110 protein-coding genes and 3 pseudogenes (2 of these 113 only partly in view) are annotated in these 113,002 nt (G+C 62.4%); 52 read left to right on the top strand and 61 right to left on the bottom strand.

The window, feature by feature from the left end; all coding sequences use genetic code 11:
* Positions 1–726: the 3' portion of a hypothetical protein gene (locus P0204_RS16865; RefSeq protein WP_276223866.1), read on the top strand. Its footprint begins 411 nt before the window's first position; the window shows 726 of its 1,137 coding nt (coding positions 412–1,137); its start codon lies off the left edge, out of view; its stop codon occupies positions 724–726.
* A 90-nt stretch (positions 727–816) separates the two neighbouring features.
* On the opposite strand, the gene P0204_RS16860 is transcribed toward P0204_RS16865, so the two are convergent.
* The 3 genes from P0204_RS16860 to P0204_RS16850 form a co-directional block, all read right to left on the bottom strand.
* Positions 817–2,994, bottom strand: a complete 2,178-nt coding sequence (locus P0204_RS16860) for a CDC48 family AAA ATPase (protein ID WP_276223864.1) — start codon at positions 2,992–2,994, stop codon at positions 817–819.
* A gap of 319 nt (positions 2,995–3,313) precedes the next feature.
* Entirely contained in the window at positions 3,314–4,399 is a 1,086-nt protein-coding gene (gfo6, locus tag P0204_RS16855; RefSeq protein ID WP_276223863.1) for a D-xylose 1-dehydrogenase Gfo6, read from the bottom strand.
* Positions 4,400–4,647: 248 nt separating this feature from the next.
* The gene (locus tag P0204_RS16850) at positions 4,648–5,133 is read right to left on the bottom strand and encodes a hypothetical protein (RefSeq protein WP_276223862.1); all 486 of its coding nucleotides are present in this window, start codon (positions 5,131–5,133) and stop codon (positions 4,648–4,650) included.
* A gap of 92 nt (positions 5,134–5,225) precedes the next feature.
* Between P0204_RS16850 and P0204_RS16845 the strand changes: the two genes are divergently transcribed.
* Positions 5,226–6,209, top strand: a complete 984-nt coding sequence (locus tag P0204_RS16845) for a VOC family protein (protein WP_276223860.1) — start codon at positions 5,226–5,228, stop codon at positions 6,207–6,209.
* Positions 6,210–6,456: 247 nt separating this feature from the next.
* Here the strand turns inward: P0204_RS16845 and P0204_RS16840 are convergent, their stop codons facing one another.
* The gene (locus P0204_RS16840) at positions 6,457–6,606 is read right to left on the bottom strand and encodes a DUF7557 family protein (RefSeq protein WP_276223858.1); all 150 of its coding nucleotides are present in this window, start codon (positions 6,604–6,606) and stop codon (positions 6,457–6,459) included.
* A gap of 110 nt (positions 6,607–6,716) precedes the next feature.
* Between P0204_RS16840 and P0204_RS16835 the strand changes: the two genes are divergently transcribed.
* Positions 6,717–7,238, top strand: coding sequence for a phosphopantetheine adenylyltransferase (locus P0204_RS16835; RefSeq protein ID WP_276223856.1), 522 nt, complete (start codon positions 6,717–6,719; stop codon positions 7,236–7,238).
* A 248-nt stretch (positions 7,239–7,486) separates the two neighbouring features.
* Complete coding sequence (locus tag P0204_RS16830; protein WP_276223855.1) at positions 7,487–8,254, top strand: DUF7260 family protein; 768 nt, start codon at positions 7,487–7,489, stop codon at positions 8,252–8,254.
* A 17-nt stretch (positions 8,255–8,271) separates the two neighbouring features.
* Here the strand turns inward: P0204_RS16830 and P0204_RS16825 are convergent, their stop codons facing one another.
* Genes P0204_RS16825 through P0204_RS16810 form a run of 4 tightly spaced genes read right to left on the bottom strand, consistent with a single transcriptional unit; the run spans position 8,272 to position 12,268 of the window.
* The gene (locus P0204_RS16825; protein ID WP_276223854.1) at positions 8,272–8,823 is read right to left on the bottom strand and encodes a hypothetical protein; all 552 of its coding nucleotides are present in this window, start codon (positions 8,821–8,823) and stop codon (positions 8,272–8,274) included.
* Positions 8,824–8,845: 22 nt separating this feature from the next.
* A complete protein-coding gene (locus P0204_RS16820; protein ID WP_276223853.1) occupies positions 8,846–10,534 on the bottom strand; it encodes a b(o/a)3-type cytochrome-c oxidase subunit 1 in 1,689 nt (562 codons plus the stop codon).
* Positions 10,534–11,070 (bottom strand): cytochrome c oxidase subunit II, encoded by a 537-nt coding sequence (locus P0204_RS16815; RefSeq protein WP_276223852.1) that lies wholly within the window; start codon positions 11,068–11,070, stop codon positions 10,534–10,536. Before P0204_RS16815 ends, P0204_RS16820 begins: the two co-directional genes overlap by 1 nt.
* 4 nt (positions 11,071–11,074) lie before the next feature.
* A complete protein-coding gene (locus P0204_RS16810; protein ID WP_276223851.1) occupies positions 11,075–12,268 on the bottom strand; it encodes a halocyanin domain-containing protein in 1,194 nt (397 codons plus the stop codon).
* A gap of 157 nt (positions 12,269–12,425) precedes the next feature.
* Between P0204_RS16810 and P0204_RS16805 the strand changes: the two genes are divergently transcribed.
* From P0204_RS16805 to P0204_RS16795, 3 genes are read left to right on the top strand one after another with little or no spacing between them, the layout of a single operon-like run.
* Positions 12,426–12,602, top strand: coding sequence for a DUF8131 family protein (locus P0204_RS16805; RefSeq protein WP_276223850.1), 177 nt, complete (start codon positions 12,426–12,428; stop codon positions 12,600–12,602).
* Position 12,603: 1 nt separating this feature from the next.
* On the top strand, positions 12,604–13,377 hold the full coding sequence (locus P0204_RS16800) for a sulfite exporter TauE/SafE family protein (protein WP_276223849.1): 774 nt from the start codon (positions 12,604–12,606) through the stop codon (positions 13,375–13,377).
* A gap of 4 nt (positions 13,378–13,381) precedes the next feature.
* On the top strand, positions 13,382–15,766 hold the full coding sequence (locus P0204_RS16795) for a heavy metal translocating P-type ATPase (protein WP_276223848.1): 2,385 nt from the start codon (positions 13,382–13,384) through the stop codon (positions 15,764–15,766).
* Positions 15,767–15,775: 9 nt separating this feature from the next.
* Here P0204_RS16795 and P0204_RS16790 read toward each other — a convergent pair whose 3' ends face one another.
* The gene (locus tag P0204_RS16790) at positions 15,776–16,081 is read right to left on the bottom strand and encodes a DUF7521 family protein (RefSeq protein WP_276223847.1); all 306 of its coding nucleotides are present in this window, start codon (positions 16,079–16,081) and stop codon (positions 15,776–15,778) included.
* Positions 16,082–16,350: 269 nt separating this feature from the next.
* Here P0204_RS16790 and P0204_RS16785 point away from each other — a divergent pair, with 269 nt between their 5' ends.
* Positions 16,351–16,923, top strand: coding sequence for a TQO small subunit DoxD (locus P0204_RS16785; RefSeq protein WP_276223846.1), 573 nt, complete (start codon positions 16,351–16,353; stop codon positions 16,921–16,923).
* Between the two features lie 82 nt (positions 16,924–17,005).
* Here P0204_RS16785 and P0204_RS16780 read toward each other — a convergent pair whose 3' ends face one another.
* The 6 genes from P0204_RS16780 to P0204_RS16755 all read right to left on the bottom strand — a co-directional run bounded on the left by P0204_RS16780 (position 17,006) and on the right by P0204_RS16755 (position 20,586).
* On the bottom strand, positions 17,006–17,482 hold the full coding sequence (locus P0204_RS16780) for a hypothetical protein (protein ID WP_276223845.1): 477 nt from the start codon (positions 17,480–17,482) through the stop codon (positions 17,006–17,008).
* 10 nt (positions 17,483–17,492) lie between these two features.
* Complete coding sequence (locus P0204_RS16775) at positions 17,493–18,146, bottom strand: twin-arginine translocation signal domain-containing protein (RefSeq protein ID WP_276223844.1); 654 nt, start codon at positions 18,144–18,146, stop codon at positions 17,493–17,495.
* On the bottom strand, positions 18,143–18,382 hold the full coding sequence (locus tag P0204_RS16770; RefSeq protein WP_276223843.1) for a hypothetical protein: 240 nt from the start codon (positions 18,380–18,382) through the stop codon (positions 18,143–18,145). The genes P0204_RS16775 and P0204_RS16770 overlap by 4 nt, the downstream gene beginning before the upstream one ends.
* 87 nt (positions 18,383–18,469) lie before the next feature.
* Positions 18,470–19,222, bottom strand: coding sequence for a YIP1 family protein (locus P0204_RS16765; protein WP_276223842.1), 753 nt, complete (start codon positions 19,220–19,222; stop codon positions 18,470–18,472).
* A gap of 183 nt (positions 19,223–19,405) precedes the next feature.
* The gene (locus tag P0204_RS16760) at positions 19,406–19,714 is read right to left on the bottom strand and encodes a DUF7562 family protein (protein WP_276223841.1); all 309 of its coding nucleotides are present in this window, start codon (positions 19,712–19,714) and stop codon (positions 19,406–19,408) included.
* 179 nt (positions 19,715–19,893) lie between these two features.
* Entirely contained in the window at positions 19,894–20,586 is a 693-nt protein-coding gene (locus tag P0204_RS16755) for a TOBE domain-containing protein (RefSeq protein WP_276223840.1), read from the bottom strand.
* Between the two features lie 64 nt (positions 20,587–20,650).
* On the opposite strand from P0204_RS16755, the gene P0204_RS16750 reads away from it, so the two are divergent.
* Genes P0204_RS16750 through P0204_RS16740 form a run of 3 tightly spaced genes read left to right on the top strand, consistent with a single transcriptional unit; the run spans position 20,651 to position 23,436 of the window.
* Positions 20,651–21,589 carry an extracellular solute-binding protein gene (locus P0204_RS16750; protein ID WP_276223839.1) on the top strand — a complete coding sequence of 313 codons (939 nt, stop codon included), beginning with the start codon at positions 20,651–20,653 and terminating at the stop codon, positions 21,587–21,589.
* A 3-nt stretch (positions 21,590–21,592) separates the two neighbouring features.
* Positions 21,593–22,393, top strand: coding sequence for an ABC transporter permease subunit (locus P0204_RS16745; protein WP_276223838.1), 801 nt, complete (start codon positions 21,593–21,595; stop codon positions 22,391–22,393).
* Complete coding sequence (locus P0204_RS16740; protein ID WP_276223837.1) at positions 22,390–23,436, top strand: ABC transporter ATP-binding protein; 1,047 nt, start codon at positions 22,390–22,392, stop codon at positions 23,434–23,436. The genes P0204_RS16745 and P0204_RS16740 overlap by 4 nt, the downstream gene beginning before the upstream one ends.
* A gap of 53 nt (positions 23,437–23,489) precedes the next feature.
* Here P0204_RS16740 and P0204_RS16735 read toward each other — a convergent pair whose 3' ends face one another.
* Together P0204_RS16735 and P0204_RS16730 are read right to left on the bottom strand one after the other, a co-directional pair.
* Complete coding sequence (locus P0204_RS16735; RefSeq protein ID WP_276223836.1) at positions 23,490–24,437, bottom strand: nucleoside hydrolase; 948 nt, start codon at positions 24,435–24,437, stop codon at positions 23,490–23,492.
* An 85-nt stretch (positions 24,438–24,522) separates the two neighbouring features.
* Positions 24,523–24,825 carry an amphi-Trp domain-containing protein gene (locus P0204_RS16730; protein ID WP_276223835.1) on the bottom strand — a complete coding sequence of 101 codons (303 nt, stop codon included), beginning with the start codon at positions 24,823–24,825 and terminating at the stop codon, positions 24,523–24,525.
* Between the two features lie 126 nt (positions 24,826–24,951).
* Between P0204_RS16730 and P0204_RS16725 the strand changes: the two genes are divergently transcribed.
* Positions 24,952–25,221 carry a hypothetical protein gene (locus tag P0204_RS16725; protein WP_276223834.1) on the top strand — a complete coding sequence of 90 codons (270 nt, stop codon included), beginning with the start codon at positions 24,952–24,954 and terminating at the stop codon, positions 25,219–25,221.
* A gap of 201 nt (positions 25,222–25,422) precedes the next feature.
* Here the strand turns inward: P0204_RS16725 and P0204_RS16720 are convergent, their stop codons facing one another.
* Positions 25,423–25,848: a TRAM domain-containing protein gene (locus P0204_RS16720; protein WP_276223833.1), complete on the bottom strand. Its 426-nt coding sequence runs from the start codon at positions 25,846–25,848 to the stop codon at positions 25,423–25,425.
* Between the two features lie 420 nt (positions 25,849–26,268).
* Between P0204_RS16720 and P0204_RS16715 the strand changes: the two genes are divergently transcribed.
* On the top strand, positions 26,269–27,954 hold the full coding sequence (locus tag P0204_RS16715; protein ID WP_276223832.1) for a sensor histidine kinase: 1,686 nt from the start codon (positions 26,269–26,271) through the stop codon (positions 27,952–27,954).
* Positions 27,955–27,960: 6 nt separating this feature from the next.
* Here the strand turns inward: P0204_RS16715 and P0204_RS16710 are convergent, their stop codons facing one another.
* Positions 27,961–28,752 (bottom strand): DUF7537 family lipoprotein, encoded by a 792-nt coding sequence (locus tag P0204_RS16710; protein ID WP_276223831.1) that lies wholly within the window; start codon positions 28,750–28,752, stop codon positions 27,961–27,963.
* A 51-nt stretch (positions 28,753–28,803) separates the two neighbouring features.
* Positions 28,804–29,616 (bottom strand): glycerophosphodiester phosphodiesterase, encoded by an 813-nt coding sequence (locus P0204_RS16705; RefSeq protein WP_276223830.1) that lies wholly within the window; start codon positions 29,614–29,616, stop codon positions 28,804–28,806.
* Between the two features lie 218 nt (positions 29,617–29,834).
* Here P0204_RS16705 and P0204_RS16700 point away from each other — a divergent pair, with 218 nt between their 5' ends.
* The 3 genes from P0204_RS16700 to trxA all read left to right on the top strand — a co-directional run bounded on the left by P0204_RS16700 (position 29,835) and on the right by trxA (position 31,527).
* Positions 29,835–30,389, top strand: a complete 555-nt coding sequence (locus P0204_RS16700) for a class I SAM-dependent methyltransferase (protein ID WP_276223829.1) — start codon at positions 29,835–29,837, stop codon at positions 30,387–30,389.
* 152 nt (positions 30,390–30,541) lie between these two features.
* A complete protein-coding gene (locus tag P0204_RS16695; protein ID WP_276223828.1) occupies positions 30,542–30,937 on the top strand; it encodes a helix-turn-helix domain-containing protein in 396 nt (131 codons plus the stop codon).
* A gap of 185 nt (positions 30,938–31,122) precedes the next feature.
* The gene (trxA, locus tag P0204_RS16690) at positions 31,123–31,527 is read left to right on the top strand and encodes a thioredoxin (RefSeq protein WP_276223827.1); all 405 of its coding nucleotides are present in this window, start codon (positions 31,123–31,125) and stop codon (positions 31,525–31,527) included.
* Between the two features lies 1 nt (position 31,528).
* Here the strand turns inward: trxA and P0204_RS16685 are convergent, their stop codons facing one another.
* From P0204_RS16685 to P0204_RS16675, 3 genes are read right to left on the bottom strand one after another with little or no spacing between them, the layout of a single operon-like run.
* On the bottom strand, positions 31,529–31,966 hold the full coding sequence (locus P0204_RS16685; RefSeq protein WP_276223826.1) for a DUF302 domain-containing protein: 438 nt from the start codon (positions 31,964–31,966) through the stop codon (positions 31,529–31,531).
* Positions 31,967–32,018: 52 nt separating this feature from the next.
* On the bottom strand, positions 32,019–32,183 hold the full coding sequence (locus P0204_RS16680; protein ID WP_276223825.1) for a hypothetical protein: 165 nt from the start codon (positions 32,181–32,183) through the stop codon (positions 32,019–32,021).
* An 11-nt stretch (positions 32,184–32,194) separates the two neighbouring features.
* Positions 32,195–32,326 (bottom strand): hypothetical protein, encoded by a 132-nt coding sequence (locus tag P0204_RS16675; RefSeq protein WP_276223823.1) that lies wholly within the window; start codon positions 32,324–32,326, stop codon positions 32,195–32,197.
* A 191-nt stretch (positions 32,327–32,517) separates the two neighbouring features.
* Between P0204_RS16675 and P0204_RS16670 the strand changes: the two genes are divergently transcribed.
* On the top strand, positions 32,518–33,846 hold the full coding sequence (locus P0204_RS16670) for a M28 family metallopeptidase (RefSeq protein ID WP_276223821.1): 1,329 nt from the start codon (positions 32,518–32,520) through the stop codon (positions 33,844–33,846).
* Here P0204_RS16670 and P0204_RS16665 read toward each other — a convergent pair whose 3' ends face one another.
* Positions 33,847–35,199, bottom strand: a complete 1,353-nt coding sequence (locus tag P0204_RS16665; RefSeq protein ID WP_276223819.1) for a PQQ-dependent sugar dehydrogenase — start codon at positions 35,197–35,199, stop codon at positions 33,847–33,849.
* A gap of 177 nt (positions 35,200–35,376) precedes the next feature.
* Between P0204_RS16665 and P0204_RS16660 the strand changes: the two genes are divergently transcribed.
* Positions 35,377–36,114 carry a DUF7260 family protein gene (locus P0204_RS16660; RefSeq protein ID WP_276223818.1) on the top strand — a complete coding sequence of 246 codons (738 nt, stop codon included), beginning with the start codon at positions 35,377–35,379 and terminating at the stop codon, positions 36,112–36,114.
* Between the two features lie 26 nt (positions 36,115–36,140).
* On the opposite strand, the gene P0204_RS16655 is transcribed toward P0204_RS16660, so the two are convergent.
* The 6 genes from P0204_RS16655 to P0204_RS16630 form a co-directional block, all read right to left on the bottom strand.
* On the bottom strand, positions 36,141–36,863 hold the full coding sequence (locus tag P0204_RS16655; RefSeq protein ID WP_276223817.1) for a class I SAM-dependent methyltransferase: 723 nt from the start codon (positions 36,861–36,863) through the stop codon (positions 36,141–36,143).
* Positions 36,864–36,866: 3 nt separating this feature from the next.
* Complete coding sequence (locus P0204_RS16650) at positions 36,867–37,751, bottom strand: aldo/keto reductase (protein WP_276223816.1); 885 nt, start codon at positions 37,749–37,751, stop codon at positions 36,867–36,869.
* 190 nt (positions 37,752–37,941) lie between these two features.
* The gene (locus tag P0204_RS16645) at positions 37,942–39,096 is read right to left on the bottom strand and encodes an ABC transporter ATP-binding protein (RefSeq protein ID WP_276223814.1); all 1,155 of its coding nucleotides are present in this window, start codon (positions 39,094–39,096) and stop codon (positions 37,942–37,944) included.
* A 5-nt stretch (positions 39,097–39,101) separates the two neighbouring features.
* A complete protein-coding gene (locus tag P0204_RS16640) occupies positions 39,102–39,965 on the bottom strand; it encodes a carbohydrate ABC transporter permease (protein WP_276223812.1) in 864 nt (287 codons plus the stop codon).
* A 2-nt stretch (positions 39,966–39,967) separates the two neighbouring features.
* Entirely contained in the window at positions 39,968–40,861 is an 894-nt protein-coding gene (locus P0204_RS16635) for a carbohydrate ABC transporter permease (RefSeq protein WP_276223811.1), read from the bottom strand.
* A gap of 10 nt (positions 40,862–40,871) precedes the next feature.
* The gene (locus P0204_RS16630) at positions 40,872–42,323 is read right to left on the bottom strand and encodes an ABC transporter substrate-binding protein (RefSeq protein ID WP_276223809.1); all 1,452 of its coding nucleotides are present in this window, start codon (positions 42,321–42,323) and stop codon (positions 40,872–40,874) included.
* Positions 42,324–42,650: 327 nt separating this feature from the next.
* Here P0204_RS16630 and P0204_RS16625 point away from each other — a divergent pair, with 327 nt between their 5' ends.
* From P0204_RS16625 to P0204_RS16615, 3 genes are all read left to right on the top strand, one after another.
* On the top strand, positions 42,651–43,544 hold the full coding sequence (locus tag P0204_RS16625; protein ID WP_276223807.1) for a universal stress protein: 894 nt from the start codon (positions 42,651–42,653) through the stop codon (positions 43,542–43,544).
* A gap of 177 nt (positions 43,545–43,721) precedes the next feature.
* A complete protein-coding gene (locus tag P0204_RS16620) occupies positions 43,722–44,630 on the top strand; it encodes an NAD(P)H-binding protein (protein WP_276223806.1) in 909 nt (302 codons plus the stop codon).
* Positions 44,631–45,985: 1,355 nt separating this feature from the next.
* On the top strand, positions 45,986–47,260 hold the full coding sequence (locus tag P0204_RS16615; RefSeq protein WP_276223994.1) for an orc1/cdc6 family replication initiation protein: 1,275 nt from the start codon (positions 45,986–45,988) through the stop codon (positions 47,258–47,260).
* Positions 47,261–47,550: 290 nt separating this feature from the next.
* Here P0204_RS16615 and P0204_RS16610 read toward each other — a convergent pair whose 3' ends face one another.
* From P0204_RS16610 to P0204_RS16600, 3 genes are all read right to left on the bottom strand, one after another.
* Complete coding sequence (locus tag P0204_RS16610; protein WP_276223805.1) at positions 47,551–48,024, bottom strand: DUF7992 family protein; 474 nt, start codon at positions 48,022–48,024, stop codon at positions 47,551–47,553.
* 72 nt (positions 48,025–48,096) lie between these two features.
* Positions 48,097–48,696 carry a DUF5789 family protein gene (locus P0204_RS16605; RefSeq protein ID WP_276223803.1) on the bottom strand — a complete coding sequence of 200 codons (600 nt, stop codon included), beginning with the start codon at positions 48,694–48,696 and terminating at the stop codon, positions 48,097–48,099.
* 126 nt (positions 48,697–48,822) lie between these two features.
* Positions 48,823–49,440: a hypothetical protein gene (locus P0204_RS16600; protein WP_276223801.1), complete on the bottom strand. Its 618-nt coding sequence runs from the start codon at positions 49,438–49,440 to the stop codon at positions 48,823–48,825.
* A gap of 167 nt (positions 49,441–49,607) precedes the next feature.
* Here P0204_RS16600 and P0204_RS16595 point away from each other — a divergent pair, with 167 nt between their 5' ends.
* Together P0204_RS16595 and P0204_RS16590 are read left to right on the top strand one after the other, a co-directional pair.
* Complete coding sequence (locus P0204_RS16595) at positions 49,608–50,456, top strand: DUF6517 family protein (protein WP_276223800.1); 849 nt, start codon at positions 49,608–49,610, stop codon at positions 50,454–50,456.
* A 418-nt stretch (positions 50,457–50,874) separates the two neighbouring features.
* Entirely contained in the window at positions 50,875–51,285 is a 411-nt protein-coding gene (locus P0204_RS16590; RefSeq protein WP_276223799.1) for a universal stress protein, read from the top strand.
* A 12-nt stretch (positions 51,286–51,297) separates the two neighbouring features.
* Here the strand turns inward: P0204_RS16590 and P0204_RS16585 are convergent, their stop codons facing one another.
* Genes P0204_RS16585 through P0204_RS16575 form a run of 3 tightly spaced genes read right to left on the bottom strand, consistent with a single transcriptional unit; the run spans position 51,298 to position 54,293 of the window.
* Positions 51,298–51,810 carry a hypothetical protein gene (locus P0204_RS16585; protein ID WP_276223798.1) on the bottom strand — a complete coding sequence of 171 codons (513 nt, stop codon included), beginning with the start codon at positions 51,808–51,810 and terminating at the stop codon, positions 51,298–51,300.
* A complete protein-coding gene (locus P0204_RS16580; RefSeq protein WP_276223797.1) occupies positions 51,807–53,537 on the bottom strand; it encodes a spermidine synthase in 1,731 nt (576 codons plus the stop codon). Before P0204_RS16580 ends, P0204_RS16585 begins: the two co-directional genes overlap by 4 nt.
* A gap of 45 nt (positions 53,538–53,582) precedes the next feature.
* The gene (locus P0204_RS16575) at positions 53,583–54,293 is read right to left on the bottom strand and encodes a twin-arginine translocation signal domain-containing protein (protein ID WP_276223796.1); all 711 of its coding nucleotides are present in this window, start codon (positions 54,291–54,293) and stop codon (positions 53,583–53,585) included.
* Positions 54,294–54,395: 102 nt separating this feature from the next.
* Here P0204_RS16575 and P0204_RS16570 point away from each other — a divergent pair, with 102 nt between their 5' ends.
* A complete protein-coding gene (locus P0204_RS16570; protein ID WP_276223795.1) occupies positions 54,396–55,361 on the top strand; it encodes a DUF8108 domain-containing protein in 966 nt (321 codons plus the stop codon).
* A gap of 97 nt (positions 55,362–55,458) precedes the next feature.
* Positions 55,459–57,576, top strand: a complete 2,118-nt coding sequence (locus P0204_RS16565; RefSeq protein WP_276223794.1) for a pentapeptide repeat-containing protein — start codon at positions 55,459–55,461, stop codon at positions 57,574–57,576.
* A gap of 398 nt (positions 57,577–57,974) precedes the next feature.
* Here P0204_RS16565 and P0204_RS16560 read toward each other — a convergent pair whose 3' ends face one another.
* Positions 57,975–59,321, bottom strand: a complete 1,347-nt coding sequence (locus P0204_RS16560) for an RNase J family beta-CASP ribonuclease (protein WP_276223793.1) — start codon at positions 59,319–59,321, stop codon at positions 57,975–57,977.
* A gap of 271 nt (positions 59,322–59,592) precedes the next feature.
* Entirely contained in the window at positions 59,593–60,234 is a 642-nt protein-coding gene (locus P0204_RS16555; RefSeq protein ID WP_276223792.1) for a cyclase family protein, read from the bottom strand.
* Between the two features lie 659 nt (positions 60,235–60,893).
* Between P0204_RS16555 and P0204_RS16550 the strand changes: the two genes are divergently transcribed.
* Positions 60,894–61,436 carry a type IV pilin domain-containing protein gene (locus P0204_RS16550; protein ID WP_276223791.1) on the top strand — a complete coding sequence of 181 codons (543 nt, stop codon included), beginning with the start codon at positions 60,894–60,896 and terminating at the stop codon, positions 61,434–61,436.
* A 480-nt stretch (positions 61,437–61,916) separates the two neighbouring features.
* Here the strand turns inward: P0204_RS16550 and P0204_RS16545 are convergent, their stop codons facing one another.
* From P0204_RS16545 to P0204_RS16530, 4 genes and pseudogenes are all read right to left on the bottom strand, one after another.
* Positions 61,917–62,819 (bottom strand): ABC transporter permease, encoded by a 903-nt coding sequence (locus P0204_RS16545; RefSeq protein WP_276223790.1) that lies wholly within the window; start codon positions 62,817–62,819, stop codon positions 61,917–61,919.
* Positions 62,816–63,568, bottom strand: a pseudogene (locus P0204_RS16540) (ATP-binding cassette domain-containing protein); the annotation flags it as partial. The gene P0204_RS16545 and the pseudogene P0204_RS16540, both read right to left, overlap by 4 nt.
* Positions 63,569–63,704: 136 nt before the next feature.
* On the bottom strand, positions 63,705–64,409 hold the full coding sequence (locus P0204_RS16535) for a helix-turn-helix domain-containing protein (protein ID WP_276223789.1): 705 nt from the start codon (positions 64,407–64,409) through the stop codon (positions 63,705–63,707).
* A gap of 258 nt (positions 64,410–64,667) precedes the next feature.
* Positions 64,668–65,684: a phosphate uptake regulator PhoU gene (locus P0204_RS16530; protein WP_276223787.1), complete on the bottom strand. Its 1,017-nt coding sequence runs from the start codon at positions 65,682–65,684 to the stop codon at positions 64,668–64,670.
* A 190-nt stretch (positions 65,685–65,874) separates the two neighbouring features.
* Between P0204_RS16530 and P0204_RS16525 the strand changes: the two genes are divergently transcribed.
* The gene (locus P0204_RS16525; protein ID WP_276223785.1) at positions 65,875–66,747 is read left to right on the top strand and encodes a helix-turn-helix domain-containing protein; all 873 of its coding nucleotides are present in this window, start codon (positions 65,875–65,877) and stop codon (positions 66,745–66,747) included.
* A gap of 70 nt (positions 66,748–66,817) precedes the next feature.
* Here the strand turns inward: P0204_RS16525 and P0204_RS16520 are convergent, their stop codons facing one another.
* The 4 genes from P0204_RS16520 to P0204_RS16505 are packed head-to-tail and all read right to left on the bottom strand — an operon-like array spanning position 66,818 to position 70,398.
* Positions 66,818–67,489, bottom strand: a complete 672-nt coding sequence (locus P0204_RS16520; RefSeq protein WP_276223783.1) for a DapH/DapD/GlmU-related protein — start codon at positions 67,487–67,489, stop codon at positions 66,818–66,820.
* The gene (gene phnE / locus P0204_RS16515; protein WP_276223781.1) at positions 67,486–68,526 is read right to left on the bottom strand and encodes a phosphonate ABC transporter, permease protein PhnE; all 1,041 of its coding nucleotides are present in this window, start codon (positions 68,524–68,526) and stop codon (positions 67,486–67,488) included. Before phnE ends, P0204_RS16520 begins: the two co-directional genes overlap by 4 nt.
* Positions 68,523–69,347 (bottom strand): phosphonate ABC transporter ATP-binding protein, encoded by an 825-nt coding sequence (locus P0204_RS16510; RefSeq protein ID WP_276223779.1) that lies wholly within the window; start codon positions 69,345–69,347, stop codon positions 68,523–68,525. The genes phnE and P0204_RS16510 overlap by 4 nt, the downstream gene beginning before the upstream one ends.
* A gap of 28 nt (positions 69,348–69,375) precedes the next feature.
* A complete protein-coding gene (locus P0204_RS16505) occupies positions 69,376–70,398 on the bottom strand; it encodes a substrate-binding domain-containing protein (protein WP_276223778.1) in 1,023 nt (340 codons plus the stop codon).
* Between the two features lie 226 nt (positions 70,399–70,624).
* Here P0204_RS16505 and phnG point away from each other — a divergent pair, with 226 nt between their 5' ends.
* From phnG to P0204_RS16455, 10 genes are read left to right on the top strand one after another with little or no spacing between them, the layout of a single operon-like run.
* Positions 70,625–71,068 (top strand): phosphonate C-P lyase system protein PhnG, encoded by a 444-nt coding sequence (gene phnG, locus P0204_RS16500; RefSeq protein ID WP_276223776.1) that lies wholly within the window; start codon positions 70,625–70,627, stop codon positions 71,066–71,068.
* Entirely contained in the window at positions 71,065–71,607 is a 543-nt protein-coding gene (gene phnH / locus P0204_RS16495) for a phosphonate C-P lyase system protein PhnH (protein WP_276223775.1), read from the top strand. Before phnG ends, phnH begins: the two co-directional genes overlap by 4 nt.
* A complete protein-coding gene (locus P0204_RS16490) occupies positions 71,608–72,747 on the top strand; it encodes a carbon-phosphorus lyase complex subunit PhnI (RefSeq protein WP_276223774.1) in 1,140 nt (379 codons plus the stop codon).
* On the top strand, positions 72,740–73,810 hold the full coding sequence (locus tag P0204_RS16485) for an alpha-D-ribose 1-methylphosphonate 5-phosphate C-P-lyase PhnJ (protein WP_276223772.1): 1,071 nt from the start codon (positions 72,740–72,742) through the stop codon (positions 73,808–73,810). Before P0204_RS16490 ends, P0204_RS16485 begins: the two co-directional genes overlap by 8 nt.
* Positions 73,807–74,637 (top strand): ATP-binding cassette domain-containing protein, encoded by an 831-nt coding sequence (locus P0204_RS16480; protein ID WP_276223770.1) that lies wholly within the window; start codon positions 73,807–73,809, stop codon positions 74,635–74,637. The genes P0204_RS16485 and P0204_RS16480 overlap by 4 nt, the downstream gene beginning before the upstream one ends.
* Positions 74,634–75,365 (top strand): phosphonate C-P lyase system protein PhnL, encoded by a 732-nt coding sequence (locus tag P0204_RS16475; protein ID WP_276223768.1) that lies wholly within the window; start codon positions 74,634–74,636, stop codon positions 75,363–75,365. The genes P0204_RS16480 and P0204_RS16475 overlap by 4 nt, the downstream gene beginning before the upstream one ends.
* Positions 75,362–76,534: an alpha-D-ribose 1-methylphosphonate 5-triphosphate diphosphatase gene (locus P0204_RS16470; RefSeq protein ID WP_276223766.1), complete on the top strand. Its 1,173-nt coding sequence runs from the start codon at positions 75,362–75,364 to the stop codon at positions 76,532–76,534. Before P0204_RS16475 ends, P0204_RS16470 begins: the two co-directional genes overlap by 4 nt.
* Positions 76,531–77,340, top strand: coding sequence for a sugar phosphate isomerase/epimerase family protein (locus P0204_RS16465; protein ID WP_276223764.1), 810 nt, complete (start codon positions 76,531–76,533; stop codon positions 77,338–77,340). The genes P0204_RS16470 and P0204_RS16465 overlap by 4 nt, the downstream gene beginning before the upstream one ends.
* A complete protein-coding gene (locus tag P0204_RS16460) occupies positions 77,333–78,001 on the top strand; it encodes an HAD family hydrolase (protein ID WP_276223762.1) in 669 nt (222 codons plus the stop codon). Before P0204_RS16465 ends, P0204_RS16460 begins: the two co-directional genes overlap by 8 nt.
* 59 nt (positions 78,002–78,060) lie before the next feature.
* Positions 78,061–78,456 carry a hypothetical protein gene (locus P0204_RS16455; RefSeq protein WP_276223759.1) on the top strand — a complete coding sequence of 132 codons (396 nt, stop codon included), beginning with the start codon at positions 78,061–78,063 and terminating at the stop codon, positions 78,454–78,456.
* Between the two features lie 377 nt (positions 78,457–78,833).
* Here P0204_RS16455 and P0204_RS16450 read toward each other — a convergent pair whose 3' ends face one another.
* A complete protein-coding gene (locus P0204_RS16450; RefSeq protein ID WP_276223758.1) occupies positions 78,834–80,510 on the bottom strand; it encodes a transposase in 1,677 nt (558 codons plus the stop codon).
* A 335-nt stretch (positions 80,511–80,845) separates the two neighbouring features.
* Here P0204_RS16450 and P0204_RS16445 point away from each other — a divergent pair, with 335 nt between their 5' ends.
* Both P0204_RS16445 and P0204_RS16440 read left to right on the top strand, forming a co-directional pair.
* Complete coding sequence (locus P0204_RS16445; RefSeq protein WP_276223756.1) at positions 80,846–81,208, top strand: HesB/IscA family protein; 363 nt, start codon at positions 80,846–80,848, stop codon at positions 81,206–81,208.
* Positions 81,209–81,256: 48 nt separating this feature from the next.
* The gene (locus P0204_RS16440; RefSeq protein WP_276223754.1) at positions 81,257–81,685 is read left to right on the top strand and encodes an Lrp/AsnC family transcriptional regulator; all 429 of its coding nucleotides are present in this window, start codon (positions 81,257–81,259) and stop codon (positions 81,683–81,685) included.
* Positions 81,686–82,048: 363 nt separating this feature from the next.
* On the opposite strand, the gene P0204_RS16435 is transcribed toward P0204_RS16440, so the two are convergent.
* Both P0204_RS16435 and P0204_RS16430 read right to left on the bottom strand, forming a co-directional pair.
* Positions 82,049–82,261: a hypothetical protein gene (locus P0204_RS16435; RefSeq protein WP_276223752.1), complete on the bottom strand. Its 213-nt coding sequence runs from the start codon at positions 82,259–82,261 to the stop codon at positions 82,049–82,051.
* Positions 82,262–82,511: 250 nt separating this feature from the next.
* Complete coding sequence (locus P0204_RS16430) at positions 82,512–84,206, bottom strand: histidine kinase N-terminal 7TM domain-containing protein (RefSeq protein WP_276223750.1); 1,695 nt, start codon at positions 84,204–84,206, stop codon at positions 82,512–82,514.
* 559 nt (positions 84,207–84,765) lie between these two features.
* On the opposite strand from P0204_RS16430, the gene P0204_RS16425 reads away from it, so the two are divergent.
* Complete coding sequence (locus tag P0204_RS16425; protein WP_276223749.1) at positions 84,766–85,119, top strand: 4a-hydroxytetrahydrobiopterin dehydratase; 354 nt, start codon at positions 84,766–84,768, stop codon at positions 85,117–85,119.
* Positions 85,120–85,250: 131 nt separating this feature from the next.
* On the opposite strand, the gene P0204_RS16420 is transcribed toward P0204_RS16425, so the two are convergent.
* The 3 genes from P0204_RS16420 to P0204_RS16415 all read right to left on the bottom strand — a co-directional run bounded on the left by P0204_RS16420 (position 85,251) and on the right by P0204_RS16415 (position 86,840).
* A complete protein-coding gene (locus P0204_RS16420; protein WP_276223748.1) occupies positions 85,251–85,640 on the bottom strand; it encodes a DUF2237 family protein in 390 nt (129 codons plus the stop codon).
* Positions 85,641–85,701: 61 nt separating this feature from the next.
* A complete protein-coding gene (locus P0204_RS21265) occupies positions 85,702–85,851 on the bottom strand; it encodes a DUF8106 domain-containing protein (RefSeq protein ID WP_465260854.1) in 150 nt (49 codons plus the stop codon).
* Positions 85,848–86,840: a transcription initiation factor IIB gene (locus P0204_RS16415; protein ID WP_379802039.1), complete on the bottom strand. Its 993-nt coding sequence runs from the start codon at positions 86,838–86,840 to the stop codon at positions 85,848–85,850. Before P0204_RS16415 ends, P0204_RS21265 begins: the two co-directional genes overlap by 4 nt.
* 329 nt (positions 86,841–87,169) lie before the next feature.
* Here P0204_RS16415 and sufB point away from each other — a divergent pair, with 329 nt between their 5' ends.
* From sufB to P0204_RS16400, 3 genes are all read left to right on the top strand, one after another.
* Complete coding sequence (gene sufB / locus P0204_RS16410) at positions 87,170–88,600, top strand: Fe-S cluster assembly protein SufB (RefSeq protein ID WP_276223746.1); 1,431 nt, start codon at positions 87,170–87,172, stop codon at positions 88,598–88,600.
* Between the two features lie 46 nt (positions 88,601–88,646).
* Positions 88,647–88,985, top strand: coding sequence for a 4Fe-4S dicluster domain-containing protein (locus P0204_RS16405; RefSeq protein ID WP_276223989.1), 339 nt, complete (start codon positions 88,647–88,649; stop codon positions 88,983–88,985).
* Positions 88,986–89,492: 507 nt separating this feature from the next.
* Positions 89,493–90,356: a 2-oxoacid:ferredoxin oxidoreductase subunit beta gene (locus tag P0204_RS16400; RefSeq protein ID WP_276223745.1), complete on the top strand. Its 864-nt coding sequence runs from the start codon at positions 89,493–89,495 to the stop codon at positions 90,354–90,356.
* Positions 90,357–90,779: 423 nt separating this feature from the next.
* Here P0204_RS16400 and P0204_RS16395 read toward each other — a convergent pair whose 3' ends face one another.
* Positions 90,780–91,100 (bottom strand): DUF5783 family protein, encoded by a 321-nt coding sequence (locus P0204_RS16395; RefSeq protein ID WP_276223744.1) that lies wholly within the window; start codon positions 91,098–91,100, stop codon positions 90,780–90,782.
* A gap of 180 nt (positions 91,101–91,280) precedes the next feature.
* On the opposite strand from P0204_RS16395, the gene P0204_RS16390 reads away from it, so the two are divergent.
* Positions 91,281–91,646: a NifU family protein gene (locus P0204_RS16390; RefSeq protein WP_276223742.1), complete on the top strand. Its 366-nt coding sequence runs from the start codon at positions 91,281–91,283 to the stop codon at positions 91,644–91,646.
* A 70-nt stretch (positions 91,647–91,716) separates the two neighbouring features.
* Here P0204_RS16390 and P0204_RS16385 read toward each other — a convergent pair whose 3' ends face one another.
* The 3 genes from P0204_RS16385 to P0204_RS16375 form a co-directional block, all read right to left on the bottom strand.
* Entirely contained in the window at positions 91,717–94,170 is a 2,454-nt protein-coding gene (locus P0204_RS16385) for a PAS domain-containing protein (protein WP_276223740.1), read from the bottom strand.
* Between the two features lie 146 nt (positions 94,171–94,316).
* A complete protein-coding gene (locus P0204_RS16380; RefSeq protein ID WP_276223739.1) occupies positions 94,317–95,069 on the bottom strand; it encodes a DICT sensory domain-containing protein in 753 nt (250 codons plus the stop codon).
* Between the two features lie 113 nt (positions 95,070–95,182).
* On the bottom strand, positions 95,183–96,940 hold the full coding sequence (locus P0204_RS16375; RefSeq protein WP_276223738.1) for a globin-coupled sensor protein: 1,758 nt from the start codon (positions 96,938–96,940) through the stop codon (positions 95,183–95,185).
* Positions 96,941–97,151: 211 nt separating this feature from the next.
* Between P0204_RS16375 and P0204_RS16370 the strand changes: the two genes are divergently transcribed.
* The 6 genes from P0204_RS16370 (at position 97,152) to P0204_RS16345 (ending at position 106,867) form a co-directional block, all read left to right on the top strand.
* Positions 97,152–99,380: a HAMP domain-containing methyl-accepting chemotaxis protein gene (locus tag P0204_RS16370; protein WP_276223737.1), complete on the top strand. Its 2,229-nt coding sequence runs from the start codon at positions 97,152–97,154 to the stop codon at positions 99,378–99,380.
* 2 nt (positions 99,381–99,382) lie between these two features.
* The gene (locus P0204_RS16365; RefSeq protein ID WP_276223736.1) at positions 99,383–99,808 is read left to right on the top strand and encodes a chemotaxis protein CheW; all 426 of its coding nucleotides are present in this window, start codon (positions 99,383–99,385) and stop codon (positions 99,806–99,808) included.
* Entirely contained in the window at positions 99,805–101,610 is a 1,806-nt protein-coding gene (locus P0204_RS16360; RefSeq protein WP_276223734.1) for a hybrid sensor histidine kinase/response regulator, read from the top strand. Before P0204_RS16365 ends, P0204_RS16360 begins: the two co-directional genes overlap by 4 nt.
* A 95-nt stretch (positions 101,611–101,705) precedes the next feature.
* Positions 101,706–103,223: an ATPase domain-containing protein gene (locus P0204_RS16355; RefSeq protein WP_276223732.1), complete on the top strand. Its 1,518-nt coding sequence runs from the start codon at positions 101,706–101,708 to the stop codon at positions 103,221–103,223.
* A gap of 161 nt (positions 103,224–103,384) precedes the next feature.
* The gene (locus tag P0204_RS16350) at positions 103,385–105,442 is read left to right on the top strand and encodes a PAS domain S-box protein (RefSeq protein ID WP_276223730.1); all 2,058 of its coding nucleotides are present in this window, start codon (positions 103,385–103,387) and stop codon (positions 105,440–105,442) included.
* Positions 105,443–105,445: 3 nt separating this feature from the next.
* Positions 105,446–106,867: a PAS domain S-box protein gene (locus P0204_RS16345; RefSeq protein ID WP_276223729.1), complete on the top strand. Its 1,422-nt coding sequence runs from the start codon at positions 105,446–105,448 to the stop codon at positions 106,865–106,867.
* A gap of 80 nt (positions 106,868–106,947) precedes the next feature.
* On the opposite strand, the pseudogene P0204_RS16340 reads toward P0204_RS16345, so the two are convergent.
* The 4 genes and pseudogenes from P0204_RS16340 to P0204_RS16325 form a co-directional block, all read right to left on the bottom strand.
* Positions 106,948–107,453, bottom strand: a pseudogene (locus tag P0204_RS16340) (PIN domain-containing protein).
* Positions 107,443–107,817, bottom strand: coding sequence for a UPF0175 family protein (locus P0204_RS16335; RefSeq protein WP_276223727.1), 375 nt, complete (start codon positions 107,815–107,817; stop codon positions 107,443–107,445). Before P0204_RS16335 ends, P0204_RS16340 begins: the two are co-directional and overlap by 11 nt.
* An 83-nt stretch (positions 107,818–107,900) precedes the next feature.
* Positions 107,901–108,182: pseudogene (locus P0204_RS16330) on the bottom strand (transposase); the annotation flags it as partial.
* A gap of 228 nt (positions 108,183–108,410) precedes the next feature.
* Positions 108,411–109,241, bottom strand: a complete 831-nt coding sequence (locus P0204_RS16325; protein ID WP_276223725.1) for a TrmB family transcriptional regulator — start codon at positions 109,239–109,241, stop codon at positions 108,411–108,413.
* 292 nt (positions 109,242–109,533) lie between these two features.
* Between P0204_RS16325 and P0204_RS16320 the strand changes: the two genes are divergently transcribed.
* Both P0204_RS16320 and P0204_RS16315 read left to right on the top strand, forming a co-directional pair.
* Positions 109,534–110,343, top strand: a complete 810-nt coding sequence (locus P0204_RS16320) for a TrmB family transcriptional regulator (RefSeq protein ID WP_276223724.1) — start codon at positions 109,534–109,536, stop codon at positions 110,341–110,343.
* A 292-nt stretch (positions 110,344–110,635) separates the two neighbouring features.
* The gene (locus P0204_RS16315; RefSeq protein WP_276223723.1) at positions 110,636–112,117 is read left to right on the top strand and encodes a PAS domain S-box protein; all 1,482 of its coding nucleotides are present in this window, start codon (positions 110,636–110,638) and stop codon (positions 112,115–112,117) included.
* A gap of 357 nt (positions 112,118–112,474) precedes the next feature.
* Here P0204_RS16315 and P0204_RS16305 read toward each other — a convergent pair whose 3' ends face one another.
* On the bottom strand, positions 112,475–113,002 hold the 3' portion of the coding sequence (locus tag P0204_RS16305) for an ABC transporter ATP-binding protein (protein WP_276223722.1). 261 nt of this gene lie beyond the right edge of the window; 528 of the gene's 789 nt are visible here — the last part of the coding sequence; its start codon lies beyond the right edge, outside the window — the gene reads right to left on this strand; its stop codon occupies positions 112,475–112,477.

Below are 113,002 nucleotides of genomic sequence, written 5' to 3'. Positions count from 1 at the left end.
CTCCCATCCGATCAAACGGTCAGTGACCTGCAAGCTGTGTACAACAACAATTTCAATCCTCCCTCGAAGCCGTTCAAACCGGCGTTGGATGACTGGCGGGAACTGGTTCCCGGAGAGGAAACGTCTGCGGGACTCGAGTTCACCCTTCCCGTCTCGAGCGAGATCCGAGAAGTAAACATCACGAAGAACCAGTTGATCAGCTCGAACTCGGCAGTGAGTATCCAGGATAATACGATCGTACTTCCGTATGAGGAACTCTCTCCGGCCTATCTCCGGTACCCGGTCACGAAAGCTCGGGTCACGATGACAACAGAGCAGGAAACATATTATCTCCACCTACCGTATCCCGATATCTCGATCGAATCGTTTGATTTCACAGCCCGATCGAGCGACGAAGGTGTTCAGCTCGAACAGCTCTCCGCCGAAGTATCGATCGAATCCGAGAAGCCAACCCAGTACGTGAACCTCCACACTGATTTCGGGGGGAGTTTGACTCGCGACTACTTGTACGAAATCGATGCCGATGATTTTGAGGCCATCGACGGTTCGGGTACGACCGAAATAACCCGAGATCTCTCTTCGCTCCCTCATTCGGAACGCTCGACAGTAGGCCCCGATAACTTCCAGGAATCGTTCCCCATACGGCAAAACGAGTTCTCTATCGTCGTCGGACAGATCGCACCACTCGCTCGGGACGGTATCTTACGACGTGATATTGTAGAGTGATTTAGCGTTCGATAGCTCGGTAGGTGGATTGGCACTCCTGGAACGCCGGAAACGCGGAGGAAACGGAACGAGAACGGACCGACGCCTTGTTCACTCGCCGTCGGCGGTGATCTCTTCGAGTGCCGACTCGAAGTGCGCCTGTGTCAGGACGATGTCCTCGACGGCTGTCGGTTCGTCGCTGGACTGTGATCGGACGTGCTCACGGACGGCAGCGGTCGCCGCGCCGCGACACATGGCTGCCACGTCGGCCCCCACGAGTCCGTCCATCTCGGCGGCGAGCGCATCGAGATCGACGTCGTCGGCCAGCGGCCGTTTTCGCGTGTGGATCGTCAGAATCTCGCGTCGGGTCTCCTCGTCGGGCACACCGACCTCGATCTTCCGTTCGATCCGGCCGGCACGGGTCAACGCGTCGTCGATGAGGTCCGGCCGGTTCGTGGCCGCGATCACGACGACGTCCTCCAGTTCTTCGAGCCCGTCGAGTTCGGTCAACAACTGCGAGACGACGCGTTCACCGACCTGATTGTCCCCGCCACCGCTACCCCGCTTGCTCGCGATGGCGTCGATCTCGTCGAAGAAGATGACGGTGGGGGCATTCGAGCGCGCTTTCTCGAAGATCTCCCGGACGCCTTTCTCGCTCTCGCCGACGTACTTGTCGAACAGTTCCGGCCCCTTCACCGAGATGAAGTTCGACTGTGCCTCGTTCGCGACGGCCTTCGCCAGGAGCGTCTTCCCGGTCCCGGGCGGTCCGTGGAGGAGAATGCCTTTCGTCGACTGTAGATCGACTTGCTTGTACGCGTCGGGATAGGCGAGGGGCCACTCGATGGCCTCCTGCAGCCGCTCTTTCGTCTCCGCGAGGCCGCCCACGTCGTCCCACGTCACGTCGGGTTTCTCGACGAAGACCTCCCGGAGCGCGCTGGGATCGATCTCCCGGAGCGCCGACCGGAGGTCGCTCTCGGTGACTTCGAGCGTTTCGAGGGTCTCGGCGCTGATCTCGTCGCCTTCGAGGTCGAGATCGGGCCGAACTCGGCGGAGCGCGTTCATCGCCGCCTCACGGACGAGGCTTTCGAGGTCCGCCCCGACGAAGCCGTGCGTGTTGTCGGCGTACTGCTGGAGGTCGACGTCCTCGGCGATGGGCATCTCCCGGGTGTGGATCTGGAGGACCTCGTGACGGCCCTCGGTGTCGGGAGCACCGATCTCGATCTCGCGGTCGAACCGGCCGCCTCGCCTGAGTGCGTTGTCGATCGAGTCGACGCGGTTGGTCGTCCCGATGACGGTCACCTGGCCGCGGTCTTCGAGTCCGTCCATCAGGGAGAGCAACTGCGCGACGACCCGGCGCTCGACCTCGCCCTGGGTGTCGTCCCGCTTCGGGGCGATGGAGTCGATCTCGTCGATGAAGATGATCGACGGCTCGTTCTCGCCGGCCTCCTCGAAGACCTCACGGAGGCGTTCCTCGCTTTCGCCGTGGTATTTCGACATGATCTCCGGGCCGGAGATCGTCGAGAAGTTGGCGTCGATCTCGTTGGCCACCGCCTTCGCGATCAGCGTCTTGCCGGTCCCCGGCGGCCCGTGGAGCAAGACGCCCTGTGGCGGCTCGATACCGAGTGCCTGGAACAGCTCGGGATGGGTCATCGGGAGTTCGATCATCTCCCGGACCTGGTCGAGTTCGTCGTTGAGACCACCGACATCCTCGTAGGTGACACTCGGCGGTTCCGAGCCGTCGGCCGTCTCGGCATCGCGGTCGGCATCGACGGCTTCGGCCGACTGCTCGACGACCTCGACGTCGGTCGACTGCGTGACGATCACGGTCCCCTCGGGGTCGGTGCCGACGATGCGGATCGGAATCCGGCGGTTCGCACGCCCCATCACCGAGCCGAGTCCGAGTGCCAGCGGGACGGTCTGTCCCGCCTGGACCGCCCGGTTGACGAGTTTCTTACGGAGATACGGAGCGAGGTCGCCACGGATCTGGAGTCCGTCGGGGAGTGCGATCGACAGCGTGTGTGCTGGCTCCACGTCGGCTTCCGCGACCGAAACGAGTTGATCGAGCCGTGCCCCGATCGTCTTGCGTGTCTGTCCGTCGATACCGACGATCCCGCGCTGTCGCTCGCCGGCCTGTCCGGGCCGGGCACGGGCGACTGCGGTTCCGTCTTCGCCTTCGATGGTGACGAAGTCCCCGGGTTCGATCCCGAGTTCCGACATCGCCTCCTGATCGATCGCTGCGATACCCTTCCCCGCACTCTGCCTATCGAGCGGTTTGACAAGTAATCTCATACTGAGTGGCCATCCAGTCTGCGCTCGAAGGGAACGGATCCGGGTCGTCGAGACGAATACGAGACTGGGGCTCCAAACGCCTACTCGGAGGCAACTGGAATAAGTTTGTGCCGGCCCCCGCGCGGGGAGCCAAGACGGGACCGATCGGCCAGCGTCGGCGCTGGGCAACCGGACCCGCCCGGAGCGGCTCAGTCTCGTAGTTCCGTAGTGATATAGAGTGGCTATACCGTATAGCTATACTACTATGAGCAGGGGGTCGGTCAGGGGCAACCTCCCCTAAACGGCGGTGAGACGGTGGCAGTATTGTGCCGACGGAGCGTCACTCGCCGACTGCGACCCGACGGCCGGTCTCGGCGGCCTCGTAGACGGCTTTCAGCGTCTTTATGTCGACAAGCCCGTGCTCGCCGTCGGCGAACGGATCGGTCTCGGTCAGCACACAGTGTGCGAAGTACTCGAACTCCGTTTCCATCTGATCGACCTGCTCGAAGTCGACGGTGATCTCGCCGTCGCCGTGAGAGAGGTGGAGCTGTCGGTCGTCCCAGGGGTAAAAGGCCGGTTCGACGCGGACCTCGCCGGCGGTACCGGTCACCCGGATATGACTCGACATGTGGGCGTTCTGGCTGGCCGTACAGCAGGCGGTGGTGTGTCCGGGGAACTCGACTTGGAAGGTGGCGTGTTCGTCGGGTACGTCCGCGAAGGCCTCCTCGACCGACGCGACGGTTCCCGAGACCGCGACGGGATCGGCCTCCAACAGGAACCGGGCGGTGTTGAGCGGGTAGATCCCGAGATCCATGGCCGCACAGCCACCGGAGAGATCGCCGTCGAGACGCCACTGATCGGGATCGGGAACGAGGTCGAGGATCGGTTCGGTCATACTGCCGTGGACGACCACCGGCTCGCCGACGTACCCCTCGCGGAGGAGCTCCCTGGCCCGGCGAACCGCCGGTTCGGTGTGCATCCGGTAGGCGATCATCAGCGGGACATCGTGCGTCTCGCAGGTGGCGACCATCTGTCTCGCACGCTCGACGGTCGTTTCCATCGGTTTCTCGCAGAGAATCGCCTTCCCCAGTTCCGCAGCCGTCTCGACGAACGGGAGGTGGCGCGCGTTCGGTGTGGCAACGTAGACGGCGTCGAAGGCGTCGCTTGCCTCGCCGTCGTGAAACTGGTCGTACGTCAGCGTCTGCTCGACAGTCGGCGTATCGGCCGCGACCGACTGGGCTTTCGTGGTGTCACCACTGACGAGTACCGTCGTCTCACAGAGCTCGCCGGCAGCCACTGCTGGCATCGCCTGCTCCCGCGTCCACCACCCGAGGCCGATCATGGCGAAGCGGACCGGATCGTCGGTTTCGGTGACAGTCTGCCAGTCCCGTCGGGTGAACCCCTCGGTCAACGCGTCCAGTTCCATGGAACACGGTTACATCCCACAGTATTAAACTGGGGGCAGTGTCGGATCGGCCCGTCCACTCCGGTATGTTCGGTCGTGCCCGTCCCGGAGGACCCGACCGGTGTTGCAGAAGTGTAACACAGCCAATCTGTTTTTCCCTGTCGACCCTGTAGGTCCTATTGGGTACAGTAACCGGACCGGACCTGCTGTATCCACGAACCTGTCAGAGGCACGCGGGGACCTCCCCCGAAGTTTTTGCCGCCTTCTCACTACTCGCCACCTCCGTCACCCCCGCCGCCGTCGCCGCCGAACCCGCCGACACCACCGCCATCGTCGTCGTATCCCCCATCGGCGTGGCGACTCCCCCCGGAATCGCTCGTCAGGACAAAACCGACGGAGACGACGGCCAGGACCGCCGCGACCAGGATTCGATCGGGGCTGGCGAGGACGAACGCGGCGACCTCCGGGGGCGTGACACCGTCGGCCGTCAGCGCCCGGAGTGCCGCCTCGTCGCGCCACTGGAGGTACAGGATCATGCCGAAAAACTCCAGCATCCCCCCGACGAATACGAGCGAGACCAGGAACCCGACGAACCGGAACGGGAGTTTCAACAGCCTGAGAATCACTGTCGACGCCTCCGTCGTGGTGGTTTCGTCGTGAACTGTACTCTCCGGGGCCGGGCGAACGCCGGCCTCGGCGTCCTTCCACCCCGTTGCTCGGATGCCACCATGGCACACTGTATTTTTCACTGACATGAAAAGGCATCGCTCATCGGAGGACACGGACCCACCCTGGTAACACTCGTGCCAGCACGGACTCAAGTACCTCCATCCCGTATCGGTGGGTAATGACAGAGCCGACACCTGGAATCCACCACGTGACCTGTATCGCATCCGACCCGCAGGAGAACATCGACTTCTGGGTCGAGACACTCGGGCTGCGCCTGGTCAAGAGATCGATAAACCAGGACGACGACGGGACCTACCACTTCTTCTTCGCCGACGCGGAGGGGACACCCGGGACGAGCATGACGTTTTTCCCCTGGGAAGACATCTCACAGGGGAAGGTCGGCTCGGGACAGGTCTCACGGACCGCGTTCCGCGTTCCCGAAGGGAGCCTGGACTACTGGGAGGATCGGTTCGACGACTACGGTGTCGAGTACGACGACAGGATCGAGCGGTTCGGCGAGACGGTCCTCCCGTTCCGGGACCCGGACGGACTGCCCATCGAACTCGTCGCGGTAGAGCTCCCCGACGACGATCCGACAGTTCCCTGGACCGAGTTCGTCCCCGAATCGGCCGCTATCCGCGGGTTCCACTCGGTGACGCTGTGGCTCGCCGATCCCGAGCAGACAGAGGACCTGCTCGAGACGATGGGGTTCGAGCGGGTCGGGACCGAATCGTCGCCGGGTGATACCCCTGGCGACGAGCGGACACGCTTTGCCGCCGAGGGACCAGTCGGCAAGTACGTCGACGTGTTGCCGACCATCGAAGGCGGTCGGCAGGGTCACGGAACGGTCCATCACGTCGCGTTCCAGACGCCCACCGACGACCACCAGATGGAGATGCGAGACGCCGTCAGGTCGCTCGGACTCCGCCCGACACAGCAGATCGACCGTCACTGGTTCCGGTCCGTCTACTTCCGTGAGTTCGGCGGCGTCCTCTTCGAACTCGCGACGAGCGGACCCGGATACACGAGCGACGAACCGCTGTCGGAGCTGGGTGAACGGCTCGTTCTTCCGGGATCGTTCGGGGACCGGCGCGACGAGATCGAATCACAGCTCACGTCCGTCACGGTTCCGCGGGCCGAACAGGCGGACGCGGACGACTGACACCGAACCAGACTACACCCACTGGGAAGCCACCGCGGACTCCCCGCTGCACCGTCCACGGACCGTTCGTACCCGGGGACGGGAACGGCGAATACACTTCGATAGAGGTGTGTCTCTGGACGCACGATCCGTTCGTCGGGCTGTCGCCCCGGACACCCCCACACAGGCGGAACGGGTAGTCGCATCTACGGAGACGCTCTCGACCGCTCGACCCACATCGAGGGCAGTGTGGTCGCTGCTTGCGAGGCTACTCTGAGTACCCTTCTTGGAGGAACGTTCCCTCCGTCTCGTACATCGAAACCAGTTCCGCGATGAGTTCCTCGTAGGTCTCGTCCTCGTCGAGGTGTCGCTCTAGCCGCTCGCTGAGTTCGTCACTGATCTCTATCGTGTGAGTCATGCTCTCCCACCAGGGACTGATGGGACGCGAATATATATATCGGTCGGGGACCAGGGTCGGAGGGCCGAGATCGCCGATACACATACGTCGATCGCCGTCAAGCAGCGAACATGGGCGCATCCGAGCGGACTGCGATCCTGGGTGGAACCTTCACTCCGATCCACAACGGGCATCGAGCCTTGCTCCACAAGGCGTTTCAGACCGCGAGCCACGACGGGCCGGGAGCGGGCCACGTCGTCGTCGGCCTCACCGGGACCGAACTCGCCCGACAGACGCGAAGCGATCCGGACCACGCCGACACGCTCGGTTCGTTCGCCGACCGTTACGATGCGCTGGAAGCGGAACTGGATCGGATCGGCGCCGCCTACACGAGTTCTTTCGAGATCGTCGAACTCTCGTCGCCGCTGGGTCCGGCCGCAACGCGATCGGACCTCGATGCGTTGATCGTCTCCCCGGAGGCGAAGGCCCAGCGGCGGGCGTACGAACTCAACGAGCGCCGCGTCGAGAGCGATCTCGACCCCCTGGAGATCCACACGCCACCCTTTATCGTCGCCGAAGACGGCACGCGGATCAGTAGCACGCGGGTTCGGAACGGCGAGATCGACGTGCACGGACGACTGCGGTCGGAGTGACGACACCAGTTCCACGAAACGGTACCGTATTCGATCCAGACCCGCTCACACCGAGTGATTCCGCCTGTCGGACCCAGGTTAAGCGTCCCCTGTCGTCCGAACGGTCGGCATCGTCCTGACTACGTATCTCCATGGGGAGGTATATAGCTCACATAGCAACGAACAACGATGTCCCCGCAGTTGTCGTTCGTAACGCCCTTCGGGGTGCCCCGGAGCTTCGGAAACTGCGCTCCGATCGGACAATGCCCATGCCACGAACGACCCACAACCGGATCGAAACTGCGATCGAGACAGTCGACCGTGAGATCACGTACGTGGCCGACGAACGGCAGGCGTTCAGTCGGTTCACGACACGGACGCGGGAGCTGAGCCCTGAACAGACAGCCCACGGGACGGCAGTCGGCGGTGACACGATGGCCGTCTCGACCGGTGGACAACAGCTCCAGTCGAACGGGCTGCGGTCGGTCCGCGACGCGTACGAGGAGACGGTTATGGCGGTTCCACACTACGAAACCGTCTACGGGGAGTCACTGGCCGAGAGCCTGGCCGCGGAGTTCGGCACGGCGGTCGCGACACAGCTCCTCGACGGCCAGCAGTTGACGCCCGTTCTTCGAGAGACGATTATCGCCGCCGGGGAACGAGCGATGACCGAACGCGAGGAGTTCGGGGAGAGGCTCGAAACCGAACGTGCCGCTCTCGAAGAGATACGGGAGACACTCTCCGAGATCGAATCCCGGGCTGCAGTCATCGGCGAATCGATCGGTGACGCGACCGAAAGTGCCCAGCTCGGGCAGTACGACGCGGAACTGGAACGCCTCGAAGCGGACTGTGAACAGTTGGCGACACAGCGTCAACGGCTCCTCCACCGGCGTTCGTCAGGCCGCCTCTCCGGCGTCGACGCCGACAGTCTGGTCGGGTTCCTCTACGACGATCGTGCGGAGACCTGTCCCGCGTTGGCCGAGATCACGGACTGCATCGGAACGATCCGGCGACAGCGCGAGCGATGTCTCCGGTGAAAACCGGGTGAGTGGAGTCAGCCGTTCGAGACCTGGATCGATCCCAGATCGACGGTGTCGTTCGTTGTCCGGGTCCCGGTGTCGTTCCGTGTGACCGCCGTCGCCCTCACGGCGTCTGGCTGGTGGCCTTTCGGAAGTACCCACGCCCCGGTGACGGTTCCGTTGCCACCGGCCGGGACCGTCCCAGTCGTCGCGCTACCGGGAACCGTCGCGCCGTCCCTGGTCTGAACCGCGCGCAGTCGGAGTTCGTAGGGCTGGTCGGTCGGGTTCGAGACCGAGACTGTCAGGAGGAACCGCCAGCCGTCCTCGCCGGTGACGACGGCAGCGCGGTCGATCCGCTCGACCGCTGGCGTCCCGGTGAGGATATCGTCGCCGACACCGGCACCCTCCATCTCTACGGTCGGCGTGGTCGCCGTGGCGGTCGCCCCGTCACCCCCGGAACCCAGCAGCGAGTGGCTGACCAGACTGCCGAAGGTCACCACCTCGATGAGGACGGGGATCGCGATCGCCAGGACGATCAGTGTCCGGACCAGTGTCGTCTGTTCGGGACCGTCGATATCGTCGAGCATGGATACTGAAACTGTGCGGTTCTCAGACCGGGATCGGCGGGCTACCGGGTGCAGTGATGCCGTCGGCGATCATACTCGCCAGCGGCGGCCCGTAGGCGATGACGATGAGCACCAGCGCGATCGCCGTCCAGAGCTTGTAGTTGTCGAGGATGCGCGGACTGTGTTCGGCTCCGGACAGCGGGTCCGGGAGCGTCCCGTTGACCGAGAGGGTTCCGCCCCGCCGGGCCAGGAACGTCTCGGCCATCACGATCAGGAACAGCGCGGCACCGACGAACAGCAGGAACCCGCCGATCGCGATCTGTATCCGCATCTCGCCGACCGTGCCGGCGACGCCCTCGAAGGCGAACTCGTCGTAGGTCGGTTCGGCGGTCCGGCGCGGGATGCCCGCGAGGCCGGCCCGGTGCATCGCGTTGGACATCAGCGTCATGCCGATGAACCAGACGTACGGCTGTGCGACCGCGAGCGAGCGCCGCTGGAGCTTCTTGCCGGTGATCTGGGGGACCAGCCAGTAACTGATCGCCATCGCCGTCAGCGCGAAGGCGGTGCCGACGGTCAGGTGGAAGTGGCCGGGCACCCACAGCGTGTTGTGGATGAGGTAGTTGATGTTCATCCCGGCGTTGATCATCCCGGAGAACCCGCCGGCGGCGAACATCAGGCCCGCGAGCGCACAGCCGGCGAAGGCGGGATTACCCCACGGCAGGTTGCGGAGCCAGGAGAGGTACCCCGTCGCGCCGCGCTGTCGCGCCCCGTGTTCCATCGAGGCGACCACCGTAAAGGCGGTCAGCAGCGACGGCAACAGCAGGAACATCGTGTTCGTCATCGCGATGAACTTGAACCCTTCCGGGATGCCGGGGTCGACGTACTGGTGGTGGAAGCCCACCGGCGTCGACAGCAACAGGAACAGGACGAACACCACGCGTGCGAGCGGGTCACTGAACAGTCGCCCACCGGCCAGTTTCGGCAGAACGGTGTACCAGACGAGGTACGCCGGCATGAGCCAGAAGTAGACGACCGGGTGGCCGAAGTACCAGAACAGCGTCCGGGTCAGGAGTGGGTCGACGTTCTGGATGAGCCCCAGCGACCACGGGATGAGGAAGACGACCACCTCGACGGCGACGCCGATGGTGGAGATGTACCACATCAGCATCGTCGTCACGACCATGAACGTCCGCAGGGGGATGCGCTCGTCCGGGTTCTCGGAGCGCCACTCCCACAGCGACTTGAAGTAGGCCCCGCCGGCGACCCAGGAACCGACGATGATCAGTGCCGCCCCCAGGTAGAACGCCGGGTGTGCCTTCATCGGCGCGTAGAACGTGAACAGCACGTCGGCTTGCAGCGAATGCCCGAGGATACTGGGCGCGCCGACGAGCCCGCCGATGATGGCGACAGCCGCCATGACTGTCCCGACGAGCATCACCCAGAAGGCGGCCCAGGCGATGCGGTGTGGGAGTTCCCGTTCGAGGCTGTTCGAGACCGCCCAGCTGAACAGCCCGGCGATGAAGAACGTCGTGAACACGAGCGCCAGCAGGACGCCGTGGGCCGTCAGGAGCGTGTAGTAGTCCGCCGAGCTGACGAACCCGCGGAAGACGCCGGTCCGGTGGAGCGCCTGGATCACGCCGAAGATCGCGCCGATCGCGAGCGCACCGAACGCGACGATGAACTCGCTCCGGACGAGCTTCGACGTTTTCGGGTACTCGTCGACGTAAACCATCAGGCGCTCACCTCCTGGGACTGCTGTGCAGTGTAGTTAGACGGGGCGACCACCTCGACGGATCCACCCATCGTGTGGTGGGCGGCCCCACAGTACTCGTGACAGACGAGCCCGTACGTGCCCGTCTCGTCGAACCGTGCCGATACCTCCGCGACCTGTCCTGGGATGACCATGGTGTTGATGTTCGTCTCTGTGATCGAGAACCCGTGCGTGACGTCCGCGCTGGTCACCTTGAAGGTGATCCGGGCGTCCGCCGGGACCCGAATGGGGTTGTCACCGCTGCCGGGGCTAAACTGGAACTGGCGGGCGACGACGTAGACGACGTAGTGGTCGTCGCTCTGTTTGACGACGCCGGGATCGTCGAAGCCGGTGCCAGTCTCGCCGCTCTGGACTGCCTGTGCGCTGATCGTTCCGCCGCTGTCGTCGACCATCGAGATGCCAGCGCCGACCGAACCGTAGGCGATGGTGGCGATGAAGCCGACGATCAACAGGAGCGCGACACCGAGCCAGACCTTCTCGAAGTTGTGGACCTGCATGGTATCACCCGATCACCGAGACGCGGCCGAGGAACTCGACGAAGTACATGAACACCCACAGGACGGCGATGAGGACGAAGTAAAACGCCACCAGGGCGGCCGTCCCCCAGGGGTCGTACTCGTCGTGTCCGATCTCCGTCGTCGGAGCTGTCTCTGTAGCCTCTTCGACGACTGCCCGCCCGTCCTCGTCGGTGACCGAGGGCGGTCCCTGTCGTTTCCGGCGGCGTGATACAGTGGCGTACAGCAACGGTACGAAAAACGCCGCCATGATCGACCCGGTAAAGAGCCACCGCGGCCCCGACACTTCGACGCTCGGGCCGCCGCCACCGCCGCCTCCGCCGCTGTCCGGAGGCGCGCCGACGACGACGGCACCTTTCATCCCCAGGGCCTCGTGGGGCGTACAGACGTACTTGTAGATCCCCGTCTCCTCGAAGGTGTGGCTGTAGGTCGTCCCGGCCTCCGAGACCGGGTCACCCGAGTCCAGCGGCCCGTCCCCGTCGGAGACGACGTTGTGGCCGCCGCCCTCACCGGTCCAGCTCCAGACCACCTCCGTCCCGGGCGAGACCCGGACTGCGGGTGGGTCGAAGGCGTACGCGCCGTTGTTGCCCTCCGCGCCGACCGTGATCTCGACCGAGTCCTGGCCGGTTCGGTCGGTAGTTTCGCCGTCGAAGTTCGAGACCCCCTCGAAGAAGCCGCCGTAGTCGGGGTCGGCCGGCGGGCCGGTCGGTTGATCGCCGCCACCGGAGCCGCCGGACCCACCGGGCCGAACTACGACGGCACCTTTCATCCCCAGGGCCTCGTGGGGCGTACAGACGTACTTGTAGATGCCCTCGCTCTCGAAGGTGTGACTGTAGGTCGTCCCGGCCTCCGAGACCGGATCGCCCGAGTCTAGCGGCCCGTCCCCGTCGGAGACGACGTTGTGGCCGCCACCTTCGCCGTTCCAAGACCAGACGACCTCGGTGCCTGGACTGACCATCACCGCGGGCGGGTCGAAGGCGTACGCGCCGTTGTTGCCCTCCGCGCCGACCGTGATCTCGACGGTGTCCTGCCCGCGGCTGTCGACGGTCCCCTCAAAGTTCGAGACGTCGTCGAACCAGCCGCCGTAGTCGGGTTCTTCCTGTGCTGTCGCCGTCCCGGCTCCCGCCAGCGCCCCAGCAGCGGCCGCGGTCTGAACGAACTGGCGCCGGTTCAGCGCCATCGCGACCCCTCCTGTTGTCGCGATCCGTGTGAATCTCCAGCAGTTCCTCTGCCCATAGTCGACGCCATCAGGACCAGTACAAAAAACCACCTCCCGCCTTTTCAGCCGGCAGGAACGGGCCTATCGTTTTTATGTTCCCTCCATCTTAGGGGCGAGTATGTCCGGATCTAGTCCGCGTCTCGTGACTGTCCTGGCCCTGGTCGGGCTGGCACCCGTCGCGTACTATCTCCAAGGAACCGGTCGGACGATCGTCGCGCTGTCGCTCGTGAGCGTCGTCATCATCGCCGCGAGCCTCTTCCTGATGACCGCACCCCACGAGGGCCAGCCCGCCTGAGATGGGGCCACTGACCGCCGGCTTGACCGCGGGCGAGACAGTCGGGATCGCGGCCTTCGCCGGTCTCGGACTGGTCGGGAGCGTCCACTGTCTGGGGATGTGTGGCCCGCTCGTAACCACCTACGCCGAGCGACTGGACGACGGTGGCCCGGTCTCGACGCACGAACTCCGGCAACAGGCCCTCTTCAACGTCGGGCGGGCAGGCAGCTACACGGCTGTCGGTGTGGTCCTGGGTGCCGCGGGCGGCGTCCTCTTCGACGTGGCCGGACTCGCCCGACTCGGGACGGCGGTTCGCGGCGTCGTCGGTGTCGCGGTCGGACTCTGTATCCTCGCCGTCGGGCTGGGCTATCTCACGCGCGGGAGCGCGGTGGATCTCGCGGCGTCGATCCCCGTCGTCGGTGGCCTCTTCCGTCGGGTCTCGACGGTACTTGTGGCGCGTGTCGACGCCTGGGTCGACGGCCCCGGGATCGTCGCGCTCGGTGCGATGCACGGGTTGCTCCCGTGTCCGTTGCTCTACCCGGCGTTTCTCTACGCCTTCGCCACCGGTTCGGCGGTGACCGGCGGGCTCTCGCTTGCGGCGCTTGGACTGGGAACGATCCCGCTGGTGTTCGCCTACGGGACGGCCTTCGGGTCGCTATCCCCCTCACGCAGAGCCACACTCCACCGCGTCCTCGGGGCCGTCTTCCTGGTGCTGGCGCTGGTGCCCCTCTCGAACGGCCTCGGCGTCTTCGGCGTCTCGATCCCGAACCCAGCCCTGCCGATGCCATGGACCTGAGACAATGACGACCTGTCCGCTCTGTGGATTGCCCGCCGATCCGCCCGTCACCGACAGCGGCGTCGACGGCGAGTTCTGCTGTCGGGGCTGTCTGGAAGTGGCGAGAACGCTCGACGAACCGGCCGACCGGAGCGTCGCCGACGTCGAAACGGGGGCTGATCCCGACGACGCCGAGGGCGAGACGGCGTATCTCTCCGTCGACGGGATGCACTGTGGGACCTGCGAGACGTTCCTGGAGGCCCGTGCCACCGATCACGAGGGGGTCGCCGGTGCCGCCGCGAGCTACTCGACCGGGACGATGAAACTCACCTACGATCCCGACCGAGTCGCGGCCGAGGAACTGCCCGCGGTCGTCGAAGGCACTGGGTACGAAGCCACTGCTGCCGAGGCGGGCACCGACGACGAACACGAACTCGAAGGCCGGTTGCTGGTCGGCGGGTTCTTCGGGATGATGACGATGCTGTGGTACGTCCTCTTTCTCTACCCGGCGTATCTGGGTCTCGGCTCCGATCTCCTGTTCGTCGATCTGACCGGTCCCGCCGGATCGTATCTGCTGTGGAACACCGCCGTCATGACCGCCGTCGTCGTCGGCTACACCGGCTTCCCGATCCTCCGGGGCGCGTACGTCAGCCTCCGGGCCGGCCACCCCAACATGGATCTACTGGTGGCGATGGCCGCGGCGACGGCCTTCGGCTACAGCGTCCTCGCGCTGTTGCTGGGCCACACGGAGGTGTACTTCGACGTGGCGACGGTCATCGTCGTGGCCGTCTCGGTCGGCGACTACTACCAGGACCGGGTCCGGGAGGCCGCTGCCGGGCGGTTGACCGAACTCACGGAACAACGGACAGACACCGCTCGCCGACGCACCGCCGATGGGACCGAGACGGTCGGTGTCGGCGACCTCGCGGCCGGTGACGAGGTGGTCGTCGGAGACGGCGAGCGGCTACCGGTCGACGGAACCGTCCTGGAGGGGACCGCGGCCGTCGACGAGTCGTTGGTCACCGGCGAGTCGCTACCGGTCCGGAAAACGCCGGGCGACGAAGTAATCGGCGGCGGGATGGTCACCGACGGCGGCCTCGTCGTGACGGTCGGCCCCGACGCACGGAGTACCGTCGACCGGCTCACCGACTTCCTCTGGGAGGTCCAGAGCGACCGGAGCGACGTGCAACGGCTCGTCGACCGGATCGCCGCGGTGTTCGTCCCGCTCGTGGTGGTCCTGGCGGTCGTCGCGACCGGCGCACACCTCCTTGCGGGGACGACAGCCACCGACGCCCTGTTGACCGGGCTGGCGATACTGGTCGTCTCCTGTCCCTGTGCGCTCGGGCTAGCGACGCCGCTGGCGACGGCCGCCGGCGTGAGACAGGCCCTCGACGACGGCGTCGTCATCACCGACGGGTCGGTGTTCGAGACGGCGACGGAAGCCGACGTGGTCGCCTTCGACAAGACCGGCACGCTGACGACGGGCGACGTGTCACTCGTCGAGCGAGCCGACGAGCGCGTCATGCGTAGAGCCGCTGCCGTCGAGCAGTTCGCCGACCACCCGCTCGCGACTGCTATCACGGACGCGGCATCGGCCCCCGACGCGACGGTCGAGCGGTTCGAGACCCACCCGGGACGGGGCGTCAGTGCGACCGTCGACGGCGAGCGCGTCGTCGTCGGCACCCCCTCGCTGCTCACGGACGAGGGGCTGACCGTCCCCGCGGAACTCCGCGATCGATGTGACCGCGCGCGTTCGAACGGATACGTCCCCGCGCTCGTGGGCTGGAACGGACGCGCTCGGGACGTCGTCGTCGGTGGCGACCGGCCACGCGAGGCCTGGGAGTCGGTCGTACGCGCGCTCTCCGTCGACCACGAGGTCGTCGTCATCACCGGCGACAGCCCGGAGGCGGCCCAAGGGTTCCGCGAACACGAGGCTGTCGACGAGGTGTTCGCCGGCGTCCCGCCGGAAGCGAAAGCCGAGGTGATCCAGCGCCTCCAGTCCCGCGGGACCGTCGCGATGGTCGGGGACGGGACGAACGACGCGCCAGCACTGGGAACCGCGGATCTGGGTATCGCACTGGAGTCGGGGACCCGACTCGCCGCGGAGGCCGCCGACGCAGTGGTGACGACCGACAGCCTCAGGCAGGTCCCGTCGGTGTTCGATCTCACCGCCGCGACGCGGTCGCGGATCCGCCAGAACCTCGCGTGGGCGTTCTGTTACAACGCCGTCGCACTTCCGCTTGCGCTCGCCGGCGTCCTCAACCCGCTGTTTGCCGCGCTCGCCATGACCGCGAGCAGCCTGTTGGTCGTCGGAAACTCCGCGAGACGCCTGACGACTGGGTCCGACAGCACCGCCGCCGACGCTGCGGGCACCGATCCGACGGGAGCCGTCGCCGCCGAGGCCGACTGAGCGGGTCGTTCACGTGCTCGTCGGGTTCTGTCCCCCGACGTACAGCGAGCGCACCAGGAAAGCGAGTCCGATCAGCACGAAGACTCCCTGGACGATGAGGACCTCGCCAGTCGACCAGGTCGTCACGAGCGAGACGAAACCGCTCGCCGCCAGCCCGACGGCGATGCTACCGAACCCGTAGCTGAACAGCCTGAGCGGCTCCGAATCGGTCCGACGCGCCGCGCGATACGCCAGACGTGCGATGCTGCCGCCGACGACCAGCGTCACGGCGGTCACGACGACGAGCAACACCGTCGAGGTAGTCGTAGGGATCATTGCTCTGGATGCGGGTGTGGATTCCTCGGCTGTCGGCCAGGCCCGTACACTGGGCGAGCGGCGGGTTGAGGGCGACGGTCTAGTAGGAACTTTCGTGAGTGATGTCTTCAATCGAGCCCGAGGTTCCCAGCGGCTGGGAACCACACTGACCCGCCCACAGACGCGTCGCGGCAGAGGACAGACCGTCACGAGAATCAGTTCCGGGCTCGAATTCTCGGAAATGAATAATACCCCAAACGGATATATATTCATTTGATCAATATTTGTGTATGAGCACCAAACGGACGCTCCAGTCGGAGATGCTCGGACGCAACGTCAGGTTCGATTACTCGGAGACCTGGATCGGCTACTCCCTGTTTTTCATGCGGATCGTGATGGGCTGGACGCTGTTCCAGGGCGGGATCACGAAACTCGTCACGTATCTCGACGCGGACCCGTCGAACAACTGGACAGCAGCAGGCTTCCTGCAGAACGCAGTGCCGGCGGGGAACCCGTTGACCGGCGTTTTCGCCTCGATGGCGGGGTTGCCGGTCATCGACTGGCTGAACATGCTCGGGCTGACCCTGACCGGACTCGCACTCTTAGTGGGCGCGTTCGTCCGGTTCAGCGCGTTCTGGGGCGCGGTAATGATGCTGTTCTACTGGCTCGCGGCACTACAGGGCGGACTGTTGGCCGGGCTCCCGGTCGCACACGGCTGGGTCGTCGACGATCACATCGTCTACGCGGTGTTACTGTTCGGGCTCGGCGCGTTCGGCGCTGGACGCATCCTCGGATTGGACAGCTACATCGAAGAGCTGTCGGTGGTACGAGACAACGAGTGGCTCAAACTCCTGCTGGGCTGAGCCGGTAGGTACCGCCCGGCGAAGGAGTGTCAGAGGGCGTGTGTTTTCGCCATCCAGTCATTCGAGGGGAATATCCGCTCTTTCAGGCGTACACCCCCAGGACGACCAACACCCCGAGACCGAGCACGTAGGCGGCCTGCAGGATGGGAAGCACCGCCAGGAGGGCTACTGCACGGTCGGGCCGCTGGCCTGCGGCGTGAGCGTAGCCGGCTGCCAAGACCCCCACGAACCAGCAGAACATCCCCACGTCGAACAGCACCATCTCGGTCCCCGAGAGCGGGCGTGGTAGTTCCATGGAGACCGCCTGAACGTACACCAGGAGGACGGCGATGCCCGAGCCGGCAGCGCCCCAGAGCAAGAGCCCGACCGTCTGGAGCGGCGGCGTCCGAGGTCGGACGCGGGCGAACAGGAGTGTGGCGACGACGGGGCCGGCGACGAGTATCGGGATCGGTCCAGCACGGAGAAACAGTAGCTGGTCGACAGCGTGGGCAACCAGTCCGAGCAGGAACGCGACGGCGACGGGGACGTTCGATCGACGGAGGTCGGCACCGACCGTCATGGGTCCCGGCTCACCGTGGTGTGAGGTCGACGGTGAGGTCGTCGAGGTAGTGGGTCGCGTCGGCCTCCCAGACGACGCTCGTCCCAGCCGCGACGTACAGCGTGTCCGTCGACAGCGGCGGTGTTGTCCACTCGAAGCGGTACTCGCGCCACCCTTCGGCGAGGTGCAGCGGTTCGCGGAGCCCGCCGTACGGTACCTCACCCAGCGTCGTCGTGTTCACGCCGGGGTCCGGGAAGTCGGATTCGTCTTCGGGGCGATCGGTCCCCAGGCACATCACGGCGTTTCGGAGCGTGTTGAACGACTCCGACTCGCTCCAGAACGAGGCCGTAACGGTTGCCCGGTACCGACCCGACGACGGCACCGAAACCGGATGGACGACCCAGGCGGTCCCGTCGTCGTAATCGCCTTCCGTGAACAGTTCCAGACTCTGTTGGCCGCTCGCGGCCCGCTCGTCGGTCACCGCCACCGACCACTCGAACTCGTCGATGGCCACTTCCGGACCGATGGCGGCCGCCGAGTCCCACTGACCGACTCCGTCCTCGAACCCCTCCTCGAAGGCGGAACCACCCGACCGAGCCCCACAGCCGGCGAGTCCGAGGACCGCGGCTGCCACGCCGGATCGAAGGAAGGTACGTCGGTCCATCCGAGAGGTCGATGGATTCATACTCCGCCCTCCGCGTTGTCGCCCGAGGTGCGGACCGATGGTCCCGGAGACGAGGCGGTTCGGGCGAGGTTCTCGGTCACGACCCCCGGAAAATACCGGTCGACGCCCCTGTCTCCCGGGACGGCAGCCGGTGCGTTGGCAGCCGCCCGATAGCAGTCGACCAGCGGCCCCGCGTGACTGCCCGCTTGCCGGGCACCGAGGCCGTCGTCCGTGGGAACCACGATGGTCTGGAACATCTGCGTGCCCGACGTTGACATCCACTATGTATAAACGTCGGGCGGGACCGACCGGCCGCTCCCACGGCGTCGCTCCTGACCCGACGCTCACAGGAGCCCGAGGACGACGAGTAGCAGGGTCACGAAGCCAGCGACCGCGGCCGCCTGGCCGCGCGTGACCGAACGGGCGCGTTCGAGCCCGAAGGTCCAGACGACTGCACCCCACAGCGACCCCACGAGGTTGAGCGCCAGCGCGACCGGGACCCACGGCTGGAGGCTATCGAGGAGGGACTGTTGCAGCGCCTGCGGGGCGACCCCCGGTGAGACGGTGACTGGGTCCATCAGCAGCCACAGCGCCCCCAACGCGACCGGCGTGGTGACGATAAACGGCGTCATCCCCCAGAGAGTCACGGTCAGCGTTCGGGCGAACCCGCCGCTTGCGTCACAGATCGCCGTTCCGGCGTGGAGCAGGCCAGCCGTGACGAAGATGACGATGGGGAAGCCGATCACCATCGCGGGGTATATCTGGCCGATCGCCTGCCGGAGGATCGTGTCGACGTTTCGCTCGATCCGGGCGGGTTGGCTACAGTCGAATCCGGTCCCGTTCGTCCCGGTCAGGTTGTCGTTCATGTCGTCGAACGTCTCGTTCATCCCGGACTCGCAGAACCCTTCCGGCGGTCTGTCGGGGTTGTCGACCGTGACGGTGCCGTCGACTTTCTCGGTGAACACCATCCCCAGCCCGGCGACGAACGCGACCGCGGCACCGGTCAACAGGACGCCGAGGACGGCCGCCCGAGCGATCGATAGCTCACGGTTCGCGAAGTAGCTGTCGGGGCGGAGGAGGGGCGTACGCGGGGCCATGTCCCAACCAGCGACTGGGCGTCGCATATGTCTTTTGTCGCCGGTAGCGGGGACGGGAGGCGACGGCGAGACGCGAACCTGTCGTCGTGTCCCGGGCGTGTGACCGACTCGCGCGATCGGCCCCGAGGCGAACGCGTGACCGGGTCCTACTCGCTGGCTACCAGGTTGGAGAGGGCCGTCCCGTCACGACTCCTCACCCGGCTCCGCGTCCGCAGACGCTAGCTCGCAGTACCGCCTGAGAAACGTCCGGCGGTCGCTTCGGCCGGCCCCGGCGGCCACGAGCGTCCGTTCGAGCCCGTCGCGCGGCTGGTGGCAGCACGCACGGTCGCAGGGTTTACAGAGGTACTCGAACGCCTTGTCCTCGCGGTCCCAGCGCTCGCCGTGTTTGTCGTACTCCCGGGCGTCTCCGCGGTCGACCGTCTCCCCACAGGCGATACACGTGACCCGACGGGTGTGATCGTCGTCCCACAGCGCCGAGGGAGAGATCGTCATCGATCGCTCCCTCCTTCGGTGACTGCCACAGCTCCGGGCCAGTCGTCGGTCGAGGGTCGTTGTTGTCGCATCGTCTCGCGTGCGGTACTTGCCGCTGGGAGCCGGTGTGTGCGCTGCCTCACCAGTGACGGGGTATAAATACCCGGAGAGTCCTGTCCGTCGGGTCGGACCGGAGCGACTCAGCGAGGGTCGTCCGGGTACGCTCTCGTCGCGGTCGCTTTGAACGACGCCGCGATCGGCTCACCCGGCGCCAGAGCCAGCGTCTCGGCGCTCGTCTCTGTCACCAGCGCTTCGAGGGGGGTGTCGCCGCCGATATCGACGGTCACCCGCACGACGGCGTCGCCGGGCACGACCTCCCGGACCTCGCCGTGGAAGCGGTTCCGGGCGCTGGTCTCCGTCTCCGGGACGCTCTCGGGGGGATGGAGCGTGACGGCGTCGTCACGGATCGCCAGCCGAACCCGGCGCGTCCCCGGCGGGACCATCGCCTGGACGGGTCCCGGATCGGTGTCGACCGTCCCGAGTTCACCCTCGCGCTCGACGACCGTCCCCCGGAACACCGTCTCTTCGGCCTCCGCCACGCCCATGAACTCGGCCTCGACGCGGTCGAACTCCGCGAGGAGGTCGCTCGCGGTCGCCGTCAGCGAACTCCCGCCCCCGCCAGATCCCCCGCGCTGTCGCTCGACTAGCTGGCCGAACCCGTCTTCGAGTTCGACGACGCGCTGTTGTGAACGGGAGTACGACCGCCCGAGTTCGGCCGCCGCCGCGTTGAGCGATCCCTGTTCCCGAACCGCTCTGAGCAACTGCACGTCCCGTCGGGTGACCCGGACACCCCCCTTGTCCAGATGGGCATCGAAGTCCGCGTCGAGTTCCATGTTCCCCCATTACCGTCCGCGAGCAAAACGATTATGCTGGAACCGACACAACGGGGATATGTCTATGGGGAAACAACGGGGGCGAGTTCGGACACACTCACGGCGACAGCTCCTCCGGACGGCCGGAATCGGGCTCACCGGCGTGCTCGGTGGCTGTCTCTCCAGTGCGCAGTCTCCGACCCCGGTTTCGATTCTCTCCGCCGGGAGCCTCCAGCACGCGCTGGAGAACGGACTGAAGCCCACGGTCGACGTGCCGCTCCGGGTCGAATCCCACGGCTCGGCGACCGTCGCCCGACTGATCGACGAGGGCCAGCGCGACCCCGACATCGTCGCCGTCGCCGATACCGCACTGTTCGACGCGCCGATTTCCCCGCCGTGGTACTCGGCCTTCGCGAGCAACGCCGTGGTCCTCGCGTACAACCCCGACACCAGTGGCGGCCAGCGGATGGAGGAAGCGGGGACAGAGCGGTGGTACGTTCCCCTGGTCGAGGATACCGTCAGCCTCGGCCGGACCGACCCGGACCAGGACCCGCTCGGCTATCGCACGCTGTTCGTGCTGGAACTGGCTAGCCGCTACTACGACGACGCGCCGGACCTCCGGGCGGTGGTTCCGACGCGCGAACAGCGGTACCCGGAGACGGGGCTGCTCAGCCAGTTCGAGACCGGGAGCATCGACGCGGCGTTCGCCTACCGGAACATGGCCGTCGAACGCGGCTACGACTACGTGTCCCTCCCGAACCGGATCGACCTCAGCGACCGCAGGTACGCCGACGAGTGGTACTCGACGACCGCCTACGAACTACCGAGCGGCCAGCGCGTCGAGGGCGGACCGATCGAATACGGGGCGGCGATCCGGACCGACACCGAGTCGGTTCGGTCGGTGTTCGAGCAGTTGACGACCGGGGCGTACCTGGACGAGACGGGGTTCGTCCTCGGCGACCGGTTCCCCCGCTTCGAGGGTGACGTTCCAGGGACCGTCCCGACAGCAACACAGGAGGAGTGAGCGATGTCGACACAGGTGTACAACGCCGTTCGCTCGCGTGACTGGCTGTCGGTCGCCCTCGTCCTGGGCGGGCTGTTGGTCCTGTACTACCTCGTCCCGCTCGCGTCGCTGTTCCTCTCGGCGTCACCGGGCGCGGTTGCCGGGCGACTGGCCGACCCCGCCGTCCAGCACGCGGCGGCCACGTCGCTGCTGTCGGCGTCGATCACGACCGTGCTCGCGACTGCCTGTGGCCTGCCGCTGGCGTACTGGTTGGCCCGGGCGTCGACGCCGTTGAAACCACTCGTACTCGCGGTCGTCGTCCTCCCGCTCGTGGTGCCGCCGACGGTCGGCGGGGTCGTGTTGCTCACCGTCGTCGGGCCGGAGACCTTCGTCGGCCGGACGGCCGCGGCGGCCGGGGTCCCGCTCACGCGCTCGCTGGCCGGGGTCGTCCTCGCCCAGACGTTCGTGGCCTCCCCGTTCGTCGTGGTGACCGCAAAGGCGGCCTTCGAGAGCGTCGACCGGACGCTGGAACACGCCTCGCGTTCGCTGGGCAAGAGCCGGTGGACCACCGCTCGGAACGTCACGCTGCCGCTTGCCGGTCCCGGGATCGCCGCCGGGGTGACACTCGCGTTCGCACGGTCGATCGGCGAGTTCGGGGCGACGATGATGGTCGCGTACTACCCGCGGACGCTGCCGGTCGAGATCTGGGTCTCGTTCGTCTCGACCGGGCTCGACGCGGCGTATCCGGTCGCGATCCTCCTGGTCGTCGTCGCGGTCGCCGCCCTCGTCGTCCTCAATACTGTCGCGGCCAACCCCTGGCGATGACACTGGAACTCACCGGCCTCTCGAAGGCCTACGGCGGGTTCGAGTTCGGCCCGGTCGATCTCACCGTCGGCCGGGAGGTCCTCGCGCTGCTTGGCCCCTCCGGGAGCGGGAAGACGACACTGCTCTCGCTGATCACCGGGATCACCGACCCTGACGAAGGCTCGATCACGCTCGACGGGCGGGTGCTGGACGGGGTCCCGCTGGAGGGACGGCAGGTCGGGATAGTGTTCCAGGACGGGGCGTTGTTCCCGCACATGACCGCCCGCGAGAACATCGCGTACGCGGGTGCCGGGGCCGACCGACTCGACGAACTGGCGGCGCTACTCGAACTGCAGGGCGTACTCGACCGGACGCCTGACGCCATGTCAGGCGGTGAACGCCAGCGTGTCGCGCTCGCGCGGACGCTGGCGGCCGACCCCGACGCGTTGTTGCTCGACGAACCGCTGTCGAGCCTCGACGCCCCGATCCGGCGACGCCTCCGGGATCATCTCCACCGGCTGTTCGAGGGGCTGGATATCCCCGTCGTCTACGTCACCCACGACCAGCGGACGGCAACCGCTCTGGGGGACCGACTCGCCGTCCTCCGGGACGGCGGCCTCGAACAGGTCGGCGCACCGACGGAACTGTTGGACCAGCCGGCGAACCGGTTCGTCGCCCGTTTTACCGGCAACGAGAACGTCTTCGAAGGGCGTGTGACCGACGTATCCGGGGACGACGTCACCGTCCGGATCGGCGACCACACACTCCGGACAGCCACGGGGGACCTCTCCGAGGGAGCAGTGACGGTCTGTCTCCACCCCTCGCGAGTCGTCCTCGACGGGCCAGCGGGCAACGGCGGGTCCGGCGAGGAGAACGTGCTCACCGGGACCGTCAGCCGCTGGCTGAACGAAGGGACCGCCTATCGGATCGACGTCGAGAGCGGGGCGCTCACACTCACTGTGACCGTCCGCCCGCCCGTCTTCGATCGGTTGGCCATCGACACCGGCACCGAAGTCGACGTCTCGCTGCCACCCGAGGCCATCCACGTCCTCGACGACCGTTGACACCGATACCGGCCCCTCGACAGGATGCCGAGACAGCACCCCGACGGCTCCGGTCAGGACGGCGCTCGGTCCAGAAACTCCGACAACGTGCCGGTGAGACGGTCCCGGAACCTGTCGGTGTCGGCGTCGAGCGCCACGCGCCCGTTTGCCGCCTCCTCGGAGATGCCGTGGAGATCACACGCCAGCGCACCGTGTTCGATCGACGAGTTGGTCCCTACGGCCATGTGACAGTCCTTGATCGTCAGCAACTGGTCGTCGAGGAGATGAGCGACGACCGCGGCGTCGTGGATCGGCGCCGATTCGAGGTCGTAGCGGGCGAGCGCCTCCTCGTCGTAGTAGGTCAGCCACTCGGCGAGCAGTCGCCCGCGGCGCGTCTCGCGGTCGATCGCCTCGATCCACGCTGGCGAGAGTGTGGCCTGGAGGGTCGCGTCCAGTCCGACCACGGTCGGCGCACACTCCTCGATCACCTTCCGAGCGGCGTGTGGGTCCGAGTGGAAGTTCGCCTCCGCGAGCGGCGTCACGTTCCCGTGGGCCGCGACCGTCCCGCCCATGACGACGAGTTCGTCGAGCAACTCCGGGAGCGCAGGTTCGATAGCTACTGCGAGCGCGATATTCGTCAGCGGACCGACCGCGACGATCGAGAGGTCGCCCTCGTGTGCCCGGGCCTGCTCGACGATGAACTGTGCGGCGTGTGTCTCGACTGTGGCAGGTGATCCGGACACCGCCGGGAGGTCCCCGCGGATGCCACCGGACCCGTGGATATGCTCAGCAGTCGATCGGGCGACGAGCAGCGGGTGCGCCGCGCCCGCGACGACTGGCACGTCTCCCGAGTCGAACAGTTCCACGATCGCACGGGCGTTCCGCGTGGTGTTTTCCACCGTGCTGTTCCCGTGGGTCGTCGTAACCGCTCGGAGTTCGATCGCCGGATCGGCCGCCGCCAAACAGAGCGCGACGGCGTCGTCACACCCCGGATCGGCGTCGATGAGGAGTGGAGATGACATGTGCGGTATCTCGCCGCCACGGACTAAACTGCGGCGGCGTCCGGGCTACGTGGACGACGAATCCCGGATCGCCCTCGTGGCTGTCTCACTCGACGGACGGCGCCGTCTCGTCGGATCGACCCGGGAGCTCCAGTTCGATCTCCAGTTCCGGCTCGCCGACACCGTCGAAGTCGACCTCCAGTTCGACGGGTTCGCCGAACGCGAAGGGGAGTTCCCACTCCTCGTCCGTGATGAGGACCTCGTCGCCGTCCCGGAGTTGTTCGCCGAGTTCGATCAGGAACCGGCCGGCCTCGTCGGCGTCCAGTCGGTACTCCTGTTCGAACTCGCGGCCCGTTCTGATCACCGTTCGGTCCGGCTCGTCGTCGGAGTCGGTCTCTGTGTCTGACATAGTGGTCTCACCGTGGTTGCTGCGGATCGGTGTCGATCTGTGCTGCGTAGCGTGGGACATTAAACGAACCGGGTCCCGGGGTGGGCACCCAGAACCTACAGGGATCCGTGGTCAACTGGCTACCGTATGGCAAAGACAGTCGACGAACTGCGAAACGAGATCAGGGAGGCGACGGGCCGGTTCGAGCGAGAGATCTCGGCGTCGTTCACCAAGGAGGATCTCGCGGCCCTCTGTGACGCAGTCGGGTACGAGATCGACACCGAGTCGCTACCACCGAAGCCGGAGATGCGGGCCGGAATCCTCTCGGCGATCGGTGCCACTGAGGGCGGCGACGGAACCGACCGGCCGTTCCGGAAAGGCGAACTCGAAGCGATCGCCGAGTCGCTCGACGCGTAGGCCGTCGCCGCGCTCCAGAAAACTTATTTTGGACCTGGCCACACCTCCGGATGGGTCCCGGTTCCCGCTACGGACTCCCCCATCCCTCCCTCAGCATCCCGCCGGGGCCCTGACTCCGACCACCATCTGTTCGGTCGCTGGACGTGTTCGAGACCACGTCCCGACCGGTCCTCTTTGGGTGGACTGACTCGCTCCAGACGTTCACTCAGCCCCGACGACAGCAGCGAACGCGACGTTCTGTGTCACCCGTTCGATCTCGACGGTCGGTTCCTCACCGGGTTCTGTCTCGGGGACGATGACGACGTACCCCCGCTCGACCTTAGCGATGCCGTCACCCTGGTCACCGATCGACTCGATGGTGACCGTTCGGACTTCACCTTCGTCGACCGGCGGCGACGGCGGACCCGGTTCACGGTCGATCGCGGCCAGTTCGGTCGTCTCGGGACTGGATTCGTTGTCCGACGAGCCCTCACCGTGGTGTGGAAGGACGCCGATACGATAGGTCTGACCGGCTTCGACCGCGTCGAACTCGATCTCGTCTTTCGGAACTTCGATGACGAACCGATCGTTCTCCGCTTCGACGGTCCCACTGAACAACGACGTGAGTCGTTCGGGAATCTCGACCATACCACACACTGTGGCTCCTGGTAAATAATCGCTAGTAGTCTGGACCGCCCGTCGACTGGGTGATCCTCCCCCCACCACGCAATACGGTAGTGGGTCGGAGAGCGTCCGTCGCGACCGGAGCGACGACAGCCCACTTCGGGTACTCTGTTCGGTCAGAACGGCCCTGGTGAGAGCCGATCAACACACCGGGTTCGGAACTGAGACAGCCGTGCCGTGGATCGGGGGAACAAAATAAAGAGGCTCGAAACGCTCCTCGAAAGATATGCGAGGCGGGAGTGGGCTGCTGTCGGCTGCAGGGACTCAGTTCGGGCCACAGTATAACGGGACCCGAATGCGAGCGGCGTCGGCGGAAGAGCGGTGCGTCAATTGGTCAGCTCTCGTCAGTATGCCACCGTATCTGGGACAGGTGTTCTCCCGGTAATGAGCGTCGGACCGATCGGAGTCGGAGTGATTACCGCCTCAGTCACAGCCGGCTTCGGCGCGGCGTACCTGCTCCAGTATCTCTATCACAAGCGGGGGAGCCCGGGTGCGTCGTGGTTCATGGGTAATATCGCGGCAGTGACCGTATTCTGTATCACCTACGGAGTCTCACTCCTCGTGTTCGACCCGCAGCTTCGGGGTGCAGCCGAGGCGGTTTCGTTCGTCAGCGTCTGTTTCATGGGGCCGTTCTTCCTCGCCTTCGGCTTGGATTACACCGGCCGAACTGACCTCATCCGGAGTCCGCTTTTCGGGGTGGTCGCTGCCGTGCCGATCTCGACGATACTGTTGGCAGCGACCAACACAGCCCACGGGTTGGTGTGGACCGACTTCCGCCTGACACCGGTCTTCGGGTTGGCAACCGCTCGGTACACCATCGAAACATGGGGCGTGTTCGCGCTCCTGTTCAGTGTCGGGACCGCGGCCGTCGGTTCGTTGCTGCTCATCGGAGCGATCCTCAGCTACGGGCCGTTGTACCGACGTGAGGCGACGGCAGTCACCCTGAGTACACTCCCACCGAGCGTCGGTGTGTTGGTGTGGCTCTTCGGTCTCGGACCGGTGCCGGAACTCCACCTCACCGGACCGCTGATGCTCGTTCACGTCGCCCTCGACGGGTATGCCTTCGTGGGTACCCACATGTTCGAGACGAACCCGGCGACACAGCGCGTGGCCGAACAGACGGGGCTCGACAAACTCACGGAGCCCGTGATGGTCCTCGATACGGGCGAGAACGTCGTGAAATTCAACGAACGTGCTCAGCAGCTGTTCGAACGAGCGCAGACGGCGGACGGGCTGGTACCGCTGTCGTCCCTCGTCGGCAACGGGCTGTCGACACTCCGGGAGACGGGCGAGGTGGAGATCGGCGGCCCCGATGGGGGGATATTCGCTGTCTCCTACACGCCGTTGACGGACCCGAGCGGGGACCCCGTCGGGGGGATGATCGTCCTCTACGACGTCCGTGAGGAACGCCAGCGCAAGCAACAACTGTCGGTGCTCAACCGTGTCCTCAGACACAACCTCCGCAACGAGATGACCGTCATACAGGGGTTCGCGGAGTCGTTGGAGCGGTCCCTCACCGACTCGGAGTTACAGGAGCAAGCCGCAACGATCTCCCGCGCCGGCGATCGCCTGTTGGCTATCGGCGAGAAGGTGCGCGAAATCGACCGGATGCAAGACGAGGTCGTCCACGTGGAACAGGTCGATGTCGAATCGATGTTTGCACGGTTACGAGAGGACCTTCTGGAACAGTTTCCCGACGCGACGATCGAGACTGATATTTCGGTTTCTGATCCGACACTGTGTACGCGACCGTCCATCCTCGAACTCGCACTCGCGAACCTGACCGAGAACGCACTAAAGCATGCGTCCCCGGCCGATCCTACTGTCCAGTTACGGATGGAGACCGTCGATCGAGCGGACAGACCGATAGCCATCGAAGTTCGCGACACCAATCGACGGATTTCGGAGAGCGAAACCGCCGTCCTCCGGACGGGGACCGAGAGCCCGTTGAAACACGGGCAAGGGATCGGGTTGTGGATCGTTAACTGGTGTGTCACGACCCTGAACGGTGGCATCGAGTATCGCTACGACGAGGGGAACAGGTTCATCATAACGCTTCCGCCCGAATGAGGCCGGTCACTGGGCGAGTGCAGTAGCGACCCACTCGGGCCGTTCGAGATCGCGGTCGCCGAGGCTGACGACCTCGTAGGTGATATCGACGACACCCGGTTCGCTGGCCGATCCCGACCTGACAGTGTAGTTTCCGGAGGCTTCGAAGACCAGGATTCGACCGCTGGCGTCGACGACCATCCGGGCCTCGTAGTTCCGGAGGTCGGTACCGTTGGCCGGGAGAACGGCGGAAGCGTTCGTCGAGGTCGCTTCCAGCGTTACCAGATATCGACCGTCACTGGACCGGCTATCGACGACCTCGAAAGACGACGCGGTGAGATACGGACCCAGTGCGCCGGTTCCAGTGAGATCGGCGGCGGTCGCCGGTGCGCCGGTGGAGTACCGGACGGTATCGCCCACCTGTCCGCGCAGGACTTGCATGCTCTGGTTCCCCCAGGTGTCGAACTGAGAGGTCGGCGTCCCGGCTCCGGACGTCACCCGATACCGGTATTCGGTCTTGTTGGCCTCGACGAGGGTCCGCTGTCGGCCGACGATCGTGACGACCTGTCCGTTCCGGACGGCCGACCGGTTCGCCCGGTAATCGTTCTCGAACCCGGTGGCGAGCATCGACTGGGCGTGTGCATCGAGCAGCGCCTGCGAGTCGGTGAGCTGTCCGTCGGTGACGCCGGGAACGGCGTTCGGTCCCGAGACCGTCGTGTTCGCGTCCGTGGGAGTCTCTCCCCCTGGCCCACCGAGGGCGTTACAGCCAGCCAGGACGACCAAGAGCAGCAGACAGATGCCGAGTCGCGAACGTCCCATACTCACCGGTCGTCGGTCGACGGTGAAAAAGGGAACAGTTCCGTCCCGGAGCTACCGACTGTCGACCGAGCCTGCTGTCCCGCTGCCCCAGGCAGTCAGGCCCGGATAGTCGGCGATCAGCCCGTCCACGCCGGCGTCGGCGAGGGTCGCGCCACGGTGCCAGGTGTCGACGGTCCAGACGTTGACTGCCATATCACGGTCGTGGGCTTCGGTGACGACATCGGTCTCGGTGACGAGTTGCCAGGGTGGGTGGATCGCCGTCGCGTCGTAGCGAGCCGCCGTCGTCAGCCCGTCAGCGAAGGATTCGGCGGTGATGACGGCGAGGGGGTGTCCGCTCCCGGCAGCGTCGGCCGCCGCGAGCGCGCCCTCGTAGAACGAGGAGAGCAGCACCCGGCCGTCGAAGCCGTCCAGCACGGTCAGCACGTCGTCGACGAACGGCTGCCACCGCCCGCGTGCGCGCCGTGGCTGGGCCAGCGCGAGCGCGTCGGTGATCGGGGCGACCGGGCCGGCGGGGTGTTTCAGTTCGACGTTGATACCGACGCCGTCGGGGAGCACGTCGAGGACGGCATCGAGGGTCGGAACTGTCGCGTGTGTGCCGAGGACGCGTGCGTCCAGCACCGTCTCGGTGGCCGTCTCCCAGACCGTCCCCTCGGCGTCGGTGATCCCTCGGCTCTCGTCGGTCTCGTGGAGATGGGAGTCGTGAAAGCAGACGACCGTCCCGTCGGCCGTGGGGACCACGTCGACCTCGACCATGTCGGTCTCGTCGTGCCGGCAAGCGTACTCGACGGCCGGGACGGTGTTTTCGGGGGCAGCGCCGGCGAAGCCACGGTGAGCGATCATGCGGGGGGCGGAATCGGCGTCCATCTGTCTGTACCCCAGCCAACGCGGTCGGGATACGAATGGGTACCGACTGCCGGGGCGGAAGCGGGCCGGTCCCCCGTCGACTCTCGACCAACCGCTACCTGAATCTTCTTGGCCCTCTGGCACCGCTAGGGACGTACGATGACAGCACTCGCAGGCGTCGCTAACGCCGACGGCCGGACGGACCAAAACGCCGTCGCAACCGCGGGAGCGTCCGACTGATGGGGTTTCACACGTTCGACGCGGAGCGGGCCGCCGACCTCGAAGACCTCTCGCGGTTCCGGTACTGTTCACGGGACGAACTGCTCGGTCACATGGCAGTCGACCGGGAGGCAGTCGTCGCGGACCTGGGGAGCGGAACCGGGTTCTACACGGACGAGGTCGCGCCGTTCGTCGGGAGCGTCTACGCGGTCGACGTCCAGGCGGAGATGCACGACTACTACCGGTCGAAGGGGATGCCGGAGAACGTCGACCCGGTGACCAGCGACATCGCCTCGCTCCCGTTCGCCGACGGGGAACTCGACGCCGCGTTCTCGACGATGACCTTCCACGAGTTCGCGACCCCGGAGAGTCTGCGGGAACTCGACCGTGTGACGGCCGACGGCGGCCGTGTCGTCACGGTCGACTGGACGGCGGAAGGGACCGGTGAGCCGGGACCGCCCCTGGACGAGCGCTACGACGCCGCGGCGGCAGTCGAGAAATTCCAGGCGGCGGGCTTTACCGTCGACCACAGCGTGGAACGGCCCGACACCTTCGTCGTCGTCGCGACCAGTTGAGCCGGCCCGCTCTGTCGCTGTTAGCCACGCGGGACTCGGTTACGGACCACACACCGTCAGAGACGGGCCGAACGGCCCCGTCAGCGGCGATAGGGTAGTAATGCAGAAGATCCACACACTTATACTCGCCAGAGAAGTACGATCAGTTACACATGCCAGATTCGATGAGTGAGTACCTCCAGCAGGATATGGACTGTGAAGGGTTGTTGGAGTGTTTCCACGGACTAAAGCAGTTAGACCGGGAGGTCTTCGGGCACATCACGGCTGCGGGTGGTTCGATGACTGTCGAGGAGATCGCGGAAGCAGTCGACCGGGACCACTCGACCGCCTATCGGTCCGTCCAACGACTGCTCGACGCGGGGTTTATCCAGAAAGAGCAGGTCAACTACGACCACGGCGGCTACTACCACGTCTACCATCCGACCGACCCCGACGAGATGGCCGAGGACATGCAGCGGATGCTCAACGACTGGTACGCGAAGATGGGGCAACTGATCCGGGAGTTCCGCGAGAAATACGACCAGCCACAGTCTGTCCCCACAGAATAGTACCCACCCCAACGAGCGCCAGACCCGTAGACAGGTCACCTTTCTTCGAACGTCGGCGCGTCGCGTGAGGGCGTCCCCGACAGTCCAGTGAGGCCGGTACACAACGCTGTCCGGACGCGTTCTAGTAGTGTGTATTGTACAAATATCGCAAAACAGTTAAGCGTGTGTATCACCTAGTTCCGACGATGAGCGACAACGACACCATCGAAGAACTCAGGGAACAGAAGATCGAGAACCTGCAGTCCAACGGTGATACCGGAACGCACAGCCCTGCCGATCCGATCCGGATCGGTTCGAGCGCGGATCTCTCCGAGGCCGTCGAGCGTTACGACGTCGTGGTAGCTGATTTCTACGCCGACTGGTGTGGCCCGTGTCAGATGATCGCGCCGGTCGTCGAGGAGATCGCAGCGGAGACTCCGGCGGCGGTCGCGAAGATCGACGTCGACGCGAACCAGCAACTCGCCGGCGAGTACGGCGTCCGGGGGGTCCCGACACTGGTCCTGTTCGCCGACGGCGAGTCGGTCGAGCAGCTTGTCGGGGTCCAGCAGAAGGACGAACTCGTCGCCAAGATCGAGCAGTACAGCTCCTGATCTAGAGGTTCTCGTACGCTTCCTCGACGAGTTCGCCGGTCTGGTCGATGATGTCGGCCATCTCGTCGTCGTCCGGAGCCATCCCGGTCAACCGGGCGAGGCGCATGATGCTGACGTGATAGACCGTCTGGAGACCGGGTTCCTCCTGCCAGACGACGACGTTACAGGGGAAGAGCCCGCCGAGCCGGTTGTCGGAAGCGTCCAGGGCCCGGTCGGCGACCGCCGGGTTACACGCGCCCAGGACGTAGTAGGGGGCACGGTCGGCGTCGACTTTCTCGTTGAGTAGCTCCGACGGGGAGAACTCGGCCGGGAACCCGAATCCGGCGTCCGCGAACGTCTCGCGGACGTGTTCGACGGCTTCCTCGTGGTCCATCTCCAGTGTCGTCCGCTTCTCGCCGATATCTGCCGGGTCGATAGTCGTCGGATCGATTGGGAGCATCGCTGGTACCAGGTTTGGGCGTATGTCACAAAGCTGCTTCGGTCGGGAACGCTCAGTCCGGGACTGGCGTAACGGTCAGCTCGTCGCCCTCCCTGGTCCGGACGTGCCACGTCTCGCCGTCCCGGTCGCGGACGGTCCAGGTGCCCAACAACAGATGCAGGTCCAGTTCGAGCCCGTTGAGGCGCGTTCCGGTCTCGACGATGCGATAGGTGGTCATCCGTCGACCAGTTACAGGGCGCTCGCGAACGTCAGGAGGTCGATCACGAGGACGAACAGGATGACGAGGGCCGCGACGGCGATGATGACCTTCAGGTAGCGTGGGAGTCCATCGGATTCCTCGGGGTCGGACGCGTCGGTCATACCTCATCTGTGGTGGCTTGCCCCCTGTAACCTGTGGTCGGGACCGTCCGATCGGACTCCCCGATGTGGTGGTCGATCCAGTTCGGAGACGACTCCCTGGAGGCGTCGTCGAGCGGTCCGCGATATGCGCCGCCGAGCAACGGATTGTCCCGTCCAGTGGTTTCAAACCGACCGGGGACGCACGTGGGTCCATGACGGACACCGCCTGGATCGGCGAGACGATCACGAGCGACGTGGGTTGGTCGCACTTAGAGCGCCTCGTCGACATCGGGAACCGGATGGCCGGTAGCGACGGCGAACGGGCCGCCGCCGAGGCGACCCGGGACGCACTGGCCGAATACGCAGAGACCGTCCGGTTGGAACCGTTCGACATACAGGGCTGGGAGCGGGGCGACAGCGGGGTCTCGGCCGACGGCGAGCCAGTCGCGACGGCCGACCACGAGGTCATCGCGTTACCCCGATCGCCGGCCGGCGACGCCAGCGGGGAACTGATCGACCTGGGCTACGGGCTGCCGGAGGAGTTCGAACAGACGGACTGTGCGGGCAAGATCGTCATGGTCCGCTCGGACGTGCCCGACTGGTACGACCGGTTCATCCACCGTCGGGAGAAGTACTACCGCGCCGTCGACGCCGGCGCGGCCGGGTTCGTCTACCGCAACCACGTCGAGGGGATGGTTCCGCCGACGGGGAGCGTCGGGACCCAGACCGATCCGCTCGGTGCGATCCCGGCGGTCGGCGTCGCCCGCGAGACCGGCGCTCGCCTCTCCCGTCGGTACGACGGCGAGCCGGTCGCCGTCAGCGTCGACTGTGAGACGCCGGCGGCCACGAGCCGGAACGTCCACGCCGAACTCGGCCCGGAGACCGAGGGGACGGTACTGGTGACGAGCCACGTCGATGCACACGACATCGCCGAGGGCGCGCTGGACAACGGCGCCGGGACGGCGATGCTTGTCGAGGTCGCCCGCGCGCTGGCCGCCCGCGAGGGGGAACTAGACCGACGCGTCGAGTTCGTCGCCTTCGGGGCCGAAGAGGTCGGACTGGTCGGCTCCGAGCGGCTGGCAGCGAAGCGGGACCTGGATACAGTCGACGCCGTCCTCAACTTCGACGGCGTCGTTCGCGAGCGCACCCTGGAGTTTCACACCCACGACTTCGCGGCGATCAAGGAAGCCGTCGACGAGGTGTCCGATCGCCTCGATCACGCCACCGCGACGACGCCCCGACAGGGGCCACACAGCGATCACTGGCCGTTCGTCCAGTGGGGAGTGCCCGGCTGTCACGTCATGAGCGAGACCGCCGACGCTGGGCGGGGCTGGGCACACACCCACGCCGACACCCTGGAGAAACTGGACGTGCGAACGCTGCGCGAACAGGCAGTCGTTCTGACGGAACTGGCCGTCGCCTTCGCCAGTGAGGGGTTCGAGCCGAGCCATCGAGACCCCAAGGAAGTCGCCCGACGCCTGGAGGCCGAGGGGAAGGCCACGGGGATGCGACTGACCGGTGACTGGCCGTACGACGACTGATCAGGCCGGGACGATCCGGTGGAGTCCGGCGTCGGACTCCCCGTTTGTCACCACGTAGAGTTCGCCGTCCGCGTCACGCCCGAACGATCGAACCTGGGCGAGTTTTCCGGTATCTTCCTCCCTCACCGGGAGGGTCGTCGTCGGCCACTGCCGTCCCGCAGCGGGTCGGCTCGCCACGAACAGTCGCCCCTGCGCGACGTAGTCGCCGAAGACGTACCGCCCGTCGAGGCTCGGGAGCGCGTCACCCCGATAGACGTAGCCGCCGATGACGGAGAGACCGCTGACGGGCGCGCCCTCGTGTGGGTACTCGACGATCGGGTCCCGGAGAGGTTCGCCGCCACGGACCGAATCTGGCGTCCGATCGGGACACTCCGAGGCCTGGTAACAGTGGGTCCCCTCGCGGACGTTCCAGCCGTAGTTGCCGCCCCGCTCGACGAGGTCGACCTCCTCGAAGCGACCCTGCCCGACGTCACCGACGAAGAACTCCGAGCCGTCGAAGGAGAACCGCCACGGATTGCGGAGTCCCCAGGCGTACTGTTCGTCGAGTCCCGTCCGGCCGACAAGCGGGTTCTCTTTGGGGATCGCATACGCCCGCCCATCGTCGTGGTTGTCCACGTCGATCCTGAGGATGCTTCCCAGCAGGTTCTCCGTGACGTCCTGGCCGTTGCCGCCGCCGACGCCGTCGTACCAGTCCTCGACGTGACCGCGTCCCTGGTCCCCGCCGGCTCCGCCGTCGCCGACGCCGACGTAGAGGTACCCATCGGGGCCGAACGCGATCGAGCCGGCGTTGTGGTTACTCTGTGGCTGGTGGATCTCCAAAAGAGTGCGTTCGGAGTCGCGTCTGGCCCGCGTCCCGTCGTCAGTCGCCCGGAATTCGCTGAGGACGAACGTGTGGCTGTATCCCGAGGGGAGCCCCGGTCGGCCTGGGGCGCTGTAGCGGACGTAGAACCGACGGTTCTGTTCGAATTCGGGATGGAGCGCCAGTCCGAGCACCCCCTTCTCCCCGCCGGTGGTTACGGCGTCCCGGAGGTCCAGGAACGGCGTCGACGCGAGGCCGTCGGGACCGTGTCTGGCGACGATACCCTCCTGTTGGGCGATATACCGAGCGTCGATGTCCGACGGGAAGACGACATCCAGCGGTGCCGAGAGCGCTGTCGTCAGCGGGTCGAGCCCCACGGCGTCGGGTAGCTCTGTCGACGCCGTCGTCGCCGTCTGTCCCGTCCCGGTATCGGGATCGGTCTGTGTCCCCGTCGGTGTCTCGCCGCCAGAGTCGGTCGTACACCCCGCCATACCGACCGTCGCCACACCAGCCAACGTGGCCAGGTATCGGCGTCGGGTACGGTCGTCGGTCATAGAGAGTCTTGGATTCGCACGTTGAAATACCATGAGGACGACGGCCGCGGATCGACACCGTATCAAATTTTTTCAGTTGTTTTTACCATACATTATTTCGTATGTTCCCGATATATTCCGAGATCGGGAGATATGTAAAACAAACATTTTAGTTACATGGTAATCCATAACATAGACATGGCCGAAACCACCCTCCCTGACGGCCCACGACAGTATCTCAGGGTCTTCAGACACCACGTTAGAGAGCCCATATCCGACGCACAAGGCAGAGTCGCCCGGGAACGCGAGGAGATCGCGGCCGAGCGGTCGGCCTTCGAAGCGTTCAGGACGGCGGTGGCCGACCTCCGTCCCGTCACAGTGTCGCCGTCGAAGCGTCAGCGGTCCGTCGTCGGTCTCGACAGTCAGCCCGACCAAGTCGAGCGACTGTGTGAGACCTTCGAATCGACTGTGATGAGCGTTCCACACTACGAGGCGGTCTACGACGAGTCGCTGTCGCAACACATGCTCGCCGAACTCGGAGATCCCGCCGCAGCAGTCGTCGACTCGCCCACGAACACGATCACTCCCCAGCAACGGTCTGCGCTTCTGACCGCAATCGATCGGACGATCGACGACCGGACTGCCTACGCGGACGTACTCGCCGAGGAAGCCACCGCGCTCGCGACAGCCGACAGTGCGATCAAAGAGATCGTCGAGGGACTCGACGACGTGCTCATCCAGGACTGGTACAAGGCGGAGTTCGAAACTCGACTCGACGAGATTATCCGGGACCGGCAGTCCGTCGTCCACGGGCGGATCTCCCCGTCGCCGATCGACGGCCGCTCGCTCTGTGTCCACCTCTACGCCGACCAACCCTGGACGTTCCCGGTCCTGACTGCTGTCGCACGGTTGCAGGACGCCGTCGTTGTCGAGTGAGACGGTAGCTGGTGGTAGTGCCCAACTCAGTCGGCGTCCGGAAAGGTAAACGCGAGGCTGTACATCCGACCGACCGATTCCTGTTCGATCCCCTCGACGAGGGATCTCGCCCTGTCGCGGAGCGATCGGAGGTGCGCCGACCCGTCTTCGGCAGCCAACTCCTCGATCACCGCCGTGTGTGCCGACAGATGTGAGCGTGTCCACGGCACCGGATCGAGCAGCGTCCGCTCGCGCTGGAACTCCCAGCCGGCACCTTCGAACCAGCGTCGGAGCGCCCCGGACGGGTAAAACGAGAGTGCCGGCGTCCCGGTAGTAGCGTTCGCAGCTGCGTTCTCCAGCCCGAACAGCGTGCTGACGCCCGAGTCCGCCGGCGGCGGGTCGTAGTCGTCGACCACGAGCCGACAGCCCGGGGTAGCGACGCGGGACAGCTCCGTGACGACAGCGTCGAGGGCGGCCGGTGGGAGGACGTTACAGAGTCCGTGGGCCGTGATCACGTCGACCGTCTCGGCATCGACGGGGAGGGATCTGAGGTCGGCCTGAAGGACGTGGAGTCTGCCGTCGGCGTGGCCGACCCGCTCACGGACCGTCCGGGCGTGGTCCCGATCTTTGGTCACCGCGTACACCCGCCGTGCACCGGCCCCGAGCAGCCCGGCCGTCGTGTTTCCGACGCCGGCGCCGGCTTCCAGACACGTCGTGCCCTCGACGGAGACATCCGCCAGCGCCGCCCGGACCGTCTCGGGAACGTCCATCCCTCAGTGGTGGAGTTGTTCCGGCACCGGGCTCTCGTCGTGGCGGAGCCGTTCGACGAGCGAGCGCTGGGCCGCCTCGTCCATGCCGTCGTACTGACTGGCGGCCTGGAGGACCATCGCGACCAGTTTCGGGTCGCCGGGGCTGACGACGCTTGTCAGGCCACGCGAGGCGGCGAAGTCGAACCGTTCGGCGATCTCCTCGGGGGAGTCGACCGGTTCGTACCAGTTCGCGTACGGCCGGTCGGTCTCGGGGAGGTCGTCGGTCGAGGGCCACCGACCCTTCGCGAACGCTTTGATCCCGAGCGTCCCGATCCCGGCTTCCTCGGCGGCCTGTAACACTCCGGCGTAGTCGTGTTCGGCGTCGTCTTTTCCGACGACCACCGGGTTCAGCGGGAACATCAGCGTCTCCAGGTCGTCGATGCGATCGATCGCATCGCGAATCAGCCCGGGGTTGCCGTGGCTCGTGAGTCCGATATGGCCGATCTTTCCGGTCTCCTTGGCCTCCCGGAACGCCCGCAACGCCCCGTCCTCGCCCGTGATCTCGTCGAGTTCCGAGTCGTACTCCAGGCCGTGGACCTGATAGAGGTCGATGTGATCGACGCCGAGCCGGTCCAGCGAACGGTCTAGTTTCCGTTTCGCGCCCTCGTACCCTCGCTCCTGTGTCTTACAGCCCAGGAAGATATCCTCGCGGTGCTGGCGGAGTTTCGGTCCGAGTTTCAGCTCCGCGTCGCCGTAGGCCGGTGCCACGTCGAAGTGGTTGACGCCGTGGTCCAACACCAGTTCGACCATCTGGTTGGCACCCTCCTGTTCTAGCAAGCTGAGCGCGATCGCACCGAAGGTCATGACGCTGCTGTCGTGTCCGGTGTCGCCGAGTGGTCTCGTCTCCATACCGGATCATACAGGTCCGGAGGCATAACAGTTGGTCGTGTCCGCTGTGGGTCCGTCCCCGGTCGGTTTCTCACCGGCGACGGCGAACGGGCGTACCAAAATAGTGATACGGTATAGCTATACTGTGTAGGCAGAGAGAAAGGGAATGACACGGACAAGTTTCGCTGGAAAACGGTCGATCCCCGGAACCTTACCGGGACTGCGTCGGCACGGCGTCGCTGGGTTCCACGCTGGTTCCCGCCGGTTGTGGTGCCGAGTGATACAGCGCTTCCCCCGACTCGATGTCGAACAGGTGGAGCCGGTCGTCGTCGAACCCGAGTTCGACGGTGTCGCCGGGGTAGATCTCGCTCCGGGGTTCGACCTTGGTCCGGAGTTCGCCACCACCGACGTCACAGTGTAGCAACAACAACTCGCCGAGTGGTTCCCGGACGGTGACGGTCGCCGTGAACGTCTCCGAACCGGACGGACAGTTCGCTGCCAGAGAGATGTCTTCGGGACGGACGCCGAAGGCGACTTCGTCGTCGGTCGCCGGGATGCGGTCCGCCGCGGGAAGCGTGACCGTGAACCCGTCGTGGTCGACGACCACTCGTTCGTCGTGGTGTCGAAGGCCGGTCGTGAACACGTTCATCGCCGGTTCGCCGACGAACTCCGCGACGAACCGGTTGGCCGGGTAGTCGTAGAGTTCCTGTGGGGCTGCGACCTGCTGTAACCGACCCTCGTTCAACACCGCGACGCGGTCACCGAGTGTCATCGCCTCGGTTTGATCGTGGGTGACGTACACTGTCGTGGCGTCCAGATCGCGGTGGAGTTTCAGGAGTTCGGCCCGCATCTGGACCCGGAGCTTCGCGTCGAGGTTCGAGAGGGGTTCGTCCAGCAGGAACACGTCGGGTTCACGGACGAGCGCGCGGCCGATCGCCACGCGCTGGCGCTCGCCGCCGGACAGCGCCTCGGGTTTCCGGTCCAGTAGGTCCTCGATGTCGAGCGTCTCGGCGGCGTCATCGACCCGACGCTCGATCTCCTCGGTCGAGTAGTCGCCGACGGATTTCATCCCGAAACGCATGTTCTGGGCCGCGGACATGTGCGGGTACAGCGCGTAGTTCTGGAACACCATCGCGACGCTCCGCTCCTTGGGTGGTCGGTCGGTGACCACCTCGCCGCCGAGCAGTATCTCCCCGTCGGTCGCCGATTCGAGGCCGGCGATCGTCCGCAGCGTGGTCGACTTCCCACAGCCGGAGGGGCCGACGACGACGAGAAACTCGCCGTCACGGACCGTCAGATCGATGCCTTTCACCGCGCGAACGTCGTCGTATCGCTTCTGTAGGTTCTGTAGTTCGATCGTGCTCATGACTCTCACTTCTGCTGGATAGCGAACGTTTCGAGGAGCGGCCGATGGAGTGCGATCAGGACGAGCAGCGGTGGCAGGAGTGCCAACACCGCGCCGGCCATGATCAGGCCCCACCGCGTGAGTCCGGCCTGAGCCGATCCCTGGATGTAGCGAATCCCGACCTGGACGACCTGGCTACTCTTGTCCGTGACCGCGACCAGCGGCCAGAGGAACTGGTTCCAAGCGTAGATGAACGTGATGACGGCGACGCCGGCGATCATTCCCCGGGACATCGGGATCAACACCTTGACCAAGAACGTCAGCGGCCCGACCCCGTCGAGGCGTGCCGCCTCGACCAGCGACGAGGGGATCGACATGAAATGCTGTCGGAACAGGAAGACGGCGGTCGCACTGGCGATGTAGGGGCCGGTCAGCGCCAGCAGGGTGTTCGTCCACCCCAGGTCCGCCATCAGCTGGAACAGCGGAACGATCCGGACCGGGACGGGAAGCAACAGCGTCAGCAGGACGAACATGAACACCCCTCGCTGGAAGGGGAAGTCGTAGTAGACGAGCGCCAGGGCGGCAAGCAGTGACAGGGTGACCTTGCCGACCACGATGACGACGCTCATCACGAGCGAGTTGAGCATGTAGTTCGCGAACCCGTACTCCGTGAGCGCCGTCTGGTAGTTGCTGAGTCCCTGACTGCCGATGCCGAGGTTCGTCACCTGGTACACCTCGGTGGTGGTCTGGGTGCTCATCACGAGCGCGAGCACGAGGGGGGCCGACATCAGAGCGATAGCCCCGACGAGTCCGGCGTGCATCGTGAGGTTCCCCGGGAGCCGTGTCTCGACCGCGTCGGCAACTGTCGTCTGTTGTGTTTTCGTTCCCATTGTCACACCCCGTACTGTGCGTACTCGTCCGAGAGTCTGATCTGCCCGTACATCAGGATCGCCACGAGGACGAACAGCACGACTGATTCGGCCGACGCCAGGCCCAGACTGCTGAACTCGAAGGCGTCACGGTAGAGCTTGAAGATGAGGAAGTTCGTCGCGTCGCTCGGTCCGCCGCTGGTCATCAGGTCCACGAGCGGGAACGTCGAGAAGAAGGAGTAGATCGTGTTCATCACGGCGAGGAAGACGAGCGTCGGGGAGACGAGCGGGATATACACCTTGTACAGCAGTCGGAGGTGCCCGACGCCGTCGATCCGTGCCGTCTCCCGGAGGCTCTCGGGGACGTTGTTCAGTGCCGCCACGAGGAAGATGATGTTGTAGCCCAACTGCTTCCAGATGGCGACGACCGCGACGACCCCGAACGCCTGGGGGCCGCTGTTGAACCAATCGAGCGTGAACGGCGTCAGCAGTTCCAGATAGTGGGTGAAGATACCGAGGTTCGGATGGAGGAGGAAGTTCAGCAGGATAGCCGCTACAGCCGGTGGGAGCGCGTACGGCCAGATGGCCGCGACGAGATACGTCGAGGAACCGACCTCGACGTGAAAGAGCATGTAGCTGATCACGAGCGACAGCGAGAGGGTCCCGACGACGACGATCGCCGCGAACAGGACCGTGATCAGGAAACTGTTGTGGTAGGCCGACGAGGTCGCTAGCTCGGCGAAGTTCCCGAGGCCGACCCAGTTGGTCTGTTGGCCCAGAAACAGCGTCTCGTACAGGCTCAGCCGGAACGTCTCCAGACCCGGATAGTAGAGGAACGCGACCAGCACCACCGCTGTCGGGAGGAGGAGAACGGCAGCCTGCGGGATGGAATCGTACGGTTTCGTTTGGGTCGACATGCTCCCGTGGTTATTCGCTACCGTCGTAGTTCCCGCTGTAGCCGCTGAGCGCCTCTTCGACCTGCGTGTCCATCTCCGAGAGTCCTTCCTGGACCCCGACCTCGCCGTTGATGATGCTGACGGAGAGCTCCTCGTTGATCGTTCGCGCTTCGGGGAACACGCCCATCACGGCACCCCGCGTCGCGGGAGTGTCCTGTGTGTCCTGGAGTTGGTCGAAGGCGGTCCGGAAGTTGGGGTTCTCCTCGAACCAGCCGTCGTCGGTCAGTTGGTCGATCGCGCTCTGTCGGACGGGGAAGTAGCCGCTGTTGCGGTGCCAGCGAGCCTGTTGCTCGGTCCCAGTCAGGTGAGCGACGAACTCTCCAGCGGCTTCCTTCTTCTCGTCTGAGAGCGCGTCGGGGACCCACAGCGATCCCCCGCCGATGACGACGCCGGTGTTGTCGCCGTCGGGGGTCGGGAGATACGCCGACCCGAGTTCGAAGCCGTTCTCCTGTGCGCCGGATTTCATCGAGACCATGTTCGAGGTCGAGTCCCACAACATCGGGACTTTCCCGGTCAGGAACGCCTGACGCGCTTCGCCCCAGGCCTCGATGCCCGGGTTCAGATACAGCCCTGCGTCGGCCATCTCCTTCCACCAGTTGTAGACGTTCCGGCCCGCTTCGCTGTCGAAGTTCGTCTGGGTGGGACGTCCCGAGCGGCCGTTCTGGTTGTTGACGAGGGTCTGGTCCTGTTTGGCGAACTGCTGTTCGACCTGCATCCACGTGTGGTTGGGCCAGGTGATCCCCTGCTCCATCTCCGTCTGATCGACGATGGTCTCGGCCGCGCTGCGGACCTCCGCCAGCGATCGTGGCGGGGACTCGGGATCGAGACCGGCCTCCTCGAAGGCGGTTTTGTTGTACAGCATGATCGTGTTCGAGGAGTTGAACGGCATCGAGTTGAGGGTCCCGTCGATCCGGTAGTAGTTCAGGACCGAGGGGAGGAAGTCGTCGAGGTTCATCTGGTCCTGGGGCAGGATCTCGCCGATGGGCGTGAACGCACCGCTGTCCAGCGCCAGCCGTGTCCCGATCTCGAAGATCTGGATGATTCCGGGCGGGTCACCTGCTCGCGAGGCCTGGAGCGCCTGATTGAGGTTCTGCCGGTACCCGCCGTTGTTGACCGCCTCGATGGTCACCCCGTCGGTTTGCTGGGAGAACTCACCGGCCATATCTTCCAGCGTCGATCCGAGTTCGTCACCGAAGATGTGCCAGAACTCGATCGTGTTCGACGAACCACCGCCGCTCCCGCCGGTGCTCCCGCCGTCGTTCGAACCGCCGCTCCCACCGTCACTCGAACCGCCGCTTCCACCGTCACTCGATTCGCCGCTCCCGCCGGTACAGCCGGCGAGTGCGGCGACGCCGACCGCGCCCGCGCCGGTAACGAACTGTCGTCTCGATACGCCATCTCCGGACTTCGTACTGCGTGCCATCACCTACATGCGGCAACCATGGACCCATTAACTGTGCTATGAGCTACATATATCAGTATTGAGTGGTATGTCGGGTTTTTTCGCTATTGTTCCCGAAAAACTACTATTGAGAGTATATATCCGTCTCTGGAGTGTCACCGTCGAGAGGGAGGGTGAACAGAGTCGGTCGTGTGGCCCGTCTAACGCACGTCCACGTCGGTGCTCTCCCGGTATGGGGCAGTCGTCCGTCGGATCAGTTTCCGACCACGAACGCTTAACACAGGTCCCGTCGAACCGTCGATTACAGCCATAGAGGGGGTTCGAGGCCGCCCTTCAGTGATTCCAGCCATGTACGATACCATCCTCGTTCCGACAGACGGCAGCGATCACGCGCTCCGCGCGGCAGCACACGCGCTCGCACTCGCAGACGCTTTCGACGCGACTGTTCACGTTCTCACCGTTGTCGACGTGGACGCCGCGGCCGGGCCGATCAACGCCGGGGGTGTCACTGACGACTACGTCGAGCGACTGCGTGAGAGAGGACGGGAATCGATCGACGCGATCGAGGCACTCACAGCGGCCGAGTCGGTGGAGGGACACGTCGTGGAGGGGTCGCCCTCGGATGCCATCCTCGACTTCGTCGAGAGTCGCGATATCGACCTCGTGAGTATGGGGACCCACGGCCGGACGGGTGTCCGCCGCTTCGTCGCGGGGAGTGTCACAGAAGACGTGGTCCGGCAGTCGCCAGTCCCCGTCCTTACTGTTCGGGCACAGGACGACGACGCCCCGGTCTCCGGCTACGACGACATTCTCTTTCCCACCGACGGGAGCGAACGGGCCACAGCCACCGTCGATCACTGTCTCGCCCTGGCGAGTGCTTTCGACGCCACCGTCCACGTGATCAACGTCGTCAACCTCGGTGCAGTATCGAGCGGCCCTGACCAGCCACTCCCTGTTGGATTGTTGCAGACGTTACGCGAGAACGGCCAGTCGGCAGTCGACTCCGCGGCCGACCGAATCCGAGAGGCAGGCTGTACTGTCGAGACCGAGGTCCTGGAGGGGTATCCCGCACGCGATATCCTCGACTACGCCGAGGAGCACGGGATCGATCTACTGACCATGGGGACGGCCGGCCAGACCGGTCTCAGCAGGTTTCTCCTCGGGAGTACGACCGAACGAGTCATCAGACACGCATCGGTCCCGGTGGTCGCGGTCAACGCTCGGGACACCACAGCAGAATAACGGTGCTTGTTCGTCCGAATAGGTCTCGACCACGTGTAGTACGGATCTCAGCCGTGTTCCGAGGAATTCTCAGACAGGGAAAAGGGGTTCAGACGCCACGGTGACTATGTCGCCCTCGCGAATCCGTGCTTCCGTTCCGGGGGCGGAATTAACTATCGCCAGTAACAACCAAGGGATATGCGCGTCCTCGTGACGGGAGCGACCGGGTTCGTCGGTGGCCATCTCGTCCCTGCGTTATTGGAAGCCGGTCACAAGGTGGTCGCGATGGTTCGGGATCCCAGCGAGTACGACCCGCCATCCGGGGTCGAAGTACGTGAGGGGGACGTACTCGATTCGAATCTCAAACTGCCACCCGCCGATGCGGCGTACTATCTGATCCACTCGATGGGCGCCGACGGGGACTTCTCCGAACTCGACCGCCGGGCAGCCCGGAACTTCGTCGAGGCCGTCGACGCGGCAGGGATCGGTCGGATCATCTATCTCGGTGGCCTGGGTGACGACGACGCGGATCTCTCGGAACACCTGCGCTCTAGGCGGGAGGTCGAACAGCTACTCGGTGAGGGGGAGGCCGCACTGACGGCGCTCAGGGCCGCCATCGTCATCGGCGACGGGTCGGCCAGCTTCACCGTGATCCGGCAACTCACCGAGCGATTGCCCGTGATGGTGACGCCGAGTTGGGTCCGGACGGACTGTCAGCCGATCTACATCGACGACGTGATCGCCTATCTCGTCGGAGTATTAGAAGCGCCGGCCACAGCCGGCCGGACCTTCGAAATCGGTGGTCCGGAAGTGTTGACTTACCAGGACATCCTCGTCCGGACCGCGAAGCTCCACGTCGGCCGGCGACCGCTCATCCTCCCGGTCCCAGTGCTGACGCCAGGTCTGTCGGCACGGTGGCTGGGGCTCGTCACCGACGTACCCGTCGGTGTGGCCAAACCCCTCGTCAACGGGCTAAAGAACAGGGTCGTGGTCACCGACGATAGCATCACCGACTACGTCGACGTCGAATTGACTGCATTCGAGGAGGCTGTGCGGCGGTCGCTCGAAGACGGTACCGCTCGGCGGCGGGAACGTTCCCCAGCCTGATCAGTGGCAGCTCGGCAGACCTGAGTGCGTCGCGATCGGGTTGTAAGACGCTATCGGGAGGTGGTAGATCGGGAGTGAAGTGTTAACCAACAATCTCCGGGACAATCCGGGCTTGTTGGTTAAGCTATCCGCCAACGGCGACCGCCACACACCTCTATCGATGTGTTCGGATACGAGTGGGTCCGTCCAGACCCACCAGACACACCTCTATCGAAGTGTTCCAACGGGTATTTTCCCGGGATAGAGGGAGGGCCACACACCTCTATCGATCTGTCGCCGTATCGAATCAGACAGAGACTCACGAGCGATCCGAAGCAGTTGGAGAGTCAGAGAACGTCTTCTCGACAAAGAGGCCAGAGGTGAAAACCACTGGTTCAAACGGCAAAACTGGTGAGTACGGTGTCTGGTCGAGGGATTGCCCGTCCACCGATGGAGAGACGGCCGGCACAGACACACCCCTCTATCGATGTGTTCAGGACGATCGTGTGGGTCGGACGATGGCACCGGTCCGGGCCGACTAGTCAGATGGAAGGGACGGGCAGAACCGGGAAGGATAAACAGAGTGTATATAATAGGCAGTAGCAGACCTAGCAAAGCAACTTTGGAGTGTTGAGAATGATGGAGTGAGAGATGGATGAGTCCAGTGGTCTGTCCATGGAGATACACGAAGGGAGGTACAGATTGAACACTTCGATAGAGGTGTGTGTGGGTCCACTACTAGAACTAGCTAGCTAGAACCGACTAGAAGAAGAACGAACGAGATAAGACCGGAGAGAGAGCGCTTCACTGGCTGATTTAGAAGTATAGGTTCACTCCGGAGAACACCCGAAACATCCCTTTCAGGCCTGGTATCCCTCGCGTATCGTAGATCTAGTTGGAACGTTCCCTCCGTTTGGACGGACGTTTTGACCCCTCCCCCCCATTACTCCCGAACACATCGATAGAGGGGTGTGTCTGTTCCCACCCATCAGGAGGACACACATCGTCGGACCACCCCTCGTATCTACCGCCCCTCTCGCTCACACTCGTCTGAAATGACTGTGAACCTCCTGAGAAGCGGTATTTCATATCGATAGGGGTGGGGAAGTTATTTAAGCCCAGCGTCGTTGGGAACTGACATGGACACGGACGACGCCCAGGACAACACCGAGGGCCGTGCGGCGTCGAACGGGGGGGACGGGGAACAGACGAGTCTCTCGGAGCGGATCGGTAGTTCGGAGGAACAGTCCGATCCGCCACCTACGGAGCAACAGGATGCTGTCGACTCGTCGGAAGCGACCGTCGACTCGTCGCCCGACGAGCTATCGGCCGAATCGGAGTCACAGTCGGACACTGGATCTCAGTCGATCGAGGAGATGCTTCTGGAGTTCGACGAACAGGAAGGACTGATCCGGGATCGATCGCTCATCGACCCGAACCACGTCGTTGCGGAAGACCGGATCGTCGGCCGGGACAGGCAACTGCAGGAAGTCACCAAGATGCTCAGGGTCGCGCTCGGGGACAACCGGCCGCCGAACCTCTTTCTATACGGTCCCTCGGGGACCGGCAAATCGCTGATAACCAAGGCAGTCTGTAAAAACATCAGTCGGATCTGTGAGTCCCGGGATATCCGGTTCGGAACCGTCGAAGTGAACTGCCAGGACATCGACACGCTGGGCGTCGGTGTCTACGAACTCGCCTGCCGTGCAGCAGACGAAGCGGGCGTCGAGGTAGAGGTCCCGAAACACGGTGTCGCGACCAAAGAGAAGTGGGACGAACTGTTCCGGATCGTCAACGAGAACTTCGACTCGGTCGTCTTCGTCCTCGACGAGTTAGATATGCTCGTCGGTCGTCGCGACAAACAGGAACCGGCGTTTTCCCGCCTTCTCTATCAACTCTCGCGGGCGGGTGCCAACGACGAACTGACGGCGTATCTTTCCGTCGTCGCGATCTCGAACGACACGAAGATGATGGAGTCCGTCGGGAGCCGCGCACTGAGCTCGTTCACGCCGGAGGACGTCCACTTCGACGACTACGACGCCAATCAACTCCAGGCGATCCTCCGTCGGCGGCGTGATGCCTTCCACGAAGACGTCCTGGACGACGACGTCATTCCGCTCGCGGCGGCGTTCGCCGCACAGACTCACGGCGACGCGCGTAAGGCGATCGACCTCATGCGGGTCGCCGGCGAACTCGCAGAGCGCCAAGGTGACGAGCGGGTCCGTGAACGACACGTCAGGGCTGCCCAGGACAAGGTCGAGAAAAACCGCGTTCTGGAGGTCGTTCGAGGGATCAGCCAGCAAAAGAAACTCTGTCTCTACGCTACAGCGGCCGTCGCAGAACAGACGGAAGACGGTACGGCCCGTAGCACGACTGGTTACAAGGTGTACCAATTCCTTACTGAGTCGATCGACGCCGACCAGTATCATCAGGAGACCTACGTCAACAAGATGAAAGAGATGACGACCTACTCGCTGGTCGACTTCGAGCGCCGAAGCCACGGTCCGAGCTCCGGGATGTTTCTGGAATTCCAGTTCGGTGAGCGACCGGCAACGATCCTAGAGACGCTCCGGGAGGATTCCCGGATCGAAGTCGCCGCCTCCGACGAAGTACAGAGTGTCGTCACCGCGCAACTCCGCAACGAAACGTGAGTCGTTGCTGTGGGTGTATGCTCTTGACGCCGATTTGTGTCTGACACACACCGTTATCGAAGTGTTCCGTTTCACCGGGTCGTTTCCCATCAGTGAACGACTCCGGGTTCGGGAGACCCCTCTATCGATGTGTTCGGCCGGCTCCCGAGCACGCTGTGTGGGAGCGCCTATCGACCCTCCGAGCAGACCCCGTCAACTCGGAGCCCATCCGGGATTCGGGAGGTTCGGATTCGATGACGGTGCTGTCGTCGCTTCGATGGCGGCCGCCGAAACCGCTATGACGACTGGACTCACTCCTCGCGGTTGCCGGCTGTGTCTTCACCCCACCCGTAGTCGGACTCCTCGTCGTTCCGTTCGAGGTAGTCTTCCAGCATCTCCTGTACCGCTCGGCCGAGATCGTCCAACTCACCGTCGATCATCGAAACTGTGCTCGAATCGAGCGACTCGGTCGCCTCCTGCTCCCGCCAGTCGTCCGAGATCGTGGGGGCGTCGAAGCGAAGGCGATCCTCGCTCGGGTCCCAATAGAAGTCGAACGATTGGAACAGGCCGAGATCGTCGACAGTTCGCCCGTGCGTTTCATCGAGACTCGTGTACTCGGCCCATTCGCTGAACCCCTCCTTCCACGCTCCTTCCTGAAGCAGATCCTCGATGTCCTCGCGGTAGAAGTCCTCCGAGCCGAGTGTCTCCTCTTCCCACTCAAACCCGCGTGGGGTTCCTCGGTTCGAGAGATCCGGTGGTTCCGGGACAGCTATATCGAGTGTCATACAACTGATTTCGCCGGTAACACAATAAAGCCCACAGACGATTCCAACCGAGTAACGACGGACATCGTCGGGTTATACCCCGAGCCACTCGTCGTCTCGTACCTGATAGCCGTTCGTCCGACAGAATTTCGCCGCTTCTCGGCGTACCGCCCGGGAAGACGGGAGTCGTTCTTTGTCACGAACTCGCTCGGTGATCCAATCGCTGATGACCTGGATTCCCTCGTCGTCGTCATCGGCGTCGATCGATTCGAGTTCCTCGAAGGTCTTCTCGTAGGCCTTGCGCTGTGACCAACTGAACTCCGCATTCCGAACCGTCTCGCTGGCTTCTACGACCTGTTTCATCGCTGCGGCGACTGTCGGCCGCTGTACCTGTACCCGGATGGCATCCGGGGAGTCAAACGTCTCCACGTCCGTCTCGGGGAGTAGCTCTGCGATACTGTAGCGTCCCCCGGTGGATTCGATCTCGTGATCGCCGATCGCGGCCACAACCGCTACCCCCGTCGTTGGGAACGTCAGCGCTTCGAGTTCCGCCTCGAACCCGGTGAGTTCCGCCGGGTCCACCGGTGGTTCTACTTCGTCGCCACGCTCCAGTTCCGTAGCGAGTTCACGTTCCCGCTGGCGTTCCTCGGCGTCTCGTGCTTGCTTGTCTCGGCCGCTCTTATCGTCTGCCATCCTGATTGATACGTTCCCAAGACTGATAGGTCTGTGGTCGGGACACGGTCCAGAATCTCTCCGGAGGGCACACCCCTCTATCGAAGTGTAAATCATCACTCTCAGCGTCGTAACGGGACACAGGAGTCAGTTCTGTCGATTGAGACGTGACAGAGCGATCTCGACAGCCAGGAACCGACCGGCGTAGAAGACGACGACACTAGAGACGAACGCCAGGAGCGAAACGGTACTGACCGAGATCCCTAGTCCGGACGCCGCGAACGGGTTCCGTCCCATCACTGCGACGTAGGACTCGATCGCACTGGCTCCGCCGAGGCCGATCGCAAAGAGCAGCGTGGCTACGAGGATCGCCACTCCACCCGTACCCAACGCCACGTACCGGGCGAAGTCCTCCACGTTGAGGACGCTGTGGGCCTGCTCCTCTGTCAACGGTGCCTTCGAGACCCGATAGAATACCGATCCGACGAGCAGTACAGCACCGATAAGCTGAAAGAGACCGCCGAACACGCCCATCAACAGGACCTTCGGTGAGGCGACTACTGGGTCGATCGCCGGGAGGAACTGTGTCGCGCTGGTCGGATAGAGTCCGTACATCGGGAGGACAAGCGCTAGCATCCCGAGCGACGCACTCTGCAGCGCGAGTGTCCGCGGGACTGTCTGCCGGAAGTACGAGTGTCGCTCGTAGCGGACGCGCTCATACGCTGAGTCGGAGAGCAATGCAGTGGTGATCCTGTCTTCGTTCATCTCTGGTGCCATAATCGGGCCGGTACTTACTGAGCATGGTACGCCGGACCTTCTATATACGTCTTTCCTGTCTAGACGACCTTTGCTCCCGCTTATCGCGGTGATACCGTGTGGTTTGGGTATTGTCACAGATAAACGTCATACCCTTGGGGAGTGATACCATGGGTATGAACTGGAAACTCCTCTTCCTCGGGATCGCCGTCGGGTTTCTGGTAGTGATCGCGACCGTGTTCGTCGGCGGCTGGCTGGTCGTCACCGACGACAGCCCGCTGCTCTTCTACGATTCGCGACCGGCGACAGTGGAAGAACCGGCAGTTTCCGAGGCGGGGTACACGTCGTTGAACACCACGTCGTTCAACGCCAGCTACAGCCCGGTCCCGGGGGTCGGCCGAAACGTGAGTCTCAGAGTCTGGGTGAGTACGTACGTAACTGGACTCTCGACGGAGAACCAGACGGCAGGTCCCCCCTCGGAGACACCGACCAGTGGGAACGCGACGGTCGACGTGGCAAACACCTCTGTGGTGACGGTCGTCTCGATGTCCTCGCTCGAACTCGGGCCGGTCGCGTTCAACCCACTGGTCTATGGGTCGGACCCTCGTGTCTTGAACCAGTCCGGATTCTTCATCGACCAGGGAGAGGCCTACTTGCCGTCGAACGTGACCAACGTCACGGACCTGACTGTCCGTAGCGACAGCCCCGTCCGGATGGTCGGACAGGACACTCAGATGTCTCGGCTCGGTGGCTCTGTCGTCGCCTCACCCGAGGCTGATCCGGTCAACGTTACCGTCTACGTCGCCAGGGTGATCCACGAGGGTGATCTGGTGATGCTCGTCGGTGTCACACCGGCGTCCGGGGACGCGAGCGAGGAGTTCGGGGGACTCGCCGAGCACGTCCGTCACTGGGAGCCAGACGCCGGGACACCACCGACTCCAAGTGGGGTCGGACAACAGAGCGAGCGGACGACTTCCGATACAAATACGACGGAAAGAGCGTACCATCGTGGCGTCTCCCGGTAATGTAGCCACTCACCGAGCGACGACGCTGTCTCAAAAACCGCGTGTCTGTGAGGCCGTCACGCGATGGCGGTCGCCGCTGCGATGAACGACCACTTCGTCCCGCTGCGGGTTTCTGTCTGCTTCTGTGCTGCCGTGGTCTCGTTGCGGCGGTGTTTCCAGTTCATTGTAACAGAGAAAACGGGCCCCACTCGTAAGTACCTTTTCTATCTTTGATATGTTGTGACCGAACGACGATGACAGTTCAGACTCCCGGATTATAGGTATATACGCAATATCGGGAACGTGCCCGAACGTCTATTATATTATTTCGTATATTAAACCCAGTGGTACCAAGACACAGCACCGGACGGGATACAGCGACGCCCGTCCCTGCTTGGACGACAGCAGAGATATGCGCCTCCGGGACAAACACCCGTACATGACCATCCTCGTAGCAATCGCTGACGACGCTGCGCGTGATCGGGTCCTCGAAGTGGCGACGGAGTTGGGAGCCGGGCTGAACCGGGAGCTCTACATCGTCCATCTCGTCGAGCAGACGGACGCGAACCCGGACGCCCGTCGGGTCCGTGAGGAGACCCGGGACCGCATCGGCGACGAGACAGTCGTTTCGACCATCTCCGTCGAGTACATCACCCACCAGGGGAACCGCAACGCCACCCGGACTGCGAAGGAACTGCTCGATATCGCGGCCGATGTCGACATCTCCCACATCGTCATGGGCCACCTCCCGAAAGGTGTCGTCGAGAACATCACCCAGGGCAACACTGCCTTCGCCGTCGTGGACGAGGCGACCGTTCCCGTGACGATCGTCCCAGTCGGGGCCGAGTGAACCGCCAGGCGCTCACTCCGGCCGATTGGCGAGTTCGGTTCGCTCGCTCTCATTGACCAGTTCCTCCCCCCGCTCGGGAAGTCGAACGAACCTGGTTTGGCTGTACAGCGTCAGATCGTACTCCGGATACGTGTGGTAGGTCTCGTAACCGTTCTCACCGAGATCGATCGCCGTGACCGCGTCCTCTCCGAACCAGTACGCCAGGTCGAAGGACGCTTCGGACGGGAACGCTGCCAGTGGTTCGTGTTCGATCACCGTCTGGCATTTGACCCGGTCAGTCTCGTGGCTGAGTCGGCGGCGCTCCCCACCCGTATCAAGGGGGATCACCGCACCACTGCTGTCGACGGGATCACACGACGAGAGTTCGTAGAAGTCGTACTCCGACGCGCTCACGTAGTGTGAGCTTCCGATCACCCGGAAGCGGAACTGGGTACCGACGAAAGACCGGGTCAGTTCGTCGTAGACGGTAACCTCGTCGGTGGGTGGGGTCGAACTGTGGACGAACGTGAGCGTTTCTCGTGTCATGTGTAGCCGACGATGATGTCGTAGTTGGGATCGAAGACGCTGTTTGGCTTGATACCACGATACGTCGCGAGGCGCTGCCACTCGAAGGGACCCAACCGATCCGCGTTGTTCCTGACGTACGCTCCGCGGGCGTGTTCCAGATCCGGCCGTGGCGTGGGACCGTCCGAGAGGACGTAGAACTGCTCCCCGCGTTCGTACTCCCCGTCACCGTCGAGGTCCTCGACCACGGAGTACGGCAGGTGTCGGTCGAATCCTGCGGCGGCGACGGTGTTGTGATACGCCTTGTTGTGCTGTGGGTAGGTGTACTCTGAGTACACCCAAGAGACGACGACGCCACGATCGGTCAGATGCTGATCCAAGAGCGTGTAGAACTCCTGGGAGTACAACGGGAGCGCGTCGTCGCTACGCGCGCCGGGAACGTCAAGCAGTATCAGATCGTACTCCTTGTCGGTTCCACGGAGGTAGGTGTAGGCGTCACCGACGGTGGTGTTCAGTCGATCGTACTCGTAGGCGTCGTCGTGGAACTGTTCGAAGTAGCTCCGGTTCTTGGTGTATTCGAGGAACTCCCCGTCGATGTCGACTTGATCGACCGAGACGTTGTAGTCCCGGAGATGGTTCACCGCGATGTAGTCACCGCCGCCGACGAGCAACACGTCGACCGACGACTGGTCGTCGTACATCGACATGGGCACGTCGACGAGACCGCTGTGGTAGGAGTCGACCCAGCTATCACACAACTGGAGGGCGCTATCGAGACGCAGGCATTGCTCGGGGCCGGCGTGGGTCGAGACGCGCCGCTCGTACATCGTAACCCGCTGGTAGGCGGTCGTATCGTAGCTCTGTACGTCGATCTCGACCGAACCGGGACGGTACTCGTCGGCGATCCGATCGCCCATGTACGCACCGGTGACCGTCCGGTCGACCGCGTCGCCGTTGGCGACCAGCCCGCCGTAGGTCCCCGTCACCAGCAGGCCAACGACGAGTACGGCACGCCAGTTTCCGACGGTCGGCCTGGAGAGTGTCTCCGAGCGGCCGGTCAGCGTCCAGGCCGCGAACGCCAGGGCCGCAAGAGCGTTGAGCAGCCCCAACACGAGCACTGTCACGACAAGCCCCAGTCGGGGATACAACACGAGTGCGTAGACGACAGTCCCGAGGAGGCTCCCGATGTAGTCCGCGCCGAGGACCTCGGACAGCGACCGGCCTTCCGAGTCCGAGACGCTGAAGAACAGCCCCATGACACGACGAACGACTCGGCGGGGGTAGAGACTCCCCATCGCCGAGAACAGTGACCCCTCGCGGTCCTCGACGAGTGAATCGAGCAGGGGAATCTCGAACCCCGAGAGGACACCGACCACGATGATCGGCAGGTGTGCCGCGACGAGCGTGACGGTGTATTTCCCCGGGAAGGCGACGTTCGGAAAGGAATTCAACGCGATGATGAACCCTGCCCCGACCGGCCCGGCCACGGAGAGATACACCTCGGTCCGCAGGAGGTTCGATTCGGGATCGTCGAGCTGGCCCGACAGCAACGCGCCGATGCCCAGCGAGAACATGTACAGCCCGATGGTGATGGAGTACCGAACCACCGTCCCGCCGTAGAAGACGGTCAAAAACTGTGAGTAGACGAGTTCGTACGCGATCGAACAGAAGGCGACGACGACGGTCAAGCCGAGCTTGAACCGCCGGTCTGTCACCGTCGACCGCCGGGGAGAATCAGGACTGTCCATCTGGTTCTTGCTGTCGGTCGCGGACTGGGACATCCGGGGTGAGGTTCACACGCGCGGCCGGACGTGCCAGGCCTTGTCGATCTGCCAGGTCCCCTCGTTGTCGATCTCGAAGTCAGCACCCTGCCAGCCGAAGTCGGTACCGGACTCCTCGCCGACGAGTTTCGTCCCGACGCGATACCACCCCTCCCGGGGGGCGTCCGAGGGTGCGGCTTCGGAGAGGGGGACCGTGTGGGACTCGCCGTCCTGCTGGTTCTCCCACTTCTTGTCCCACGGGACTGGCCCCGCGTCCGGCGGGTCGTCCTCGTAGCGCTGGTCGCTGCCCAGATAGGCGACGCCGGCCGCGCCGATCATGGCCGGGTACATTCGCAGTTCGTCTTGGTGGTTCTCCCGCCAGTCGTCGTCGTCGTTGCCGGCGTGCCAGACCGCCCAGCCGTGCCGGCCTCGCGGGGCGCTGCTGTAGGATCCGGACCCGCGCGCCGCGCCACCGCCGCCTTTCTGTCCACTGGCGACGCCGACCGGGGAGAGCTGACCCACTGCCAGCGATCCCTCGGTCGTCTCGACGCGAGATTCGACTCTGGGGTCCGAGACGAACTGGATCTGCAACTGCCGTCCGTCCAGCGAGACGTCTTCGAACACCTGTGCCCGTCGGGGTGGAGGGGAGCTGCTGCCGCTACCGCCGAAACAGCCGGCGAGGGAACTCAGGGCGGCTCCTCCGACCAACGCCGAACTGCTTCGGAGGAACGATCGTCTGTCCATATTCCATCCACGTATGTACAGGGGTAAATAAGTTCCGTTTATCTCAACTGGCGATCATCTTCCCCCCGTTTGAAGTGTCGTGCTTCGGTAGATGGGGTAAGTATGGCTGGCGATTGGAACGCCCCAACCGACGAGTTCTCCGGCGACGTACGACTGCAACACCGCGAGGAGACGATCGGACTCCGGGGAGCCGAGGACGTGTACGTCCGTGGCGACGCCGTCGACGGCGAACTGGCGTTTCTCGATGCGGAGTACGTCTTCACCGATGTCGCAGTAGAGGGGTCTCCATCGCTGGGCGGGTCCGATGTCGACACGGCTGTGACCGGGAACCTGGAAGACGGCTACGTCGACGACGTCACCGACGACGTGGTCATCACCGAGATCGAGGACGCGTTCGTCCAGTACGGTGGGGCCGAACAAGTCACCGCCGGCGGCGTCGAACAGGTCTTTCACGACGACTCGGCGGCACCGACGAAAGCCCCCGAACAGTACGAAGTCACGGTCAACGGCTGGAACCACACGAAGGAAGCGACCGATCCCCGCGACGGCGTCTCAGTCGTCGGTGCGAAAAACGAGGTGACGATCAGGGAGGCGACACACGACCTCACGGTATACGTCGTCGGCTGGGACAACGAGGTCCGCATCGAGGGGCGGAACGCCGACGTGACGGTGTTTTTCGTCGGCCGCGACAACACTGTCAGTGTCGGTCCGTATCTCTCGCAGTCGCTGGCAGCCGAGAGCGGGTTCGACAACGCAGTGGATGCCGACCCGCTCCCGCCCGAGGCGGTCATCCAGACCTCGAAATCCGAGGCCCACAGCGACGCCGTCTTCGGCCGGCACAAACTCACCTGGCAGGAACCGGCAACGGACAAGGACTGGTGTCCCAACTGTGGTAGCAACGCCGACGCCGTCATCGAACGGAAACAGCGAGACGCGCTGTTCCTGCTCAAAGTCCCGGTCAGAACCTACGACGACGGCGGTATCTCCTACGAGTGTGAGCACTGCAGTCACCACGCGCCCGGCCACGTCTCCCTTTCCGAGGACGAACGGCGCGACGCGCTAGAGTAGCGAGGCACCCGTTGGGGGAACAGATTTCGACCGTGACCGCAGAAATCTTTCCCGTCACGGAAAAACACTTTTGACGGTTCTGTTGAACTATATAGCAATGCCAGACTCTGACGTCACACGGGCCCGCGCCGTCCTCACGCGCTCGCCCCAGGAGCGTGAGAACGAGGGCATCGGGACCGAGGCGGTCAACGACGCCCTGAAGACGGTTCTCCGCGATGGAACGGCCGACGAGAAGACCTTCGAGGGCTGTACCTTCCCGGGGCTGAACCTGGATTACGAAGTGGTCCACGGCGCCGACAACCACCCCGCTGTCTTCGAGAACTGTACGTTCGAGGAGGGGATCAGCGCCGAGAAGGCGGACATCGACATGCCTCTCCGGTTTCACGACTGTACGATCGACGACCTGTTTCTCTACCACGCACGGTTCGAGTACGACGTCGAGTTCGACGGGTCGACGTTCACCGGGACCGTCCAGGCCGACGAGACCCGGTTCGAACAGGACGCGGAGTTCGACGACGCCGTCTTCGAGGACACGGTCGACCTCATCGAGACGGGGTTCTACGACGACACGAGCTTCGCCGACGCTCGGTTCGAGGCGCCGGCCTCCTTCCGCGGGTCCCAGTTCGAGGGCGAGTCGAACGAACTCGACGACAACGTCTCTTTCGCCGGTGCGGTCTTCGAGTCCGAGACGACCTTCGAGCAGGCCCACTTCGAGGCCAACCGGTTCGACGGCGCCACGTTCCAGGCCCCGGTAGTGTTCACCGAGGTGCTCTTCGACCACGACACCGAGTTCGAGGGCGTCGTCTTCGAAGCCGACGCCACCTTCGACGAGATCGAGTGCAACGAGGACGCTGATTTCAGCGATACGCACTGGCAGGGAACGGTACAGTTCCGCGGTGCGGTGTTCAACGGCGGGGCGCGGACGATGGAAGACGACGCCTCCTTCGAAGGGGCCACCTTCGAAGGAGCGACGACGTTTACGGAAGCCCAATTCCGGTACAGCAACTTCACACGGACCACGTTCGATGCCGACACGACGTTTCAGGAGACGCGGTTCCGCGGGGACGCCGACTTCACCGAGGCACGCTTTTCGGGCCTGGCCGACTTCGACGAGACCCGGTTCCACCAGGAGGCCCTCTTCACCGACAGCGTCTTCGACGGGCAGGCACACTTCCGCGGTGCCGAGTTCGAGGGCCACGCGAACCAACTGGAACAGAACGTCTCCTTCGACCGGGCCAGGTTCGCCGACGCGGCCGAGTTCACCGGAGCGAAGTTCAGATCGGTCTCCTTCGGCGACACCGAGTTCACAGCCACGATGGATTTCTCCGGGACAGATTTCACCGACGACGCCCGGTTCCTGTTGCGCGCTGTCGGCGACGACCCGTACGTGAACTTCACCGGCGCTTCGATCCAGGGCGGATCGATCACACAACCGACCGAGGGATGGGTCAGATACGACTTCACCAGAGTCAGTCTCGGCGATATCGACCTCTCGGCGGAGCGGGAGCGCGACCACCGCGAACTGTTCGACTACTTCCGGTTCTGTGAGACCATCTTCGACGAGTTCGACGGTAACGAGTTCGACTTCGAGGCCCACACCGACTACCTGGACCGAAACGAATGGAAAATCCACACTTTCCAGGACCCCGTCGAACGAGGCTACGCCGTCGAGATGACACCGGAGGCGATCGAGGCGACGTATCTCCGTGCGAAAAACAGTGCTTCGGCCGCCGGCGACATGAAAGCCGCCGGAGAGTTCCGCGTCAAACGCCAGCAGTACGCCCGGAAGAAACACATCAACATCGCGCTGGACGGGTCAGCCGGGACGACCGCACGCGCGAAAAACGGGATCAGAGCCGTCGAAAACGCGTTCTTGGGGATCTCCTGTGGCTACGGGATGCGGATCTTCCGGATCTTCGGCGTCTTTGCCATCACGCCGGCGCTGTTCTCGTTGTTCTATGCGTTCGGTGGGCAAGTCTTCTCGACGAGTGCAACGCAGCCGGTGTCGGTCACTGCGGCGCTCACGACGCCGGAAGGCCAGGCGGCCTTCTACAAGCTCCTCTCCTTTAGCTATATCTCGTTCCTGACGATCGGGTACGGAAACATCGGTCCCGTCGGATGGGGAGCCCGGATTCTCGTCGCAGTAGAGGTGTATCTGAGTGTCATCCTCAGCGGGTTGGTACTGTACGCACTCATCAAGCGTTCGGAGATGTAACAGTCCGACGAACCCCTGCTCAGTCCGCCGAGCGTTCGCCGTCAGCGAGGGAGGTCTCGCACCACAGGGCGCCGATGAACTCGTGACCGATACCGGAACGAAACCGATAAATGCTCCGGGTCGGTACGTGTACCCACTTCGTTACTCGCGTGACGTGACGCCCGATGAGGCCGCTCACGGCTGAGGGAACTGGTGCCAGACACCGCCTAAAGTGATGGTACCGCATGCATCGGGCATGTCGAGACCGGGCGCTCGGACAGCGCTTCGGTCCGCTCTCTTGCCTCTGGACCACTGTCACAGTTGGCTAGCGTCGTGATCGATCCCGGAACCCACTGTTCTCAGTCAGATCGCATATGCGAGCCCACCGACGCGGTTCCACCGGAGAACCGTCTGACGACTCAGCCGACCAACTGTATCGTGTTCCCGTTCGATGTCACGTGAAGGTCCCGACCGAGTTTGTACCCCTGGTTGCCGGCCAACTCGACGTAGCCCGAAAAGCCGGCCATATCCTGGTGTGCCGGGATCACGTGCCGTGGTTGCAGTGCGTCGAGCATCTGGTAGTGTCCTTCCTGCCGGAGGTGCCCGGAGACGTGGACGTCGTCGTAGATCCGAGCCCCCTGCATCCCGAGCAGTTTCTCGGACTGGTAGCGCTGACCCACGTTCGTCGGCTCGGGGATGACCCGTGCCGAGAAGATGACCTTGTCTCCCTGATAGAGTTCGTACGGCGTCTCACCGCGGCCCATCCGTGTGAGCATCGCACGCGGTTCGCCCTGATGGCCGGTGACGACGGGGAGATAGTTCTCTTTGCCCTCGTTCATGACGCGCTCGAACGCGCGATCGACCGAGCGACTGTGACCGTACATTCCGAGATCGTCCGGAAAGTCGACGATTCCGAGTCGCTCGGCGGTCCCGGAGTACTGTTCCATCGACCGGCCGAGCAACACCGGTTGCCGACCGATACGCTCGGCGAACTCGACGATCGACGTGACACGTGCGATGTGGCTGGAGAACGTCGTCGCGACGATCCCGCCGTCGTAGTCTTCCAGACTCAGCATGACGTCTTCGAGTTGCTCACGGGCGACGGCCTCACTCGGAGTCCGCCCCTTCTTGTTCGCGTTCGTACAGTCCTCGATGTAACAGAGGACACCCTCGCCCTCCCGGCCGATCTCCCGGAACCGCTTCATATCGATCGGGTCACCGATAACGGGGGTGTGATCCATCCGTTTGTCGAGCCCGTAGACGATCGCACCTTCCGGCGTGTGGAGGACCGGGTTGATCGCGTCGATGATCGAGTGTGTGACGTTGACGAACTCGAGTTCACACCGCTCGCCGATCGACATCGTCCCGCCGGCGTTCATCTGCACGACGTCGTTGTCGGTGTGGAACTTGTCCTCGTCGTCGATCTCTTCTTCGACGAGCGCCGAGGTAAACGGCGTCGAAACGATCGGTGCGTCGTATCGATGTGCGAGTTTCGAGATGGCCCCGATATGATCGAGGTGGCCGTGTGTCGGGACGATCGCCTGGACAGTCCCATCGAGATCCGAGAGAATTCTGTCGTCGGGAATCGCACCCATGTCGATGAGGTCCAGTGAGTGCATGCCTTCCGTCCGGAGATTGTCGTGAATCAAGACCTTCGAAAGGTTGAGTCCCATATCGAAGATCACGATATCGTCGCCCGCACGCACTGCTGTCATCTGTCGTCCGACTTCCTCGTACCCGCCAACGGTCGCGATTTCAATTTCCATATGTAGAGCCGATCAGAGCAGTCCCAGAACTCGCCCCTGAGCGCGCCTTCAGCAGGAGAGCAGGTAAGAACGGCTGACAGTGGCGTGGAATCGAGAGGTGCCACAGTGAGGCGTATGCGTTCTACGACCCGCCCGGGGACAACGCGTTTTTCGGATATCATATGATTCGACTCCAACACGTAAATACTCCGTGTAAACTCGACGCGAGGGGCCGATGCACTCTACGCTCCTACCGACGAAGCCCTCACGGTTTAGAATCCGACTCCGCCTGTTAGTCGAGTCGAGCGACCGCACGAACCGGAGCACCGTCGCTATTGGCCAGCTTGAGCGGGAACGCGACGAGTTCGAATCGGTCCGGAAGCTCGGAGAGACCGGTCAGGTTCTCGAATATCAACAATCGCTCGCTCAGGAGCTGTCGGTGGACGGGAAATCCCGATGGCTCCGTGCTGTCGGCCCGCTCTGTCGGTGTCGGATCGGGATTGAGTGTATCGATAGCCACGTCGTACCCCTGTTCGACACAGAACTCCGCGGCAGCGGGCGTCAGATACGGGTGCTCCAGGTACTGCTGGTCGTCCCAATGATCGCTCCAGTCGGTCCGAACAACGACGACATCGGCGTCGGAGGCGGGCAACGACTCCGGACCGATCGGTTCCCGCCGTTGCCGTCCGCTACAGTCGGCCAGGATCGCGTCCAGGACGAACCGCTCGGTGGGGAACGTATCGATATGCTCCCCGTCGCTCAGGAAATGGCTCGGCGCGTCGACATGCGTCCCTGTATGTGAGCCGCAGTTCAGCGTGTGAACCTGGTACCCATCGGCCGCCACCGTCGCGTGTCGGTCGAGTGTGACTTTTGGATCACCGGGGAAGACTAGCATCCCGTCACGAACCGGTTGTGTCAGGTCTCGGTACGACATAGCGGACCGTTGGGGGAGTCGAGATATGTACTATTGGTATGCGAACTAGCGTGGTCAGTTCGGCGTGAACTGGGTGGACAGCGAACGCTTCGAGCCAGTTTCGAGCTATCTCTAGCCCGACATGACTGAAAACATCCGCAACCGACAATGTTTGACTCTGTATGTCGGAATGATCTCGTTTGACGAGATTCGCCCTTTCATCTGCGAGGGTCTGAAATCGGGAGCCGTTTTCAGCGATAACGGGACCGAGATAATCCGCATCACCAACGAGAAACGGCACGTCGTTCCCCTGTCATCGGTGGTGGCGCTCGGCCAGGACCAATCGCGTCGTCTGCTCCGCGGTCACCCCCGGCTTCGGCTGTAGATCGACCTTGTGAATCCACTCGTGAATCGAGATCTGACTGCCGTTGACGACGAACCTACGGAAATTTTCCTTGAACCGAGAAACGATATGACTGCCAACTGACACCGGATGCCCACTCGACTCGCCCACTCGGGAGTCCGCCGCTCGACAAACGACGCGTCGATCAACTCGATACGTCACTGAGCCGGTCGAATCCGGACATAGACACGCAGAACGCGTCCGATTCATTCACTCTCGTAGTGCGACCCACCAGTAGCCTACAAGTTATTTACCATAACGGCAGATACGTTGTGATATGTCTCACCGGCATCGTGCTGTTTCTTCGATTATCTCGACTGTTCTTCTGGTCGCTGTCGTTGTTGTACTCAGTGCAACTATCAGCGTCTTCGCGTTCGACCTCGGTTCTAACATCCAGTCGGAAGCACCGTACGTCGAGGTATCGGGCGAGTTTGTGGAAGCCGTGGACGCCGGCGAACAGGCTATCGCGATCACGCACCTCGCAGGTGACCCGGCACAGACCGAACAGCTCTACGTGTCTGGATCGAAACCACTCGATATCGGTGGCCGCCCCAACAGCAGTTCCACACCTGCGAACGATGCGTACGCAAGCAGGCGAGAGAAGTTCACCGAGGCAAGCGGGAGCAATCCACCACAGGTCGGGATCGGAGATACGTGGGACGCGGGGGAGACGATCTACGTCGATCCCGACGGAACTGCTGACGGCGTCACTGTCTCCATCTACTGGACGAGCGTCTCAGTCGAGGGTGTTAATCCGGGGGAGCCAGAGGGCGATACCACTTACAAACTCACAACAGTGGAGATGGGATCGACATCGTAAGTCGCGCTCCTCGGCGTAGCGGACGACGTGCTGGAGCGTCGCTGTCGAGTGTGTTGCCGACCAGAGAGACGTATTGCCGAATTGACCGTCGTCGACAGCCGTTGCCCAGTGGCCGGTGTAGACCTCGTGGCGTTCCCGGGCAATGTGGGGAACGTTTCGGTGATGTCGCTACCGCCGAGAATCACCAGTGTGTCCGGCTGTTCGCGACGGTACAGCGTATTCTGGCTTGTCATTCGTCGACCTCGCCGAGTCCGTCGATAGGCGCCACGAGCGGACGGCTCCCCGCAGCGACGACTCCGTGTTCGCAAGCGGTTCTCCATCGACAGTACGTCCGCTCGTCGACGAACCTCCTCTCGGTTCTGTACAGTGTCGTGGTCCGTTCGTCGATAGCTGTCCGATGTTCAGCGTCCAGGGGGAGAGGTGCCCATCGTGGGTACACTCTCGCCCGCAGTCCTAGGGCGAACGCCGACAACGTGGGTCTCACTGCACAGTGGAACTCGACGCGCGGTTGAGCAGGTAGACCATGGCCCCGCCGAATACGATGTCGAGGACGAGCAAGACAGCAATCGCCGGGACGAGCGTGTTCCAGATCCCGCCGAAGCGGGTGACCTTGACGACGGTCATGACGTCCTGGCCAAGCATGAGCGCACGGGCGGCGTCGACGCCGTAGGTGATCGGGTTGAACGTCGCGACGACCTCGATCCAGTCGGGCATCGCGTCCAGCGGGAGGAAAGCCGTCGAGACGAACAGCAGGGGGAACTGTAGGAGGTTCGCGCCGATGATCGTCGACTCCTGATCGCGGGTGACGACCGCAATGATGTTCGAGAGGGCGATGAACCACAGCGAGAAGAGGACCCCGATGCCGAGGATCCCGACGGCGCCGACGAACCCGGTGGCGACGTTCGCGCCGAGGAACGTGCCAAGCGCGAGGATGATCGCGATCTGGACGACGATCCGGAGGATCTCGGCGGCGGTCTTGCCCAAAAACATCGCCGAACGGCTCATCGGCATCACGAGCGTCTTCTCGAACATCCCCTCTTCCATGTCGTTGACGAGGCCGATCCCCGACCCCGCGGCGGCCGCCAGCGACACCTGCATCGCGATAGCGGGCAGTAGGAACGTCTCGTAGGTGATGCTCCCCGCCCCGCCACCGAGCGCGCTCGTCGCGAGCTGGCCGAAAACCTGTGTGAACAGGACGAGGAAGATGATCGGCTGGACGAGCGACCCGACGACGACGAACGGATTACGTATCGCCTTCAGGTTCCAGCGGACGAAGTTCACCCAGAAGTCGCTGAGAACGGAGTTGCTCGACGGCGTCGTGCGGACGTGCCCACCATCCGCGCAGGGCCTGTCGGCGGCCCGATCTCCCGGGGGTTCGCTCATTCGGCGGTCACCTCCGGTTCCGTCACGTCAGCGGGGTCGGCCGACCGTTCCTCGGAGTCGAGTGCCTCCCCGGTGATCGCGAGGAAGACGTCGTCGAGCGTCGGCGCGCGGATATTGAACCCAGTGACGGTGATCCCGGCGTCGCGCAGGGCGACGAGCAGGTCCGTTCCGTGCTCGCGTGCTCGCTCGGCGGTGACGCTGATTCCGTCGTCGGTGACGGTCACGGCCGCGTCTGCGTCGAAGAGGTCGCCTTCGCGGGCGATCTCGGCGGCGTGTTCACGGGCGTCCGCTCCGGCGGGGACCTCCACGTCGAGGATCTCCCCGCCGACTCGCCGTTTCAACTCCGCGGGCGAGCCCGTGGCGACGATCTCGCCGTCCATGATGACGGCGATGCGATCACAGAGCTGGTCGGCTTCTTCGAGGTACTGCGTGGTGAGAAACAGCGTCGTTCCGCGCTCGTTGATGCGCTCGAAATAGTCCCAGAGGCGGTTGCGTGCCTTCGGGTCCAGCCCGGTCGTCGGTTCGTCGAGGAAGACGAGCGGCGGGTTGTGGACGAGGGCCGTCGCGGCGTCCAGTCGCTTCTTCATCCCGCCGGAGAACTCGCCGGCTTGCTTGTCGCCCACGTCCGACAGGTCGACCAAGTCGAGCAGTTCGTCGATGCGCTCGGCGCGCTCGTTCTTGGGGACGCCGTAGGCCTGAGCGGCGAAGCGGATGTTCTCGCGGGCGGTGAGTTCCTCGTCGACGGTCGATCCCCTTCACCGCCTCCGTCCCGTCGGCGTAGGTGAGTTCCACGCCTTCGGCATCGATGGCGGCACCGCGCCCGTCCGTCCGTAGCGTGTCGTCGATCACAGGGATCTTTGTGACCACGGACCCGTAGTCCGTACCCTAATTTGTTCGGGGTTTTATTCCGGTACTGCGTCGAAACTCCGCGACGAGGTGGGTCTGTGCGCGTCGCAGTCGCTCGGAGAGCGACGCGGACGAGACGCCGAGTTCGTCGGCGACGTCGGCCATCGTGGCGGTCCGCGGCGTGTCGAAGTAGCCCATCTCGTGGGCGGTGACGAGCGCCTCCCGCTGAGCGTCGGTCATCTCGCGCGGCCGGGAGCGGTCGCCGTTCCCGAACGGATCGGTCTCCCTCCCGTCCGATCTCTCGTCGGTCTCCACGAGGCGGTCCAGTCGGAGTCCGTAGTCGTTGGCCCGACAGAACGTCCGGAACTGGTCGAACTCCTCACGGTTGGCGAACCAGCGGCGCTCTTCCCAGCCGTTCGGCGTGACGAGCACCCGGTCGGGGATCGACCCGTTGTCCGCGAGCAGTTCCACGTCAGTCGGCGGGTCGCCGGCCGGCCGACAGCGGTAGCGCCGCGTCGTCCCGTCGGCGACGAGCAGCGAGTAGTCGGTCACCGAGTCGGCGTCGGCAAACGCCGCCTCTATCGGGTCGGCGTCGGCCCCCACGATCCGCACGATGAACGTTGGCGCCCCCGACGGGCGCCCCTGGACCGACTCGAACTCGACGGTTGCTTCGGACACGGCCTCCGCTACGTCGACCAGTGGCAGCTGCTCGGAGGCCATCCGGAACTCCGCAATCAGTCCCATGTCGGTCGTAGGACGGACGAACAGTTAGCGCTGACGGCGGAGCGAGTGCCCGGGGACCAGTCCTGCCGGTCGCCCGCTGTGTAGTCTATACCTCCCGAGTAGCTTGTTCGTCTCAGTGACTCTGTACACAGGTTCGTTCTTAGGCAGCCTCGACGGACGCTCTCGAACAGCGCGGCAGCTGATGCTCCCCCAGCGGAGTGCGCGGGTTCCGCCGATACCTCCGGGAAGGCGAGTCGGCGATCCGGAGCCGGGTCCCGGTCACTCGACGCAGTTACACTCCCGTGTGACCTGCTGTATCGCGATGTCGGCGACGTTACCGCCGTACTCGGCCGTCCGCCGGATGCTGTCGAGCAGGAGTCCTACGACGTACGCTTCGGCGGGGTCGTCGTGTGCGTAGAGGTCGCGATCGATCGCCCGGAGTTCCGCCGTCAGCTCCGCCCGGGTTGCCAGCGCCGTGTGTGCGCTCTCGATATCGGCGTCGGCGAGGACGACGTCCGCCGCCGTGTCGACGACCTGCCTGGCGCTGGCGGCCACCGCGTCGATCCGTTCGGCGAGGTCGGCAGGGACCGTCGCCTCCGGATCGATCGCGAATCGGGCGATCTTCTCGGCGTGGTCTGCGATCCGTTCGAACTGCCGACACACGTAGTAGTACTCGAAGAGTTCGTCACGGCCGTCGCCCAGTTTCTCGACCTCCTGGAGATTCGTCAACGCTCGCCGGAAGTGCCGTGTGACCATCGCGAACAGTTTGTCCGCCTCGCTGTCCCGGTCGACGACTCGCCGGGCGAGCGCTTCGTCGCCGTCCAGCACTGCACTCACTGCGTCCCGGTGCATTCCGAGCATGACGAGGCGAAGCCGAAGCGTCGATTTCCGGATGTCGACGTTGTCGGCGTCGATGAGATTTGTCAACTTGATCCGTGTCTCCCCGGCCTCCAGCAACTCGAACCCGGAGAGGTTCGAGACGGTGTTCTCGACGAGGGCGCGTACCTCGTCGGCGTGGCCCGCTCTGTCGACCAGTGTCACCGAGTCGAAGCCGACAGCGTGGAGGGCGTGGATCCGCTGCCGGACCGCGTCTTCCGACGCCGTCGAGACGTCGACGGTCGCCGAGCGGGTATCCGTCGAGATGTCGGCGTCCGCCTCGACCAGCAATGTCCCATCGTCGTTGGGGTACAGCGACAGGATGGACCCGGCGTCGATCCCGTGTTCGTTCGCCCACGATTTCGGCAGCGAGACGGTGTAGGTCGTTCCCCCGGAGAGCTGGACTTTCCGTGTCTCCATACGGGGTCGTGACGACCAGGCGACGCCTAATCGTTGATATGAACGGTCCATACCGGTACGGAGGACTCCGTACTGCGACGGGCGATATCTCGCCCGGCCGCCCGTTTCTCTCGGTCCAGCCCGGCCGAGTACATACTGGTCCGGAATGTCTGTGGGGTACACCTATGCCAGGTAATCGAGACGGGCAGGCATGTCCCGCCAGATGTACGGGCGCTCGCTGGGTGTCGGCGGTCGTGAGGCGACGCGTGTACAGATCGTCGAAGCGATCGACAGGACGGCACCACAGACGAAGTCGGAACTCGCACAGGCCGTCGGTATCTCCGAGCAGTACCTCTCCGAGTTGCTCCAGGAATTGAAAACCGAGGGCTCTGTCCGGAAGGGGTACGTCGTCGACGACGACGCGTTGTACGCCAGTGCCGACCACGTCACAGAGCTAAGCGGCGGAGGGAACGAGGACTCCGGGACGGACGTTCTGGAGCTTCTGGATCGGCTGGAGTCGGTAACGACTCGGCAGTACGACGCCGCACGGGCCGCCTTCGCGGGCGAGTCGGTCGACCGGTCCGCCGAAACACTGGAGTCGCTGACCAACGAGCGCTACTCCGCGGTCCTCTCGGAGCTCAAATCCTACACCCTGACCACGGACTGGCCGGGCAACCGCGTCGCCTCGGATCTGGCGACCATCGCCACGAACCTGGAGATCATTGGCGACCGGGCGTGTTTCATCGCAGACGTCGTCGACCGCGAGGACACCGACACGACGGGTATCGTCGGCGAACGGATGGCCGACATCTTCGAGTCCGGCGCGCGTATCAACGACTACTTCTCGGCGATACTCTTCGACTGTGAGCTCTCCGTCCACGAGACGCTCCGCGACCAGGAGGAGACGGTCCACCGCGACTTGGACGAACTGTTCGAGCTGGTGACTGCATACGACCCCGAGATGTACGGCTACCTCGTCACCGTCACCCGGGCACTCGAACGGGCTATCTACTACTGGGTGGACGCCGCCGAACTGGCCGTTCAGCTCCATTCGGGTGTCCGACCCGATCACACTTCGATCTGAGCGGTTCCGGCCAGCGAACCGACGAACGGCCCGAGCCGGCGTTCACACGTGGCGTCGACCTGCTCGGTCTTCACGCGTCGGTCTGTCCGCGCTGGCGACCGTCTTCGGGAGCGAACGCCGCGAGAAACCGCTCGATGTCACGGAACGCCCCGACACGCTCGGCCAGCGTCTCGTGGTCCCAGTGCCACCACTCGGTCGCCTCGATGCGCTCGGCCACGTCCGTCGAAAATCGCCGACGGATCGGTTCCGCCGGGACGCCCGCGACGACGGTGTAAGGGTCGACGTCGTCGGCGACGACCGCGCCGGCCCCGACGACGGCACCGTTGCCGATGGTGACGCCCGGAAGGACGATGGCACCGTGGCCGATCCACACGTCGTGACCGACCTCGACCGGCTGGTCGGCCCGCCACTCGAAGACCGAATCGTCGTCCTCGCCCAGGTCGTACATCGCCGTCCGGTAGGTGAAGTGGTGGGCGGAAGGGCGGTCGATGGGGTGATTCGTCGGCCCCAGTCGCGCGTCGGCGGCGACGTTGCCGAACTTTCCGACGGTCGCGTAGTCCAGTTGGACGCGTTCCATCAGATACGTGTAGTCGCCGATCTCCGACTCGTGCAGGCGTGCGTGCCCTCGGACCTCGGTCCACGCGCCGAGTTCGCTCTCGGTGATCGAGACCGGTTCGTGGAGCGTCGGCTCGGGGCCGAGCGTCCGCGTCCGGTCCGGCCCGTAATCCTCGTAGTAGGTCATCGCCCGCGCCGTCCCATCGTAGAGGAGAGGATGTTCTTGGGCGCGTTGATAAGGGCCTCCATGACGCCCGACTTCTCGACGTCGTCTTCCTCACGGAGGTACGACCGGACGCGCTGGCTGATCAGTTCGACCGAGCCGGCCAGCAGGAAGATCAGGATGATACACGCCATCATGTTCGTGTAGTGGAACGTCTGGCGCTGGACGTACAGTTCCAGCCCCAGGCCACCGCCGCCGATGAGGCCCAGTCCGATAGCGGCACGGACGTTGTGTTCGAGGTCGAAGGCGATCCAGGCGATGAACTGCCTGAACACCTGGCTGAGCATCCCGAAGGAGACGACCTGCGAGCGGTTCGCTCCCGTCGAACGGATGCCCTCGATGGGGCCGTCTTCGATCTCTTCGAGTTCGTCGGTGAACAGCCGACCCAGGTATCCGGTGGTGTCGATCATGATGGCGAGCGCCGCGGTGAACGGTCCGACCCCGCCCAGCGGGATCAGGATGAGGAACCACACCAGCCCGGGGATGGCCCGAATGAGACTCATCGTCGCACGGAAGGCGAAGTTGAACGGGTAGGGGATGACCCGCTCGCTGGCCATCACCCCGAACACCAGTGCCGTGGGCAGTCCCAGCACTGACCCCGCGAACGCCACCGCCAGCGTGACGAACATCGCACCCCAGATGATCCGGCCGCCTTCGATGGTGAGGATGAGGTTCTCCTCCATCATGAACGACCAGTACGCGCCCAGATCGACGAACGGAATCCCGAAGAGCTCCCCCGGTGGGAAGTAGTTGTTCTGTCCGTAGAGCGCGTCGACGAACTGCGGGATCTGGTTGAACAGCATCGCCAGATCGAACTCGATGACGACGAGACTGAAATAAAACACCACCCCACCACCGATCACGCTCGCGAGCGTCCAGAGACGCCGCTTGGTCTTGTGGCGCTTCAGGTCCTGTAGCTTCTGTTCGGCGTCGTCCTCGCCGACCTCCCCGTACCCGAAGTACCTCGCTATCGAGTTGCCATAGGGCCGTGGTGTACTCATGCTTCGAGCTCCTCTGTCACGACCCCCGGTCGCGCGGTGTCGTCCGGGTCCTCGCCGTCGTTCAGTATCGCCCCGACGGTCTCCTCTTGCTCGGCGAGGCCGACGGTCTCGACGTTGCCGTAGAGCGTGTCGATCAGTTCGGGCGTGAGCCCTTCGCGACGGACGTCGAACAGTTTCTCGCCGTCCTTGAGCCCGATGAACCGGTCGCCGAAGTACGCGGCGATGTTCACTTGGTGGAGGCTCACCAGCGCGGTGACGTCGTGTTCGGCGGCTGCCTTGCGGAGGTAGCCCATTACCGTCTCGGCACTCGAGGGGTCGAGACTGGCGACCGGTTCGTCCGCGAGCAGCAGCCGCGGGTCCTGTACGAGAGCGCGAGCGATACCGACACGCTGCTGTTGGCCGCCGGACATCTGGGAGACTCGCTGGTGGCTCTCCTCCAGCAACCCGACGGTCTCTAAGGCCTCCAGCGCCCGGAGTTTGTCCTCGCGGGACTGCCACTGGAGCATGCTCTTCAGCAACGAGACGCGATCGAGCGAGCCGGTGAGCGCGTTGAGATACGCGGAGACGCCTTCGACGAGGTTGTGCTGCTGGAAGATCATCCCCACGTCCGTATGGGAACCGCCGACCTCCTCCCCGTCGAGAGTGATGCTCCCCTCGGTCGGTTCGGTCAACCCGTTGATACACCGCAGCATCGTGGACTTGCCGGCACCGGACTCGCCGAGCAACACCGCGAACTCGTCTTCGATCTCGAAGGATACGTCTTCGAGAGCCGTCACGTCGCCGTACTGCTTCGAGAGGTTCTCTATCTTGAGTGTACTCATTGGAGTGAAAATCGCTGATCGCGAGGGGTTACGCCGCGGGGTCGATGCCGACCGCGTTCATCCGTTTGATAACGGGCTGGTAGGTCTCCATCGAGGTGTCACGCAGCGTCGTGAACGCGGGGCTGTCCGTGTTGTAGTCGTCCGGATAGTACTCGCTTATCTTCTCCTCGCTGGAGTTACGCAGCACCTCGCCGATCTCTGCTTTGACCGGGGACTCCCAGGTCTTGCGGGCGTACCACGGCTGTTTCGGGATCGGGAACGAGAACCAGATCGGTCGCAGCTCCGGTTGCTCGGTACCGACGTCCCCGAGGAAGGAACTCTTCTCGTTGACCCGTTCGGGGAACTCCGACTCGAACTTCTCGGGGACGTGTGGGAAGCCGTTGCCGCCCCAGGTCGTCGCACCGTCGGCCTTGCCGTTGGCGACGCGCTGGATCGCCTGGTTGTGGTCGGTCCAACTCCCCTTGAAGTCGTTCGGCTGCTCCTCGGGTGCCTCGCCGATGTCGAGGCCGGCCTCCTGGAGCGTGTAGAGCGCGAAGATCGAGCCACTGGTTGACAGGCGGTCCGCGAACGCCCAGGTCTTGCCCTCGACGTCGGTGCGTTTCTCGATCTCCGAATCCAGCGGGACGAGCATCATCGAGAAATAGAAGGCCGACCCGTCGGTGACGTTCGTCCCGTAGACGTCCATGATATCGGGGTTCGAGATGAGCGTCACGTCGTCCATCCCGATCTCGGCCTGTTCGCTCTCCAGCGCCGGCTTGATCGCCGAGTAGTTCTGTGGCACCTCCATCTCGACTTGGGCACCGTCGACCTCGTCGTTGAGCATCCTGACGACCGGCTCGTACCGCGGCCGGATGTCGCCCGGCGTGCCGGGTGTGAGCAGCATTGTGACGGTCTCCCCGGAGGAACCACTATCCCCCGTGGCGCCGCCACAGCCCGCCAGGCCCGCCGTGACGGCCGTAGCGGCGCTACCGGCGATGAACTTGCGGCGGCTGATCGGTGTACTGTCGGTCGGTATCGGTACCCCCTCACGTCCGCTCGGGTTCTCAGACATCATCTCAGGACTGGCAAACGGGTCGAATAACGGTTGGCTGGGTAGAGTCCAACCCGTCAGGGTACCACTCCGTCGATCGTGGCCAGAGCAACGACCCGGCACGGTCCGTCCGGACTAGTCCGGACACCGAACCGTGGGAGGGGGAACGAACCCCTACGTCCGATAGAGACCAGAGAGTACCGAGCGAAGTCTTATGCGACCGTTGGGGCGTGTCTCCGTCGAGTGCATGGTTGATCCACACGACAGATCGGATCGGTTCGAGTTGATCGCTGCCAGTGAGGCGGCGACGCTCGCCCGGTTCGCCAACGAGGTACTCGAAGACGACCCACCGCTGTCGGTCCGCCAGGAACCGCGGCCGCAGTTGCTGATGCAACGCGTCGAGGAACCGGTCGAGCGCCGCCCGTTCAATCTCGGTGAGGTCCTGGTCACCCCTGCGGAGGTCGACCTGGCCGGCCACCGCGGGTTCGCAATGGTCCCCGGAAAGGCCGAACGCGCCGCCCTCTCGGGGGCCATCGTCGACGCGGCGGTGGCTGCCGACCACGAGCGGACACCGGCTATCGTCAGCGCCCTCGAAGACGCGGCGGCCCGTCAGCGAGAACAGCGCCAGCGGGCGTGGGCCGAGAGCAAACACACCGCCGTCGAGTTCGAGACGATGGAGGACCAGCAGTGAGAGCGCTCGAGTTTGATCCGGTCCACGACACGCGCCGGACGTTCGACGGGCTCCTGTCGGCGATGAGTCGGCCGGGGACCGTCCACGAGGTGCCCGCCCCCGCCGACCACGCCGTCGTCGCAACCCTCGTCGACCACGAGGTGACGATAGCGACGGCAGACGAGTCGCTCCGGGACGCCCTCTCCGGACAGGGTCGCCTCGAACCGGCTGCTCTGGAGGAGGCCGATATCGTTCACGTCAGGGACCACTCTGTCGACGTGCGGGCGTGCAAGCGCGGATCGCTGGTCGAACCCAGCGAGGGCGCGACAGTCGTCTACCGCGTCGATTCTGTCGCAGCCGGCTCCGGACCGGGGACGACGGTGACGCTCTCTGGTCCCGGCGTCGACGGCACCGCGACGCTGTCGGTGTCGCTGCCCGAGTCGGCGCTCGCGGCGCTGGCCGAGGCCCAGTCGGAGTACCCGCGCGGTATCGACGCTGTCCTCTCGGGGACCGATCGACTCGCCGCCGTCCCGCGGTCGGTGACGATGGAGGTGACCTGAATGGGCTACGTCGCCGTCACTGCCGGCGAAGAGATCATCGAGCGCGCGGCAGACCTGTTCGAGAAGCAGCGTCTCGCCGGCGACAGCGAGGGCCTCGACGTCGACCAACTGGACGACCAACTCGGACGCCTCACCGCCCAGGCGATGAGCGAGGGGGGCCTGTACGCGCCCCGATTGGCGGCCCTGGCAGTCAAACAGGCCCAGGGGGATACCGTCGAGGCCGCCTTCCTGCTTCGGGCCTACCGCTCGACGCTGGAGCGGTTCGACGAGACGCCGGCTGTCGATCCGAGTGAGATGATCGCTACCCGGCGGGTGTCCCCGGCGTTCAAAGACGTGCCAGGCGGGCAGATCCTCGGGGCGACGAAGGACTACACCCAGCGGCTGCTGGATTTCGACCTCGTCGACGGGGAGTCGGCGGACCCGACCGAGGACTGGGACCTCGCCGACGAGGGCGATCCCGAGCGGTTGACCACTGTCACGGAACTCCTGCGCTCGGAGGGGCTGCTTCACGAACCGGACGAACCCGACGTGGACGACCCGACGGACACCACCCGGGAGTCGGTAACGCACCCGCCGGAGAGGGACGCGGTGCTCCAGGAACTCGCCCGCGGTGAGACGGGCGCGGTGACCGCGCTGGGCTACTCGGCGCTCCGGGGCTACGGCCAGGTCCACCCGACACTGGCGGAGGTCCGGGTGGGTCGGCTCCCAGTTCGGATCGAGCATCCCTACACCGGCGACGAGGTGACGGTCACCCACGCGGACGTGACCGAGTCCGAGGCGGTCGTCCCCGTCTACGAGAAGCGGGAAGACCCGCAGTTCGCGTTCGGCTACGGCCTGACGTTCGGCCGCAACGAGCGCAAGGCCATCGGGATGACCGTCCTCGACGCCTCGATCCAGCTGGACGGCGACGACGAACCTGCCGAGAACGCCGAGTTCGTCCTCGATACCATCGACGGCATGGACTCCTTTGGCTTCATCGAACACCTCAAACTCCCTCACTACGTCACCTTCCAGTCAATCCTGGATCGGATCCGAGCGATCCGGGAGCGCGGGGGCACAGCCGAAGCGGGCCGAGATGATCCCGCCGACGACGAATCCGCCGACCGTCAGCCGATCGCGGAGGCGAGCGACAATGACTGAGGAACCGACGACCCACCCGAGCGACGGATCGACCGGTGCCGGAACGCCGGTGCCGACCGACTCCGTCGACGCCGCGCTCACCGCGGTAGAGACCGACGGGCTCTCGGGGTACAACTACGCTTACCTCGACGAGCACACCAAGCGAGAGGTCCGCCGGTCGATGCTGAAAGCCGTCGCAATTCCCGGTCATCAGGTGCCATACGCCTCGCGGCCGATGCCCCTCGCCCGCGGATGGGGGACCGGCGGCATCCAGGCGTCGCTGTCGCTTCTCGGACCGGATGAGACGCTCAAGGTGATCGACCAGGGCGCGGACGAGAGCGTCAACGCCGCCAACATCCGGCGACTCGCGGAGAACACGGCCGAAGTGGCGACGACTGCCGACACCACCGAGGCGGACCTGATCCAGAGCCGCCACCGCATCCCCGAGGAGGTACTGACCGACGACCAGCGCCTCGTGTTGCAGGTGCCCATCACCGACGCCCTGCGGAAGGTTGACCCCTCCGACGCCGCGAACCGGCGGCGACACGCCCACAAGAACTACGGGAAGATGTGGGTCCACCTCTACGAGAACGTCGTCGAGTACGGCGAGATCAACATCGCCTCGCGCTACCCGACGCTAGTCGCGGGGCGGTATCTGATGGACCCCTCGCCCATCCCGCGGTGGGACGTCCCGAAACTCGACGACGCCGATCACGTGACGATACTCGCTGCGGGGAGAGAGGCTCGCATCTACGCCGTCCCACCGCACACGTCAGTCGAACCGCTGGCCTTCGACGATCGGGCGTTCACCGTCGAGCGCTTCCCGGAGCAGGCCTGTCACGCCTGTGGATCGACCGACACCTACCTCGTCGAAGTCTCCGAGGAACACGGATCGACGGCGAGTGAGGGAAGTGATGACCCGGACGACGGAGGGGGCGCGGGCTTCGAGACACGCTACGCCTGCAACGATTCGAGCTTCTGTGCCAAGCGCCGCGAGGACCCGGACCTGCCGAAGGATCATCACCTCGACCGCTCCGGAGTCGACTGGGGACCCGCGACACCCGACGGGGGTGAGAACGCGTGACGCTCCTGGAAGCGTCGGGTGTGGAGACGGTGTACGGCGACGGCTGTCCGGACTGTCTCGACGCGACCGGCGACCGCGCCGGGACGAACCAGTGTCCCCACTGTGGCACCGTCGTCGCCTGTGCCGAAGCCGACCTCGACGTCGAAGCGGGCGAGGTGCTCGGTATCGTCGGCGAATCGGGGTCGGGTAAGTCAAGCCTCGCGGAGGCGCTGGCCCTGGAACGCGACCCGGAGGCGACCGTCGACGGCGAGGTGTCCTACGCCGGGCACGACGGGAACCTACTGGCAGTGGACTACCAGACGCGCCACGAACTGCGGAGCCGTGACATCTCTCTGGTCCACCAGCACATCCGCGACGGCCTCGACCTGACGTTTACCGGCGGCGGTAACGTCGCCGAGAAACTCCTCTCGGCCGGGTGGCGCTCCTACGAGGACGTGCGAGCGCGCGTCCGGGAGTTGTTCGAGGAGACGGAGGTCCCGGTCGCCCGGATGGACGACCCCGCGCGGACCTACTCGGGCGGGATGCAGCGCCGTGTCCAGATCGCCCGAGCCCTGGCGACCGACCCGAACCTGATCGTCCTCGACGAACCGACGACGGGGTTGGACGTCAGCGTCCAGGCGCGTGTCCTCGACACCTTCCGCCGCGTCCAGCGCGAGGAGGGCGTCGCGGCTATCGTCGTCTCCCACGACCTCGGCGTCGTCCGCCTGCTCGCCGACCGGACGCTGGTGATGCGCCACGGTCGAATCGTCGAGTCGGGCCTCACCGACCGCGTCATGGAGGACCCGCACCACGAGTACACGCAGACCCTCATCAACTCAGTACTATGACAGTCCTATCGGTCGAAGGGCTCTCGAAGACCTTCGACGTCCACGTGCTCGACGACACCCAGGTCGTCGGGCTAGACAGCGTATCGTTCGACGTCCGAGCGGGCGAGTTCCTCGCGGTCGTCGGGGAGTCCGGCAGCGGGAAGTCCTCGCTGTTGAAGTGTCTCTACCGGACCTACGAACCGACCGACGGCCGGGTCCGCTACCACGGCGACGACGAGGTCGACCTGGCCGCGTGTGACGACCGCACCGTGATGGCACTCAGAGGTGACGCCATCGGCTACACGTCCCAGTTCCTCGACGAGATCCCGCGCGTCCCGGCCGTCGACGTGGTCGCCCGACCGCTGGTCGAACAGGGGAGGCAAACGGAGCCGGCGAGGGAACGCGCCCGTGAGTTGCTCGCGACCCTCTCGGTCCCCGAGGAACTGTGGGACGCCTACCCCGCGACCTTCTCCGGCGGCGAGCGCCAGCGGGTCAACCTCGCGCAGGCGCTCGCGCCCGACCCGGACCTGCTGTTGCTTGACGAACCCACCAGCGCGCTCGACCCGGAGACTCGTCGGGAAGCGATCGACCTGTTGGAGACGGCTCTCGGACGCGGAACCACCGTCGTCGGCGTCTTCCACGATACGGACGTGGTCGAGGCCGTCGCCGACCGCGTCGTCGTGCTGGACGACGGACGTATCCGGGAGGTCCTGCCGGTCGAGGCGTTCGACGGCGAGGTGGTCCGATGAGTTCGGCCGCCCGGGCCGCCGAGGCCACCGTCGCGGTCGTCGGCGGTCGCCTCGTCACGCCCGACGCAGTGATCGAGGGGGGCGTCCGAATCGAGGGCGACCGTATCGTCGACGTCGGCGACGTGGACACGGACGCCGACACCGTGATCGATGTCGACGGCCGCCTGGTGTTGCCCGGACTGATCGACCTCCACGGCGATGATATCGAGGGCCACCTTCACCCGCGGTCCGGGGCGCGGATGGACATCCCGCTGGCCCTGGCGTCCGCCGACCGCGCGAACGTCGCGGCGGGCATCACCACGAAGTTCCACGCCATCTCCTTCGAACAGGACGAGGCGGCCGACCGCTCGCCGGAACTGGCGGCGGCGCTGACCGACGCCATCTCGGGGACAACGGACCTACTGGCCGACCACCGCCTGCACGCCCGGTGTGAGGTCACCCAGAAGCGGTGTGTCGAGGCAGTCCTCGACGTCGTCGACAACGGTGACGCCGACCTGGTGTCGGTGATGAGTCACGTCCCGGGAAAGGGGCAGTTCCGAGACGTCGAGACATTCCGGGAGTACTACGAGAACGCCGACGACCGGACGGTCGAGGAGGCCGAAGAACTCATCTCGGAGCGTACCGATATCCCGGTGGCAACGATACGTGAACGGATCGACCGCGTGGTCGAACGCGCCCACGCGGCCGGCGCGGTGACGGCCTCTCACGACGACGAGAACCCCGAGGCGGTCAGGCGTCTCGCGGCCTCCGGCGTCGACATCACCGAGTACCCAATCACGCTTGAGACCGCCAAAGCGGCGGCCGACGAGGAGATGACCACGGCGATGGGCGCACCGAATCTCGTCCGTGGGGGGAGCCAGTGGGGCAACCTCGCGACAGCCGAAGGTATCGACGCCGGCGTCGTCGACACTCTGGTCGCGGACTACCACCCACCGTCGCTACTGGCGTCGGTGTTCGTCGATACAGGGGAGTCACTCCCGGAGCGGGTGGCCCGCGTCAGCGCGACCCCCGCCGACGCCGCGGGGTTCTCCGATCGGGGACGGATCGAGGCGGGCGGGCGTGCGGATCTGATCGTCGTCGACCGGGAGCCAGCGCCGACGGTCACGAGCGCGCTGGTCGCCGGACGGCCGGCGTACCGGGCCGATGCCACCGCGGGAGGGCGACGATGACGGACCACCGTCTGGGGGCGGCAATGGACATCCGGTTCGCCGCGAGCGTCGAGGAGTTCGTGGAGTACGTCACGGACATCGGGTTGGACCACGTCGAGTTCAGGCGTGAGTACCTCGCCGGACACCCCGATACGCCCGGCCCCGAACGGGTGCAGGAACTGGCCGAGTCTTACGGCGTCACCGTCACCTACCACGCCCCGTTTCGGGACTGGAACGTGGGAAGCTACGACGAGACGGTCCGGCAAGACTCCGTCGAGCGTGTCAAACAGACGCTCGACGACGCGGCCACAGCGGGGGCGACCGGTGTCGTCGTCCACGGCGGTTCGGTTCCCCGTCGATACCCGGAGTGGGTCCAGGAGCAGGCCCGAGAGAACGCGCGACGCTCGCTCGCCGAGTGTGCCGAGTACGCTCAACTGGTCGGCGTTTCACTCTGTCTAGAGAACCAACCGATCGACGAGGACAAGCGGCGCTACACGACGACGCCGTCGGACCTTGCCACGATGATCGACGCCGTCGACGTGCCACCCGAGTACCTCAGCCTCACACTCGACGTCGGCCACGCGAAGGTCAACGGCCACGACTGGCGGGCGTTCGTCGACCGATTCGGCGACCGCATCCGCGTCTGTCACCTCCACGACAACGACGGCACCACGGACCAGCATCGCCCGTTCCCCGAGTACGAGTCCGTCGCCGAAGCCGTCCCGGCGGACGCCTTCGTCTTCGAGATGAAGTCCGTCGCGGACGTTGCTCGGACCGTCGGTGTCGATCACGCGCCGCCGGAGACGGGGGGATCTCCCGGTGACTGACCGCTACGAATCAGTCGTTTTCGACTGTGACGGCGTGCTGGTCGAGCCGACCGACACCGCGGTACTGGTCGACGCCGTCGTCGACGCGTTCGACGCGTTCGGCGTCGATGTCGACCGCTCTGTCGCCCGTCGGTCGGTCACCGAGGATATCGTCCCGGCCGAGACGGCCCGCGACCACGGTATCGACCCCGAGGCGTTCTGGCACTACCGTGAACTCACCGCCAGCCTCGCCCAGCAGGCCCACGTCCGGGACCGCGGCAAACCCGTCTACGACGACGTAGCCGCCCTTGACGGGATCGGGTGCCCGCTCGGTCTGGTGAGCAACAACCAGCACGCCACCATCGAGTTCCTCCTGGCCTACCACGACCTGCCGGCGTTCGAGGTCGCGCACGGACGCCGGCCTACGCTGGCGGGAGCCGCCGCGCGCAAGCCCGAACCGGATTACGTCGAGACGGCGCTGGCGGAGTTGGGTGCCGAGAACGCCCTGTACGTCGGGGACTCGGAGAAAGACGTGGTCGCCGCACAGCGGGCCGGCATCGACGCTGCCTACCTGCGTCGCGACCACGCCGCGGACGTGACACTCACGACCGAACCGACCTTCGAGGTGCCGGACCTGGAGGCGCTGGTCGAGCGGATACCCGCCACCGAGCGCCGCGTGTGATCCCCGAGTCCGGACTCTACGGACGATACATTGAGGTCCGACCTCGCTCCAACCGAAATATGCACCGACGGAGGTTCCTCGGGACGCTGGGAGCAGGAACGGGGACACTGCTGGCCGGTTGCTCCGGGTCACGGATCGACGGCCAGGTGGCGTCGAACGAGACGCCCCTGGTCTTCTCTCACGAGTACACGACGCAGGCGACGCCCTCCGGAACCCGCGTCTACGTCGACGTTACCGCAGAGAACGGCGGCGACGAACAGATCACACCGGACGGCCAAGTCCCGAACATCACCTGTACGTTTCTGGATGATGCCGGCGAGACGCTCCACGAGGCCGGTAGACAACTGGTCCAGCCGGTCGACGTCGGGGAGTCGACGTCCCTGGAGTTCCCCCTCACTATCGACACCGAGGATGTCACGCGGTACGAGCTCAGTAGCGAGTGGGTCGAAGCCTGACAGCGTCAGGTTACAGCAGTCGTGGTTCCCCGAGGGCGGCATCCCCCTCCAATCCACAGCACATTATCGCAGTAATGTGCAGTAACACGGGGAATAGTAAGAACCCCTGAAAACACCCGCTACGCCGCCCGAAGAACTGAAATCCAGGTCTATAAACTATATAACGCTATACAGAAAGTGCAACTCCTGAAGTTGAGACTACACCGGATTTAGCGGGGCTTTGATGCGTGAATTTGGCCGATTCAGTCAGCGCAAACCACCTCAAATCACTCCCCAAGCGACCATTCCTGTCATATTCCCAATCGTATGGGCGAATTTTCGCGACTTCCAACAGTGTAGCCACTCAGACGGCGCGCTAACCTAGACAGTGTGTCTCTCTACCCGATTCCAGTCTCCTTCTTCAGCAGTGTCAGCGTATTGTCGGCTGTTACGATCGGCGAATGTTCGTACTCACCAGTTAACTCAACCTGCACGAGCAGATCAACAGCGCGCCAGATCGAGTACAGAAGACACGCAAACGCGAAGTAGAAGAATCGAAGCCCGAAATCCTTCGACGTCGTCGCTGCCATGAACCGTTTAATCGACCTGTACCCACTCTCGATCTCCCAGCGATAGACATACTCCGTGAGGTGCCCACTCCCGCAATTCGTTATTAACACCGAGTACTGCCGGTGATCGTCGTGCTTGGAGTCTTCATCTCGGCGGTAGACCAGCGTCGTTTCGTGCCACTCGTTCTTGCCCAGATGGAGCTTCCGGTCGGTTTCATACCGGCCTTGGTCCCGCTGGAGTAATCGCTTGGCTTGGGCTTTCTCGCTGGTCTGCATCCGCTTCGGCACGACATACGACAAGCCACGCTGGCTAAGCATCTCCAGGACGTGCTGACTATCGAACTCTCGGTCCATCAGCACGTTATCGACGTGGACGAGCTCTTCAGCTGAATCCAGCAAATCCCCGACAATCTCCTTGCGTGACTCGCCTTTCCGTACCGGGCGGGCATCAAGCACGAGTGGGATAGCGTTGCCGACCAACTGGACTGTCGCCCATTGGTAGGCGTACTCGTCGGTCTTCTCCTTCGTCCCGATGATTTCGTCTTCGTGGCCCGTTCTATCACCGGTGAAGGGGTTGGCCTCGGTGATATCGATGGCGATGATTCCGGCTCGGAAGAACTCCTCTGTCTCCTCGACTTCGCTCAGGAGCGTGTTGACGGCCTGTCGGTACATCTCGCGAGTCTCTGATACCGAGAGATTACGAATCTGCTCGCGATGGGCGTGACCTAACGGCGTCCGGTTTCGAGTTGACTCGTAGGTGAAGCTACGAGCGCCCTCGTTAGCAGCCAGCCGCTCGCGAAGCCCCAGATACGTCTGTAAGTCCCAGTAGGCGTTCTCGTGGATCTCGCAGCCGTCCCCACGATCCAGCGAAAATGCCGGGAAGACGACGCGGCTGACGTGGTCGGTGACCTTCTCTGCCTGCTCCAACGTAGTTTGATTGTCCGGGTCTGACTCACCAGACTCGTTCCCGTGGTATCGGAGCTTTCGTGTCGGTTCACGCGGAACCCCGACACCTGCATTCTGGGCTTTGATGAGGATCGTTCGAGCGGCTGTCTCCACTGTCTCTCGGAGGTCAGGGGTGAACCGCTCGTGCCAGCTTCGCCACAGTGTCGACTGGTCCGGGATCGTCCCGAAACCCAGTTGCTCGCAGAGGTCAGGACGATTCCCGAGATAGTCGACGAGTGCGGTTTCGTGTTCCCACCCGTGGCATTCTTGCAGGACGAACACCCGGAAGAGAGTGGCCATCTGGTAGCGTGTCGGCCCCGCATATCGATCGTGGGCGCTGAACCGGAAGTAGGCTAGCGGGAGTGCACAGACGAACCCCTCCACGGAGTCGTGACTATCGTGATCGAACCACGTCTCTGAGACTGTCCGGATATCGGATTCCAGTCCGGCGAGTGACGTTCGATCGTACAGCGGTGTCGAATTATACGCCGGCCACTCACCGTATTGTCGTTGGGCGATCCGTCGAAAGACGGTTCGGCGAGACACAGGAGTCGAACACACTACGGGATACTGAGCAACACGCGCTCAAGAATCCGTCCCAATCGTCATGAGATTCTGAAGACGACTATTACAAGGCATCCTCTGTGTCTGCGTTCGTCCCCCGATTCGATGTGCCGGATATCACATTGAAATAGGGTGGCTTGTCGCCTCACGGCCCATGATCCGGTCAACTCGGTCCGACGATCGATTTCTATGATGTCCGGCGCTGGCAGTCTTCAGCGGAATCTACCGCTCTGAGGCCACGCGTATAGCTGCCTCTCGACAATTTCGAGCCTTAACTCTACGTCACAGTTTTGAGCGTCATGGTTAACACCCTGGCCCAATCAACTCAACGTATGAGTACGACGGCCCAGGAGAGTGAACAACCTGAAATCGAAGTTTCAGAAGCTGCCTCGAATAAGGCTCTCGCTCTCTTAGAGGAAGAAAGCTTGGACACTGACACGGCAGGACTTCGGCTGTTCGTCCAGCAAGGAGGATGCGCGGGTCTATCATATGGTATGCGGTTCGATACGAGTCCTGACGAAGATGATATCGTCTACGAGCACCACGGCCTGCGAGTGTTCGTTGATCCCGCGAGTATCCAATATATTGCGGGGAGTGTCGTTGAGTATGAGACGGGTCTCCAAGGCGCAGGCTTTGATGTTGAAAATCCCAACATCGTTTCGGAGTGTGGCTGTGGCGAATCTTTCCGCACCTGAACACGACTGCCAGCACGATGATCTCCGCTTCATATAAAATCAGATACAATGGACGCTGAGGAACTCGAGCATCGTCTGCTCTCCATTCTCAAAGAGGATCCGAAAGCTTCTCTCGGAGAGATCGCCGACCAGGCTGGCGTCGCGCGACCTACTGCCCGGAAGTATATCGAGAAACTCGAGGAAGAAGGCGCTATCGTCGGTTACACTGTCGAAATCGATCCAAAGAAAGTCAACCACCAGAGCATTGCGATGGTGGGAATTGACGTCGAGAGCGACCAGTACGTCGAGGCGACGAGTGAACTCAGGGATCTCGACTCGCTGACTGCGTTATATACCGCGACCGGGGACCACATGTTGATGGCCGAACTCGAGGCGACAGGAAGTACCGAGCTGAATAAGATCGTTAGCGATCAGATCCTCTCCATTCAGGGCGTGACCACGGCTTGCCCGGCTGTTCTTCAAGAACGGCTCAAATAAGACGGTTCAACGTGGATAGTGGGAATACGGCGAAGGTGGCCGTACCGAGATCTACCCCACGACAGCGGTACCGCGCAGATCCGAATTTGCTATCAACCCGATGATACGCCGTGTACCGGGTGACGTTCCGGTTTGAAGGCGTGATAGCACCATCGATGTCACGGCCCACGACTCGGAACGTGTCGACTCGGGGGAGGAGGTTGCAGACGTAATACGGGAGTTCGTCCAGTGGCTCTTACCAAACTCAGTGAAACAGTACTCTCTGATTTGTGTCAAAATCGCTCGTGGTGAATAGAACGCGCATAGTCAGCAAACAGTTTATTTGGAATAGATTGTCCCGTGCGTTGCCGTGATGATAACGGACTATTCGATATAGCCGAGGTCACGGAGATTGTTCATAATTGCCTCATCATCAACGGCTTCGTCGATGGCTTCATCAAGAGTATCGTGACGCTGTTTAACCACCTGGACAAGTTGTCGAGCACTCCGGAGTTTATATCGTACGTCCGGGTCGTCCACATCATCAAAAGCACCTTCCAGTAATTCGTCAACCGTGTCAAGTGTAGTTTCGCCCATAAAGATGCTATGCGGAGAGATTTACTAAACTTTGCTGAATCAACTCTCCATCTTCTGTATCGGTCCCGCAGCTACTGACAGATAGTGATGAGGCGTTGAAGACGCTGCTGCATACAACGCGCGTATCCCGCACGGAACTGAGACCGACTTTCGAGTGCGAAACGGGCCGATGCAATATTTGATTGAAAAACACGAGCCGAAGTCGAACCTCACTTGATTTCGCACATCGACGAAGGTGGAGAAACCAAATTTAGCTCTGGCCAGTCGTGTGAACGTCGAAGCGGGCACCGCCCGCGTCACTCTCGCCGACCGAGATATTCCACCCGTGGGCCTCAACGATTTCCTCGACGATCGAGAGACCGAAGCCCGTTCCGTCAGTGTTCGTCGTATAGCCGTGCTCGAACACTTGCTCACGATCCGATTTTGGGATTCCGGTACCGTCGTCCGAAATATAAAATCTCGACACAGATTCCCCCTCATCCGAGAGCGTCCCCACACGAATCGTGACTGGTGAGTCGTTGTGTTCGATGGCATTGCGAAAGAGATTCTCGAAGACGTGTCGGAGGCGGTCATCATCCGCCTCCACAACCTCGTCGTCCGGAATATCCATGTCGAGTTCGACATCGTCGCTACTGACGGCCGCCCAGCTGTCGGCGACGACGTTCGCCAGTGGGATGGGTTCGGGGTCATCGACGCTTTCACCCGCTCGGGCCAGCGTCAGCAAGTCGTCGATCATCGTCTCCATCCGTTCGACGTTGCGCTCGATTGGTTCGACGTGTTCGACTGGTGCCTCTGCTCGAAGGAGTTCTGCCCGACCCATGATCACATTCAGTGGGTTCCGTAAATCGTGACTCACCATGCCGGCAAACTGGTCAAGTTTCTCGTTGGACCGTTCGAGCTTACGTTTCGTCGCTTCCAGTTCCCGCTCGCGCTCTTTGCGCTCGGTGATATCGCTGAAACGGACGACGTGAGCATCAACACGTCCACCGATGCCAGATACTGGAGAGACCTGAACATCGAAGAATCGATCACGGTCGCCAACGCGTCGGCGGTATTCGTGACTCGACTGGCTGTTTTCCTGGGCTCGCTCCTGTTCGTACGCTGGATAGACCGCTTCGATCGGTTCATCGATGACTGGTCTACCGCCGAATATTTCCCTCGCCTGCTGGTTCGCGTCGATAATCTGGTTCCCTGTATCGACCACGAGAAACCCATCTGCCATGTCTCCCAAGACTTTCCGCCTGGCGACGGGCACCGAAGTAAACAGTCCAAACCTGAAGACTGCCAGGTACACGATGATTCCAGTCACGGCGAAGCCGAGCGACGCAAATGACACTTGGAAACCGAGACTGTTCTGGAGTGCATTAGCCCCGATCGTGGCTGCGAACCCGACCACGAGTAACAGTGCCTGCCCGCGAAACTGACCGACGCGAATCGAACGGAAGAATCGAAGACTGATGAGTGCCGCCCCGAGCAGAACAACACCGTAGCCGTACGCGATGATGAGCCACCAGGCAGTCTGTTTGTCGGCGGCCATAACCACGAGTGACAGTTCCTCTCGCATGCGTACGTTTGCGAAAAATAGCTCGGGCTGGAGAAAGTAGAGGACGGTTGCGATGGCTGGGGGAATGAACAGCGCGCCAGCACGGGAGCGACGGAGCCACGTTTCTCGGTTCGTGTATTCGATCCCGAAGAGGAGGCCGAACACGGCAGCCGAGCTCCACATCGGCAGTTGCATCTGTGACCAGAAGAGACTCCCTTCGGGAGTCGTAGTCCACAGTTGCAGCGCGTAGAAAACGTTGTACAGGCCCGTTGCAACGAGATACCCTCCCAGCGGCGTCGCGCCACGTGTGTCACTGTTCTTGAACGCAAGGGCAGCGAGACTGAACAGAATCCCGGCACCTGCGAGGAGTGGAATAAAAAAGAGTGTCCACTGACCAGCCATTAGTCAGTCTATGTAGATATGATACTATGAGTGTTATTGAAGTATCGGTAAATAAATCGAGCAGCGTATTCAGTCCAATCGAGACAGAATAATTCCGACTCCCATACTGCACGACGCTCTATATCTTGCACGCTACTCAGTACCAATATCACGCACTCTATGATTATTTCACCAGATTAGGCAAGAGCCCGTCCAGTTTTCGAGGAGAAGGTCGATTAGCGCTACTCTATCATCGGTTGTCGGCTAGTGCTTCCACACCCGCCTACATTCCTAAGGTTCGGACCCGGGGAACAGAACCCCTGACTTCGATCGCTCGTTGACTGTGCCCCGTCAATCTAAAACATCGGGATCAACCCCGGATTTGACGAACGCTCTTCTCGAGCACATTGTTGATTCAGAGAGTGGCTTCGACAGCGTGTTCGAGTGTTTTTCCTCCGGACTTCGGTAGAGTTCTCAGCAGGGTTGGAACGCTCTGAGATATCTGGTGAGATCGATCTTCTGTAGCGTAGTGGGACCGAAGAACGAACACACAAGTATCGAGCGCGTCGAACGTATGGGCATGGCATCATCACTTGCCGACGAAGCATGTGAGGCCTGTACATCAGAGGACGAACCGCTCACAGAGGCAGAGTACGCCGAGTACCTAACTGAAATCGACGATGATGTCTGGGAAGTCGTTAATGACCATCATCTTGAGGGGGAGTATCCGTTCGAAGATTTCCGCGATGCACTCGAGTTCACGTACGAGATCGGGGAACTTGCTGAACAAGAGTGGCATCACCCAGATATCTCGCTTCAATGGGGCGAGGTGCGAGTCGAAATGTGGACGCACAAAATCGACGGACTGCACAAGACTGACTTCGTAATGGCGGCGCGCATGGATCGGATTCACGAAGAATACGCTCCAGAGTAGCCTGCACCAATTACAAATACTCACGAGACAGGGTGTCGTAGAACGGTCATCACACCATTGAGGAGGAACTCCGAAGCGGGAGCAGTCGAAGTTACCGTGTATAATCGCACGATCTCATGTCCGTTGGACGCTCACGCGTCGTAGGAGTGGCTTTCGAGCGTCTCCAGATCCACGGACTCCAACACTGCCTCATTGGTTGCTTCGAGAACTACGGGTGGGACGGTCGTCTCCGGGAGACGTTTGGCTTGCGTGGCTTCAAGCGCCTCAATCCACCGTCCGAGACAGAGATACCAGCGATCACCGGGGTCGAGCCCGGGAAATTCCAACTCCGGACGCGGCGTCACAAGGTCGTTGCCCTGTTCTTTACTGAACGACAGAAATTCGTCGGTCATGACCGAACAAAGCTCGTGTCTGCCTCGACTGTTGGGATGAGTTCCACAGCAGCCATCGCGGGTGAAACCAGTCCTTGGATCAGTGCTACAGGTGGCAAGTTCCTCGCCAAGGACATTTCGTTCGGGCATACCGATAGAGCATAATCCATTGTGAAAAGCCTCCCCGTCTATGATTGTTTCTATGATCCATCTAGCTAGAGGCGGATAGTCGAAATCCACAGTTTGGGCATTCGATCCGGTACTGGCCACCATCAGAAGGAACGTTCCAATCGCATTCAATGGGGCTTTCGTGCCCACATGACGAACAGAAGAGGACTGCTTTCCGCTTAGATCTATTCACCCACTTGACACCTCGTCTGCCGCTTCAAGAATTTCCGTGTACCGGTTCCGAATCGTGACCTTGCTCACGTTAGCGATTTCGGCCAGATCGTCCTGGATGACGTCTTGGTTTGTGAGTTTGGCAGCTGCATATAGCGCTGATGCTGCAATCCCGACAGGGTTTCGCCCACTGTGAACGCCCGCCTCGACCGCGGCTTGAGTCAGTTCCCGACTTCGGTGCTCCGTTTCGTCGGGACATCCCAGCTCGGAAGCGAACCGAGCAATGTATGCTTCAGGATTCGTCGGGGCCACTTCCAACTCCAGCTCGTCTGCCAGATAGCGATAGGCACGCTCGATCTCGATTTTATCGACACGACTCACAGCAGCAACTTCATCGAGTGTCCGGGGTGCATTCTCCAGACGAGACCCGGCGTAGAGGGCTGCCGTTGCCATTCCTTCGATCGAGCGCCCCCGGAGCATGTCCTCTTCCAGTGCCTGTCGGTACAACACACTCGTCGTTTCCCTGATCGGATCGGGACATCCAAGCGCGGAGGCCATCCGATTGATCTCTCCCAGCGCATGCTTTAGATTCCGTTCTCGGTCGTTTTTCGTCCGGAACCGCTCGTCCCATTTCCGAAGACGTCGCATTTTCTTTCGCTGACGAGACGAGAGCGACCGTCCATACGCGTCTTCGTCTCGCCAGTCGATAACCGTCGACAGGCCGCCATCGTGTAATTGCTGGGTTTGGGGGGCTCCGACCCGCGACTTGTCATTCTTTTCGCGCGAATCGAACGCACGCCATTCAGGTCCGCGGTCAATCTGATCTGATTCGAGTACGCGACCACAGTCTTGACAGTGGGTTTCGGCTTGTGCCTCGTCGTGAACGATGCTTCCACTGCACTCCGGACACGTTTTGGCCGACAGGTCATTCTGCTCTTCTTCGGCCGTCTCACCGTGTTCCTCGGGAGAGCCTTCTTCGCGCACCCTTGGCGTAGTAAATGACTCAGTCACGTTCAGCTCCCCCCGATACCAGAGCGGGAGCGTCGCTGCCGGCGGGACAAGCGGATATCCCAAACCCGGCAACTCCGAAAAGTACCATACGGGCTGGGTATACCGACTCTGAGCGGAGGTCGGCTATCAGACTGCTTCCTGGACTGACGAGCGGTGGATAATGATACCATATGCCGCTTTTGAATCTGTGCGATAGTAAGTTTTTATATCGCAAAAATCGATTACCAATTTGAATACTCAAAATTGTAGTTTGAGAGATTGTTTGCTTAGAGCGCTATCAAAGATAGTTATGAATCAAACTTATGGGGCCAGAGTCTCAACGTAAGTTCATGAGTTCAGAACAAGACCATCTTCAGGACACCGATACCGAAGCTCGCTTCGAGTTCAAGAAGGAGGAGAAGTCGGCCTTCGAGGCTGAGAAAGGGCTCACCGAGGAGACCATCCGCCTGATCTCGGAAGACAAAGACGAGCCCGAGTGGATGCTCCAGCGCCGGCTGCGAGCACTGAAGCAGTTCCAGGAGATGCCGATGCCGACCGACTGGCCCGGTCAGCCGGACCTCTCGGAAGTCGACATCGACGAGATCGTCCCCTACATTCGCCCGGACATCGAGACGCGCGGCGGCGCCGAGAACTGGGAAGACCTTCCCGAGGAGATTCAGGACACCTTCGACAAACTGGGCATTCCCGAGGCGGAGAAGAACGCCCTATCGGGCGTCGGCGCCCAGTATGAGTCCGAGATCGTTTACCAGAACATGCAAGAGCGCTGGGAGGACAAGGGCGTCATCTTCTGTGACATGGACAAGGCCGTCCAGGAGCATGAAGACATCGTCAAGGAGTACTTCATGACCAAGGCCGTGCCACCGAGCGACAACAAGTTCGCGGCGCTCCACGGCGCGATCTGGTCGGGCGGCTCGTTCGTCTACGTCCCCGAGGACACGAACGTCGACATGCCCGTCCAGGCGTACTTCCGGATGAATTCCGAGGGGATGGGCCAGTTCGAACACACGCTCATCGTCGCCGAGGAGAACTCCGAAGTACACTACATCGAGGGCTGTTCGGCGCCGAAGTACTCGGCGTTCAATCTGCACAGCGGTGGCGTCGAGGTGTTCGTCAAGGAGAACGCGCACGTCCAGTACTCGACCGTGCAGAACTGGTCCAAAAACACCTACAACCTCAACACCAAACGCGCCATCGCCGAAAAGGACGCCACGATGGAGTGGGTGTCGGGGTCGATGGGCTCGAAAGCCACGATGTTGTACCCGTCGACCATCCTCAAGGGTCCGGGCGCGACGGACAACCACATCACCATCGCCATGGCTGGCGAAGGACAGAACATCGACACCGGCGCGAAGGTCTACCACAACGCGCCTGACACGAAGTCGACTATCGAGTCCAAGTCCATTTCGAAAGACGGCGGCCGCACCAACTACCGCGGCCTCGTCCACATCGCCGACGGCGCCGAGAACGCCTCCACCTCCGTCGAGTGTGACGCCCTGATGTTCGACAACGAGTCAACGTCGGACACGATGCCGTACATGGAGATTCAGGAGAGCAAGGTCGACGTGGCCCACGAGGCCACAGTCGGGAAGATCGGCGACGAGGACGTCTTCTACCTCGAATCACGTGGGCTGGACGACGACGACGCAAAGCAGATGATCGTCGCGGGGTTCATCGAGCCGCTCACGGAGGAACTGCCCATCGAGTACGCGGTCGAAATGAACCGACTCATCGAACTCGAGATGGAGGGATCGCTCGGGTAGTGACCAGGGCGGCTGAACGCTACACAACGTGCAAGAGGATATCTCGATGGCTATCGATCCGAATTTCGAGAACACCCACGAGGAAGTTGACCGTCACGAGGACCACCGGGTATGGACGACAGATGGCGAGGAACCAACGGAGGACAAACAGGGCATCCACGGAACCCATGTCGCAGTGGATTTCGACATCTGTATTGCGGACGGGGCCTGTCTGGAGGACTGCCCCGTTGACGTGTTCGAGTGGACTGATACCCCTGACCACCCCGAATCCGAAATCAAGGCCGATCCTACCTATGAGGACCAGTGCATCGACTGTATGCTCTGTGTCGATGTCTGCCCTGTCGACGCCATCGACGTTGACCCGGGACGTGCTGGGAGGCTCTGACCCCCGAGAGGAGGGGCGCTGACGATGATTCTGACATTACAGTGTTACCGGTGCGGGGCCGACTACGAGTACGTTGGCACCTCGCCTCACCCAGGCCAGTGCCAGGCGTGTGGCTCGCCGTGTGTTCCCCCTGCAGGGAGTCTCAGCGTCCTCAACAGCGCTTACTGGGAGAGCGCAAACGGCCTCTCGAAAGTCTGGGTGTATGCGCTCGACGAACGAGATCGCCCGTTCGAATTCGAGGTCGCCGCACAGGGCAACCGTGGAAAGTTAGTAGCACTGAGAGTCGACGGTATATCAGTTGCGCCACAAGTAGACGAGACACTCGAAACGCTTCCCCCGGCAGTGAACACCGAACTCGCTGACGCAGGAATTGAACGAGTAGATCCCAATACACCCAAACAATCGAAGTGATGACAAGCAATCACTTGAGCGACTGGTGACCGGGAATGAGAAACAATACGCCGGCGAATCCAGCTGTCAAGATTGGGAGACAGAGAGGATAACAACATGAGCTCAGACGTCAGATTCACCGACTTCAAATCCGACAAGCAGCCAACCTGGTGTCCCGGTTGCGGTGATTTCGGGACGATGAACGGGATGATGAAAGCGCTCGCGAACACGGGCAATGACCCGGACAACACGTTCGTCGTCGCCGGTATCGGGTGCTCGGGGAAGATCGGCACCTACATGCACAGCTACGCGCTCCACGGTGTCCACGGCCGCGCGCTCCCTGTGGGCATTGGGACGAAGCTGGCCAACCCGAATTTGGAGGTCATGGTCGCCGGTGGTGACGGTGACGGCTACTCGATCGGTGCGGGCCACTTCATCCACGCCGTCCGCCGCAACGTCGATATGAGCTACATCGTCATGGACAACCGCATCTACGGGCTGACGAAGGGCCAAGCCTCGCCGACGTCGCGTGAGGACTTCGAGACGTCGACGACGCCTGATGGGCCGAAACAGCCGCCGGTCAACCCACTCGCGCTCGCGCTGGCTGCCGGCGGGACGTTTATTGCCCAGTCGTTCTCGTCGGACGCACAGCGCCACACCGAGATCGTGCAGCAGGCGGTCGAACACGACGGCTTTGGCTTCGTCAACGTCTACTCGCCGTGTGTGACGTTCAACGATGTGGACACCTACGACTACTTCAGAGACTCCATCGTCGACCTACAAGAAAGCGACCACGACCCCACCGACTACGACGATGCCAAAGATGCCATCCTCGACGCCGACAAAGAGTATCAGGGCATCATTTACCGAGACGAGAACTCCACCCCCTGGGAACAGCGCGAAGGACTCACCGAGAACATGGCCGACATCCCCGCTGGCGCCCCGGACGACGCGATGGACCTCGTCCGGGAGTTCTACTGAGCGATGACAGATACTGACATGTCGGTTCACCGTTCACCCGCTGTCCTAACCGGTGTCGTGTCGAACTATCGTGGGTGCGCGGACGATCTGATCAACATTGCGGCTATTCTGAATCGCGTAGACGACGACACTCCCCGATCCGGGGTTGCAGAGTTGTATCTCCGGCGGGGCCATCAGCCGTCCGGTCGGAGGAGCGTCAGTCAATACGCTCTGAAGTCAGGAGCAAGGACGCCGAGTTGGCTGGATACACCAGTCCACCCACTTGGGTCAGAGGTCGAGTTCACTGACAAGCCCAGCGCCACCATGTGCGTGGCAGTTGACTTCAGTAGCTCAGGGGGCGAGAGCACAACGATATCACTACCGCTGTATTCGTGGCGACTATTTTTTGATCCACCCTCCAGATCAAGGGACCCTGCCCCGCGCTTACTCTTCAAATCCGAAGATCTGGCGCAATTCATCTTCGATCCGATCGACGAATTCAGTAAGAAGGGCATCAAAAGTCTCCTCGTCGCCGGGCAAGGTCTGTTTCCGCTCTTCAATATCGTCAGGTAAGGTGATACGGAATTGTCCATCGCCCGCGTAGACCGGTTCACTCTCGTTGAGCACCTGCCGGTCGATGGCGCGAAGAACCTCCGAGTCGGCCTGTCCGTGGAGTTGCTGGTACGCATTCGAGTATGCCGTCTCCAGTTCTTCGAAGTAATGGACGTATTTGTCTTCGAATTTCTCCGGGTCGAATTCGGTCATCACTGGATCGACGGGCGGAAGAAATAAAAGATTCAGTGCCCGGACCTGGCAGGGATTACATCCCCACCCCCGGCCACTCAAGAGTCGGGGCACCAATTATACCGCTGATGATATCACTTTAGAACATCTCAAAAATCATATTGATTCAGAGTTATACGGCCAGAGTCGAAACAGCGGGGTATGAGTTCCGAAGCGAAAAGTGAGGATGACCTGCGCGAGGAAATCGATACCTTCCTACAGAAGAACTTTCCGCAGATCGAAATGCACGGCGGGTCGGCAGCGATCCAGAACCTTGACCGGGAAAGCGGCGAGGTGTCCATCCAACTCGGGGGTGCGTGCAGCGGGTGCGGTATCTCCCCGATGACGATACAGGCCATCAAGAAACGGATGGTGAACGAGATTGGCGAAATAGAGACCGTACACGCTAATACCGGAGGTAGTGGAGGGGGTGGCCACGGCGGCGAGAGTCCTTCGTTCGCTGGAGAAACAACCGACAGCAGAGAAAGCGGCGGAGGCGACGATGGCCCCCCGACCGCACCCTTCTAGAAGTTCTTTTCAGCAGGCCAGAATCCGGTATTCTTCTTCAGGGAATTCCGCACCTCGAGCAGGGCGTTGGTCATTGTCGTTGTAATTGGTCGAATAGCCCCTCAAAAAGCGTTTGTTGCGCGTTTCGCAGATGATAGGAGAAGGTCGATTGGGTCAGTGAGAGCGCGTTGGCGATCTCGGTTGCCGTACTTCGTCGCGGCGACTGGAAGTACCCACCGTACATCGCCGCTCGCAGGACTTGTTGTTGCCGATCCGTAAGTTCGGTTTCGAAGATGTCTCCAAGCATCCGACCGACTGCGTGTGCATTCGACTTCGCCCCGGGAGTGTATTCACGTTTTGAGACCAACGTCGTTTCCGGGAACGACTCCTGGACACGCGTCACGAACGAACCAATATCGGTACCGAATGGTACTTCGCAGACGATTTCGGCTTGGCCGTCAGTTACCGTATCCGTCGTGACGACTGCACCCTCTGTGACGAGTGTCTGGGCCAGGGATTGTCGGTGCAGTCCGATTTCGACCTCTCCACCTGGCGGGTCCTCAGTGTGACGGATCTGTCGCACCTGGGCGGCCCAATCTCCGTTCTCCGCGATATCCTCCAGAGCATCCAACGAAGCGTCCTGAACCGACGCATAGTGGACGAGCATCTCATCCGAGGCCGGAATCGTGTCCTTGATCTCGATCGTACAACCCAGCTGTTCGGAAGCGGAGATGAAAAACGACGCCGAGTCAGTGCTCTCGAACGTGAGCTCGGCCACTTTGTCGGCATGGAGAATGCGCTCTGTCGCAAGTGAGTGAAGAACTTGCCCAATCCGCTCGCCGAGCGTCGTCAGGAGTGTCTGCTCGCGGCTCCCGAACGCCTCTCCACGGTCTGTATACAGGACGAGTAGATCGTAGACGCGTCCCCTATGCTGAATAGGAACGATAGCTCCGCCCTGGAATCCCTGGTTGAGTGTGTGTGCTCGCCACCGGTCAAATCGTGAGTCGGTTCGGTTCCTCGTAACGACCTGTACATCGCCTGTTTCAACAGCGACCTCAGCCGGAGCGATCTCTGTCTGCGATTGTATCGGGAGGGGCACCGACTCGTTGGCAGCGAAAGCCCCCGTCCCCTCCCGGAGATCCGACTCGGTTGGTGCTGTGCCTGGAGTGTACTCACTGATCCGTGCGTACTGGTATCCCCGCGTGTCCGTCAGCAACTCACAGATGGCCTGTTTGGTCTCCTCCTCATCGGTTGCGCTGTTGAGAATCTCGTTAACTGGCTGGACCGTCTCGATGAGCTGTTCGAGACGTTTGGTAACGGTGACATCTTCCAGTGCAACAATGATCTGCTCAGTGGAGCCGTCCTCAGTTTTGATCGGGGCGACGTTACTCGACAGCCACCGTTCGGAGCCGTCCGGGAGCGTGATTCCGTGGGTGAACCCCGTAATAGTCTCGCCGGTTTCGAAGACACGCGTGATCGGATGGTCGTCGCGCGGGATCGGATTGCCCGCCTCGTCCCAGATATCCCAGTCGGGGTGGTTATACGCCTTTCCGTCCATCTTGTGTCTGGACAGGCCAAGTAACTCTTCGGCACGGGTGTTTGCGCGAGTGATATCTCCCTCAGCGTTCAGGAGGACGATTCCCACAGGGGTCGCTTCCAGAACGTGATCCAGTTCTCGTTCGACTACCTTCCTGTCGGTGATTTCTGAGAAGACGATAATGACGCCGTCGTTGCTCGGGTGGACTCTGGCTTCGACCCACTGCTTTTTCTCGGCGTTATATCGCTCGAAGGATGTCGACGACTGCGTGTCGAGAGTCGTCTGGATTTTCTCTTCGGCGATGGTGTCTGCCGCTTCGGGAAAAACGTCCCAGACGCACTCGCCACGCAGTTCCTCGCTGTCTTGACCGAGAAGCTGTGCAGCCTGCTGGTTCACGTACGTGTAGTTGAGGTTACTGTCGAGTACAGCAATACCATCGGACACGCGCTTCAGGCTGTCTATCTCCCATCGATCGATGCCCTCTTTGACGAGTGAAACGAGCGCCTCGACCAGTTCTCGTTCTGGTGGGAGCCACTCTCGCTCTCCGGTGTCGGGTCGCTGGTCAGTGCACACGGCCGTTATCGAGACAGCCGTGCCAGTGCGTGTTCGGGCCTCCGCCGTCAGAGGATCACCGGTCCGCTGGAAGCCGTCGGTTTCGAACAGGTCATTTCCGACTCGCATTCTGACCTCGATGGTTTCAGGATGCTGGAACCACTGTGGGAGTTCGGTGACGAGCGTACGGATACTCTCGTCAACAGGGGCGGACAAACCGACGAAGAGGTCACTCGCCCGTTTGAGTGCCTCCAGTGCTTTCGATCGCGCTCGCAGTTCTCGCCTAGCTTCCAACTCTCCGAGCCCGTGGCCATCGTCTGCTGTGCCGGCGCTCTCCTGTGTGGGCTCTTCGGACACGAAGGTATCACGCCACGAAACAGAACCGGTCTCGACAGATTCGGCGTGGTTCGACTTCTTCCCTTCCTCATCTCCTCTTTGCCGGTTCTGTTCTACCATTCTCCATCATTGTCGTTCACCCAGATATAAATAACAGCCTGTTGATTTCATATTCTTAGAATGCTCCGATAGCACCACCAACCGAGTGTTTGTCAGTTTCTGTATCGGGATGCCCGACGTTGGTATGAAATCTCGATTTATTGGCGTCAGAGGCCGGACAGCACGTCGTCGGAAGAGGAGCCGTAAGTCCGATTCAAATATGCGAGGATGTGGTCGACGAATCCCGGGTCGTACGTCAAAGCGCCGTAAAACGAGTTCTCGTCGCGTTCCTGGGCGAGTAAGGCACTCTTCTGGGCGTCGTTGCCACCGCCGTCGAAGACGACGAACCACGTCTCGGCAATCTCGTCTGTCTGGATTGCCTGGATTTGGGCGGAGCCGAAATCAGGTGGCTCGGTGTCCGGGACACCGTAAGCGCGCACAGCGACGCCTCGGCGAGCGAGGTCCATGTATACCTGACGCTGGTCTGCCATGATCGAAAACTGCTGGAACCCAGCGTGAAGCGACCCATTCCCGACCCGGCGCGCCCGGTCTTCGATTTCTCGCGAGGCGTGCAACAACTGTGCGGTGTCGTAGGAGGTGAAAGTAGTCTCTTTGAGAGGGCCGAGGACACTCTCGTATTGCATGTCGGCAATGCCAAGTTCGTCGGCTCCTGTGGGGACATCCTCAAGTAACGCCCGCAGCGTCGAGACATCCACGACAGCGAGCACTTCAGCCGAGTTGCTGAGAACTGCGATGTCTTTGGGAGCACCCGAAGCCGTTCGACTCTCGGTGATTCGTACGTTCTGTGTCTGGAAATAGGTCTCGAGGTCCGCCCGCAGCGAATCAGTCGGGTCGCCATTGAACAGGCGGAGTTCCTTCTCGTTGTATCTGATAAACTCGATGCACTCCCGAATATCCATCGTGTGCTCCGAATTGGTAGACATTCAGTAGGTCACCGTTGTGGATGCATCGGTAGTCTGATCTTTTCTGTCATCGAGATGGGTTTATTGTATCTCGCAATTCGTGTCCGTCACTACAAATCCGTGGGGTCGAGGTTCCCGTTGGCTACCTCTCGAAGTTGCTCCTCGGAGAGCATGTCGACGACGAACTCCGGGATGTTGTCAGGAAGGTCCGCCTCCGAAACCGCAACCTCGTCGTCAGTCCGGGGGACAGTGTCCTGGCCACTGTCCATCGTCGAGCGCTCGCCGGACAGACGCGTGACTGACCCTTCCACTTCCGAGACCATCGCCGCCTGTTCCTGGTTCGCGGCAGCCAGACTCTCGATTTCATCTGCAACACGATCAGTCCGGTCGACTACCTCGTCGACCATCGACGCGATTTCTTCGGCTGCTGCGGCCTGGTCGTCGGTTGCCGCTGCGACTTCGCTGATTCCGTTCGCTGTTTCGGTAATAGCCTCGACGATTTCGGTCAAGCTGTTCATCGCGTCCTGGACCTGCTCAATACCCTGATCGACCTGGTCGGTCGTCTCATGGAGATTCGCTGCTGTCTCTTCGGTATCGGTCTGGATGTCATCGACCATCGTCTCGATATCGCTGGCATGAGTCTGTGACTCCTCGGCGAGTGACTTGATTTCGTCCGCCACGACAGCAAACCCTTCGCCCGCTTCGCCGGCACGAGCGGCCTCGATCGAGGCGTTGAGCGCCAGCATATTCGTCTGCTCGGCGATGTCGTCGATTGCGTCGACGAACGCATCGATCTGTCCGACACGCTCCTGTAATGAGGAGACATCGTCAGCGACATCGTTGACAGATTCACCGATCTCGTCCATAACCCCCGCGGCAGTATCGGCGGCTTCCTTCCCGTCTTCTGCGAGGGTTTCGGCCCGTTCGCTCGCATTTTCGACCTGGTCAGCCGTCGAGGCGACCTCCTCAACGGTCGCCGAGAGGTTCGCAACTTCGGAGGAGATCTCCTCAACCCGGTCAGACTGTTCGGTTGCTGCGTCGCTGATTGCAGTGGCACTCTCGGCGACGTCATCGGCGCTCGTCTGGAGGTCACTCACTGGTTGTTTCACGTCTTCCTCGACCTCGGCCATCAGTTGTTTGTTGCGCTCGATCTCCTCTTCGAGTTGCTGGCTGTAGGAGTGGATGTAGGTGTCGGTGACGACCTGCATGTCGAGATTGATGATTCGGAGAAGCGCAAGAATATCCTGCAGGGCGTCGTCGACCTCCTCTCGGACCGCCGTTTCGATCGCGCGATGCGAGAGGCCGGATCCGGGGTTCAGTGCATCCTCTTCCTCGGTAGAGTCGGCCTCGATCCCTCCGTCTGCAACAGTATCTGTCAGGCGGTCGGTGAGTGATGCGACGAGGCGGTCGCCCACCAGCGGAAGGATGAGGTCGTAGTAGACTCCGTACTGGCCGAGGTAGTGTTTCATTGGCATGTCCAGTATATCGTGGAGTTTGCCGATACGGGCCCGGTCACGGAAGTAGTCCGTGCCGTACTCCCCCTCTACGAGCGTCGTGAGATACGCCGATTGCGTTCGCTTGAGTTGTTCGACGTTCTTGGGCGACTGCCCGATGACCTCGACTGTCTCCTCGTGGTCGGTCAGATTGTCGTAGAAGTCCTCGGCCACCTGGTCGGCGTTGTCCGCGAAGTCGTTTCGATACGTCCGAAGACGACGGACATCGTCATCGGTGAAACCGATGAAATCCTTCCGCCACCGGATTTCGGACCCATCCAGGCCGATCTCGTCGACTAGCGAATCCGCGTCCAACTGGTCGTTTAACCCGCCCTGTCCAAAGTCGTCCCGGCCAAACTGTGGCGAATCGGACACGGACGTATTATAAATCGAGTTATGATAAGTCCCCCATCTAGATAATAATATACTCTCCGGGCGCGGCCCGGAAACTGTTCTCGGATGCGACTCCAATGAACGTGGTCGAACGCGGTCGTGGGCGAGCGAGACGGGCGCCGGTTATCAGCTGCGATACTCATCCTGTTATCTAGAGTCGCTAACTATTAGGTTGGTCGTGAGAGGTTGACACATGATCGAGAAGGTGAAACTTGACCGGTTCGACCTGCGGCCGAAACTTATCCTCGTGTTCGTGCTCGTCGCCATGCTGGTAGGTGTGACGGGATTCGTCGGGTATACGAGTGTCAGCAACGTCGATAACCAACTCGAATCCGTCGTCCACGACGACGTCGCCGAGGCAGACGCAGCGATGGAGATGAAGTACGACCTCGAGTCGGAGCGGCTGGCCCTGCACGAAATCCTCACCGGCGAGATGGAGGCAGCCGAGGAGTTCCGGGCCTCCCAGGCGGACTTCGAGGAATGGTACACGACGCTGGCAGAACGTGACGACCTCACCGAGGAGCAACAGCAGTTGCTTTCGGAGATGAAAGCCGAACACGAAGAGGCGAAAACCAAAGGTGAGGAAATCATCACCGCGATGGAGGCTGGAGACGAGAAGCGCGCAAACCAGCAGATGGACGAGCTAGACAGCGTCTACGCTGAACTCGACGAGGACACCACGAGTTTCGAGGAAGATGCCGACGCGAAAATGGAAGCCTCGGTTGCGTCGGCGGCGACGACGACGAACAATAGCCACCTGATGATTATCGGACTGACTATCGGGGCATTCGTCGCGGCCGTCGTCATCGGCCTTTTCGTCGCCAGCCGCATCACCACCCCGATCAAACAACTCTCCGAGGCCTCGCAGGCTATGAGTGATGGCGACCTCAGCGCCAAGGTCGACAATCACGTCGAAGACGACGAAATCGGCCGGATGATCGAGGCGTTTACCGAGATGCAGACGAACCTCCGGGGAGTATTCTCGCAGATCGGGACCGCCAGCAGTGGCTTGCGGCAGGGCGACCTGGGCTGGGAGTTCGAGGCTGACTATCCGGGCCAATACGGGGAGACCATCGATAATCTCGAAGCGGGTGCCGACGAACTTGCCGGGAGTTTCGAGGAGATACGGGGAGTGAGTGACGACCTCCAGCAGGGCGTCATCGATCAGGATGTCGATACCGACCGACCCGGGCAGTACGGCGAAGTGCTGGAAGACCTTGCGACCGGGACCACCCAGTTGTCCGAGAGCTTCACACAGATCTCGGCCGCGAGCCAGGGCCTCAAAGACGGACGGCTCGACCAGGACATCGACACCGACTACCCGGGGTCGTTCGGAACGGCATTGCGTGATCTGGAGGACGGAATCGGCCAGCTGAACGCCAGCGTCGAACGCGTCCAGGCGATCGCAGACGACGTCGCGACGTCGAGCGAGGAAGTGGCGAGCAGTTCGGAGGAGATCGAAGAGGCCAGCGAGCAGGTCGCGGAGTCCGTCGAAGAGATCTCCCGCGGTGCGGACACGCAGAGCGAGAACCTCCAGGAGGTGGCAAGCGAAATGAACGACATGTCGGCGACCGTCGAGGAAATCGCCTCCTCGGCCGAAGAGGTAGCTTCGACTGCCAGCACGGCCGTCGAGCGTGGCGAGACGGGACGAAAGTACGCATCGGAGGCGACCGAGGAGATCCAGTCCATCGAAACCCGGACCGACGAGGCAGCGACGCAGGTCGAAGCGCTCGACGAGAAGATGGACCAGATCGGCGAAGTGGTCGAGATGATCACCGACATCGCCGAACAGACCAATATGCTCGCGTTGAACGCCTCCATTGAGGCCGCCCGGGCCGGCGAAGCAGGTGAAGGATTCGGGGTCGTGGCAAACGAAATCAAATCCCTGGCAGAGGAGGCTGCCGAGGCGACCGCCGACATCGAACAGCGCATCGAAGAAGTCCAGGAGACGACGGAGGATACCGTCGAGGGGATGCAACAGATGAGCGATCAGGTGCAACGCGGGTCTGATACGATCGAGGACGCCATCGAGATGTTCGACGAGATCGCCAGCGCGGTTCAGGAGGCCGAAAGCGGTATCCGAGAAATCAGCGACGCCACCGACGACCAAGCGGCCTCTTCGGAGGAAGTGGTTTCGATGGTCGACGAAGTCTCCAGCGTCAGTCAGCAGACCGCAGCCGAGGCGAGCAACGTCTCTGCCGCGACAGAAGAACAGACCGCCTCCCTCTCCGAGGCCTCGGAGAACATCCAGCAACTGTCCGGTCTCGCTGAAGACCTGCACGACCAGGTGTCGGATTTCGACAGCGGGTCAGGCGCCGGTCCCGGAATCGAGGCGTCAGCGGGGCCGGCGGCTGCAGCCGACGGCGGCCATCACACATCTGATACGGAGGGTCGGACGTCAGACCACGACGGGGAGATGTGAACATGGGAGCACACCAAGTCTTTGAGTTCATACTCGGGGAGGAACAGTACTGCATCGATATCGAGTCCGTCACCGAGGTCGTGAGCCGCTCGGAAAAAGACGTGACTTCGATCCCGGATTCGCCCCCTCACGTCGAAGGGGCGATCGATCTCCGTGGCGAGACGACGAGAATCATCGATCCGAGTGCCAGACTCTTGCAAAACGGACACGAAGACACCGGGATCAACCAGGACAGGATGATCGTCTTCGATACCGAAATGACAACGGGCGGGCGTTCCGGCTGGGGGGTAACGGAGGTGCGCCGGATCCTGACGATCGACCCCGACTCTGTTGAAGCGGTCGATGAAGAGATGGTCAACGGCCTCGTCGCCCGAGAGGATGGACACATCGTCTGGATCGATCCGGAAACTATCTCGGTTGAAACATGAGTGAGGCAAAAGTCCAGAGTGAGACCGTAGAACTGATAGAGGTTCTTCACGTTGAGGATGAATCTGATTTTGCTGATCTCACCGCGACGTTCCTCGAACGAGAGGACGACCAGTTCACTGTCGAGACAGCGACGACCGCCGACGACGGATTAGAGAGGATAGATGATCGTCGGCCCGATTGTGTCGTCTCGGATTACAACATGCCTGGCATGAACGGGCTCGAGTTCTTGCAAACTGTCCGAGAGCGGTATCCCGACCTCCCGTTCATCCTGTTTACCGGCAAGGGAAGCGAGGCCATCGCCAGCGACGCCATTTCTGCCGGCGTTACCGACTATCTCCAGAAGGGCTCCGGCACCGAGCAGTACGAACTCTTGGCCAACCGGATCCGTAATTCCGTCCGGGCGCGACGCAGGGCACAGCAGGTCGACAGACAGCGACAACTGGCGCGGCTGACGGAGTTTGCGGGCAACACCGGTGGATGGGAACTGGACAGAAAGAGTGGGACCGTTCTGCTGACGGCTGGCTCCCGGCGAATCATCGGTCGTCCTGACCAGGCCGAGATCCCCCTGGAGGAGGCGATAGCACTGTTCCACCCGGACGACCGCGTAGACATTCGGCACACACTCACCAGGGCCTTCGAGACGGGCGAGGAACTGCACAACACGTGGCGACTTCAGCCAAGGGACGGCGACGAGCGTCTGATAGAAATGACGATCACTCCCGTCGTAGAATCCGGTGGGAGGGTAACGAAACTCCGTGGAGCTGGTCACGATATCACCGACCGCAAGGAGCGTCGGCAGGAACTCGAAAAGTACGAGACGATCATCGAGGCGTTGACCGACGCCGTGTACGTGCTCGACAAGGAGGGGCGATTCACGTTTGTCAGCGACGAACTCGTCGAGTTGGTCGGCTACGACCGGGAAACCATTCTCGGAAGCACGCCGTCACTTATCAAGGACGAGGATGGCGTCAAACGGGCAGAACACCACTTGGGTCGGTTGCTGTCGAGTGACGGCCCGCAGACGGTAAAATTCGAAGTGACGATTCAGCCATGTGACGGCGCCTCGATCGCCTGTGAGGATAACATGGGTGTCCTTCCCTACGAAGGTGACGAGTTCGACGGGTCAGTCGGGACACTCCGAGATATCACAGGGTGCAAAGAGCGTGCATGGGAACTCGAACGGCAAAACGCCCGTCTTGAGGAGTACGCAAGCATCGTCAGCCACGAACTCCGCAACCCGCTCATGACTGCCCAGGGTCGCCTCGAACTGGCACAGGCCGATTGTGACTCCCCTCACCTCGATGAGGTGGGTGACGCGGTCGATCGCTGTCAGGCGCTCATCGATGATCTATTGGCACTTGCCCAGAGTGGGAACGCAGTCGGGACGGCGGAACCTGTCACCCTGTCGGAACTGGCCGAGGAGTGTTGGCAGACGACGCCGAGTGCGGACGCAACGCTCGCTGTCGAAACAGACCAGACGATATCGTCTGACCGGAGCCGACTTCAGCAGTTGTTCGAGAATCTCTTCAGGAACGCCGTCAACCACGGCGGCGGTGAGGTGACGGTGACCGTCGGGGAGATCGCTGACGGGTTCTACGTCGCGGACGATGGCGCGGGAATCCCCGACGAAGAACGCGACAATATTTTCGAGGCCGGCTATTCGACCGCCGACGATGGCACTGGATTCGGTCTCGCGATCGTCAAAGAAATTGTGGAGGCACACGGCTGGGAAATCCGCGTGACTGACAGCGAGTCGGGCGGCGCACGCTTCGAGATCACTGGCGTCGAAGTGACGGACTGAACCGTACCATCGTTCAGGTGCCTCGTTCCATCGAATCCCGTTATCTAGACCGCCGACTTATTCACCTCGAACCCGTTGTGATTATACGAGATACCATGTCTGACCGCTCCCGTGACACGCCGACCGAGGAAATCGATCTGGTGGCGTCAGGTATCCCCGAATTGGACGAACTACTCAACGGAGGGCTCGTTCGGGGTCGGACGTACCTCGTCCAGGGCGGTTCGGGAACGGGGAAGTCGCTGCTCGGTCAGCACTTCCTGCGAGCGGGGCTCGATGCCGACGAGACAGTCGTCTACATCCACGGTGAAGAGTCCAGACACGACATTCTCGTCAACGCAGCACGGCTCGATGTCGACATTCGGGACGCCGAGTTTTTGGACATCGGGCCCGGAACAGACTTTTTCGCCGAGGACAAGTCCTACAACCTGGTCGAGGCGACAGAAGTCGAATCCGAACAGTTCACACAGGATATCAAACACGTAATCGAGGAGGTGGATCCGGCCCGAATTCTCATCGATCCGATCACACAACTCCAGTACGTGGAACGGGACGAATACCAGTACCGGAAGCGGTTGCAGTCGCTCATCCGGTTCCTTCGGGACCGACAGGTCACGACAGTCGCGACGCGAACGCTCGACAGGGAGCGCACTCGCGAGACCAGACACGACGATTTCGAATCGCTGAGCGACGGCGTCGTCAACCTGTCTCTCGACGAGCACGAGCGCCGGATCGCCGTCCCGAAACACCGTGGTCTCGGCCAGATCGACGGGACCCACGGACTGGAAATCCGCGAACACGGGATCGAAGTCTACCCACAGACCATCCCGAAACACGACGACCGAACGTTCGACCCGGAACTGATCCCGACCGGGCACGAAGCTCTCGACGGACTCCTCGGTGGCGGGATCGAACGCGGGACCGTCTCGTTTATCAGCGGACCGACCGGCATCGGCAAATCGACCACTGGCGCACAGATACTTTCGGGCATCGTTGAGGATGGTGGGACAGCGCTCGGATACCTCTTCGAGGAGTCGATCGACCAGTTCGCCCATCGCTCGGAAACCCTCGGACTCCCGATCTCCGAGATGCGGGCGCAGGGATCACTGGCGCTGACAGAGACCGAACCGCTCGTGCGTTCGGCCGAGGAGTTCGATCGGCACGTCCTCGACCAGGTCGACGAGCACGCGCCGGACGCAGTGTTCGTCGACGGGCTCTCGGGCTACAAGATCTCGCTCCAGGGCGACGACCAGCGACTTGTTCGCCGGTTACACGGCCTCACCAGGGTTCTCAAGAATCGCGGTATTGCAGTCATTATCACGGACGAGGCGGACCGCCTCACCGGCATCCCGGAAGCCACGAGCACGAACACCAGCTACATCGCGGACAACATTGTGTTTCTCACGTATGTGGAAGTCGACGGCGAGCTAGACCGAGCGATCGGAGTTATAAAAAAGCGACTCGGGGATTTCGACAGCCGGTTCCACCAGTTTGCTATCGAGCCCGGCGAGGGGCTGGTTATCGAAGGACCGTTCGATACCGTTCGGGGGATCATGCAGGGTAGTTCAACGCATCGCGTTCCAGATGAGTACCACCAGACAACGGACCAATCATGACCGCCCATTCGAGTCGCGAAGTGAGTGAGCGACACACCATACAACTCCTGATACACGGAGATAACGACCGGGAAGCGCTCGAAGAATTTCTTGACGAACGGTACGACGTCGTCGCCGATGACACCCTCCAGCCCGTCGATTGTTATGTCGTTGGTGAACAGATGGTGCCGACGTACCGCGACACGTTGCGAGAGCATAAAAAAGAGGCCCACCCGACCTTCACGCCCGTCCTGTTGATTCAACAGGAAGGGTCGAGGGGAACGGTCCCGTTGCCGTCCGAGCAGAACGGCGACGGGCCACCGCTCGTCGACGAGGTCGTGTCAGCACCTGTCGACCGGACGACCCTGTTTCGTCGTGTGGGGAATTTGTTAGCCAGGCGTGAGCAGTCGGTGGAGTTGTCCACGCGCTACGAGGACGTGCAGATTCGATTTCAGCGGCTGTTCGATTCGACGAACGACGCGATCTTCGTTGTTGCTCCATCTGGCGACGAGATCACCGAGTGCAACCCCGCGGCGTGTGACCTCGTGGGATACTCACGTGACGAATTGCTCTCCGTCTCGCCGACACAGACAATCCACGCCGACGATCGCGAGCGGTTCCGGTCTTTCCTCCAGCAGGTACAGGAGGCGGGACAGGGATCGACCGACGACCTCACGTGTCAGACGAAGGAAAGAGAAACGCGACAGTTGGAGGTGTCGGCTGCGACGCTTGAGGATTCCGACCAGTCACCGATAATCCTCTCTGCACGCGACGTGACAGACCGGAAAACGTACGCCCGCGAGCTCGAACTGAAATCTCAGGCGATGGACAAAGCGCCCGTCGGGATCACCATCACCGATCCCAACCGAGAGGACAATCCGATGATCTACGTAAACGAGGGATTCGAAGCGCTGACTGGGTATTCTGAGTCGGAATCGCTCGGCCGCAACTGTCGGTTCCTCCAAGGTGAGGCAACTCGGGAAGAACTAGTCGCCGAAATGCGGAAGGCAGTTGAGAAGGACGAGCCGGTGTCCGTGGAACTCCGGAACTACCGGAAGGACGGCAGTCAGTTCTGGAACCGCGTCAGTATCGCGCCGGTGAGAGACGACGCCGGAACCGTCGAGAATTACGTCGGGTTCCAGGAGAACGTTTCCGAGCGCAGAGAGCGCGAAATGGACTTACAGCTGTTCAAAAAAGCCGTCGAGAACGCAGGACATGCGGTCTTCATCACTGACAGGGAGGGCACTATCGAGTACGTGAATCCGAAATTCGAAGCCCGAACCGGCTATACTCGTGAGGAAGCTGTCGGTAAAACCCCCCGCATCCTCAAGTCGGGCAAACAGGACGCGGCGTTCTACGACCGGATGTGGCAGACGATCCTTTCTGGCGAGCAGTGGAATGCAAATCTCATCAATCAGCGCAAAAACGGCGAGCTGTACCACGTCGACCAGACGATCTCGCCCATCGCGAGCGGCGACGGAGAGATTACGCACTTCGTCACGATCGAGTCCGACGTAACGAATCGTCGGTTGCGCAAACAGCAACTCGACGTTCTCAATCGCGTCTTGCGCCACAATCTCAAGAACGGAACGACTGTTATTCAGGGCCGGGCAGAACTACTCCGTAAATCGCTGGGCGATGACGAACATCGGGCGAACGTCCGGGCGATCGAAGAACGGGCAGACGCTCTGGCGACGCTGGGTGACAAAGCCGGAACTGTGCGCTCGCTGTTCGAAAACGAAGTGTCCGCTGAGACCGCTACCAACGTAACGGAGTTAGTTAGCGATGTCGTTACCACCGTTTCTGAGGAGTATTCGACCGCTTCATTCGATGTCGACGATTCTGACCCACTCTACGTTCGAGCGGATAGCCGGTTGAAGGTGGCAGTGAAGGAACTGCTGGATAATGCTGTCGTCCACAACGACCAACCCAAACCCGAGGTGACGGTCACCACCAGACCGTCCAGAGAAAAGCAATCTGAACAGTGGATCGACATCGAAATTGTGGATAACGGACCGGGCATCCCAGACCAAGAACTGGAGACGATCAAACAGGGCGAGGAAACGCCGCTCCAGCACGGCACCGGACTCGGGCTCTGGATCGTCTACTGGACTGTCTCGCTGTACGGTGGCGAAGTCACATTCGTGGATAACTCACCGCGTGGAACAGGCGTCGTATTGAACCTTCCTCGGATGTCCGCAGACTCATCCGTTCGGGGAACGCCCGTCGAACACCACTGACCAATGGAAGACACTGAGACTTCGGACACACGGAGCGAGAATCAGACGGATCGGTATCGGATGCTCGTTGAAGAGTCGAACGACGTCGCCACGATCATCGACACTGACGGAACGATAAGGTACGTGAGCCCCGCGGTCACCCGAGTGCTCGGCTACGATGCTGAGGAGTTAGTCGGGAACTCTGGCTACGAATACGTCTATCCCGACGATCGGGACAAAAACGCTGAGGCGGTCGAAGCTGTTCTTGAGACTCCGGACGAACCCCAGACCGTCGAAGTCCGATTCAAACACGCCGACGGGTCGTGGTGCTGGATCGAAGCCACGATGCGGAACCGGCTCGAAGACGATGTCATCGACGGTATTCTACTCAACAGCCGGGAGATTACCGAGCGGAAAGAACAGGAACGCGAACTCCGGGAACTGGCTGGAGAGTACGGGGCCCTCCTCAACAATGCAGAGGACGCAATCTTCTTCGTCGATGTCGACGCTTCAGACGACGACGTTACGTTCGAATTCGACCGGCTCAGCCCGGCATACGAGCGACAAACCGGCCTTATGACCGAAGAGGTCCGGGGAGAAACGCCTCGTGATGTATTCGGTGAGCAAGAGGGAGCCGACCTCGAAGCGAACTATCACCGGTGTGTCAAAGCACGCGAGCCGATCTCGTATCAGGAAGAGTTAGAAATCGATGAGGAGGCACGCATCTGGCAGACGAATCTCGCGCCAGTACTCACTGACGGCTACGTAACCCGTCTCGTGGGAATTACCCGGGACGTCACCGACCGCGTCGAACGGGAACGACAGCTTCGTCGGCAAAAGGAGCGGCTCGACGAGTTTGCGAGCGTCGTCTCCCACGACCTGCGCAACCCGCTCAACGTCGCACAGGGCCGCGCAACGATCCTCGATGAACAAACAGAGAGCGAGCACCTGGATCCACTCTTACGATCACTCAACCGGATGGAGGCGATCATCACGGACACGTTGACGCTCGCTCGGCAGGGCGAGACGATAGACGAAACGGAGTCGGTCAGTCTGACCGATCTCGTCGGGAAGTGCTGGGGAACGGTAGACACAGACGCAGCGACCCTCGAGATAACTGATAAAATGACCTTCCAGGGCGATCGCGACCGATTACGGCACGTGTTCGAGAATCTGTTCCGAAACGCTATCGAACACGGTGGCACGGACGTGACCGTTCGTGTCGGACGTGTCGATGAAGACACTATCTACGTCGAAGACGATGGGTCTGGGATCCCCGCAGATCGGCGCGAGGAGATTTTTGAACCGGGCCATTCCTCGACGAGTTGCGGCACCGGATTCGGACTAACCATCGTGAAGCGGATCGTAGAAGCTCACGGGTGGACGGTGTCTGTGACAGACGGGTCTGAGGGCGGGGCGCGGTTCGAGCTCGTGATGTCACAATAGGAGGGATGGCCAGTACTCAGGCACGCCCTGTCGTCCATCCATTGAGACTATACCCGATATGGAGGAGACGGCATGTGTGGTCACCGATATTCCGAAACCGACTGGTATGGCACGTAGTAGCCGATTTCATCGATCCACGTCGACAGCCACCCATCGGCAGTTGGCTCATCAATCTTTCCAGCATCGATCGCAGCCAACAGAACCCCGACCGACCCCCAACGGTCACGCCCTGGTCTTTCGCAAACGATCGGGAATCTCCGTCGTCGGTCAGTAGACGACCGTTCTCAGTGTCTGCCAAGGCAAACGCCTGTGCTTCACCGGGATCGAGATGGTCACCGACAACCGCTTCTCTGTTTGCGACGGTGTCAGAAATCGTCGCGACTGGAATCTCGTCGTCAAGTATATCCAGTGCTGACTGAAGATACGGATGGCCATCAACGCCGTGTTCGAGTTCCTTTCGAACGGCTGGCACCGTACAGATTCCAGAGCGGTCAGTAACTACCCACAGCTGGTCGATGTAGGCGAAATTCGAGAAGACAGTCGTGTTCAGGACGCTCAGGTTCGCTGGAATGTCGTCACCTGTTATTTACCTGTGACTCCTCATCAGACGAGTCCTCGTCACCGAATTCGAGTTCGCTTGCTGCCTCTGCTTCGTAGGTTGCGTCGTCTTCGTCAACGAGTCCGAGGCGGAGCTCAACACCGTGCTCACGGAGGATATCCCGCATTGTCCACCGATCGACAGCAGCGAGTCTCGCAGCATCACCGAGTGTGATTCGCTCGTGTTCGTAGAGGGCGACTGCAGCTGCAATACGCTGGCTTTTGTGGTCCTCGAAGTATTCACGCACGAACTCGCGCAACGCATCGCTCTTGCCACTGAACACACCAGCCTCAACAGCGCCCTCGATGAGGAGATCGAGATCGTCTGGATAGGAGCCGGTGATTCGAGCCATCGTTCTACTCTAGACTACGCCTTCATACTATTTATGAACTGCGCCAGAATGCCATATGCATTGAGATGGCCAGTCTCAACTTATCTGCAACTGTGACAGTTGAGCACAATCGGGACGGCATTCCCGACCAACTGGACCGTCGCCCACTGATAGGCGTATTCGTCGGTCTTCTCCTTCGTACCGACGATTTCGTCTTCGTAGCCCGTTCTATCGCCGGTGAAGGGGGTAGCTTCGGTAATGTCGACTACGACGATTCCAGCTCGAAAAAACTGCTCTGTCTCAGCAACTTCGCTCAGGAGCCGAGTGATGGTCTGCCGGTACATCTCTCGGATCTGTTCAATCGAGCGGTCACGAAGTCGTGGGCGTCGTGCTCGAACCAGACACCCGAGACGGTCCGGAAATCCTCAATGAGCGCCGTCAGTGGACTCAGGCCGTACAGCGGCGTCAAGTCATACGCCGGCCAGTCGAGATACTCCGTTGTCGCTATCGAACGGAAGACGTCGCGTCGAGAGACGGCAGCTGGTGCCATCGGGGACACGTCTGTTGTTCCCGGCCACTGATATGACGTTCTCTCCGACGCTCACGAGCGGGTCCTAACTCTCCTCAGTTTCGGGATCGTTTGTAGACAGCAATCCCGTCGCCATCAGCCGTCGCGTGATCGCGACCAGCCCGTTGTCGAATCCGCGGCCAAAGACGCCTTGTTCGTGCTCACGACCGTCTGCACTCGTTTCGGTGAACGAACTCACCAAAATCGCCTCACGGTCGGCCAGTAACAGCCGACTGATCTCGGTATCGTCGTCTGGAAGCGGTGACCGACTCAACCAGTCCAATCCCGAGACGAACACTTCGACACCGGGAAGGGTATCCTGAATCGTGGCCTGGAGGCCTTCATCGACTGTCCCAACAATGACGTTCACATCGCGTTCCTGAGCCGATTGCAGTTGTTCGGCCAACTGGTCGGTGAAAATACTCTCGTGGCCGATCACGAGGATCAACTCCTCTGTCGCTCCCTCGATCAACTGCTGTGTCCGGCTTGTAATGCCCATATCGCCGGAGATGGACCACACCTCGTGGGTGGCCTCCGTCGATTCTCCATCGTCGGTCGGTTCAAGCCCGCTCAGGGCACTCCGGAGTGACTCGGTGCGCTCGGCGTACTCCGACTGGAGCGTGTTAATCGCCTCGTCGATAGAGACCGCTCGAAATATCTGCGGCTTCGAGTGCTGGGTTTCTACCAGCCCCTTCGATTCCAGTACGCGAATCGCGTCGTAGACGCGCGTCCGTGGCACCTCGGAGGTCTCGCTAATGTCTTTGGCCGTTCCCTGCTGTCGGCGTGTGAGCGCGACGAACGACTTGGCTTCGTACTCTTTGAGCCCGAGTTGTTGGAGCAATTCGATCGCTTGGTCTTGATTTGAAACATCTTCCATTGGTCCCAACCTCGACTGCTACCTCCTGGTTCGTGCCCCGGATGTTTAGTACGTCGCACCGATATCCATCGATGTCACCCAAATAATCACAAAATAATTCCGTATTTGAGGGTTTTGAGAGGCTTGAAACCAGTATTGTTTAACTGTTCACTCACTTAATCACAATACTTCTTTGTGCGGGTAGCACAGAGGGTAGAATGGCGTGTAGGCACAGATCTGGTCCCAACCTCTCTGTCGCTACACGCCAGAAACCACCATACACGGTGGTTTTCACAGGAGTGGTGACGAGTTAATGTTCGGCGATCCATCCGACCAAGCACGATCCACAGCCGTCAAACAGCTCAAAGCGCTCGGCCTCAGTACCTACGCCGCCCGGACATTCGTCGCACTCGTCAGTCTGGGTGAAGGGACTGCTCAGGACGTGAGTGAAGTTGCCGATGTCCCCCGAACACGCGTCTACGACGCAGCTGAAGAGCTACATGATCGCGGTCTCGTCGACGTGAAACAGTCTAGTCCCAAGCGATTTTGGGCCATTTCGACGGAGACGGCCGGCCGTCACTTCGAACAGGAATACGACAACCGAGTGACGGTCCTGACAGACGCACTCGACGAGCTTGCATCAGCGACTCGCAGTACTGAACAGCAGGGTGTCTGGACGGTAACCGGCCGGGACACCGTGACCGAACGCGTCGTGGATTTCATCTCGTCCGCTGATGCCGAGGTCGCGTACATGAGTGTCGGGGAGCTGCTGACGGACGAGATCGCTGAATGCCTCTCGACCGCCAGCGACCGTGGGGTCTCGATCCGGCTCGCAGAGATGTCACAATCCGTCGAAGCCCGACTCGAACAGGACGTTCCTGACGCGCAACTGTTCGAATCGGTGTGGGACTGGTCGGATACGCCTGCTGGTCGCCTCCTCATGGTGGACCGGAATAAGACGCTCGTGAGCGTGCTCGTCGACGGCAACGGTGAACACCCACCCGAACCTCGTGACGAAACCGCCATCTGGGGCACGGGCCAGACGAACAGCCTCGTCGTTGTGCTGAAGGCACTGTTCACCTGGCAACTCGACACCAGTCGCGATTCGCGAGATGGGCAATAACTCAGATACTCACAACGATCTTATCTACCCCAGTCGACGCGGTGTTTCCCGGTGAATATAGCCTTCTTTAAGCCGAGAGCAGTGTAGGACTGCCTGAACCCAGCGATTGAGCCCGCGTGTTTTCCCGAAGTCTGTTCGACTAGAGCAAGTCGATGTTCACTAAGTGGAGGAGATCGCTTTCCACAGGATATAACGATTCCTCTGCTTCCACCGTTTCAAATACCTAGTTTTCGGCCAGCACGTTTTTATTCTCATACTGTTTTGATTATTATGGTGAATTGATCGTATCGAGATGACAGACCGTCCAATACGTATCCTTCACGTCGACGATCAACCAGATTTTACAGACCTGACTGCGACGTATCTGGAACGTAAGGACGACTCGTTCTCCATCGCGACCGCCAAGAGTGCGGACGAAGGTATCGAACTTCTCCGTGAGACGGATTTTGACTGTATCATTAGCGATTACGATATGCCGGGAAAGACAGGGCTCGATTTTCTCGAAACCGTCCGAGAGGGCTACCCTAACCTTCCATTCATTCTCTTTACTGGGAAGGGGTCGGAGGAAGTAGCTGGCAAGGCCATTTCCGCCGGGGCGACCGATTATCTCCAGAAGGATGCCGGAAGCGACCAATACTCACTATTAGCAAATCGCATTCGAAATTACGCCGATAATTCACACTCACAGAGACAACGTGAACGGCAGTTAGAAGCGATGGAGAATGCCCGTGAACCGATCAGTATTCTCAACGATGACAGTGAGTTTGTCTATGTGAATACGGCGTTTGCCGAGCTTTACGAGTACAGCGAAGACGAACTGCTCGGCGAGCATTGGGGATTGTTATACCCCGACAAAGACATACAGCACGTCCGAGAACGGATTCTCCCGACGGTTCGCGCTGAAGGTTACTGGCAGGGACAAACGACCGGGCTTCGAGCGGACGGAAGTACCTTCGTCGAAGATCACATCATCTCTACGACGGACAGAGGAGATCTCGTTTGTACCGTCCGTAATGCCACCGAGCGAGACGAGCGGGAACGGACGCTCGAACGCCATGAGACGGTTATTGAGGCTCTGAACGACCCGGTCTACGCACTCGATTCCGAAGGCAGGTTCACATTCGTCAACGACGCCTTCGTGAGTCTCGTCGGATACGAGCGAGAGCGGATTCTCGGGGGGACACCGGAACTCATCAAAAACCGAAGTGACGTGGAGATCGCCGAACGGAACCTCGCCGGCCTTCTGTCATCGACGGGGCCGGAGAGCCTCGTATTCGAAGTCGAGGTTCAGCCGAAAGACGGCGACTCAATCTACTGTGAAGATCATATGGGCGTCCTTCCGTACGAGGGTGACGGGTTCGACGGGTCGGTCGGCGTGCTTCGAGACATAACCGAGCGAAAGGAGCGAGAGCGCGACTTACAGCGGTACGAAGCGATCATCGAAGCGTCGGGTGACCCGGTGTACTCTCTTGATACCGACGGTCGGTTCACCTTCGTGAATGAAGCCGGCATCGAAATGACGGGATACGACGTGGAGACGCTTCTCGGGGAACATATCTCGATCATCATGGACGGAGCGGATATCGAACGGGGCAAACGGTTGATCGACTCGCTCCTCACGAGTGATGAAACGTGGGATACCTTCGAGATGGAGGTAGTGACTCGGGACGGCAAGCGGATTCTGTGCGAGAACCATCTCGGACTGATGCCCGAGGACTGTGAGTACAACGGAACGGTCGGTATCCTCCGGGACATAACTGATCGGAGCGAGTGAACGCGGGAACTCGAACGACAGAACACGGGATTGGGGGGAGTTCACCAGCGTCGCCTCTCACGACCTCCGAAACCCACTTTCAATCGCAAAATAACGATTGAAGACCGCCCGAGACGAGTTCGAGAGCGACCATCTGTCCCTCTATCGTCGGATCGTCCCACCCGAAGACCGCGGTCACGGTTGCCAATACCCGCTTCCCCTCGTACTCCGTTTCCCGGCACGTTTCGAGTGACAGCCACACGTCGCGAATCACTTCGCTTCGACCGCTGTACCGTGTGTCTCCGCAACTGTATCGAGGTCGTCCCGGAGTCGCTCCGTCATGGATGCGCTCACTATCGGCATTCTCGGTGGCCCTCGTCAGTATCTCTCATCGACCGGGCTCCCGAGTTCGTCTCTGATGCGGGCGACGTGGTCGACGAACTCGTGGGCTGTTCGCTCGCGCGGTCGCTCTAGGTCGATAGAGATGGTCGACTGTACGGTTCCGGGGTCGGCGTCCATCACGACGACCCGGTCGGCCAGCGTCACCGCTTCGTCGATGTCGTGTGTGACGAACAGTACGGTCTTGTCCATCTCACGCCAAATCTCCAGCAACTCACGCTGGAGGCAACGCCGCGTCTGTGCGTCGACGCTCCCGAACGGTTCGTCCATCAGGAGCATCGCCGGATCGACAGCCAGCGCCCGGGCGAGTCCCGCTCGTTGTTTCATGCCTCCGGACAGTTCTGCAGGATAGGCGTCGGCTCGCTCCTCCAGTCCGACCAGTTCGAGCATCGTCCGGACGCGCTCGGACCGTGGCCCCTCAGGCATCCCCCGTTCGACGAGTCCGAAGGCAACGTTCTCCCGGACGGTGAGCCACGGGAACAGGGCGTACTCCTGGAACACCATGGC

It is taken from the genome of Haloarcula halophila (assembly GCF_029278565.1).
In the GTDB taxonomy this organism is placed as follows: Archaea; Halobacteriota; Halobacteria; order Halobacteriales; family Haloarculaceae; genus Haloarcula; species Haloarcula halophila.
The sequence above is the reverse complement of the archived record's forward strand: the minus strand, read 5'-3'. Positions and strand labels throughout refer to the sequence as shown.

Excerpts from the sequence above, each read along its gene's own strand:
- P0204_RS16665 (WP_276223819.1), bottom strand. The coding sequence starts at position 35,199 with ATGACCGACGACCGTACCCGACGCCGATACCTGGCCACGTTGGCTGGT.
- P0204_RS16490 (WP_276223774.1), top strand. The coding sequence starts at position 71,608 with ATGGGCTACGTCGCCGTCACTGCCGGCGAAGAGATCATCGAGCGCGCG.
- P0204_RS16385 (WP_276223740.1), bottom strand. The coding sequence starts at position 94,170 with ATGGTAGAACAGAACCGGCAAAGAGGAGATGAGGAAGGGAAGAAGTCG.
- P0204_RS16455 (WP_276223759.1), top strand. The coding sequence starts at position 78,061 with ATGCACCGACGGAGGTTCCTCGGGACGCTGGGAGCAGGAACGGGGACA.
- P0204_RS16825 (WP_276223854.1), bottom strand. The coding sequence starts at position 8,823 with ATGCTCGACGATATCGACGGTCCCGAACAGACGACACTGGTCCGGACA.
- P0204_RS16600 (WP_276223801.1), bottom strand. The coding sequence starts at position 49,440 with ATGAACGAAGACAGGATCACCACTGCATTGCTCTCCGACTCAGCGTAT.
- P0204_RS16720 (WP_276223833.1), bottom strand. The coding sequence starts at position 25,848 with ATGGTCGAGATTCCCGAACGACTCACGTCGTTGTTCAGTGGGACCGTC.
- P0204_RS16345 (WP_276223729.1), top strand. The coding sequence starts at position 105,446 with ATGGAAGACACTGAGACTTCGGACACACGGAGCGAGAATCAGACGGAT.
- P0204_RS16595 (WP_276223800.1), top strand. The coding sequence starts at position 49,608 with ATGAACTGGAAACTCCTCTTCCTCGGGATCGCCGTCGGGTTTCTGGTA.
- P0204_RS16655 (WP_276223817.1), bottom strand. The coding sequence starts at position 36,863 with ATGGACGTTCCCGAGACGGTCCGGGCGGCGCTGGCGGATGTCTCCGTC.
- P0204_RS16580 (WP_276223797.1), bottom strand. The coding sequence starts at position 53,537 with ATGGACAGTCCTGATTCTCCCCGGCGGTCGACGGTGACAGACCGGCGG.
- P0204_RS16625 (WP_276223807.1), top strand. The coding sequence starts at position 42,651 with ATGTACGATACCATCCTCGTTCCGACAGACGGCAGCGATCACGCGCTC.
- P0204_RS16830 (WP_276223855.1), top strand. The coding sequence starts at position 7,487 with ATGCCACGAACGACCCACAACCGGATCGAAACTGCGATCGAGACAGTC.
- P0204_RS16560 (WP_276223793.1), bottom strand. The coding sequence starts at position 59,321 with ATGGAAATTGAAATCGCGACCGTTGGCGGGTACGAGGAAGTCGGACGA.
- gfo6 (WP_276223863.1), bottom strand. The coding sequence starts at position 4,399 with ATGGAACTGGACGCGTTGACCGAGGGGTTCACCCGACGGGACTGGCAG.
- P0204_RS16440 (WP_276223754.1), top strand. The coding sequence starts at position 81,257 with ATGGACGCTGAGGAACTCGAGCATCGTCTGCTCTCCATTCTCAAAGAG.
- phnG (WP_276223776.1), top strand. The coding sequence starts at position 70,625 with ATGGTTGATCCACACGACAGATCGGATCGGTTCGAGTTGATCGCTGCC.
- P0204_RS16400 (WP_276223745.1), top strand. The coding sequence starts at position 89,493 with ATGAGCTCAGACGTCAGATTCACCGACTTCAAATCCGACAAGCAGCCA.
- P0204_RS16465 (WP_276223764.1), top strand. The coding sequence starts at position 76,531 with ATGACGGACCACCGTCTGGGGGCGGCAATGGACATCCGGTTCGCCGCG.
- P0204_RS16780 (WP_276223845.1), bottom strand. The coding sequence starts at position 17,482 with ATGACGGTCGGTGCCGACCTCCGTCGATCGAACGTCCCCGTCGCCGTC.
- P0204_RS16745 (WP_276223838.1), top strand. The coding sequence starts at position 21,593 with ATGTCGACACAGGTGTACAACGCCGTTCGCTCGCGTGACTGGCTGTCG.
- P0204_RS16555 (WP_276223792.1), bottom strand. The coding sequence starts at position 60,234 with ATGTCGTACCGAGACCTGACACAACCGGTTCGTGACGGGATGCTAGTC.
- P0204_RS16775 (WP_276223844.1), bottom strand. The coding sequence starts at position 18,146 with ATGAATCCATCGACCTCTCGGATGGACCGACGTACCTTCCTTCGATCC.
- P0204_RS16615 (WP_276223994.1), top strand. The coding sequence starts at position 45,986 with ATGCTTCTGGAGTTCGACGAACAGGAAGGACTGATCCGGGATCGATCG.
- P0204_RS16470 (WP_276223766.1), top strand. The coding sequence starts at position 75,362 with ATGAGTTCGGCCGCCCGGGCCGCCGAGGCCACCGTCGCGGTCGTCGGC.
- P0204_RS16570 (WP_276223795.1), top strand. The coding sequence starts at position 54,396 with ATGGCTGGCGATTGGAACGCCCCAACCGACGAGTTCTCCGGCGACGTA.
- P0204_RS16605 (WP_276223803.1), bottom strand. The coding sequence starts at position 48,696 with ATGGCAGACGATAAGAGCGGCCGAGACAAGCAAGCACGAGACGCCGAG.
- P0204_RS16695 (WP_276223828.1), top strand. The coding sequence starts at position 30,542 with ATGCCAGATTCGATGAGTGAGTACCTCCAGCAGGATATGGACTGTGAA.
- P0204_RS16325 (WP_276223725.1), bottom strand. The coding sequence starts at position 109,241 with ATGGAAGATGTTTCAAATCAAGACCAAGCGATCGAATTGCTCCAACAA.
- P0204_RS16770 (WP_276223843.1), bottom strand. The coding sequence starts at position 18,382 with ATGTTCCAGACCATCGTGGTTCCCACGGACGACGGCCTCGGTGCCCGG.
- P0204_RS16640 (WP_276223812.1), bottom strand. The coding sequence starts at position 39,965 with ATGGGAACGAAAACACAACAGACGACAGTTGCCGACGCGGTCGAGACA.
- P0204_RS16725 (WP_276223834.1), top strand. The coding sequence starts at position 24,952 with ATGGCAAAGACAGTCGACGAACTGCGAAACGAGATCAGGGAGGCGACG.
- P0204_RS16630 (WP_276223809.1), bottom strand. The coding sequence starts at position 42,323 with ATGGCACGCAGTACGAAGTCCGGAGATGGCGTATCGAGACGACAGTTC.
- sufB (WP_276223746.1), top strand. The coding sequence starts at position 87,170 with ATGAGTTCAGAACAAGACCATCTTCAGGACACCGATACCGAAGCTCGC.
- P0204_RS16550 (WP_276223791.1), top strand. The coding sequence starts at position 60,894 with ATGTCTCACCGGCATCGTGCTGTTTCTTCGATTATCTCGACTGTTCTT.
- P0204_RS16575 (WP_276223796.1), bottom strand. The coding sequence starts at position 54,293 with ATGGACAGACGATCGTTCCTCCGAAGCAGTTCGGCGTTGGTCGGAGGA.
- P0204_RS16390 (WP_276223742.1), top strand. The coding sequence starts at position 91,281 with ATGAGTTCCGAAGCGAAAAGTGAGGATGACCTGCGCGAGGAAATCGAT.
- P0204_RS16520 (WP_276223783.1), bottom strand. The coding sequence starts at position 67,489 with ATGACCTACTACGAGGATTACGGGCCGGACCGGACGCGGACGCTCGGC.
- P0204_RS16735 (WP_276223836.1), bottom strand. The coding sequence starts at position 24,437 with ATGTCATCTCCACTCCTCATCGACGCCGATCCGGGGTGTGACGACGCC.
- P0204_RS16590 (WP_276223799.1), top strand. The coding sequence starts at position 50,875 with ATGACCATCCTCGTAGCAATCGCTGACGACGCTGCGCGTGATCGGGTC.
- P0204_RS16315 (WP_276223723.1), top strand. The coding sequence starts at position 110,636 with ATGACAGACCGTCCAATACGTATCCTTCACGTCGACGATCAACCAGAT.
- P0204_RS16765 (WP_276223842.1), bottom strand. The coding sequence starts at position 19,222 with ATGGCCCCGCGTACGCCCCTCCTCCGCCCCGACAGCTACTTCGCGAAC.
- P0204_RS16335 (WP_276223727.1), bottom strand. The coding sequence starts at position 107,817 with ATGGCTCGAATCACCGGCTCCTATCCAGACGATCTCGATCTCCTCATC.
- P0204_RS16840 (WP_276223858.1), bottom strand. The coding sequence starts at position 6,606 with ATGACTCACACGATAGAGATCAGTGACGAACTCAGCGAGCGGCTAGAG.
- P0204_RS16430 (WP_276223750.1), bottom strand. The coding sequence starts at position 84,206 with ATGGCTGGTCAGTGGACACTCTTTTTTATTCCACTCCTCGCAGGTGCC.
- P0204_RS16850 (WP_276223862.1), bottom strand. The coding sequence starts at position 5,133 with ATGTCAGTGAAAAATACAGTGTGCCATGGTGGCATCCGAGCAACGGGG.
- P0204_RS16645 (WP_276223814.1), bottom strand. The coding sequence starts at position 39,096 with ATGAGCACGATCGAACTACAGAACCTACAGAAGCGATACGACGACGTT.
- P0204_RS16445 (WP_276223756.1), top strand. The coding sequence starts at position 80,846 with ATGAGTACGACGGCCCAGGAGAGTGAACAACCTGAAATCGAAGTTTCA.
- P0204_RS16835 (WP_276223856.1), top strand. The coding sequence starts at position 6,717 with ATGGGCGCATCCGAGCGGACTGCGATCCTGGGTGGAACCTTCACTCCG.
- P0204_RS16350 (WP_276223730.1), top strand. The coding sequence starts at position 103,385 with ATGGTGCCGACGTACCGCGACACGTTGCGAGAGCATAAAAAAGAGGCC.
- P0204_RS16485 (WP_276223772.1), top strand. The coding sequence starts at position 72,740 with ATGACTGAGGAACCGACGACCCACCCGAGCGACGGATCGACCGGTGCC.
- P0204_RS16530 (WP_276223787.1), bottom strand. The coding sequence starts at position 65,684 with ATGGAGACACGGAAAGTCCAGCTCTCCGGGGGAACGACCTACACCGTC.
- P0204_RS16405 (WP_276223989.1), top strand. The coding sequence starts at position 88,647 with ATGGCTATCGATCCGAATTTCGAGAACACCCACGAGGAAGTTGACCGT.
- P0204_RS16715 (WP_276223832.1), top strand. The coding sequence starts at position 26,269 with ATGAGCGTCGGACCGATCGGAGTCGGAGTGATTACCGCCTCAGTCACA.
- P0204_RS16785 (WP_276223846.1), top strand. The coding sequence starts at position 16,351 with ATGAGCACCAAACGGACGCTCCAGTCGGAGATGCTCGGACGCAACGTC.
- P0204_RS16790 (WP_276223847.1), bottom strand. The coding sequence starts at position 16,081 with ATGATCCCTACGACTACCTCGACGGTGTTGCTCGTCGTCGTGACCGCC.
- P0204_RS16755 (WP_276223840.1), bottom strand. The coding sequence starts at position 20,586 with ATGGAACTCGACGCGGACTTCGATGCCCATCTGGACAAGGGGGGTGTC.
- P0204_RS16355 (WP_276223732.1), top strand. The coding sequence starts at position 101,706 with ATGTCTGACCGCTCCCGTGACACGCCGACCGAGGAAATCGATCTGGTG.
- P0204_RS16620 (WP_276223806.1), top strand. The coding sequence starts at position 43,722 with ATGCGCGTCCTCGTGACGGGAGCGACCGGGTTCGTCGGTGGCCATCTC.
- P0204_RS16670 (WP_276223821.1), top strand. The coding sequence starts at position 32,518 with ATGACGGACACCGCCTGGATCGGCGAGACGATCACGAGCGACGTGGGT.
- P0204_RS16510 (WP_276223779.1), bottom strand. The coding sequence starts at position 69,347 with ATGAGTACACTCAAGATAGAGAACCTCTCGAAGCAGTACGGCGACGTG.
- P0204_RS16860 (WP_276223864.1), bottom strand. The coding sequence starts at position 2,994 with ATGAGATTACTTGTCAAACCGCTCGATAGGCAGAGTGCGGGGAAGGGT.
- P0204_RS16545 (WP_276223790.1), bottom strand. The coding sequence starts at position 62,819 with ATGAGCGAACCCCCGGGAGATCGGGCCGCCGACAGGCCCTGCGCGGAT.
- P0204_RS16365 (WP_276223736.1), top strand. The coding sequence starts at position 99,383 with ATGGGAGCACACCAAGTCTTTGAGTTCATACTCGGGGAGGAACAGTAC.
- P0204_RS16795 (WP_276223848.1), top strand. The coding sequence starts at position 13,382 with ATGACGACCTGTCCGCTCTGTGGATTGCCCGCCGATCCGCCCGTCACC.
- P0204_RS16740 (WP_276223837.1), top strand. The coding sequence starts at position 22,390 with ATGACACTGGAACTCACCGGCCTCTCGAAGGCCTACGGCGGGTTCGAG.
- P0204_RS16800 (WP_276223849.1), top strand. The coding sequence starts at position 12,604 with ATGGGGCCACTGACCGCCGGCTTGACCGCGGGCGAGACAGTCGGGATC.
- P0204_RS16700 (WP_276223829.1), top strand. The coding sequence starts at position 29,835 with ATGGGGTTTCACACGTTCGACGCGGAGCGGGCCGCCGACCTCGAAGAC.
- P0204_RS16650 (WP_276223816.1), bottom strand. The coding sequence starts at position 37,751 with ATGGAGACGAGACCACTCGGCGACACCGGACACGACAGCAGCGTCATG.
- P0204_RS16435 (WP_276223752.1), bottom strand. The coding sequence starts at position 82,261 with ATGGGCGAAACTACACTTGACACGGTTGACGAATTACTGGAAGGTGCT.
- P0204_RS16815 (WP_276223852.1), bottom strand. The coding sequence starts at position 11,070 with ATGCAGGTCCACAACTTCGAGAAGGTCTGGCTCGGTGTCGCGCTCCTG.
- P0204_RS16675 (WP_276223823.1), bottom strand. The coding sequence starts at position 32,326 with ATGACCGACGCGTCCGACCCCGAGGAATCCGATGGACTCCCACGCTAC.
- P0204_RS16395 (WP_276223744.1), bottom strand. The coding sequence starts at position 91,100 with ATGACCGAATTCGACCCGGAGAAATTCGAAGACAAATACGTCCATTAC.
- P0204_RS16685 (WP_276223826.1), bottom strand. The coding sequence starts at position 31,966 with ATGCTCCCAATCGATCCGACGACTATCGACCCGGCAGATATCGGCGAG.
- P0204_RS16585 (WP_276223798.1), bottom strand. The coding sequence starts at position 51,810 with ATGACACGAGAAACGCTCACGTTCGTCCACAGTTCGACCCCACCCACC.
- P0204_RS16635 (WP_276223811.1), bottom strand. The coding sequence starts at position 40,861 with ATGTCGACCCAAACGAAACCGTACGATTCCATCCCGCAGGCTGCCGTT.
- P0204_RS16360 (WP_276223734.1), top strand. The coding sequence starts at position 99,805 with ATGAGTGAGGCAAAAGTCCAGAGTGAGACCGTAGAACTGATAGAGGTT.
- P0204_RS16380 (WP_276223739.1), bottom strand. The coding sequence starts at position 95,069 with ATGGATATTCGGGAGTGCATCGAGTTTATCAGATACAACGAGAAGGAA.
- trxA (WP_276223827.1), top strand. The coding sequence starts at position 31,123 with ATGAGCGACAACGACACCATCGAAGAACTCAGGGAACAGAAGATCGAG.
- P0204_RS16680 (WP_276223825.1), bottom strand. The coding sequence starts at position 32,183 with ATGACCACCTATCGCATCGTCGAGACCGGAACGCGCCTCAACGGGCTC.
- P0204_RS16760 (WP_276223841.1), bottom strand. The coding sequence starts at position 19,714 with ATGACGATCTCTCCCTCGGCGCTGTGGGACGACGATCACACCCGTCGG.
- P0204_RS16535 (WP_276223789.1), bottom strand. The coding sequence starts at position 64,409 with ATGGGACTGATTGCGGAGTTCCGGATGGCCTCCGAGCAGCTGCCACTG.
- P0204_RS16610 (WP_276223805.1), bottom strand. The coding sequence starts at position 48,024 with ATGACACTCGATATAGCTGTCCCGGAACCACCGGATCTCTCGAACCGA.
- P0204_RS16710 (WP_276223831.1), bottom strand. The coding sequence starts at position 28,752 with ATGGGACGTTCGCGACTCGGCATCTGTCTGCTGCTCTTGGTCGTCCTG.
- P0204_RS16425 (WP_276223749.1), top strand. The coding sequence starts at position 84,766 with ATGGCATCATCACTTGCCGACGAAGCATGTGAGGCCTGTACATCAGAG.
- P0204_RS16475 (WP_276223768.1), top strand. The coding sequence starts at position 74,634 with ATGACAGTCCTATCGGTCGAAGGGCTCTCGAAGACCTTCGACGTCCAC.
- P0204_RS16660 (WP_276223818.1), top strand. The coding sequence starts at position 35,377 with ATGGCCGAAACCACCCTCCCTGACGGCCCACGACAGTATCTCAGGGTC.
- P0204_RS16565 (WP_276223794.1), top strand. The coding sequence starts at position 55,459 with ATGCCAGACTCTGACGTCACACGGGCCCGCGCCGTCCTCACGCGCTCG.
- P0204_RS16705 (WP_276223830.1), bottom strand. The coding sequence starts at position 29,616 with ATGGACGCCGATTCCGCCCCCCGCATGATCGCTCACCGTGGCTTCGCC.
- phnE (WP_276223781.1), bottom strand. The coding sequence starts at position 68,526 with ATGAGTACACCACGGCCCTATGGCAACTCGATAGCGAGGTACTTCGGG.
- P0204_RS16805 (WP_276223850.1), top strand. The coding sequence starts at position 12,426 with ATGTCCGGATCTAGTCCGCGTCTCGTGACTGTCCTGGCCCTGGTCGGG.
- P0204_RS16750 (WP_276223839.1), top strand. The coding sequence starts at position 20,651 with ATGGGGAAACAACGGGGGCGAGTTCGGACACACTCACGGCGACAGCTC.
- P0204_RS16320 (WP_276223724.1), top strand. The coding sequence starts at position 109,534 with ATGTTCGGCGATCCATCCGACCAAGCACGATCCACAGCCGTCAAACAG.
- P0204_RS16820 (WP_276223853.1), bottom strand. The coding sequence starts at position 10,534 with ATGGTTTACGTCGACGAGTACCCGAAAACGTCGAAGCTCGTCCGGAGC.
- P0204_RS16730 (WP_276223835.1), bottom strand. The coding sequence starts at position 24,825 with ATGTCAGACACAGAGACCGACTCCGACGACGAGCCGGACCGAACGGTG.
- P0204_RS16810 (WP_276223851.1), bottom strand. The coding sequence starts at position 12,268 with ATGGCGCTGAACCGGCGCCAGTTCGTTCAGACCGCGGCCGCTGCTGGG.
- P0204_RS16845 (WP_276223860.1), top strand. The coding sequence starts at position 5,226 with ATGACAGAGCCGACACCTGGAATCCACCACGTGACCTGTATCGCATCC.
- P0204_RS16370 (WP_276223737.1), top strand. The coding sequence starts at position 97,152 with ATGATCGAGAAGGTGAAACTTGACCGGTTCGACCTGCGGCCGAAACTT.
- P0204_RS16420 (WP_276223748.1), bottom strand. The coding sequence starts at position 85,640 with ATGCCCGAACGAAATGTCCTTGGCGAGGAACTTGCCACCTGTAGCACT.
- P0204_RS16525 (WP_276223785.1), top strand. The coding sequence starts at position 65,875 with ATGTCCCGCCAGATGTACGGGCGCTCGCTGGGTGTCGGCGGTCGTGAG.
- P0204_RS16505 (WP_276223778.1), bottom strand. The coding sequence starts at position 70,398 with ATGTCTGAGAACCCGAGCGGACGTGAGGGGGTACCGATACCGACCGAC.